Consider the following 114,547-nt stretch of genomic DNA (forward strand, 5'->3'; position numbering starts at 1 on the left):
TGTGGCCCACCCGCCGAAATGCTATAAGGCCCCATGGCCAAATTCCCTCCCAAACCCGGCCCCATCAGCGCCAAGCCGCTCGGGATCCTGCTCGACGACGTCTTTGCCGAGGCCTATGCCAAGCAGGGGTTTGCGGCGCGCGAGCTGGTGACGCGGTGGCCGCAGATCGCGGGGGCTGAGATCGCCGCTCATGCCGAGCCTCTGAAGATGCAGTGGCCACGGCCGGTCGAGGGCCAGCCGCAGGAGCCGGCAACGCTGGTGCTGCGGGTCGAGGGGCCGATGGCGCTGGAGATCCAGCACTCGGCCGACGTGATCCTGGAGCGGGTCAACCGCTTCTTCGGCTGGGGCGCGGTCGGCAAGCTCGCCTTCCGCCAGGCTCCCCTCTCGCGCCCCCGGGCCCGAAAGCGGCCCGGGCCGCCGGACCCCAAGGCCGTTGCCAAGGTCGCAGAAGGCCTGGGCGCGATCGAAGATGAAGAGCTCAAGTCGGCACTGGCGCGGCTCGGGGCCGCCATCAAGCGAAATTGAGCCTTATTCCGCTGCCAATCTGAACCTGTCCTTGCCGCTCGCCATTGCCTCAAACCACGTTTCAAGCTAGCGACAGGCCGTCCGGGGGGAACTCGGGCAAAGACCAGCCAATCCGGGAGCCGACCTTGATCATCACCCGCCGCGCCTTCACCACGATGCTGTCGCTGACCGGGCTTGCCGCGCTCGCCGGGTTCTCGCCGCTGCGGTTCATCTCAGAGGCCATGGCGCAGTCCGCCGCTGATGTGGCGAAGCCCGTGTCGCTCCCCGACATGGCGCTGGGTCCGAAGGACGCCGCCGTCACCATCACCGAATACGCCTCCATGACCTGCCCGCATTGCGCGGCCTTCAACGAGCAGGTCTTCCCCAAGATCAAGTCGGAATACATCGACACCGGCAAGGTGCGGTACATCTTCCGCGAGTTCCCACTCGACATCAAAGCCGCCGCCGGCTCGATGCTGTCGCGCTGCATCGCCAAGGATGACGCGGCGAAGTACTTCGCCGTCACCGACATGCTGTTCCGGCAGCAGAACGACTGGGTGGTGAAGAACACCACGGAGACGCTGACGCGGATCGGCAAGCAGGCCGGCCTCACCCAGCAGCAGGTCGAGACCTGTCTGAAGGACCAGGCCCTGCTCGACAAGATCGCCGCCGACCAGAAATATGCCAGCGACGTGCTGAAGGTCGATTCCACGCCGACCTTCTTCATCAACGGCGAGAAGATCAAGGGCGAGGCCTCGTTCGAGGAGTTCGCCAAGAAGATCAATCCGCTGCTGAAGAGCTGATTCGCTCGTCAAGATCCTGATTCGCATCTCAAAAGCCGTAGCTTTCCCGGCATAAATCCCTTGGGAAAAGCGGCTTTCGCAGGTTGCCCTCACGGCGCACCGCGGCCATTGTCCGCCGCATGAGGCGCCCCGCGCGACTCGCCCAGACAGCGACATTGCCTTTCCATGGTATTGTCCCGGCAGGGGGATTCGCGCCTGCCAACAGAGATGCGTGCTTATGAAAATCACCCGCCTGCGCCTTCACGGCTTCAAGTCCTTCGTTGAGCCCACGGACTTCGTCATCGAGCCCGGCCTCACCGGCGTGGTCGGGCCCAACGGTTGCGGCAAGTCGAACCTCGTCGAAGCGCTGCGCTGGGCGATGGGCGAGACCTCGTACAAGAGCTTGCGCGCCGCCGACATGGACGCGGTGATCTTCGCCGGCTCCGGCAACCGTCCTGCGCGCAACCACGCCGAAGTGACGATGACGATCGACAATGCCGATCGCACCGCGCCTGCGGCGATGAACGACAGCCAGATTCTGGAAATCTCCCGCCGCATCGAGCGCGAAGCCGGTTCGGTCTACCGCATCAACGGCCGCGACGTGCGCGCCCGCGACGTGCAGATCCTGTTCGCGGACGCAGCCACCGGCGCGCGCTCGCCGGCTCTCGTCCACCAGGGCAAGATCGGCGAGATCATCCAGGCCAAGCCCGAGCAACGCCGCCGCGTGCTGGAAGACGCCGCCGGCGTCGCCGGTCTGCACGCCCGCCGCCACGAGGCCGAGCTGCGGCTGAAGGCGGCCGAGACCAACCTCACCCGCGTCGAGGATGTGATCGGCCAGCTCGCAGGGCAAATGGAAGGCCTGAAGAAGCAGGCCCGCCAGGCCGTGCGCTACCGCGAGGTCGCCGCCAAGGTCCGCAAGGCCGAAGCCACGCTGTTCCACCTGCGCTGGATCGGCGCCCATGCCGATGTCAACGAATCCGGCCAGACTCACGATCTTGCCGTCCGCGAGATGGCCGAGCGGACCCAGCACCAAGCCGAAGCCGCCCGCATCCAGGCGATTCGCGCCGCCGAGATGCCGGCGCTGCGCGATGCCGAGGCGCGCGCCGCGGCCGGGCTGCAGCGCCTGACCAATGCCCGCGAGCAGCTCGACCGCGAGGAGGAGCGCGCCAAGGAGCGCGTCGCCGAGCTTGAGCGCCGCCTCGCCCAGTTCGAGGGCGACATTTCCCGTGCCCAGCAGCAAACCATGGACGCCGACGTCGCGCTGCAGCGGCTCGACACCGAAGACGCCGAGCTGAAGGAAGAGATCAAGTCGCGCGTCGAGAAGCGTTCCGGCGTCGACGAGCGCGTCGCCGAAGCCGAGGCGGTGCTGACCGAGACCGAGCAGCAATTCGCCGAGCTCACCACCGCGCTCGCCGACCTCACGGCCAAGCGCAACCAGCTCGAAGCCAACGTCCGCACTCATCGCGACAAGCTCGCCCGGCTCGACCAGGAGATCGCGAACGTCGCGGCGGAAGAGCAGAAGCTCGCAGCCGAGACCGGCGGCTTCGGCGATCTCGACGAGCTGACCGCGGCGGTCGAGACGGCCGAGCAGACGCTGGCCGCTTCCGAAGCCGCGGCGCAGGCGAGCGAAGCTGCGCATGTTGCCGCCCGCCAGACGCTGGAGGCCTCGCGCTCGCCGCTGGTCGAAGCCGACAAGCGCGCACAGCGGCTCGAAACCGAAGCGCGCACGATCTCCAAGATCCTCAATGGCGAGACCAAGAATCTGTGGCCGCCGATCATCGACGGCATCACCGTCGACAAGGGTTTTGAGAAGGCGATCGGCGCCGCTCTCGGCGACGATCTCGATGCACCGATCGACCCGTCCGCGCCGATGCGCTGGACCAATGTCGGACACGCCGAAGGCGATCCGGAGCTGCCGGAAGGCGTCACCCCGCTCGCCAATCACGTTCAGGCGCCTGCCGAGCTGACGCGCCGCCTGGCGCAGATCGGCGTGGTGCCACGCGAGCGCGGCGCCGAGCTGGTCTCGCAGCTCAAGACCGGCCAGCGGCTGGTCTCGCCCGAAGGCGACGTCTGGCGCTGGGACGGCTTCGTCGCCGCCGCGCACGCCCCGACGGGCGCGGCCCGGCGCCTCGCCGAACGCGCCCGGCTCGTCGACATCGAGAACGAGCTGGAGCAGGCCCGCATCGACGCGCAGATCAAGCGCCAGGCGCTGGAGAATGCCGAGTCCGAATTGCAGATGGCGGCCAACACCGAAGGCGCCAGCCGCGAAGCCTGGCGCGCCGCGCAGCGCGAGCTGAACGTCGCGCGCGAGCGCCATGCCACAGCGGAGCGTGAGATCAGCCGCCACGCCGCGCGCAAGGCGACGCTGTCGGAAGCGCACAGCCGTCTCGCCGCCGACCGCGCCGAGGCCGAAGCCGCCTACGAATATGCCGAGGCGGGCATCAGCGAGCTGCCGTCGAGCGAGGACACCGAGACCCGCCTCGCCGCCGTCCGCAGCGACATCGAAAACCATCGCCGCATCGCCGCCCAGGTCCGCGCCGAAGCGCAGGCACTGGCGCGCGAGGCCGAGCTTGCCGACCGGCGCGTGCAGGCGATCCTCGCCGAGCGCACCGAGTGGCAGAACCGCAAGGAGAGCGCGGCCTCCCACATCGACACCATCCAGGCCCGTATCGCCGAGCTCACGATCGAGCGCAGCGAGCTCGAAAACGCGCCGGCCGTGTTCGCCGAGAAGCGCAGCGCGCTGATCACCGAGATCGAGTACGCGGAGAACGACCGCCGCATGGCCGCCGACGCGCTCGCCACCGCGGAAAGCGCGATGGCCGAGACCGACCGCGTCGCCAAGCTGACGCTGGAAGCGCTGTCCAGTGCCCGCGAGGCCACCGCCCGCGCCGAGGAGCGCATGGAAGGCGCGCGGCGCCGGCTCGAGGACATCGAGCGCGAGATCCGCGACATGCTCGAGGTCGAGCCGCAGGCCGTCGCCGGCCTTGCCGAGATCGAGCCCGGCACCGCGCTGCCGCCGCTGCACGACATCGAGGAAGACCTCGAAAAGATGCGCCGAGACCGCGAGCGCCTCGGCGCCGTCAATTTGCGCGCCGAGGAAGAGCTGCGCGAGGTCGAGACACAGCACACCGGCCTGGTCACCGAGCGCGATGACCTGGTCGAGGCCATCAAGCGGCTGCGCCAGGGCATCCAGAGTCTCAACAAGGAAGCGCGCGAGCGGCTCCTGACCTCGTTCGAGATCGTCAACAACCACTTCAAGCGCCTGTTCGTCGAGCTGTTCGGCGGTGGCGAGGCGGCGCTGCACCTGATCGAGAGCGACGACCCGTTGGAAGCCGGTCTCGAAATCATTGCCAAGCCCCCGGGCAAGAAGCCGCAGACGCTGTCGCTGCTCTCGGGCGGCGAGCAGGCGCTGACCGCGATGGCGCTGATCTTCGCGGTGTTCCTGACCAATCCCTCGCCGATCTGCGTGCTGGACGAAGTCGACGCGCCGCTCGACGACCACAACGTCGAACGGTACTGCAACCTCCTGCACGAAATGACCGGCTCGACCGACACGCGCTTCATCATCATCACGCACAATCCGATCACGATGGCGCGGATGAACCGGCTGTTCGGCGTCACCATGGCCGAGCGCGGCGTCTCGCAACTCGTGTCGGTGAGCCTGGCCGAGGCGGTGGACATCCTCGACCAGAACGTGGCGTGATATAGCGACCGTTCCGCACCCATTGACGTCATCATCCGCGAAGGCGGATGATCCAGTACGCCGCGGCTTCTCGGTTGACGGCACTGTCTCGGAGTACTGGATGCCCCGCCGTCGCGGGGCATGACTGCGGATGATGATAGCGCCCACACTCCCGCCTGAACTGAAAGCGGCCCTCGACGCCAGGCTCCAGGGCTTTTCGCGCACCGACGCGGCGCAGCGTTCGCAGAAGATCTCGACCACCTACCGCGCGGGCGGCGGCTCCGGCACGATCAAGTCGGAAGCCGATGCACTCGCCTATGCGCTGGCGCGCATGCCGGCCACCTATGCCGCCGTGGCCGCAAGCCTGAGCGCCTTCATCGAAATTGCACCGGACTTCGCCCCGGAAACGTTGCTCGACGTCGGCGCAGGCCCGGGCACCGCAAGCTGGGCGGCCGCAGAGGCATTCTCCTCGCTGCAAGATTTCACCCTGCTCGATGCCAATGCGACGCTGAGCCGGCTCGCGCTCGAACTGGCGCGCGACAGCTCGCGCCTCTCCGACTGCCGCTACTTACCGGGCGACGCCGCCACCAACCTTGCCGAAGTCGCGCAAGCCGATCTCGTCATAGCCAGCTACGTCATCGGCGAGCTCAGTGAGGGCGACCAGCGCAGGCTGGCGGAGACGATGTGGGCGAAGGCGCGCCAGGCGCTGGTCGTGATCGAGCCCGGCACGCCCTCCGGCTATCTCCGCATCCTCGCGCTGCGCCGGCAATTGATCGCGGCCGGCGCCTATGTCGCCGCCCCCTGCCCGCACGAAAAGCCCTGCCCGCTGGTTGCGCCCGACTGGTGCCATTTCAACCAGCGCCTGCCGCGCTCGCAAGCGCACCGCCAGATCAAGGGCGCCGAGGTGCCGTTCGAGGACGAGCGCTTCATCTACCTCGCCCTGACCCGCATGCCGCCCGCAACCCGCGCCGCGCGCGTGCTGGCGCCGCCTGACGTCGGCAAGGCCGAAATCACGGCCAAGCTCTGCACCGAGGACGGCCTCGAACTCGCGAAGGTGCCGCGGCGTGACAAAGCCGCCTATGCAGGCGCCCGGCGCTGGCGCTGGGGCGATGCCGTTCTGTCCGAAAGTTAACCCCATCAGGCACTTTTCCCATTGAACTCGGATGGCGCCCGATCCGACCAAGTCTTACCTTCTCTCCGCGGGGCTCTTCCCGGCCTCGTTTTGGTTTACGCTGTCCGCCTCAATTCCCTTCAGGAGTTTTCCATGTCGACCGGCTGGATCGTTCTCGGCATCATCGTCGTCCTCGTGCTGTTCGCCTTCAGCGCCTATAACCGGCTGGTGGCGTTGAGCCAGCGCGTCGGCCAGGCCTTTGCCGATGTCGACGTCCAGCTCAAGCAGCGTCATGACCTGATTCCGAACCTGGTCGAAACGGTGAAAGGCTATGCCTCGCACGAGCGCGGCACGCTGGACGACGTCATCAAGGCGCGCAATTCGGCGATGTCGGCGCAGGGGCCGGCGCAGGTGTCCGCAGCCGAGACCCAGCTGTCGGGCGCGCTCGGCCGCTTGATCGCGCTGTCGGAAGCCTATCCCGACCTCAAGGCCAACGCCAATTTCCAGCAGCTCGCATCCGAGCTGTCCGATCTCGAGAACAAGATCGCGGCGAGCCGGCGCTTCTTCAACAACGCGGTCCAGGAATACAACACCGGCATCCAGCAGATGCCCGCCGCACTGTTCGCCGGCATGTTCGGCTTTACCAGGAAGGACTTTTTCGATCTCGGCACCAGCCGCACCGAGGTCGAAGCTGCGCCCCAGGTGAAATTCTGATCTGAGCGAAAAGGCCGGCAGGGCAGCGCGTCATGGCCGCGTATGGTCTCTACACGCACATCGCCTCGAACAAGTTTCGTTCGATGCTGCTGCTCGCCGGTCTGTTCGCGCTGGTCTATGTGCTGGTCTTTGCCGGCGCGCTGGTCGCCGAGGTCGTCATCAACGGCAACGGCACCGTCACCTATTATCTGAACCAGGCTTTCGCCGACCTGCTCAAGGCCGCCCCCTTCGCGACGATCGCGGCGGCGGCCTGGATCGTCATCGCCTATTTCTTCCACCAGTCGATGATCGACGCGGTCACCGGCGGCCACGACGTCACCAGGCAGGAGGAGCCACGGCTCTACAACCTGCTCGAAAATCTCTGCATCTCGCGCGGCATCATCATGCCGAAGCTGAAGATCATGGAGAGCCCGGCGCTGAACGCGTTCGCGACCGGGCTCAATCCCAGGCAGTATTCGATCACCGTCACCACCGGCCTCCTCGACGCCCTGGACGACCAGGAGATCGAGGCGGTGCTGGGCCACGAGCTGACCCACATCAAGAACGGCGACGTGCAGCTGATGGTGGTCGCCGTCATCATCGCCGGCGTCGTGGGCTTCTTCGGCGAATTGTTCTTCCGCCTGTTCACCAATCTGAGCTGGAATTCCGGCGGCTCGTGGTCGTCGGGCTCCTCCTCGTCACGGTCGTCCTCGTCATCGAGCGACAGCAAGAATTCCGGTGGCGGCGCGGTGATCGTGATCATCATCGCGGTCGTGCTGATCGTGGTGGCATGGCTGATGTCGCAGGTCGTCAAGCTGGCGCTGTCCCGCTCGCGCGAATATCTCGCCGATGCCGGCTCGGTCGAGCTGACGAAAAACCCGGATGCAATGATCTCGGCGTTGCGCAAGATCGAGGGCCGCGGCGAATTGCCGGACGCGACCTCCGCGGTGATGGAGCTCTGCGTCGACAATCCTCGCGAGGGGTTTGCCGATCTGTTTGCAACCCATCCCTCGGTACAGTCCCGCGTCGACGCGCTGGTCAAATTCGCCGGCGGCCACGATCCCGGCCCGCTGCCGCTGCCGCTGCCAGCCGACGAGACGGAACAGTCCGCCCCGGACGAGCCGGAGGCGCAGGGCCAGCAGCAGGACGCCCCTCCGCCGCTTCCACAGGGACCGTGGAATGATGCGGGCAGCCGAGCCACGCCATCGTCCATCCCCGCCCCCGGCGCATCCGGAACCGCAGGAGGCAATCCCTTGGGCCCGATAGGCAATCCCATGGGCCCGTGGGGCCGCCACTGAGCGCGCGATCTGCCTTTGTCTTGAGCCGATTTCGCAGCGATCCGGAAAAACTTCGGGAATTGCAGCTACGGGCTGCCGAGGAATTGAATTCTCCCTTGTTTCTGCCATGTTCGCGCCCAACAGCAGACTCGGGACACCGATTTGGGGCCTGGCCGATTGCGACCTCGCGATCGGGGGCGCGCGTTAGGGGACAGCGATGGCAAAGCCGGCAGTGGTTGTGGTGGGCGCAGACAAGGGCGGGGTCGGCAAGACCACGGTATCGCGTACCCTGCTCGATTATTTTTCCGCCAACAACGTGCCGACGCGCGCGTTCGACACGGAGTCGCCGCGGGGAACGCTGAAGCGCTTCCACCCCGAGATCACCGAAATCGTCGATATGACGACGACAGCCGATCAGATGAAGATCTTCGATACGCTCAACGCCGTGAGCCCGTCGGTGACCGTGATCGACGTTCGCGCCGGCCTGCTCTCGCCCGCACTGGCCTCGCTGCGCGACATCGGCTTCCTCGATGCGGCCAAAGCCGGGCAGATCACCTTCGCCGTGTTCCACATTCTCGGCCCCTCGATCGCCTCGCTCGAGGAGATCGCGGAGACGGCCGGCTTCATGGGCGGCGCAAAATATTTCCTGGTGAAGAACTTCATCAACGATACCCAGTTCTTCCAGTGGGACCAGGCCACCTACAATTCCTACTTCCACCGCATCAAGGACGCGACCGAGCTGACCATCCCGAAGCTCAACGAAATGGCCTATGAGCAGGTCGAGGTCTCCTCCGTCCCGTTCCTGAAATTCGTCGCCAACAAGGGCATCAACGACGAAGCCGCGAACTATTCCTTCGTGTTGCGCGGCTATGTCCGGCACTGGCTGGCCAATGTCTGGAGCGAGTACGACCGCATCCGCCTGACCGACATCGTCGGTTCGAAGCCGGTGACCCGCAACAGCGAAAAATAGTTGCGAAGGCCGGGCTGATACGGCTGGATTGGGCGCAAAGTTGGCCTGATATAGCTGTCGATGTCCGCGACACCTCTCTACATCATCTGCTCGCCCCGCCCGCAGGTCGGCAAGACCCTGCTGGCGCGGCTGCTTGCCGAATTCCTGCTGCTCAAGAACGGCAACGTCGCGGCCTTCGACGTCAATCTGAAGGAGCCGTCGCTGCTCGATTACCTGCCGCGGGTCACCGAAACGGCTGATGTGATCGACACCTACGGCAAGATGCAGCTGATGGACCGGGTCATCATCGATGACGGGCTCGCCAAGGTCATCGACCTCGGCTTCCACGCCTTCGACGAGTTCTTCAAGATGACCGACGAGATCGGCCTGCTCAAGGAGGCCGCGCGGCGGCATGTCGCGCCACAGATCCTGTTCATGGCCGACACCGACCGGGTCTCGGCTCGCGCTCATGAGATGCTGCGCCAGCAGATCCCGCGGATGAACCTCATCACCATCGACAACGAGTTCGTCATCCGCGGCGAGTTGCCGCCCGCGATGGAAGGCGGTCGCCTGTTCCGCCTGCCGGCGCTCCCCGGCTTCCTCAAGACCTATATCGATCGCCTGAACTTCTCCTTCACCGGCTATCTGCGCCACGAGAAGGATTCCTCGACCGAGCTGCACCAGTGGATCCGGCGGAATTACCTCGCCTTCCGCGAGCTCGAGCTTAGCCTGATCCTGCAGCGGTCCTGAATATTTCATCCGGGTAATATTGACGCCGAGCGTCTGTGCCGCTACTGAGGCTGCGCAACAGCGTCCTCAGCAAGGCCCCCTCCCGTGAACACCGACCGCAAAGCAGCCATCGCCGCGTACAAGGAGCGGAAGACCATCGCTGGCATCTATGTCGTGCGCTGCGCCGCCTCGGGCGAGGCCTGGGTCGGCCAGGCTCCGAACCTCGAGACCATCCAGAACCGCATCTGGTTCACCCTGCGCCAGGGCGGCCATCCCTGCCGCAGCCTGCAGGCCGCCTGGAACACGCATGGCGAAGCCGGCCTGACGTTCGACGAATGCGAGCGTCTGGAGGATGAGGAAAGTACCTATGTCAGGAACGCGCTGCTGAAGGAGCGCGTGCAGCATTGGCGGGCCGAATTGAAAGCCGAGGCGATCTAGAGATGGCCGCGACCTCAATGCCCCTCGAACGTCATCAGCGTGCGCACCGGCACGTCCATGGCGCGCAGCTTGGCCGCACCGCCGAGCTCGGGCAGGTCGATGATGAAGCAGGCAGCGACCACATTGGCGCCGATCTGGCGCAGCAGCTTCACCGCGCCCTCGGCGGTGCCTCCGGTGGCGATGAGATCGTCGACCAGGATGACGCGCTCGCCGGGTTGAATGGCGTCGATATGCATCTCCATCTCGTCAATGCCGTATTCGAGCGAGTAGGCGATCCGCACGGTGGTATGCGGCAGCTTACCCTTCTTGCGGATCGGCACGAAGCCGGCCGAGAGCTGATGCGCCACGGCGCCGCCGACGATGAAGCCGCGCGCTTCCATGCCGGCGACCTTGTCGATCTTATTGCCGGCCCAGGGATTGACGAGCTCGTCGACCGCGCGGCGGAAGGCGCGCGCATCGGCGAGCAAGGTCGTGATGTCGCGGAACATGATCCCCGGCTTCGGGTAGTCGGAGATGGTGCGGACGCTCGCCTTGATATCGTGATCAAAGGTCATTGGTGCCTCTCAATTGACCGGTGCGTCCAGCCGGAACGCATTTTCAACAATACGCAATCCCACTTCGTTGCCGAGCGACATCAGTGATTCCGGGTGAAATTGCACGCCGGCGACCGGCAGGGTCTTGTGCTCCAGCGCCATGGCAACACCGTCCTCGGTGCTGGCGGTGACGCTGAGCACCTCGGGCATACTCTCCCGCTCGACGAAGAGCGAGTGATAGCGGCCGATGACGATCTCGTTCGGCAGGTTGCGCATCAGGCGCCCGCCGCGCACCTGCACCCGCGACGGCCGGCCGTGGGCGGGATGGGTGAGCTGACCGAGCTCGCCGCCGAAATATTCGCCGATCGCCTGCACTCCGAGACAGACGCCGAACACCGGCAGCTTGTTCTCCAGCGCCGCATCAATCGTCTTCTTGATCCCGAAATCTTCCGGTCGGCCCGGGCCGGGCGACAGCACCAGCAAATCCCACCTCTTCTGCTTGAGCATGTCGAGCGCATGCACATAGCGGACCACGGTGACGCTGGCGCCGACCTGACGGAAGTAATCGGCGAGCATGTGCACGAAGCTGTCGTCGTGGTCGATCAGCAACACCCGCTTGCCTGAGCCGGTCGCGTCAGGCGCAAAGCTCGACAGCGGCTTCGGCGGATCGCCGCGCAGCGCCTGGAACAGCGCCGCGGCCTTGACCTGGCACTCGCGGTCTTCCGCCGCGGGATCAGAGTCGAACAGGCAGGTGGCGCCGACGCGGACCTCGGCGAGACCATCCTTCATGCGGATGGTGCGGATGGTGAGGCCGGTGTTGATGCTGCCGTCGAAATTCACCGCACCGATCGCACCCGCGTACCAACGCCGCGGCGAGCGCTCGTGATCCTCGACGAACTGCATCGCCCAGAGTTTTGGCGCACCTGTGACGGTGACGGCCCAGGCATGGGTCAGGAAGGCATCGAGCGCGTCGAAGCCGGGGCGCAGCATGCCTTCAACATGGTCGACGGTGTGGAACAGCTTTGAATAGGTCTCGATCTGCCGCCGCGCCAGCACCTTGATCGTGCCGGGCACGCAGACGCGCGCCTTGTCGTTGCGATCGACGTCGGTGCACATGTTGAGCTCGAACTCGTCCTTCTCCGAGTTCAGGAGCTGGCGGATCTGCTCGGCATCGCCGATCGCGTCGCTGCCGCGCGCGATCGTGCCCGAGATCGGGCAAGTCTCGACCCGGCGTCCGTCGGACCGCACGAACATTTCGGGCGAGGCGGAGACGAGGAATTCGCCCTCGCCGAGATTCATCAGCGCGCCATAAGGCGACGGGTTGATGACGCAGAGCCGCTGGAAGACCTCAGCCGGCGAGCGCTCGCAGGGTTCGGCGAAGAGCTGGCCTGGTACCGCTTCGAACAGATCGCCGCGGGCGAAGGCCGCGCGCGCGGTCTCGACTGTCGCCTGATATTCGCCGGGCGCGTGATCGGCAAAGCCCTGGCGTCCCGTTTTCACATAGGGGCTCTCGGCCGTCTCGCGCAGCAGGCCTTCAGTCGATCGGCCCTTCCACGCGAAATCGTAAGAGAGCACCACGCCACGCCCCGTGGCGCGGTCATAGGCCAGCAGACGATCGGGGACGTAAAGCACGATGTCGCGCTGGTCTTGCTCGCGCGGGCGCTTCTGGACGAGATCCTCGATCTGGAACACGAGATCATAGGCGAAAGCACCAAACAGACCGAGCAGCCCGTCGTCATTGGCAGAGAAGGCGGCAACGATGTCGCGCACCAACGACATCACGCTGGCACGCCGCGTGCGCTGGTCTTCCTCCACGGGCGCATCGCCGCGGATGATGTGACCGGCAAGCCGCGTGGGGGTTTTCTGCGCGATCACGACGCAGGGCTCGCGCAGGACGTCCGCAAGGAAGGCGATCAGCACCTGCCCGCGATCGTTGAGCGCTTCCAGCTTGAAATTGACGCCTGATGTCTCGAGCTTGAGCGGCGGATCGGAGAAGCCGAGATCGAAGCTTTCGTAGCGGCCCGGAACGGTCGTCCCCGAGGAGAGCACCACGCCGCGGCGGCGGTCGAGCAGATTGATGAGATCGTCGAGCCGGTCGGCGTGACCGGTGAACTGCTCGGCCACGCGGGCGATCGCAAGACCCCCGCGGGTGACGTAGTCGCTTTTGGGCGGAAGAGCAAAGACTGTCCTGTTCATGGGGTCCTCTTACGAAACTTGCCGAGGGAACGCCACACAGGACAAACGATCAGGCCGCCGCGCTGTGCTGGCGACCTCAGACGATTTTGGGAAACGAAATCGCACCGGCCACCTCTTAGGAGGTGCGCCACCAACGACGGGATGGGCGGGCTGCGGTGCTCATAGGCGGATACTCACCATGGCGCGGGGGCGACGTCAAGGGCAACCGAATCGTCCGAGATCGCCGAAAGGGGCACGTCACGCTTGGGCCCGCATACTCGCGCCACCAGCGGCCGCCTCGGCGGCATGGCGCTCGATTTCGGCCCGCGTCACCGAGAGAATGGCTTTGCCGTCAGATCCGACGAGATCAGCCCGGTCCCTCAAGGTCGCGACCGTGATGCAGGTCTCTCCGGAGACGGCATACCATACTGCCCCTTCGTCGCTCACCCTCAACGCCGTAATCATCGCCACCGGATCGAGATCCGACTTTCTCAGCAACAGGTCGATGGCCTCGGCCGCCAAATTTTGCTCGGCAATCGTCGAGAAGTTCCGGATCGCGTCGGCTCCGACGACGGACAGCCGCCGCAGATTGGTCGAGGTCTCCGACTTCGCCGGCTCAACCGGCGAAGTGGGGCTGCGCGCGACGAATTCATAGAGCCGGCCACCCGCTTCTTCAAAGACGCACAGCCGCGATCCCTTATCTGTGCCGACGCCAAAGGCCATACACTGCTGGCCCTCCACGACCATCTTACCTCCCGCGCGAACCTCGAGTTTGCACTCAGCCTCCGGCAACACGGCGCCGCATGCCGCAGCGATCGTGATTTGCAGATCGTCAGTCATCTGGAAGCGGATGTCCTCAACGCTTCTCCAAACCCGGCGCGACTGGTGCGGATGAAGTTGCGCTAGCCGTTTGATCTCGGAGGCGTACTCCTCCTGCGGCACGACGCGCAGTTCGGGCCAGCCCGCGATCCATCTGGCCGCGAGCGGGATCATGGACTCCTCCTCTTCTGCCTCGTAAAAACGGTCGTCGAGCGCATCAAGCGCCGGGGCTCGATTATCGAAGCCGCTCTGAACCACAGCTTCGCCGGGATGAGCCTGCACCCAATCGATCATCTCCTGTAATATCTGGTGTTGCGCGCTCGCTCCCATGGCCTTGAGTCCAGCGAGCGCATCGCCGGCTGTCGTCGCAAGCATCTCGATTCCCACGTTGTGAATAAACTGGCTGTGGCCGCCATTGAGAACCTGACCTAAATAGAGATCGGCGTGGTAGGCCTGAATGGCCGCCTCGGGCAGCTCGTTCCTCGTGTAGCTACCGAAATATTGAAGTTCGACGACGCAATTTGCCACAGCGGCAGTGAGGGAGCCGGCCTTTTTCGGGTCCTTGGCCGCTTCGAAGTCGTCGTGACGCACGATAACGGTCCTCAAACGGCCATCTACAATCATCGTGCACCTCCGCAGTCTTTTAGCCACGAGCTACACAACCACATCCTAGGATTGTGTGAAAGGGGGGCGCTCCCGCGCGCGTCGCCATGAAGCCCTACCCCAAATGCTTCCGGAAAAACTCCGTCGCCCGGCCCCAGGCGAGCTCGGCGGCTTCGCGGTCGTGCACGGCCTGGCGCTGCTCATTGACGAAGGCGTGCTCGGCGTCATAGCGGAACAGCTCAAGCGACTTGCCGGCAGCCTTCATGGCCTTCTCGAAGCCGTTGACCAGCTCCGGCGTGCACCAATCGTCCTTGTTGGCGAAATGGGCCTGGAGCGGGATCTTGACGTCGGCGGGCTTGGCGGCCTGCTCCGGCGGGATGCCGTAGAACACGACGCCCGCGGCCAGCTCCGGCACATGCACCGCGCCGATGATAGTGACGGCGCCGCCGAGACAGAAGCCGGTCAGTCCGACCTTGGCGCCGTTGCGCGACAGATATTGCACGGCGCCGCGCACGGTCTGCGTGGTGGCGTCCATGAAATCGAGCGAGTTCATTTCCTTGTTGGCGGAATCCGTGTCGTGATAGGGCACCACCTTGCCCTTGTAGAGATCGGGCGCCAGCGCATCGAAGCCGGCGAGCGCAAAGCGGTCGCAAAGACCCTTGATCTGGTCCGACAGGCCCCACCACTCCTGGATCACGACCACGCCCGGCGCGTTGCCGCGCGCGGCATTGGCGAGATAACCGGAGGCATCCTTGCCGTCCGGGCGCTTGAAAGTGATGGCGGTTCCCATGGTGTCCTCCGGGTGAGTTTCTGAGGGCGGTTGGCGGTATTCTGGCGGCTGCGCGCGCGATAGGCAATCGCGCCGGACAACACACGCGCGTGTCCAATAAAAAAGCCCCCTTACGGAGGCTTTTTCATTCTCGTTTCGCGCGCCGCTCAGTGCGAGTCGGCCCAGACCTTCTTCTTGGTGAAGTACATCAGGAACGCGAAGATGATCAGGAATACGAACACTTGGAGGCCGAGGCGCTTGCGCGCCTCCATGTGCGGCTCGGCGGTCCACATCAGGAACGTGGTGACGTCCTTGGCGTACTGCGCGACCGTCGTCGGCGAACCGTCGTCATAGGTCACCTGGCCGTCGCTGAGGGGCTTCGGCATCTTGATCGCGTGGCCCGGGAAGTACTTGTTGTAGTACGAGCCCTCCGGAATGGTCACGCCTTCCGGCACCTTGTCCTCGAAGCCCTGGAGCACGGCGGCGACATAGTCCGGGCCCTGCTCCTGGTACTGGGTGAAGAAGTCGAAGACGAACCAGGGGAAGCCGCGGCCGTAGGAGCGCGCCTTGGTGATCAGCGACAGATCGGGCGGCGCCGCGCCGCCGTTCGCCGCGCGAGCCGCCTGCTCGTTCGGGAATGGCGAGGGGAAATAGTCGGCCGGCCGACCCGGGCGCTCGAACATATCGCCGGCGTCGTTCGGTCCGTCCTTGATCTTGTAGTCGGAGGCAAAGGCCGCGGCCTGCGCCACCGAGTAACCGGGTCCACCGGCTTCCGCGAGGTTGCGGAACGCGATGTAGGACAGGCCGTGGCAGTTGGAGCAGACCTCCTTGTAGACCTTCAGGCCGCGCTGGAGCGCACCACGGTCATACTTGCCGAAAGGACCCGCGAAGGACCAGCTGTTGGCCGGCGGCTTGGTGCCACCTTCCTCGGCGCGGGCGTTGTCTGCCGAGGCGGCAAATAGCGCGCCTGCCAGGGCCAGCGCGATCGCAGTCGAGACCATCGGCGTCGACCTGCTGCCGGTCTTGGCAAGCACTGCGTCCGAGATCGAGTTCGGCACCGGCCGCGGCTTCTCGATACGCGAGAGCAGCGGCAGCACGATCAGGAAATAGGCGAAGTAGCACACCGTCAGGACCCGGCCGGCGATCACATAGATGCCTTCCGGCGGCTGCGCACCGAGATAGCCGAGCAGGATGCAGACCACCACGAAGATCCAGAAGAACTGCTTGGCCAGCGGGCGGTACTTCGACGAACGCGTCCGTGCGCTGTCGAGCCAGGGCAGGAAGCACAGGATGATGATCGCCGAGAACATCGCGATGACACCGGCGAGCTTGTTCGGGATCGAACGCAGGATCGCGTAGAACGGCAGGTAATACCATTCCGGCACGATGTGCGGCGGCGTCACGCCCGGGTTCGCCGGAATGTAGTTGTCGGCGTCGCCGAGATAGTTCGGCATGTAGAAGATGAACCAGGCGTAGAGCAGCAGGAAGCAGGCGACGCCGAACATGTCCTTGATGGTCGCGTGCGGCGTGAACGGCACGGTGTCCTTTTCCGTCTTCGGCTCGACGCCGTCAGGATTGTTCTGGCCGGCGACGTGCAGCGCCCAGACGTGCAGCACGACCACGCCCGCGATCAGGAACGGCAGCAGATAGTGCAGCGAGAAGAAGCGGTTCAGCGTCGGATTGCCGACCGAATAGCCGCCCCACAACAGCGTCACGATGCTCTCGCCGACATAGGGAATGGCGGAGAACAGGTTGGTGATGACCGTGGCGCCCCAGAAGCTCATCTGGCCCCAGGGGAGCACGTATCCCATGAAGCCCGTTGCCATCATCAGCAGATAGATGATGACACCAAGGATCCAGAGCACCTCGCGCGGCTCCTTGTACGAGCCGTAATAGAGGCCGCGCAGCATGTGGACGTAGACCGCGAAGAAGAACATCGACGCGCCGACCGCATGCATGTTGCGCAGCAGCCAGCCGTAGTTCACGTCACGAACGATCAGCTCGACCGACTTGAAGGCGAGATCGGCATGCGGCGTGTAGTGCATCGCCAGGATCACGCCGGTCAGGATCTGAATCCCCAGCATGAAGGAGAGGATGGCGCCGAAGGTCCACCAATAGTTCAGGTTGCGCGGGGTGGGATAGGCGACGAAGGAAGAGTGCATGAGACCAAAGATCGGCAGGCGCCGCTCGATCCATTGCAGGGCCGGATTGCTCGGCTGGTAGTCGGATGGTCCGCTCATGATGCGATCCTGAGGAAATAAAACGACGAGACGGCGCGAAGCTTCGGACGCGGGTCGAAGCTCAGCCGATCTGGATTTTGGTGTCGGAAACGAAAGTGTACGGCGGCACCGGCAGGTTCGCGGGCGCGGGCCCCTGGCGGATGCGGCCGGACGAATCGTACTGCGAACCATGGCAGGGGCAGAAGAACCCGTCGTAATTGCCTTCATGGGCGATCGGGATGCAGCCGAGATGGGTGCAGATGCCGATCACGACCAGCCACTGATCATGGCCGGACTTCACCCGGGCCTCGTCGGACTGCGGATCGGGCAGGCTCGCCACGGGAACGGCGCGCGCCTCGTCGATCTGCTTCTTGGTGCGGTGGCTGATGTAGATCGGCTTGCCGCGCCAGAACACCTTGATGTCCTGTCCCTCGGCCACCGGGCTGAGATCGACCTCGATCGGCGCACCGGCGGCGATGGTCGAGGCGTCCGGATTCATTTGGGAGATAAAGGGCCAGAGCGCGGCTGCGCCCCCTACTGCTGCGGCCGCCCCCGTTGCAACGAATAAGAAATCACGGCGTGTCGGATGGTCCGCCGAAGACGCTGTCGTCACGATTCCAACCCTTTCTTCTTATGCGACCGGTGGAACCGCTCCAGGAGCCCCCAAGGTCCCCGGAACAGTGCTGCCGGCGCCCGCGGCCCCCCGCGGCGGCAGAACTTCGCTTCCCCGCCAAAACAAGGCGAAAACAGCAGTCCAGAATCGTTCTATTGGCACCCTTGCAGGGCGAGCGCAAGCCCGCTAACGGCGCGGGGGCGTGCAATGCACGAATTCCGCGGCCGGCGATGTTTTATTGAGACATTTCCGGCCTACAACCGCCCCCGTAACGCTCATGCAGATCGCGCTTTTCCAACCCGACATCCCCCAGAACACCGGCACGATTCTCCGGCTCTGCGCCTGCCTTGGCATCGCCGCCCACATCATCGAACCGGCCGGCTTCCCGGTCTCCGACCGGCATTTCCGCCGGGCGGGAATGGATTACCTCGACCATGTCAGCATCGTCAGGCACGATTCCTGGTCGAAATTCGAGGAGTGGCGCAAAGGCCAAGGCTACCGCCTGCTGCTGTTCACCACCAAAGCTGCCACCGACTACCGCGATTTCCATTACCAGACGTCGGACATCCTGCTATTCGGGCGCGAGAGCGCCGGCGTCACCGACGCGGTGGTCGAGGCCGCGGATGCGCGCCTGGTGATCCCGATCGCCGAAGGGTTGCGGTCGCTCAATGTCGCCATGAGCGCGGCGATGGCCGCCGGCGAAGCGCTGCGGCAGGTCCGGAACCTGCACCATTGATATGACGAGGAGAGACCAGTGAGCTACGCGGTCAAGGAAATCTTCCTGACCCTGCAAGGCGAAGGCGCCCATGTCGGACGCGCGTCGGTGTTCTGCCGTTTTGCCGGCTGCAACCTCTGGAGCGGTCGCGAGGTGGACCGCGCCGGCGCGACATGTCAGTTCTGCGACACCGATTTCGTCGGCACCGACGGCACGCTCGGCGGCCGCTATGCCTCGGCCGTGGAACTCGCCGATACCATCGCGGCGCAGTGGACGGCCAAGGCCAACAACCGCTACGTGGTGCTGACCGGTGGCGAGCCGCTGCTCCAGGTCGATGCCGCACTGGTCGAGGCGCTGCGCGCACGCGGCTTCGAGATCGGCGTCGAGACCAACGGCACGATGGCCGCGCCTGATGGCCTCGACTGGATCTGCGTCAGCCCCAAGGGCGGCAGCGAACTCGTGCTGCGGCAGGGGCATGAGCTGAAGCTGGTCTATCCGCAGGCGCTCGCCGCACCGGAAGCTTTCGAGGGCCTCGCCTTCGAGCGCTTCTCGCTGCAGCCGATGGACGGCCCCGACGTCATCGAGAACACCGCGCGCGCGATCGACTATTGCCTGCGCCATCCGCAATGGCGGCTGAGCGTGCAGACGCATAAATCGCTCGGCATCAGATAGGACTGAACGGACAGATGTGGGAATTGACGAAATCGTTCCGCTTCGAGGCGGCGCATACGCTGAAGGGCACGACCTTTGGCGCGGCGAGCGAGGAGATCCACGGCCACTCCTTCCGCGCCGAGGTGACGGTGCGCGGCACGCCGGATCCCGCGACCGGCATGGTGGTCGATCTCGGCCTGCTGCAGCGCGCGATCGAGGAGGTGCGGTTGGGGCTCGACCACAAGTTCCTCAACAAGATCGAGGCGCTCGGCACGCCGACGCTGGAGAACCTGTCGCGCTTCGTCTGGGAGCGGCTGGCGCATATCGGCAAGCTCACTCGCGTCAGCATCCACCGCGACAGTTGCAACGAGAGCTGCACCTATTACGGTCCGCAGGGCTAACGACATGACATCGACATTGGACCCCAACCTGATCGAAGACCGCAAGGCCCGCGCCCGCAACTGGTTCGAGCATCTGCGCGACGATATCTGCGCGAGCTTCGAGCGGCTCGAGGATGAGGCGCCGCAAAGCCTCTATCCCGGCGCGGCGGGCCGCTTCGTCCGCGCGCCCTGGCAGCGCACCGACCATAGCGGCGCAGCGGGCGGCGGCGGCGTGATGTCGATGATGCACGGCCGCCTGTTCGAGAAGGTCGGTGTGCACTGCTCGACCGTGCACGGCGAATTCGCGCCCGAGTTTCGCGCCCAGATTCCGGGCGCCTCGGAAGACCCGCACTTCTGGGCCTCCGGCATCTCGCTGATCGCGCACATGCGCAGTCCGCACGTGCCGGCCGTGCACATGAACACGCGCTTCGTCGTCACCACCAAAGCCTGGTTCGGCGGCGGCGCCGATTTGACGCCGGTGCTCGACCGCAGGCGCACGCAGGAGGATGCGGACACCCTCGCCTTCCACGCGGCGATGAAGCAGGCCTGCGAGCAGAAGAGCGGCGTTGCCGACTACGACAAGTACAAGAAGTGGTGCGACGAGTATTTCTATCTGCCGCACCGGAAAGAGGCGCGCGGCATCGGCGGCATCTTCTACGACTGGCACGACAGCGGCGATTGGGAGGCCGACCTCGCCTTCACGCAGGATGTCGGCCGCGCCTTCCTGAAAATCTATCCTGACATCGTCAGGCGCAATTTCGCGACGAGCTGGACGGCGGAGGACCGCGAGGAGCAACTGATCCGGCGCGGCCGCTATGTCGAGTTCAACCTGCTCTACGACCGCGGCACCATCTTCGGACTCAAGACCGGCGGCAATGTGGATTCGATCCTGTCGTCGATGCCGCCGGAGGTGAAATGGCCATGAGCGTGATCAAGCCGCTGCCCCGCGCCATGCTGATCGACATGGACGACACCATCCTGTCGGCCTACGGCCGGCCCGAGATTGCGTGGAACACGATCGCGGAGGAATTCGCCGAGGAATTCGCGCCGCTGCCACCGGCTCAAGTCGCAACCGCCGTGCTGGCTTATGCGCGAAACTTCTGGGCCAATGCAGAAGCCGCCTGGCGGATGAAGCTGGGCGAGGCGCGGCGGCTGACGGTGCGCGGCGGTTTTGCCACGCTTGCAGCGCAGGGCCATCGCGCCCTGCCCGACGATCTCGCCGATCGCCTCGCCGACCGCTTCACCACCTACCGCGAGGAAGCGATCTTCGTCTTTCCCGGCGCCCATGATGCGATCGACGCCTTCAAGGCGCACGGCGTCAAGCTCGCGCTGGTCACCAATGGCGCCGCCGACATGCAGCGCGCCAAGGTCGAGCGCTTCGAGCTGACCCATCGCTTCGATCACATCCAGATCGAGGGCGAGCACGGTTTCGGCAAGCCCGAGGAGCGCGCCTATCTGCACGCGATGGAGGCGCTCGGCGTCACGCCTGCGGACACCTGGATGATCGGCGACAATCTCGAATGGGAGGTCGTGACGCCGCAGCGCCTCGGCATCTATGCGATCTGGCTCGACGCGCATGGCGAGGGCCTGCCCGAGGGCTCGACCGTCAAGCCGGACCGCATCATCCGCTCGCTCACCGAGCTGGTGCCGGGCTAAATTCCGAAAACAACCCCATGCACAGTAGCCGGCCGCTGCAGAATCAACGGCTTGCCGCAAAACGGACCGCGCCTGCGGATTTTACGAAAAATTCTTGACCCGTCGGGCAAAACAGGCGCATGATGCCATCATCGGGATGCTATCGCTTTAGCCGCCGGCCACGCGCGCGCAGGCGATTGCCTCGGCGAGCACTGTCCGGTCCCCGATGTGATTGGCGAGCAGCAGGATCAGCCGGGCGTTCATGCGTAGCGCCTGCTCCTCATCGAGATCGCGCTGGCTGTTGATCAGCTCGGCGTAGAAATCGTCGGGATCAGCGATGTTCGGTGAAAGGTTGAGCATCATGCCGCAAGCTCCTTCTGGCCGGCGCCGGGTTGAGCGCTGTCCTGCCCGGTGGCGCGCAACATCGCGTCGATGATCTTTGCCTCGTCGAATCCGCTCCAGCGGGCGGCGACATATTGGTCGGGCCGGAACAAATAGGTAGTCCCGGAGGATGCGCCATAGCGCGCGGCAAGCAGGCCGGTCGGATCCTCGATGTCGCGCCCGACACGGATGATCCTCGCTGCAAGAGGACCAATCGCGATCTCGGTCTTGTCGGTGGCGTTGCCGAAGGTCACCACCGTGAAGCCATCGCCGAGGCAACGGAGGAACCACGACGGCTTGTCGGCAATGGCAATCGGCGCATCGGCCGCATTGGTGCCGGGCCGCATCTCGCCGATGACGAGGTCCTCGTCGGGCGTGTTGAGCGCCGAGGTCGCATACGGCGTCGGCACCGACAGGCGGCCGCTGTTGACCAGCGGTCGTGCGAAGCCGTGATGCTGGGCCAGCTCCAGCACGGCGTCGCGGAAATAGCGGCTCACCTTGGTCTTCGGCGTGATGAAGTCGGTGGCGCGGGTCGAGTTCAGGATGTTGTCGTCGGCCGCATAAGCCCGCTCTTCGTGATAGCTGTCGAGCAGCGCTTCCGGCGCTTCGCCGCGTAGCACCATCGCGAGCTTCCAGGCGAGATTGTCGATGTCCTGCACGCCGGTGTTGGCGCCGCGCGCGCCGAACGGCGAGACCTGATGGGCGGCATCTCCGGCAAACAGCACGCGCCCCTGGCGGAAATTGTCGATGCGCCGGCAGGCAAACTGATAGATCGAGACCCATTCGAGTGCGAACTGCGCGTCGTCGCCGAGCATCGCCCGAATGCGCGGGATCACCCGCTCCGGCTGCTTTTCCGCATCGGCATCGGCGCCCCAGCCGAGCTGGAAGTCAATGCGCCAAATGTTGTCCGCCTGCCGGTGCAGCAGCACGGACTGGCCGGGATGGAACGGCGGATCGAACCAGAACCAGCGTTCGGTCGGGAAATCCGCTTTCATGGCGACGTCGGCAATCAGGAAGCGGTCCTGGAAGAACTGCCCCGTGAACTCGGCGCCGACCATCTTGCGCGTATCGGAGTTGGCGCCGTCGCAGGCGATCACCCACTCCGCCTCCATGGTGAAGATGCCATCGGGCGTCTCCACCGCGAGGATCGCATGGTCACCGGGCTGCTTCAGGCTGATCAGGCGGTGCTTCCAGCGCAGGTCGATCAGCGGATTGGCCCTGCACTTGGCGACCAGGATCTCCTCAAGATGATATTGCTGCAGATTGATCATGGCCGGCCATTGGTGATTGGCCTCGGGCAACAGGTCGAACTGGTAGGACAGCTGGTCGCGGAAGAAGACCTTGCCGACCTTCCAGCTCACGCCGCGATCGACCATGGGCGCCGCACAGTCGAGCCGGTCCCATATCTCGAGCGGACGCTTGGCATAGCAGACCGCGCGCGAGCCGATCGAGACGGTGTCGTTGTCGTCGAGCACGACGACGGGCTGGCCGCGCGCCGCGCAATCGAGCGCCGCGGTGAGACCGATGGGACCTGCGCCGATCACGACGATCGGATGCCGCTTCACGATGCCGTCCGCCTGCTCCTTCGAGCGCAGATAGCCGAACTTCGGATAGATGTAGTTCGTCATGTTCGCTGTCCTGCTGACTAGAAGCTAATGGGCGTCCGCGAACTCCTTCTCGTGCATCCAGGCGGTGTGGCGCGGCGGCCGCTTGGTCCGCGACCATTCCTCGACCATCTCATGCGCGACCGATTTCATCCGGTCGATCTGCTCCGGCGTGGCCGTCCAGGCCGCGATCTCCAGGCGATGGCCGCTGGGATCGCGGAAATAGATCGACTTGAAGATGGTGTGATCGGTGACGCCGACGACGTCGAGGCCGGCGGCCTCGGCCCGCGCCTTGGCTTCCTCGAGCTCGGCGAGGTCCTTGACCTGGAAGGCGATGTGCTGGGTCCAGTCCGGCGTGTTGGGATCGCGGCCCATCGGCGGCGAGTTCGGCAGTTCGAAGAAGGCGAGGATGTTGCCGTTTCCAGCATCGAGGAAGATGTGCATGTAGGGATCCGGCGCCTTGGTGGAAGGCACCTTGTCCTCGGCGATGGCGCCGAGCAGATCCATGTTCATGACCTTCTTGTAGAACTCGACCGTGGCCTTGGCATCGACGCAGCGATAGGCGACGTGATGGATCTTCTCGATTTTCATGGCGTTTCGCTCCCTGGATCCGCGATTGTCAATTTCGTAACAGATGTTACTATCTGCTGGATTTGATCTGGATCAAGCGGAGGCGGGAAATTTACAGCCTTCGACACGCGGGTGGACATGGTGATGGCACGTTCGGGCGAGGCGCGGCGCAGGGAAACGGCAGGCCGCGCCACGGCGCAGGCGGCATCCGAGCTCGACCTGCAGCAATATTTTCCGTATCGGCTGGCGCGCCTCGCCGAGCAGGTGTCGCTCGCGGTGGCCGAGGTCTATTCCGAGCGCTTTTCGTTGACGCGGCAGGAATGGCGCGTGCTCGCAATTCTCGGCGCGCATCAGCAGATTGCGACCAAGGAGATCGGTCCGCTCACGACGCTCGACAAGATGCAGGTGAGCCGCGCGGTGCAGGGGTTGGAGACGCGCGGCATCGCGAGCCGCAAACAGCATCCGGACGACCGCCGGGAGTTGATCGTCTCGCTGACATCAGCCGGCCGCGCGCTCTATCGCAAGATCGTCCCCTACGCACGCGAGCGGGAAACGGCGCTGCTGGCGGTGCTCACGGCCGAGGAGGTCGAAGTGCTCGACCGCGCGATGCGCAAGCTGTCGGCGGCTTTGACGTAGGGCATGTCCTCATGAAGCGCCGGCCGAATGATGTCCGGTTCTCCCCGATAGCCGCGCAAACACACAGATTGCCTGACTTCCGGGGTGGGTCAACAGGGGCGGCTCGACTGGCGCCGCGTCACTTCCGGTCTGTATGAGGTTTCCGCACCACCCAAGGGCCGCTCCGAATCCTGCGAAAATCACGAGAAACTCCAACCTGAGCTTGTGCACAATCCACATGAATAAGCTGGCAGGAATGGCAGTAAGGATCGCAATGACGGTGAACTGGACCACCGAAAGAAATTGTCAGCCGCTGGCTAACTGCAGGGCCGGCAGAGTAGCGCCGGCACCTGCAGTTGGAGAGAATCAAAAAGCTCAGAACTTCGCAACGACGGGGCCACCAAACTTGTAGTTTACGCCGACGCGAACGGCATCAAACTCATGATGGAAACGGTAGGTCGCAGTCACACCCGGGGCTGCGGGATCATTCATAGCCACGTCGTTTCGGCCAAGATCGACGTGCAGATATTCACCGCGAACTGTCCAATTCGGTGCAAACGCCCATTCAACACCGGCGCCGGCCGACCAGCCAAAGCGCGTGTCGCTGGAAGAACCGCTGAAGGTGCTTCCTGGAAAGGGAGGAGCGGAAATGCTGGATACGCTGCTCTGAACTCCACCGAAGGCGGCGCCGCCTGTAACATAAAACAGAGCCGTGTTGGCGGCGAAACCGAGGCGAGCGCGAGCTGTACCGAACCAGTCGATATGATCGCGGGCAGTGTTGTTGATCGGCACAATTCCACCGCCGCCCGGGAAAAAGGTCGCGTTTGTCCTACCGATGTCGGCTCCCTGGATGTCGGCCTCCAACCCAAAGACGAACTGATTCATTTGCCAGTTGTACCCGATCTGGCCTCCTCCGAATCCGCCCTGATGCTTGGCGTCGCGATTTGTTGGTACTCCACCAGCGGCAATCGCGGGAGCGAGGAGCGGATCCGACGCGACAAGATCTCCGGTCCCGCTGCTACTGAAGGCCCATCCGCCGTTTACGCCGATGTACAAGCCTGTCCAATTGTAGGCGGCGGCAGCCAATGGCGGCGGCGCTTTGTTATAACGAGCTGCAAGGTCGGCGGCGGAAGCGGCAGAAACCATGGCGGTCGTTGCCAAGAACGTCATTGCAATCTTTTTCACAGCGCGTTTCCCCAAGAGACAATCGCATTATTCATAGCCGCCGTTTCTACTATTGGCTGTAGCGGGGAAGACACACTCCGGATGCGAGCCGCATCCCAGCGCCGAATAGTCAGTTTCACAACACCCGACGCTTAATTTGAAGTGCCAAGCTGCCGAGTGGCCTCTTGGGCTATCTCGCGCGGGTCGTGAGTGCCGGCGGCGTCAATCTCAATCACCTTACGCGCGACAATCTCACAAATCGGATCATTGCGATCCACCAGGTGCAGGGATTTCAGTGTGGCAACGAAAGCCATATTTAGCCGTTCGGCGTCGGCCGGGCAGGCATTCACAATAAGCCGATTGATCGGCATTTTGCCCCCCTAATCTCGTCGTCCGTCCCAAGAGCTCTAGGGACGGTCTCCGCGGGCTACCCAGCTCGCTCCTTCTCACCCAGCGCACAAAATGCTAATCCGAAAAGGGGTCGGGTCAACGTGGGAGGTGAAACGTACAACTACGGATGGGCTAATTGGGCGGGAACAAAGGCCTTCGTGTCGGCTTCTGAGTCTCGCTGGCTTTCCGCCGAGCTGGCGGAGCGGCCCTGGCCATACTCCCCAAGCCCCCCTGCGAGCCAGGGCCGTCTCTCCGCCATAGGAGGAGGCGCCTTACGGTTTCGGCGGGATGCCAGACGACGGGGATGGGCCGCGCGAGCAGCTCATAGGATTTGGTGAGTGCATCTTGCGAGCGACGAAGCATCACCTGGGTCAGCTCGTCTACCGGGCAAAGCAGACCCGATCAGTCCTTCAAACCAAGACTAGAGCAATACGACCAAATATCATTGCTTCTCCAACCCATCTTGATCGCGTCCGAGTGACAATCGGAGTACGTTTTGTATCCGAACACGTTCTTACAGTGCGCGAAAGCTGGCCAGACACCGCCACTGCATCCGGAACCGCTGGCGATAGCTATGTTGTGCCCGCTGGGTGCGGTTCGTCGATCATAAGGATTGGCGGACGCGATCGTTGAGGCAGCGATAGCTAGGCTTAGAGCGAAGACGAACGAAACCCTCATGGCTAATCCCTCAGGTTTGTCGCAACTACCAAGAGCATCTTATCAAACATTCTCGCCAGAGAAACCACAAATCGAGCCGTCGATGCTCGCCCCAGAGTCAAAAGCAAAGAACTAGGGCACATGGGTCAAAAGCGCCGTTTGACGTGCGGTCAGGCACTTCGGTTTACCCCGGACTGCTGAAATCTCGCTGCGACGTGCGAACGGAAACGATCGGCTACAAGCCGTCATGCTCTGGTCAAGCATAGGATGTCTGCTCGACGCCGAAAGCCGACATTGGCGCATGTATTGAGTCCACGCCCTAGCGAGCGATGCCGTCGCCGGCGCGCCGATTTGACCTGAATCAATTGTCGCCGCGATCGCGATCACTACGATCGCCACAACGATAAATCAGGGAAGGGAGAGCTCCGTGGGAGAGATCGTGCTGGCCGCCAAGATCGCGCACGTCCCCTCGATCATGATTTCCGAACGGGAAGGTCCTCTGAAGGGGAAGCGCGCTGCCGCGATTGCGGCGCTGCGCGAGCTCGGCAGGCGGGCGCGCGAGCGGGGCGCCGACACATTCCTGGTGTTCGACACGCACTGGATCTCGAACTTCGGCTGTCACATGAACGCCAATGCGCGTCATCGCGGGGTCTACACCAGCCACGAAGCGCCGCACATGATCCAGAACATGGGTTACGACTATCCGGGCGATCCCGAGCTTGGCGATGCCATCGCGGCGGAGGCCGCCAGGGACGGCCTTCAGGTGCTGGCCCACAAGGTCGAGACCTTGCCGCTCGAATACGGCACCATCGTGCCGATGCACTACATGAACGAACGCGGCTGGGCCCGCGTCCTCTCGGTCGCCGCGCCGATCTTCGCCAGCGTCGAGGAGAACCGCAAATTCGGGGCCGCTTGTGCCAGGGCGATCGCGGCGTCCGGTCGCAAGGTCGCCGTGCTGGCGTCCGGCTCGATGTCGCACAAGCTCGTATCCAACGAGCAGGTCGGCGACGGACAATGGGAACAGGTCGGCAGCGAATTCAACCGGCAGATGGACCTGCGCGTTCTCGACCTCTGGAAGGAGCGGCGCTATGCCGAATTCGTCCGCATGCTTCCGGAATATTCGACCAAGTGCAACGGCGAAGCACTGATGGCGGACACGCACATGATGTTCGGGCTGCTGGGATGGGACGGCTACAAGGGGGAAACCGAACTGCTGTGCCCCTACTTCCCGTCGTCAGGCAGCGGCCAGATCATCGCCGAACACCATCTCTGAAGCAGCTGCGCGGAAGCTCCAGGACTAGCGGCGGCGCGCGATCCAGCGTCCGAGGAGAAACGCGACAAGGAGCGACCTCAAGGGCGCCTTGACCGTCAGCTCGCGCAATTGGTCGGCCAAGCGCAGCGCGGCGTCTCCGGAGACCGGCTTCCGAGCGCGAGCCTGCTCCACCTTGCCGTCGTCATCCGTCAAGCCGGAAGCTTCCGTCATGGCCGAGGCCTCTTTGATATCCATGCGCGTCCTCCAGTCCTGGTGCGGCCAACGGAACAACCGGCTCGCGTGGGCGATGATGTCGTACGGAACCAATGGCCTTCGAGGCGGCTATGGCGGCGGCATTCACGCCACCTATATGTTCGTCGAACCTCCCGCCGTACCGCTCCCTTGAAGAAGCCCTTGCTCGTCTTTCTGTTCCTCCTCTTCGCCCCGCTCGCCGCCTCTGCCGCGAGATATTGGTGGCTGGCCGATGACCGCGGCAATTGGCAGACGGCCGACCGCTCCAGCGCCGGCCTGCTGCAGCCAGCGCGGCTCATCCCGACGCCGTCATCCGGGTGTTTGCGGCACGCACGGTGAGATGGCGCGGCATCTTTGCCGTTCACAGCTGGATCGTGGTCAAGGAGAAGAATGCGTCGGCCTACACGCGCTACGACTATACGGCGTGGGGCGACCCGATCCGCACCAACGGCTTCGCGCCGGACGGGCGGTGGTTTGGCGCCGGGCCCGAGACGATCGTGGCGCTCGAGGGCGAGCGCGCCGAGGCGCTCATCCCCAAGATCCGGCACGTGATCGAAACCTACAGGTTCCGTGCCTATGGAGATTACAGCGCCTGGCCGGGTCCCAACTCGAACACCTTCGTGCAGGCTGCACTGGATTCCGTTCCCGAGCTGCGCGCCGTCCTTCCCCCGACGGCAATCGGCAAGGACTTCCCGTATACGGGCAAATGGTTCGGCCTGTTGCCGTCAGGCACGGGCGTCTACGCCTCTCTTGCCGGATTTGTCGGCCTCAAGGCCGGCTGGATCGAGGGACTGGAGATCAACTTCTTCGGCGCGGTCCTCGGGGTCGACATCAGGCGTCCCGCGCTCAAGCTGCCCGGGCTCGGACGCTTCGGAATGGCGGCCGGCGTGTAACTTGCGACGGATGAGCTGGCGCACGCGTCCGCTCGCCTCGCCCGAGCGGCCGTGTTCGACCTGTCATGACAAATTGCTAGCTTCGCATGCGGGCCGATCAAACGCGAAAGGACAATCCATGGAATTGAAAGCCGGCGATATCGTCATGCTGAAATCGGGCGGCCAGCCGCTGACGGTCGCGGAGGTCAAGGACGACGACGTGCTCTGCATCTGGATGGGCATGGAAGGCGACCTCTTCCGCGAGACGCTGCCACTCGCCACCCTCATTCAGGTGGAAGAGGACGATGAGGAGGAAGAAGATGATGATGATGAGGAAGAGGAAGAAGACGACGAGTAGGCTCGGCTAACGTCGCATCCGGGCCAGACCAGCGCGTCCAGCTCCGGCATATCCGATGTCCGCTTCTCCGTCGACGACGGCAAACCAGCGGACATCGTCAACCCGAAGGCAACCATAGGCATTGGACGCGAGCAGCGCACTTCCGGCAAGCATAGATTGCCGCTGTGTTTCCGGATAGGCTCGAGCCTCTGAATGGCAGGGCTAATCGGCAGCAAAATCGTGCTGTTCGATCTTTTCACTGGTCGAGGGCCGTAGCGAGGCGTATTGTGCTTTGTGCCCGCGCTCCCTTGATGCTTTGATCGGGTCGCGCCGCTGATGCCGCCGGTCGCTTTGATTGCGCTCCGGCCCGCGCCTCTCCCCACAATTCAATTTCACCTGACCGGCTCGACGGAGAATCCACCATGGCCGACGCCCAATGCCTTTGCGGTGCTCTCGAGCTCACAGCGCGAGATCAGTCGAAGCTGGTTGCCGCATGCCATTGTTTCGCCTGCCAGAGACGGACCGGCGCGCCATTCGGCGTCGGGGCATTCTACGCGATCGACACTGTCGAGATTTCCGGCGCGGCCACGGAATTCGTCCGCATCGGCGATAGCGGTCGCAAGGTGCGCAGTTATTTTTGCCCCACGTGCGGTTCGACGGTCTACTGGAAGGCGGATGCGCTGCCATCGATGATCGGCGTTGCCGTCGGCGCCTTGGCCGCACCTGACTTCCCGGCGCCCACGTTATCGGTGTTCGAGCAGTCGAAACATCATTGGGTGCATCTGGACGGAGAGGTCGAACATTTTCACGAAGGCGCGATGCGGAAATATTCTGCGGAAGAGCGCATGTGACTTCGACCGTCAGTCCAGCGGAACGTTCAGGCTGGTTCCTTTGACGATGATGCCGCCGCGGTTGCCGACCTCGATCGAGCCATAGCGCTGCCTGAAGCAATCGGGCAGCGGCCGGTCACCTGCCATGCTGAGCCACAAGCGCAGCAAATGACGCTTCCGGCCTGCATCGGGCCAATCGCGGAATCCGGTCCGGTCATGCAGCAGGGCATGATTGTAGACGAACTGCATGTCACCGGGCCGCAGCCGCATGCTGACATGCAGATTGGGATCGTTTGCGAGCGCGTCGAACAGATCGAGCGCCTCGACGCGATCAGGCGTCAGCCTCGGCGCATCGGGGAAGCGCTGCGCGCTGTCGATATATTGGCGCTGATAGAAGCCGGTCAGGAAGCCCGCATGCCAATTCAGCACCGGGATTTCGAGATAGGGCTTCTCGTTCTCCGGCACCTCGCCGCGCCGGTCGGTCGCGATCGGCTCGAACAGGAGAGCGGCAAGGTCGGGACGTCTTGCCTGCATCTCGTTGTAGATGGTCGAGGTGCTGACGAGGAGCGAATCCCCTCCCTCCATCGCCTCGCGAATGCATAACAGGCCGACCACGTCGGACGAATCCGTGTGGAACGTCTGCCGTTCAGACGTCTGATAGATACGTGTGTTCGGGTCCCTCGCATCGGCACCGGTGTCGCGAACGTGGCCGAGAATGTGGCCCGCGGCGTTTTGCGATCGCGCCGATCCCAGATGCGCGCCCACCCCGCAAAAGATCGTCGCCGCGAACTCCTGGCTGTAGTTCTCTACCGGAAGGCCGCGGATGAGTTCGAAACCGAGGCCAGTCAGGAGCCTGGTCTTGAGCTCTTCCAGATGCGCACCGAGCTGCGGAAGCGGGAAGCTCTCTTTTGTGATCTCGGCGATATTCTTGTTCCGACCAAGACAGGACTCAGCCGCATTTTCGAGCTCCGCGATCTCGCTCGCCGTAAGCGACACCAGCCATCGCTCGGGATGGGCCTTCATCTCCGCGCCCAGCCAGGCAGAGGGGATGTCGATCTTCCCTGGAGGGCGATTGCTCCCGCCCGGCGCCGAGATCGGATTCATGGGGTTGCTTCCTGAGGAGATGGGTCGTGGGATGGGAGGAGTGCCAACGATATTGAAGTTTGCGCGCAGCGCAAGCTAACGCCGCGTGGCCTTCGCCCGTCCGGTCATGGCAAGGCGCCTGCAGCCTCGACGAGGTCGCCGATGCAGAAATGAGCCATGTGCGCGACGGCCTCGGCACTGTGGTAGTCGCCGAATTCGGCGGTGGCTTCCTTGCCGGCATACATCCGGGCGATGCCGGCGCCGCCGGGATGATGCGGCGCCCACTCGGTGATGTCGTAGACTCTTCCCCGGATGATGACCCAGCAATCGTCTCTGGTGTTGTGCCGGGCGACCTCGGCGCGCGTGACGGGGCGCGAATTCCTGGCGGGAGCCGCCGGCGTCCACAGCGTGCGGGTGATCGCAGCGTAACTGGCCTTGGCCGCGCGGCGGAAGTCCCAGGGCCCCAATCTCTTGGGCGGCAGCTCGATGCCGATCGTGCGGGCATCGTAGGCATAGATCCAGGAATCGTCCTCGCCGCCACGCTTGTCGTGGGCGAAGGCCGGACTCACCCGCTCGTCGAGCGTCTCCAGCAGCGCCTTCTGCTCGGCGGTGTCCCTCGCCCGCAAGTGATCGAAGGCGAATTTGGAGCCGAGCTGGAAGCGGGTGGCGCGGTAATGCCGCACGCGTTCGTAGTGCAGCAGCGCTGTCGCCACGTCGCTCTTGTGCAGGGCGAAGGCGGAGCCGAGCGCCGCGGCGTCCTCGAAGGACTGCGCGGCGCCCTGGCCGAAGGTGGGAAGCATCGGATGCGCCGCGTCCCCGAGCAGACAGATGCGGCCCTGCACCCAGGTTTCGAGCGCATCGCGATCGTAGAGGCCCCACTTCGTCGGACGAACGATCGCGCCGGCCAGAGCCAGCAGGTCACTTCTGCTGGGGTGCCCGGCGAATGCCTCGCCCACCTCGCGAACGATCTCCTCCCGACCGACTGGAAACCAGTCGCCCTCCTCCTGCTCGAAAGCGGCAGAGTCGGGCTCGTAGCGGGCGATCCACACGTTCAACAACTCGCCGCCGCGCACCCAATACGTCGTCGCCCCGCTCTTGTCGTTGCGATGGCGGTCCATGCTGAAGGAATCGATGGGATTGTTGTCCAGCGCCCTGCCGTCCGCCTTGCGAAGCGCAGCGACCACCGCCCGCGGAATGAGTCCGCGGAAGCATGTCACCTCGGTCCAGCGCCTGGGGCGGGGGTTGGGCCACGCCAGCTGCAACGTGGCGGAGTTGATGCCGTCAGCCCCCACGAGCACCTCTGCCGTGGCGGTCTGGCCATTCGAAAAGGTTGCCGTCACCTCGCCGCCAGTCTGACGCAACTGCGTCAGCCGGCTGTCCATATGCACGGTGATGGGGCATCGCGCGCCGCTGTCAGGACCGAATTCGAACACCCGCTTGTAGAGGCACATCAACAGATCGAGCCGGTGCATGTGATGAAACCCGGCGCCGTCGCCCGCGGCGGTGACATGATCGAACGGCCGCCTGGTCACGCTGCCATCCGCGTTGAACTGCCGCGTCGATTCCAGAATGGCCGCACGGCCGCCGTCGATCGCGCCATCGGGCCCCTTGGGATCGCCGCCATCGAGATCGACGCCGAGCCAGCGACAGATCCGCGCCCCGTTGGGCGGGATGTTCAACCCGGCGCCTGCGGTGCTGGGCACCTTCGTCTGCTCGTAGACATCGACCGATGCGAACACGCCGGACTGCCGCAGCGCCAATGCCGTCATCAGCCCGCCCATTCCTGCGCCGATGATCACTGCCCGCATCCTGTCATCCTCCCGGACTAAGCGAACGCATCGAGTCCAGACTAGCCACGGGCGGACCGGCAATAAAGCGGCTTCTCGCGGAACAGGACGTGTAAGAGGCCCCGATCATCGGCGACAGCAACACGAGTTGCACGGCTTCAGTTTGGGCGAGTTGGCGGCCGATGCTGACAGGATCTGGCAGCATGGCGTGATACGAGCCGGCATGTCGCGCGCTCAACGCCTTCTTGATGTGATCCAGCTCTTGCGCAGCCATCGTCGGCCGGTCGCGGCAGGCCGGCTGGCCGAGGAACTCGGCGTCTCGCTCCGGACGATCTATCGGGACATCGAGACGCTGAAGGGCCAAGGGGCCCATATCGATGGCGAGGCCGGAATCGGCTACGTGCTGCGGCCGGGATTCATGTTGCCGCCTTTGATGTTCTCGGAAGAGGAGATCGAAGCGCTCGTGCTGGGCGGTCGATGGGTTGCGGCACAGCCGGATGAGCCGCTCGGCAAGGCGGCGAGGAACGCACTCGCAAAGATCGCCGCCGTGCTGCCCGATGACCTGCAGCGGAGCCTGGAAACCTCCAGCCTGATGGTCGCTCGCCGTGATCCGGCGGCAGGCGATACCGAATTGCCTGTCATCAGGGCCGCGATCCGCACGGAGCGCAAATTGCGCATCACCTATTGCGACGAACGGGACAATCGCACCCATCGCACGATCTGGCCGATCGCGCTCGGGTTCTTCGATTCCGTACGCATGGTGGCCGCCTGGTGCGAGAACCGTGACGACTTCCGCCATTTCCGCACCGACCGGATCCTGTCGATCACGCTCACGGAGCGGCGCTACCCACGACGCCGCACCGACTTGCTGCAGGAGTGGAAGCAGCAGGAAGGCATGAGTGAGTCCTGATCATGCTGACAGAAACTGTCAGCACCGTCAGTTAAGCGTCGGCCATCGTCAAGCCGAACAGGAGATGCAAATGGCCGATTTCAACCTCGTGGTGCTCTATGTCGCCGACGCGCAAGCGAGCTCCGCCTTCTATCAGACGCTGCTGGGGTGCCCCGTCGCGCAATCATCTCCCAAGTTCGTGGTTCTTCCGCTCGGGAACGGCACCATGCTGGGCCTGTGGCAGCGGGACGCCGTCGTGCCTCCTTCTGCTTCGGAGGCCGGCAGCAGCGAGATCTCGTGGACGGCGCCAGATGCGGAGGCCGTGCGCGCGACCTGTGAGGCGTGGACCACCCGCGGCGTCAGGATCGCGCAGCCGCCGACCGCGATGCCGTTCGGGCACACCTTTGTTGCGCTCGATCCGGACGGGCATCGCCTGCGCGTCCTGGCACCCGCTGCCGTCTAAGCAATCAGCTGCCTCGCCGCCGCCGAGATCATCACCAGCCCGCCGGTGATCACGGCGACGTCGAGGATCGCGGCGTGGATGTGCACCGGCATCCGCTCGACGAAGGCCTTGGCCAGGAACGCGCCGGGGATGGCGATGCCGCCGATCAGGAGTGCGAAGGCGAGCACCTGCGCGGTGACGGCGCCGGCGAGGCCGAACACCGAGATCTTGATCAGGCCGGTGCCGAGCGAAATCATCGCGTCGGTCGCGATCACGGCGGCGCCTTCGAGGCCCGCGGCCATCAGGAGCGAGAGCAGGATCACGCCCGAGCCCGAGGTGCCGCCGACCAGCACGCCGTAGCCGACCGAGCCCGCGGCAAGGCCGGCGTCGCCGATCCTGACCGCGCGCCGCCGCAGCATGCGGCGCAGCGGCACGCTCAGGATCAGCATGGTGCCGATCACGATCGCGGCGCCGGCATTGGTGAGACGGGTGTAACCATAGGCGCCGAGCGCGGTCGTCAGCGCGGCGCAGGCGAGCACGATCAGCGCACGGCGCCGATCGGCGTAGCGGAGATAGGCCACGGCGCGGCTGGAATTGGTGAACAGTGCTGATATCGCGATGATCGGCACCACCGGCTCGGCACCGACCAGCGGCACCAGCACCAGGGGCATCAGGGCGCCGGTGCCGTAACCGGCAAGACCACCGATGATCGAAGCAAACAACGCCATCATCGCGACCAGCAGCAGCTGGAAAATCGAGATGTCGGCGAAGCCTGAGACGATCGTCAATGTTTCTCGCGAGTGGCGCGTGCGGTTGCTTGATCGGCGATGGCGGCGAGTGCGGCTTCCTCTAGTGGAAAATCCGCCGCAAGCCAAGCGTCCTCGGCAAGCGTCAACACGTGTCCGAGCACGGGTCCTTCCGCCAGGCCGCGCGCGATGAAGTCGGCGGCCTTCAGCGGAAATTTCGGCGCAATCCAGCGCTGCGGCAGCTCCGCGAGCGCGCGCCAGCGCGACGAATTCGCGTCGTTGACGCTCCGCGCCCAGGCCAGCAACACGCGATCGTGATAGCGCTCGGGGCCGAGCCGGTAGAGCAGTCGCCGTGCACGCGCCTCGTCCATGGCGGCGAAGCGCCACCAGCGATGGCCCATCGAATCCAGCGCCTTGGTTTCCGCATTGGAGAGCCTGAGGCGCGTGGCAACACGCTTGGCGTCTTCGGTGACGGCCACGGTCAACGCGGCGAGGCGCCGCGTGGGGCTAGCCGGCAGATCGAGCGCGCGCTCGATCGCGATCATCGCGCTCAGCGGCGCGGTATAGGCGACGCCGCCGATCAGGGCTTGCAGCAGGCCGGCATCAGTCATCGCAAGCGCGGCGGCAGATGCGCCTGATGCCACCAGCAGCTTCAGCATCTCCATGCGCACGCGCTCCGCCGAAAGGGCCGCAAGGCCAGCGCGGCCGCGGATGCAGGCGAGGTAGCCGTCGCGATCCGGCTCGCCGGCGCCGAAGGCGGCATGGATGCGGAAGAAGCGCAGGATGCGCAAATAATCCTCGGCGATGCGCTGATCGGGATCGCCGATGAAGCGAACGCGCCGCGCCCTGGCATCGGCGATGCCGCCGACGTAGTCGTAGACCACGCCGCTCGCATCGACCGACAGGCCGTTCATGGTGAAGTCACGCCGCTCGGCGTCCTTCACCCAGTCGCGGCCGAACGCGACCTTGGCCTTGCGGCCGAAGGTTTCGGTGTCCTCGCGCAGCGTCGTGACTTCGTAAGGCGCGCCGTCGATCACCAGCGTGACGGTGCCGTGGTCGATGCCGGTCGGCACGCTCTTGATCCCCGCAGCCTTGGCCCGGCGCACCACCTCGTCCGGCAGCGCCGTGGTCGCGATGTCCAAATCGCCCGGCGGCAGGCCGAGCAGCGCGTTGCGCACGGTACCACCGACGACGCGCGCCTCCTCGCCGTCAGCGTTGAGCAGTTGCAGGACGCGCGCCGTCCCGCCTGCGGTCAGCCAGGGCGCACCAGCAAGTATCGGCTCCGCGCTCATCGTCCGGCCCTTGTCCTTTTCAGCTTTCCCTGCCCGGCACGAGCTTGCCGTTCTCGATATGGGCGGGAATGTAGGTCGAGTTCGGCGCGGCGCCGGAGAAATGCGCAAGGCCAATCAGGCCGGCGATGACGAGCACGAGCGCCACCAGGATCAGGCGCGCGACGACGGTGATCGGCCAGGACGATTGCACGAACAGGCCGGATCGCGTGGCGGCCAGGAACAGCGCATAGACGGCAAAGGGAATGAGGAAGATTCCGATCTCGGTCAGAACCGGCCGGATCATGACGAATAGATCCGCTCATACAGCACACGCAGCATCCCGGCCGTCGCCCCCCAGATGTAACGCTCGGCAAACGGCATGGCATAATAAAACCGCTCCATGCCGCGGAATTCCTTGCTGTGCACCTGGTGATTCACCGGATTCATCAGGAAGGATAGCGGCACTTCGAATGCGTCATCAACCTCGGAATGGTTGATCGTCAGCTGAAAACCCGGCCGCACCCTCGCCACCGTCGGCAGGATGCGGAAGCCGAACGCGGTGCCGTAGAGATCGAGATAGCCGATCGGCTCGACGAACTCTCTGGACAGCCCGACCTCTTCCTCGGCCTCGCGCAGCGCGGCGTCGAGCGGCGAGGAATCGGTCGCGTCGATCTTGCCGCCGGGAAAGGCGATCTGACCGGCGTGATCGTTGAGATGGGCCGAGCGCTGCGTCAGCAGGATGGTCGGCTCGGGATGATCGACCACCGCGATCAGGACCGCGGCGGGACGCACCGGCTGCTCGCGCGCGACGATCTCGAGCATCTTGTCGGTGCCGGGATCGCCGGACGCCGGGATGATGTTGGGATCGTAGAGGCCGGGCGGAACGTCGAAGCCGAGCTTCGCCTTCGAGCGGGCGAAGAAATCCGCGGCCGCCATCGCGACCGGCTCGCTCGTCAGGATAGGCTTGTTCAAATTCAAAGCGCGGCCCTCACCTGCTCCGCATCGGCCATGGGAAAGAATTCGCCCGATGATTCGACGCCGAACATCGGCTGGCCATCGACCATCCGCTCCTCGCCCATGTCAACAAGATCGTAATAGAGCGCGCGGGTGACCTTGGCCCAGAGGTCGGCGCGCACATGCAAGTACGGCGTCAGCCCGCCGTCCGCCGCCTGCTCGAAGCGCAGCCGGTGCGCGGCATCGCAGGTGACCCAATCGTCGACATTGGTGCGGAAGCTGAGCACGCGCTGGTTGCCCTCGCCGTGCTTCAGCATCTCGACCGCCATGAACGGCGCGTCGTCGACGCGGATGCCGACCTTCTCCACCGGCGTGACGAGGAAATGCTTGTCGCCCTCGCGCTTGAGGATGGTCGAGAACAGGCGGACCAGCGCGTGGCGGCCGATTGGCGTGCCCATGTAGAACCAAGTACCATCGGACGCGATTCGGATGTCGAGATCGCCGCAGAACGGCGGATTCCACAGGTGGACCGGAGGCAGGCCTTTTTTGGCGCCTTCGGCCTTGGCAGCACTTTGGGCGGCGGCAGTCAGCCCTTCAAGACCGCGATCGGCGCTCTGCCCTTGGTTCGCCATGGTTTGCCCTGACTTTGTCATTTGGCACGATTGGTGCAGGTCTACGTTGTACGTAACTATACGGTTCCACCCCGGGTAAGTCCGGTGTGGAGGTCTCCACTTCGTGATGCCGTACATAACCCGAAGCCGATAAGGTGGGGATAGGTTAATTCAACGAATACATGGCGTTCCTGCAAGTTTAGCATAGGGCCATGATGCAAAGTTGATGCGGTCGTTTGACGACGCAGGAAAACCGCGTTGCAGGCTGAAGGAGCGAGCGTATGGCGGAAAGTGTCGAGAAACTCGAAGACGGCGTCGTTCGTTCGGCCGAGCAGGTATCGGGTCAGATTCGTGCGGCGAAGGACGCGATCGCATCGGTGATCTTCGGCCAGGATCGCGTGATCGAGAACACGCTGGTCACCATCCTCTCCGGCGGCCACGCGCTGCTGATCGGTGTGCCCGGTCTCGCCAAGACCAAACTGGTCGAAACGCTCGGCGTCACGCTCGGGCTCGACGCCAAGCGCATCCAGTTCACGCCCGACCTGATGCCGTCGGACATTCTCGGCGCCGAAGTGCTGGACGAGAGCACGGCCGGCAAGCGCTCGTTCCGCTTCATCGCGGGTCCCGTGTTCGCGCAGCTGTTGATGGCCGACGAGATCAATCGCGCCAGCCCGCGCACGCAGTCGGCGCTGCTGCAGGCGATGCAGGAGCAGCACATCACCGTCGCCGGCGCACGGCACGATCTGCCGAAGCCGTTCCACGTGCTGGCGACGCAGAACCCGCTGGAGCAGGAAGGCACCTATCCGCTGCCCGAAGCACAGCTCGATCGCTTCCTGATGGAGATCGACGTCGACTATCCCGATCGCGACGCCGAGCGCCGCATCCTGTTCGAGACGACAGGCGCCGAGGAGACGCTGGCGAAGGGATCGATGACTGCGGATGCACTCATCACGGCGCAGCGGCTGGTGCGCCGCCTGCCGGTCGGCGATTCCGTCGTCGAAGCCATTTTGTCGCTGGTGCGCTCGGCGCGTCCGGGACCTGACGCCGGCGAGGCCGGCAAGTTCATCGCCTGGGGCCCCGGCCCGCGCGCCAGCCAGTCCTTGATGCTTGCGGTGCGCGCACGCGCGCTGATCGACGGACGTCTGGCGCCCTCGATCGACGACGTGCTCGATCTCGCCGAGCCGGTGCTGAAGCACCGCATGGCGCTGACGTTCCAGGCGCGCGCCGAAGGCCGGACGATTCCCGACGTGATCAAGCAGTTGAAGACGCGGATCGGTTGATGGCAGCAGAGAACGGGCACACGGCGAAGGAGATCATCGCGATCCGACGTGCCGATGGCGAAAGCCGTACGCTCGCCGCTTCCTTGCCGCGCCTTGTGCTCGAGGCCCGTCGCATTGCCGCCAACGTCATTCACGGCCTGCACGGACGACGCCGCGCCGGCTCCGGCGAGAATTTCTGGCAGTACCGCCGCTTCGTCTCGGGCGAACCGTCGCAGAACGTCGACTGGCGGAGGTCGGCGCGCGACGACCATCTCTATGTCCGCGAGCTTGAATGGGAGGCGTCGCACACGGTCTGGATTTGGCCCGACCGTTCGCCCTCGATGGCCTTCGCCTCGAAGACCGCGCGCGAGTCCAAGCTCGAGCGCACGCTGATCGTCGCCTTCGCGCTGGCTGAGCTGCTGGTCGCGGGCGGCGAGCGCGTCGGCATTCCCGGCTTGATGGCACCGACCGCGAGCCGCAGCGTCATCGACAAGATGGCGCAGGCGATGCTGCATGACGATGCCGACAGGTTGAGCCTGCCGCCCTCCTTCGTGCCCGCGGCGCTGGCCGAAACCATCGTGCTGTCGGATTTCTGGTCGCCTATATCTGAGATCAGGGCGACGCTCGCCGGGCTCTCCGGCTCCGGCGCGCATGGCACGCTGGTGCAGATCGTCGATCCCGCCGAAGAGAGCTTCCCCTATTCCGGTCGCGTCGAGTTCGTCGAGCCAGAAGGCTTTGGCGTGATCACCGCCGGCCGCGCCGAAAGCTGGGCGCAGGATTACACCGCGCGGCTCGCGCTGCACCGCGACCAGATCCGCGCCGAGACCAACAAGCTCGACTGGCTGTTCACGACGCACGCGACCGACCGCTCGGCCGCCGAGCTCCTGCTGTTCCTCCATGCCGGCATGCAGGTGAGCAAATCGGGCGCCCGCACCACGTCGATCAAAGCGGGGCCGGCCGCATGATGGGATTGCCGCTCGCTTTCACCGAACCGCTGCTGCTGATCGGCCTTGTCAGCCTTCCGGTGCTGTGGTGGCTGCTCCGTGTGATGCCGCCGCGTCCGCGCCGCGTCGAGTTTCCGCCGACGCGCCTGTTGTTCGAGATCGCGCCGAGGGAAGAGACTCCGTCGCGCACGCCATGGTGGCTGACCGCATTGCGCCTGCTTGCCGCCGCGCTGGTGATCTTCGCCGCCGCCGGCCCGATCTGGAATCCGCAGACGGGCCTGGCCGCCAGCAAGGCGCCGCTGATGATCATGCTCGACGACGGCTGGAGCGCTGCCTCGAACTGGGACACCAGGATCAGGGCGGCGGACGAGCTGATCGCGAACGCCGACAACGACCGGCGCGCCATCGCTTTGGTGCCGCTGTCGGAGCCGAACCGCGACATCACGCTGATGCCCGCTGGGGCGGCGCGCGTTGCCCTGCGACAGATCGTGCCCAAGCCCTATTCGATCGAGCGTGTTGAAACCCTCACCGCGATCGATCGTTTCCTCAAAGCAACCGGCGATTGCGAGATCGCCTGGCTGTCTGATGGCGTCGACACCGGCCGCGGCGAAGAGTTCGTGGCCGGACTCGGCAAGACCTTGGGGGATCGCAGCTTGACGGTGTTCGAAGGCGGCACCTCCTCCCCGCTGGCGCTGGTCGCGGCGGAGAACGCGGCTGCGAAGATGACGGTGAAGGTGCTGCGCACCGACAGCGGCATTGCCACCGGCACCGTGCGCGCCCTCGACCAGAAGGCCTCGCCGATCGGCGAGGCGCGCTTCACCTTTGGACCGCAGGACAAGGAGACCGAGGCGGCGTTCGACCTGCCGGTCGAGCTGCGCAACGACATCTCCCGGCTCGAGATTTCTGGCGAGCATTCGGCCGGCGCGGTGCAGCTGCTCGACAAGCGCTGGCGCCGCCGCGCCATCGGCATCGTCTCCGGCTCGACCAGCGAAACCGCGCAGCCACTGCTGGCGCCGACCTTCTACCTCACGCGCGCACTGGCGCCGTTTGCCGACGTGCGGCTCGCCGACAAGGGCTCGCCGCAGCAGGGCATCACCCAATTCCTGGACCAGAAGCTGCCGATGATCATCCTCGCCGATGTCGGCACCGTCGCGCCCGAATTGCGCGAGCGCCTCAACGCCTGGATCGACCAGGGCGGCGTGCTGGTGCGGTTCGCCGGTCCCCGGCTGGCGCAGGCCGAAGACGATCTCGTGCCGGTCAAGCTGCGCAAGGGCGGCCGCACGCTCGGCGGCAGCCTCACCTGGGAGAAGCCGCAGCATCTCGCCAGCTTCGCCGCCGACGGTCCGTTTGCCGGCGTCGCCGTCCCCAAGGACGTCACCGTGAGCCGCCAGGTCCTGGCCGAGCCGGATGCGGTGCTCGCCACCAAGAGCTGGGCTTCGCTCGAGGACGGCACGCCGCTCGTGACCGGCGAGCATCGCGGCAAGGGCATCGTCAGCCTGTTCCATGTCAGCGCCGACATGCGCTGGTCTGACTTACCGATGTCCGGCACCTTCGTCGAAATGCTGAGGCGTGTCGTCGAGATGTCCGGCTACACCGCCAAGCCCGGCGCCGGCGTTGCCGGCGAGGCCAGCACCGAGACGCTGGCGCCACTGCACATGCTGGACGGTTTCGGCGCGTTCGGGCCGCCGCCCGCCACCGCCAAGCCGCTGACAGCTGACTATCGCGACCGCGCCACGCCGGACCATCCGCCCGGCTTCTACGGTCCGGCAGAAGGACCGCTCGCCGTGAACACGCTCGCCAATGCCGACCGCATCGCAGCCCTCAACACCGCGAGCCTGCGCGCCAAGCACGCGACTTATACAAATGCCGAGCCGCGCGACCTGCGCGGCTGGCTGCTGTCGACCTCGCTCGCGCTGTTCTTGATCGACGCCATCATCGTCGCACTGCTCGGCGGCGGTCTCGCCGCGCTGCTGCGCCGCCGCACCGCGCCCGCGATGATCCTGCTCGGGCTCGTGCTCGCAGGCGTCGCGGTTCTCTCGCCGACGCCGTCGCGCGCCGACAGCGCTGCCGACGAGTTCGCGATGAAGTCGACCTCGCAGACCCGCCTCGCCTATGTCATCACCGGCAATGCCGACGTCGATTCCATCGTCAAGGCCGGCATGTCCGGCCTGACGCTGTTCCTGGCGCAGCGCACTGCGCTCGAGGCCGGCGATCCCGTCGGTGTCGATCCAGCGCACGACGAGCTCGCCTTCTTCCCGCTGATCTACTGGCCGATCGTGCCGGGCCAGCCGAAACCGCCGCAGGACGCGATCAACAAGATCGACGCCTATATGAAGCAGGGCGGCACCGTGATCTTCGACACCCGCGATGCAATCGAGGCGCCGCCCGGCGACAACGGGGCCTCGCAGACCCCGGGCATGCAGACCCTGCGCGAGATCCTGTCCTCGCTCGACGTGCCCGAGCTCGAGCCGGTACCGCGCGAGCACGTGCTGACCAAGACCTTTTACCTGCTGCGCGACTTCCCCGGCCGGTTCAACTCGGGACAGACCTGGGTCGAGGCGCTGCCGCGCGAGGACGACGACGAAAGCGCACAACGCCCCGCGCGCGGCGGCGACGGCGTCTCGCCGATCATCATCACCTCCAACGACCTCGCGGGCGCGTGGGCGCTGCGTCCCGACGGCCAGCCGATGCTGCCGCTCACGCCCGGCGAGCCGCGGCAGCGCGAATTCGCCTACCGCGCCGGCGTCAACATCGTGATGTACACGCTGACCGGCAACTACAAGGCCGACCAGGTGCACGCACCGGCCCTGATCGAACGGCTGGGGCAATAGGATCGAGATGAACTACGGCATCGCCTTTACGCCGCTTGTCCCTGCGATCGTCCTGTGGATCGCGCTCGCTGCGATCGTGGTCATCGCCATCGTGCTGCTGCTTGCGCGGGCGCGCGGCGCGGCCGTGCGCGTCGCTGCGCTGGCGCTGTTCCTGCTGGCGCTCGCCAATCCCTCCTTCACGCGCGAGGACCGCGATCCCCTCACTTCGGTGGCCGCCGTCGTCGTCGACAAGAGCCCGAGCCAGAATTTCGGCAAGCGCAACCAGGAAGCCGCGAAGGCGCAGGAGGCGCTGGTCGACGCCTTGAAGAAGATCAAGGGGCTGGAGGTGCGCGTCGTCGAAGCCGGACAGGCCGATGGCGAGACCGACGGCACCAAGCTGTTCGGCGCCCTCGCCTCCGCACTGTCGGACGTGCCGGTCGACCGCGTCGCCGGTGCGTTCCTGATCACCGACGGCCGCGTGCACGATATTCCGGCCAACGCCGCCGCGCTCGGCTTCCAGGCGCCGGTGCAGGCCCTGATCACCGGTCAGAAGGACGAGCGCGATCGCCGCATCGCCATCACCGCGGCGCCGCGCTTCGGCATCGTCGGCCAGACCCAGACCATCAGCTACAAGCTCGACGACCAGGGCGTCACCGGCGAGCGCGCCAAGGTCACGGTCCGCCGCGACGGCGAGGTCATCAACGAGCGAACGCTTTCGAGCGGCCAGAGCGCGAGCGTCGACGTCGAGATCAAACATGCCGGCCCGAACATCGTCGAGATCGAGGCCTCGCCGCTCGAAAGAGAATTGACCCCGGTGAACAACCGCGCCGTGGTCGCCATCGACGGGGTGCGCGACAAGCTGCGCGTGCTGCTGGTCTCCGGCGAGCCGCATTCCGGCGAGCGTACCTGGCGCAACCTGCTCAAGTCGGACGCCAGCGTGGACCTCGTGCATTTCACCATTCTGCGTCCGCCGGAGAAGCAGGACGGCACGCCGATCAACGAGCTGTCGCTGATCGCGTTTCCAACCCGCGAGCTGTTCCAGCAGCACATCAACGAATTCCAGCTGATCATCTTCGATCGCTACGCGCGCCAGGGCGTGCTGCCGATCGCCTATTTCGACAACATCGCGCGCTACGTGCGCTCGGGCGGCGCCGTGCTGGTCTCGGCCGGTCCCGACTATGCTTCCAACACCAGCATCTGGCGCACGCCGCTCGACACGGTGCTGCCCGCCGAGCCGGTCGGCGTCACCGAGAAGCCGTTCTATGCGCACCTCTCCGACATCGGCAAACGCCATCCCGTCACGCGCGGGCTGGAGGGCGCGGCGTTCGAGCCGCCGCATTGGAGCCGCTTCTTCCGCACCGTCGACACCCGCAATTCGGTCAACCCGCCCGTGATGACGGGCGCGGACGGCAAGCCGCTGTTGTTCCTGTCGCGCTTCGGCGAAGGCCGCGTCGCCTTGCTGCTGACCGACCACATCTGGCTGTGGGCGCGCGGCTATGAGGGCGGCGGCCCGCATCTCGATCTGCTCAGGCGGATGTCGCACTGGCTGATGAAGCAGCCGGACCTCGACGAGGAAGCGCTGCGCCTGCAGGTGCAGGGCAAGGACCTCGTGGTGGTGCGCCAGACCATGGGAGACAGCGTGCAGCCGGTGAGCGTGACCTCACCCTCCGGCGTCGCGCACGACCTGACGCTCAGCCCCGGCGATCCCGGCGAGTGGCGCGCCAGCCTGCCGGCGAGCGAGCTCGGCCTGTGGCAGGCGACCGACGGCACGCTGAAGGCGCTGATCAATGTCGGCCCGACCAATCCGAAGGAGTTTTCGGAAGTCACCTCCACCACCGAGACGTTGAAGCCGCTGACGCAGGCGACCGGCGGCAATTCAGTGCGGATCGCGGATGGCTCCAGCGTCGAGCTGCCGCGCATCGTGCCGGTGCGCTCGACCAGCGTCTTCGCCGGCGACGGCTGGATGGGCGTGCGCATGCGCGACGCCAGCGTCGTGAAGGGCGTCGGCGTGCTGCCGATCTTCGCCGGCCTGATCGGGCTTCTGCTGCTGCTCGGCGCGTTTGCCGCGACCTGGGTGCGCGAGGGGCGATAGACTCCTGAGAGATGAACCTCGCCTGGCGCCGCAACGGCGGTGCGTTCCCTCCCCCACAAGGGGGGAGGGAACGGAGAGAGCGTCTCTGTTGGTCGAACTCAATTCGATCTCTATCTCTGCAGTTGCCTGAACGACACATTGTGCGGCCGGCCGCACGCAGGGGTCCTCTCCCGGTTGACATCCGCTCCCAGCTCTTGCGATGTTATATTATAACATCGCGGTGCCTCGCGGTGTGAGGTGCGTTTCAAGATGAAGTGGTTTCGCTCGAATATCAGGCACGGCGCCCGGCTCGCGATGTTCGCGATGCTGGTGCAGTTCGCGCTGACGTTCGGCCACAGCCACTGGTTCGCGCAGGCCGCGCCGCTGGCGCAGTCGCAGCTCGCCGACAGCGCCAAGGGAACTGCCAAGGGGACTGCCGAGAGCATTGCGTCGCCCGACAGCGCGGCGGTCCAGAAGCAATCACCGACAAAGCCCGACCGCGAGCAGCCGGGCGACGATAATTGCGCGATCTGCGCATTGGTCGCGATGGCGGGCACGGTCGTGTTCGCGACGCCGCCTCTGCTGCATTTGCCGGAGGCGGTCGAGCTGCTCTACCGCACCACCGACGCCGAATTCCTCCATCTGGAATCGGCAAGCCACGCGTTCCAGCCGCGCGCGCCTCCCGCCTCCTGATCTCCATCGATTGAGCTGCCTTCGGTCTCGGCCGCGCGTCGCGCCGATTCCGCTGGGCTATCGAACATGATCCGTCGCGTGTCGACGGCGCACGCCGCCTGCAAGGGCTCTGAACGAGCGCAGCGGCGTGCGATCGGAAATCAGGACAATGGTGTCTTCAAAGGCAATCCTGGCGGGCTCGAGCCTCGCCGCACTCACGCTATTCCATCCCGGCGGCAGCGCCATGGCGCAGACGATGGCTCCCGTCACGACGCTGCCCACCGTCGAAATCGATGCACCCAAGCAGACGCAGGCGCCGCGCCGCCCCAAGGTCCGTGTCGCCGTCGACCGGCGGCGTTCGACCTCGCAGGCGCGGCCGCAAACCGAGGCGCCTGCCGCCGTGGAGGGCCAGAGCGAAAAGCTCGACACGGCGCGCCAAAGCATTCTGCCGCCCGGCGGAGCCACCGCCCACACGCTCACGCGCCAGGCCATCGAGGCGCTGCCGCAGGGGAGCAATGCCTCGCTCGACAAGGTGATGCTGCAATTCCCCGGCGTCACCCAGGATTCGGCCGCGAGCGGCGACCTGCATGTCCGCAACGAGCACGCGAACCTGCAATACCGCATCAACGGCGTCATGCTTCCAGACGGCGTCGGCGCGTTCGGGCAGATCCTCGACACCGGCATCGTCGGCAGCCTCAGCCTGCTCACCGGCGCATTGCCGGCGCAATACGGCCTGCGCACGGCCGGCGTGCTCGACATCTCCACCAAGAGCGACGCCTTCAACAATTCCGGCGTGGTCGGTGTTTACGGCGGCAGCAACGGCACCATCTCGACCAATGTGGAATATGGCGGCACAGTCGGGCAGACGCAGTATTTCCTGTCGGGACGGTTCCTGCAGAACAATCTCGGCATCGAAAACCCGACGCCGTCGGTCAATGCGATTCACGACCGCACCAACCAGGAGAAGGGCTTTCTCTATCTGTCGACGATGATCGATCCGGCCAGCCGTCTCACCTTCATGAGCGGGGTGTCGAATGCGACGTTCCAGATCCCGAACAATCCCGGCCAGACCCCTGCTAACACGGCGTTCGGCGTCTCGAATTTCGACTCCTCCCGGCTCAACGAGCACCAGAACGAGTTCAACCAGTTCAACGTCGTCTCCTACCAGACCTCGAACGGCGAGTTCGACACGCAGACTTCGTATTTCAATCGGACCAGCCTGCTGCATTTCTATCCTGATCCGATCGGCGATCTCGTCTTCAACGGCGTGTCCTCGGACGTCTATCGCCAGAGCGACGTCAACGGCATCCAGCAGGACACCGCCTGGCGGATCGGCTATGCGCACACGCTGCGCTTCGGCCTGTCAGTGAGCGCCGAGCGAACGCTGGTCAACAGCGGGACCACGGTGCTGCCGCTGGATCCGGCAGGGGGGACGATCGACGCGCCGTTCTCGGTTTTCGATTCCAACGCCAAGACCGGCTGGCTGGTCGGGACCTACGTCCAGGACGAATGGAAGATCACTGACAATCTCACCCTGAACGCCGGCCTGCGCTTCGACCAGATGTATCAATTTGTCGATGCGAACCAGCTCAGCCCGCGCGTCAGCCTGACCTGGAAACCGTTCGCGGGCACCGTTTTCCACGCCGGCTATGCGCGCAACTTCACCCCGCCCTCGCAGGTGATCGCTTCTCCCGTCAATCTGGCGCTGGTGACGCCGCCCGGCGCGCCTGTTAACACCCAGACCCCGGCGGTCGGGCAGAGCAGCCCGGTGCTTCCCGAACGCTCGCACGTGTTCGATGTCGGCGTGACGCAGCAGATCTATGCGATCCCCGGCCTCGAGGTCGGCGCCGACGCCTACTACAAGAAGGCGCGCGACCTGCTCGACGACGGCCAGTTCGGCGCGGCCTATGTGCTGAGCGGCTTCAACTACGATCGCGGCGAGAATGTCGGCGTCGAGCTGAAATCGACCTACAGGAACGGCAATTTCAGCGCCTATGCCAATCTCGCCTGGGCCAAGCAGATCGCGACCGACGTCGTCTCGAACCAATATCTGTTCGGCGCGGACGAACTCGCTTATATCGCGGGGCATTACATCTATACCGATCACGCGCAGATGCTGTCGGGATCGGCCGGCGCGTCCTATCTCTGGGAGGGCACGCGCTACAGCGTGTCGATGATCTATGGCAGCGGCCTGCGTTCGGGCTTTGCCAACACCGATCATCTGCCCGGCTATACGCAGGTGAATCTCGGCCTGTCGCACGATTTCAACATCGTCGCGCCGAACAAGCCGACGACGCTGCGATTCGACGTGGTCAATGTGTTCGACACGATCTACCAGATCCGCGACGGCTCCGGCATCGGCGTGTTCGCCCCGCAATACGGCCCGCGGCGCGGCTTCTATTTCGGCGTTTCGCAGCGATTTTAGCTGCCCGGCTTGCGCGCGTCGGGGCCTGCGAGCCCCGACGCGGGAAGCTCACTTGCGATAGGCGACGCAGTCGATTTCCACCTTGCAATCCACCACCATGCTCGACACCACGCAGGCCCGCGCCGGGGGATTGGCGCCGAAATATTCGGCGAAGACCTTGTTGAAGCTTGGAAAGTCCCGGGGGTCGTCGAGCCAGACGCCGCAACGCACGACATCCTTGGGCTCATAACCGGCCTCGGTGAGGATGGCGAGCATGTTGCGGATTGCCTTGTGCGATTGCGGGATGATGCCGCCCTCGATCACCTCGCCGTTCTCCATCGGCGTCTGGCCGGAGACGTAGAGCCAGCCATCGGCTTGCACGGCGCGGGCAAACGGAAGGTGCTGGCCGCCGGTGCCGGTGCCACCGGCCGCGCCGTATCGTTTCAACGTCATTGCATATTGTCCTGCGTCTGGTGGTTTAAGTCAGAGCACGGCCCGGCCGCGCGAAGGTGCTGCGTCCGTCCATGACCACGGCCTCGCCGGCGACGAACACCGCACGGATGCCGGCTGGCATCTCCGTCGGCCTCTCGAACGTCGCCTTGTCCATGATGGTGTCGTCGAACAGCGTGAGATCGGCGATCATGCCCGGCCGCAGGATGCCGCGGTCGGACAGGCCGAAGCGCTGGGCGGGCAACGCGGTCATCCGCCGCACCGCATCTTCCAGCGTCAGCCAGCCCTGCTCGCGCGTCAGCCGGCCGGCGACGCGCGGGAAACTGCCATAGGCGCGCGGATGCGGCTTGGTGCCCGGACGCGGAATGCCGTCGGAGCCGACCATGTGCAGGCGATGGGTGAAGGCGGCGCGCAAGTCCGCCTCGTCGAGCTGGAACATGATGATGCCGGTCTGGCCCTGATCCTCCTCGATGCAGCGAACCATGAGGTCGAAAGGCGAGATGCCGAGCTCACGCGCGGCATCGACCATCGACTTGCCCTCGAGCGGCTTCAGCGCTGCATTGCCGGTGCCGGAGATCCGCACATTGTGCCAGCCGATCAGCACGATCTTGGACTGCGCGGCATGCGGATCCGGATCGCCCTCCTCTACGAGCGCGCGCAGCGCCTCGCGCCGCGCCGGATCGCGCAGCCGTTCGCGCAAAGCATCGATGCCGCCTTCGAGCGCGGCCGGCGGCAGCAATTGCAGCATGTAGGAGCTGCCGGCGGGATAGGGATACATGTCGAAGGAGATGTCGATCCCCTCCGCGCGCGCCACCTCGAGCCGGTCGAGCGCCTTGGGGATGGCGCCCCAGTTCGGCTTGCCCGCCGATTGCAGATGCGACAGCAGCCCCGCCGCGCCTGAGGCGCGCAGGATCGCGATGAACTCGTCGATCGATTGCAGGAGGCCCGCTTCATAGCTGCGGATATGGGCGGTGAGCAGCTTGCCGTGCGCCCGCACGGTCTCGGCCAGGGCGTTCAGCTCAGTGGCGTCGGCAAAAGCGCTCGGCGGATAGACGAGGCCGAGCGACAGGCCCGCGGCACCTTGGGCGAGCTGCTGCGCGAGCAGCGCCTGCATCGCCGCGATCTCCTTGCCGGTCGCCGCGCGGCGCTCGTAGCCGAGCACGGCGAGCCTGATCGCGGCATGGCCGACCAGGGAGACGAGGTTGAGCGCGACCCCCGGCCCTTCCAGCGCGCGCCGGTAGCCGTCGAAGCTGCCGAAGACTTCGTTCGCTTGGGTCTCGCCGGCGAGACCGGAGAAGTGCAGGCGCAGCATCTCGGCGGAATTTTCGGTTGCCGGATAGAGCGAGAAGCAGCAATTGCCGACCACGAGCGTGGTCACGCCTTGCAAGACCTTCTCGGGCCTGTCGGGCTCGCGCAGGCAGATCAGATCGTCATGGCAATGGGCGTCGATGAAGCCGGGCGCGAGATAGCATCCGCGGCCGTCGACGATGTCGGCGTCCTCGGCAGGCAAGGCGGCGCCGATCGCCGCGATGCGGCTGCCGCTGATGCGCAAATCCGCCTCGAACCACGGCGCGCCGGTGCCGTCGATCACGCGGGCCGCGCGGATGAGCGTATCCTTGCCGTTGGACTTTTGGGACATGCCCTCTCCTCAAGTCGCAGGCACGGCGCCGGCGGGCGATGCCTCCTCGAAATCCGGGATCGACTCGATCCGGCCGAGCACCACGACATAGAAGAAGATGCCGATCAGCAGCACGACGCCAGCAATCATGAAAGCGCCGGCAAAGGATTGCGTCCAGTCGACGACGATGCCGGTCACGATCGGCGCAAGCACGCCCATCATGTTGTTGGTGAAATTCAGAATGCCGCCGACGGTTCCCGCCCCGCCCTTCGGCGCGATCAGCGACACGATCGAGGAGCCGACGGGTGCGGCGGCCGACAGCCCCGAGATCGCGATCGACAGCCACAGCAGCGCCCAGCCCGGCTTGACGGTGAAGGCCGCGCCGATCACGGCGAGCCCCATCAGCATGCCGACGATGATCACCGACTGGCGCACCCGCGTCGCATCGTAGCCGCGCGCGATCAGATGATCGACCAGGAAGCCGCCGATCAGGAGGTCGGACAAGGTCGCGAAGATCCAGGGAATGGTCGAATAGCCCGCCGCCGACATCAGGTTCATATGCATGGTCTGGGCGAGATAGCCCGGCAGCCAGGTCAGGAAGAGATAGAAGGTGTAGCCATAGGCGGAGAAGCCGATGGTGAGGCCCCAGACCTTGCGGTTGCGCAGGAGGTAGCCGAGCATGCGGCTCTGTCCCGCCGTGGCCCGTCCTTCCGGCGTGCCGCCGCCAGCGATGATGTAGTCATGCTCCGCCCTGGAGAGCTTCGGATCCTCGCTCGGGTTCCGGTAGATGACATAGTAGGCGACGAAATACAGAAAGCTCAGCAGCGCGGTGACGCCAAAGCCCCACCGCCAGCCGTAGAGAAAGATCACATAGGCGACCAGCGGCACGCCGATCACATTGGAGAATTTGGCGGCGGAATCGAAGATCGCGGTCGAGCGCGCGCGCTCATCCAGCGGAAACCAGTGGCCGGTCGCCTTCTGGCTGGCCGGAAAGGCCGGCGCTTCGGCGACGCCGAGCAGCAGGCGCGCGGCAGCGATGCCCCAGAGCCCGCTGGCGAGCGCGGTGATGGTGGCGGCGACCGCCCAGAGGAAGCTCGAGGCACGGCCGACCGCGGTGACGCCGAAACGGTCGAGCACCATGCCGCCTGGGACCTGCAGCAGCGAATAGGTCCAGAAGAATGCGCTGCCGAGCAGCCCGATGTCGGTCGCGGTGAGGCCAAGCTCCTTCGTGAGCTCCGGCGTCGCGGCGGAGAGCCCGACGCGATCGATGTAGTTGATGAGAATTCCGACGCCGAGGAGACAACCGATCATCCAGCGTCGCCCGGGTACCTGTTGGCCTGCATTTGCCATGTCGTATCCTCGCTTGGACGCAGGTGCGCCTCTCCCGCTCCGGCCTGGGACCGGGAGACCTTCGCGACGCCTGCAACTACATTGTCTCTTATAGTGGACAATATTATCTTATAGCGTCACGTTAGATATCACGACGGCATCGTGTCAAGCCCTGAGCGCGCGTCGAGCACGCAGCAGACAATGCGCCTGCATCGTCCGTAGCGCTGCCGATCGGCTCAGCTTAGTGACTGTCCGAGAGTTCAGTCGCGGTCGCGACCAGATCGTCGAGCAGCGCGGTCCTGCGCGCCTTCAGCGAGTCCGCGGGGATGACGAAGCAAAGTGTCGCGACCGCGACGCCCTTCTTGTCGCGAATGGGGGCGGCAAGACACGACGTGAACCGATCGGACAATGCCGTGGTCACGCATTTGCCGTCGCGTCTGGCGCGCGCGACGTCCTTGATGAAATCATCGACGTCGAGCACGCGGCCATCCGGAAGACGAAAATCCTCCTTCGGAACGAATGCACGAATTTCCGTCGGGCTCATATGATCGAGCAGCAATCTGCCGGATGCCGTCCATGGCAGCGGCACCTCGACGCCGACATCCGTCGTGATCCGGAACAGGCCCGACCCGTCGCGGGTATCGACCACGACGTATTTGCGGCCGCGCAGCGCGCAGAGTTGCGCGGTGGCGCTGTGCCGGGTCGCCAGCCGGTCGAGCGCCTCGCCGCATCGGCGATGCAGGGGATTGGCCTCCGCATAGGCCTGGCCATAGAGATGCACCGCCTTGCCGAAATAGACCTGACCGCCCTCGCCGACACTCTCGAGCAAATCCGCCTCGATCAGGCGATTGGCGATGGCGTAGACAGTCGACCGCGGCGCTCCCATCTGCTTGGCGAGGTCACTGAGCTTGGAGGGCGCGCGCAAATGCAGCAGCGCTTCCAGGAGATCGATGGTCCGATCAATCCCGTTCTGGCGTTCCGCGGGCGGGGCGCCCTTCTTGGGTGCGGCCAAACTTCAACAATCCTTCGTCAGGTTCGCGGTTAGCGGTTTTGGCACAATCCGTGCCGACGGTATAGCGGGCGGGGCGCGGCCGAGACGATCGGCTTGTGCAGCTCGGCCACATCGCTGTTTCGCTCCGGCTCGAAAGCGAGAGAGGCCTGCAAGGTCTCGGCGATCCCGCGAGACATGTGAGCCTCGACCGGTCGCTACGCTAGCCCCGCGCCTTGCTCCAGTCGGGGGCTACGGTGCCCGAGACGCCCTCAAAGGCACCGTCGACGAGCTCGAACACCAGCACGCGCGCGGCATCGACCGGGCCCGGCATGGTGATGCGTCCCTTGGGCACGAGTTTGAAGCCGACGCGGCTGTAATAGGGTTCGTCGCCGACCAGCAGCACGAGGCGATGGCCCTTGTCCCTGGCGTCCTTCAGGGCGCGCTCCATCAACATGCGGCCGATGCCGCGGCTGCGGAACGGCGGCTCGACGGTGAGCGGCCCGAGCAGCAGCGCCGGCGTCTCGCCGATCATGACAGGCAATTGCCTGACCGAACCGACCAGCAGCGTGCCGATGCGGGCGGTGAAGGAGACGTCGAGCAGGTGATCGACATGCTCGCGGATGCGATAGGCGCTGAGCACGAAACGGCCGGGGCCGAAGGTGCGCTCGTGCAGGCGCTCGATCGCCTGAGCGTCGCCTGGGGATTCAGGACGGATGGTGATTGAGAGATCGTTCATGTTATTTCGCGGAGTAGCATCTGCGCATCGGCAGGTCCATGGGCCTTGCGCCCCGCCCTCAGCTCCTTTTCGGCGCCGGCTGGGACAGATAGGCCAGCATCTTCATCTCCCGTCGCCCCCGCGTGACGGTGTCGAGCACGAGGCCCGATGAGACCGACAGCAACGCCATGATCGTCAAGCCCATCGACAGCACGGCGGTCGGCAGGCGCGGCACGAGGCCGGTTTCGAAAAATGTAACGACGATCGGGATCGCGAGCGTGATCGCGGCCAGCGCCAGCAGGATTCCGATCACGGTGAAGAAGCGCAGCGGCCGCTCCGAGCGGTACAGCTTCAGCATGGTCCCGAGAATGCGAAAGCCGTCGCGCCAGGTGTTGAGCTTCGAGAACGAGCCTTCAGGTCGCGCGTAGTAGGGTGTCTCGACCTCGGTGACCGGCAGCGACAGCTCGAGCGCGTAGACTGCGAGCTCGGTCTCGATCTCGAAACCATCGGACAGCACGGGGAACGATTTGACGAAACGCCGCGAGAACACGCGGTAGCCGGACAGGATGTCCTTGAAGACCTGGCCGAATGTCGAGGACAGGAAGCCGGTCAGCATGCGATTGCCCATGCGGTGGCCGAGCCGGTAGGCGGCCTGCGACTGATCGATGCGGAGCCCGACCACCATGTCGAGATGTTCGTCGAGCAACTTGTCGATCATGCGTGGAGCGCTCGGCGCATCGTAGGTGGCGTCGCCGTCGACCAGCACGTAGATATCGGCCTCGATGTCGGCGAACATGCGGCGCACGACGTGACCCTTGCCCTGCCGCCGCTCGCTGCGCACGATCGCACCGGCCTCGCGCGCGACGGACGCGGTGCGGTCGCGCGAATTGTTGTCGTAGACGTAGATCTCGGCCGCCGGCAGCGCCTTGCGGAAGTCGGCGACGACGGTCGCGACCGCCGCCTCCTCGTTGTAGCAGGGCACCAGCACGGCGATGCGTGGTTGCGCAGATGTCATCGCGGCAGCACTCCCAAATTGGTCGACTTGCGCCGGACGGGCGCCGCCTCGCGCGCCTCGAGCGGTTGCAGCAGCCGCGCGAACGACAGGGTCCACAGCGACAGCATCGTGATCGGTACGACATAATAATGCGTGAAGATCGGGTGAGTCATGAAGAAGCCGAGGTTGAAGGCGAGGTTGCCGACAGTGAGGAGGGCGGCCTGCCGCGCATGCTCCTCGCCGGCGGCCAACAGCCAGGCCGTCGCCCCGACCGCCAGCACGATCAGCACGAACTGCATGTCGCGCAGATACTGGCCGAAGACGGCGAGATCGAAGACCGGCGCGACCACGTCGGCGCTGCCATAAGTCGTTGCCAGTGCGCTGCCGGCGTTGATGGCCTGGGCGGCCAACGTCGGCGCCATGCCGACGAGCACGCCGGCACCGAAGGCGAGGCCCCGCACGAAGGTCGCGAGCGAGCGCGTCCACAGGAAGGGAAGGCCGAGGATCAGGAAATAGCCGGCAGCCAGCAGCGCGTTCGGCAATCTGAAGTTGACGGACACACCGAGCAGGAGGCCGATCAGCGCAACCAGCAGGACGCTGCGTTTGTTCCTCATCAGCCACAACGACGTGAGCAAGCCGGCAACCGCGCACAGCGCCATGGTCGGCGGCACCGAATAGCTCGCCTTGGCCGGATTGATCATGAGATAGACGGCAAGCGCGCCGAGGACGCCTGCACTGATGACCGACGGCAGCGTCCGCGCCATGACAAGGCCTGACAGCGCGAGGACGCAGAGGATCAGGCTCGCGGCGATATAGAGCGGCGCCACCTGGTGGCCTTCCGGAAACAAGGCGAGCAGAAAGCCGGTGCCCGGCGGATATTGCAGCACGACCTTGCCGCTGGGCATCGGATTGTGGCAGGGCCAGCGGATCGGATCCTTCCAATCGGCGAAGCCGATCTCCTTCATCTTGCCTTCGAAATAATGGTCGTCGTCCCTGACCGCGTTGGTGTCGAGGCCCCCGATGCCGAAGCGCTGGAACAGATGCGCCTGCCTGAGATAGCAGATGTCGTCATAGACCCCGCGCGCCTCGCCCCATCGTGACATCGCGACGATGTCGCTGGCAACGATCGCAAGGCAGATCAGGCCGAAGGCGAGTTTTACGGCTTTCATCGGGCTCCCGTGGCGCCCGTTCGGGCCGGCAGCAGCATAGCCGCCCTCAGCGCCACGTCGCAATCGGAGGCTTGCCATCGAGCACCTCCGCGATCCTCAAGCGGGTGCCGGGCGTCGCCCCCGCCGGCAGCGCGGCGGTATCGAAGAACCCGCATTCGATGATCTCGCGGTTCGGCTCCGGCAGGCGGTCCTGGCGGAAATGCCTGACGACATAGACTGCGACATGGTCGCGGCGGGAGACGTGGTTGTTGAAGAATATCCCATGCAGCACGGCGTCCCCGGTCAGCTCGATATCGCCCTCCTCCTTGAGCTCGCGGCGCATCGCCTGCTCCATGGTCTCGCCATGGTCGACGCCGCCGCCCGGCAGATACCAGCCCGAGACGTAGCTGTGCTTGACCAGGAACACCTTGTTGTCCGCATCGAGCACCACGGCGCGGACGCCCAGCGTCATGCCGCGGACCATCAGGAAATAGGCGTGGAAAATCCGCCGCAGCAGCGGCTCGAATCTTCGTCGGATCTCGTTCAGGCGCGTTCCCATGAGCCTCTCGTGACGGGCGCCGCACAGGCCCATGCAGGCTTGTCTTGCGCGTTGCCGGCGACCTTGCCATTACAGCGGGGGAATAGCGAGGCAATCGCGCGCGATGACATCTCTGTTGGCACCTTTCACGCTCGCCCATCTGTCCGACCCGCATTTGCCGCCGCTGCCGAAGCCGCGGCTGGCCGAGCTCGTGGGAAAGCGCGCGCTCGGCTACGTCAACTGGACGCGCAATCGCCACAAATACCAGCGCCGCGAGGTGCTCGACGCGCTGGTCGCCGACATGCAGGCGCAGGCGCCCGACCACGTCGCAGTCACGGGCGATCTCGTCAATCTGGCGATGGAGGCGGAGTTCGCGCCGGCCCGCGCCTGGCTCGACGAGCTCGGACCGCCCGACCGCGTCACCACGATTCCCGGCAATCACGACGCCTATGTCCGTGCCACCTTCCATCGCTTCGGCGAGACGTTTGCGCCCTATCTTGCGGGTGATGACGGCAGGGTCGGCTTTCCGAGCGTGCGCCGCCGCGGGCCGGTCGCGCTGATCAGCCTCTCCAGCGCGGTGCCGACGCCGCCCCTGATGGCGACGGGCATGCTCGGACGCCACCAGCTCGCCGCGCTCGAACAGATGCTCGACCGGCTCGCGGCCGAGGATGTCTTCCGCGTGCTGCTGGTGCATCATCCCCTGAAGTCCGACGCGCGCCAGAAGCGGCTGACGGATTCCGCAAGCCTGCTGGCGCTGCTCAAGCGGCACGGCGTCGAGTTGATCCTGCACGGGCACGACCACATCCATTCGACGATGTGGTTCGAAGGCCCTCGCGGCAACATTCCCGCGGTGGGCGTGCCGTCGGCTTCCGCGCTCGCGCACGGGCGCTATCCGGCGGCGGCCTACAATCTGTTCAGGATCGAGAAGGATGATCTCGGCTGGCGCTGCGAACAGATCGTGCGCAGCATCGATCATGGTTTGCAGGTCCGGGAGATCAAGCGCATGCAGTTGATCTAGTCTCACCGTCATTGCGAGCGCAGCGAAGCAATCCAGGTTCCCTCCGCGGATGCAAGCTGGATTGCTCCCTCGCAAGCGCAAAATTGCTTCGCAATTTTGTCGCGAGCTCCTCGCAATGACGACGCCTTACCAGCTCCGCAACGCCGCAAGCACGGCGACGCCGAACAGCGCGGCAGCACCGAGGATGAAGCCGAACACGAACGGCCACAGGCGCGAGCGGCGCGGCGGCTCTGCGACCTCCACCTTTGGCTCTGATGGCACCACCATCGCGTGCTCGCGCTCGATCATGCGGCGGGCGACGTAGTCGGTCACGGCGTCTACGATGACAGCCGTGTCGTGCGATTCGGCGAGCACGATGCGGCCGAAGCGGGTGTCCTGGACGAAGCGGTACTGCCGCTTGTCGCGTCCCATCATGATGTGGGCGACGACGTCGATCCAGAGTCTCGGCGTATCGCCCTGGCTGATGCCGCGATCGAACAGGTCGATCTGATCGGGCACCTGCGCAAACAACGGATCGAGCGCGTCGTTGAGGATCTCGAGCCGCGCGACCTCGGCGTCGCGCAAATCGACGACGACGCCGGTCCGGTCGGCGGCCTCGATCCGCGCGCGGAGCAGCGCGTCGCGCAGCCGCACCGGGCGCGGCTGGCTCGGATGGGTACCGCTGGTCTCGGGCTCTGACATTGGTCGTCCCTGTCCTCACTTGCCGCCATTAACCTATCAGCAACCATCACGCCCGCAAAGGCTTATAGTTCCAGACACTTACCGTGCCCACAGCCCATTGATGTGTGCCAAAAACAGACGATCCCACCCGGCTTGCGCCGGATGGGACCCTCCGTCCTTGGACGTCTTCTTGAATTTGTCAGGCAGCCGTCAGGCCGAGACCCGCGACGGCTCTTCCACGATCGAGAAGCGAACGCCAGCCTTGTGGCGGCTCTCTTCCGACACCTCGCGCCAGCAGTCCTCGGCTTCCTTGCGGGTCTTGAACGGACCTTTGACCTGGGCCGAGCCTTCGACGAGCTTGTGGAAGTTCATCGAGCCGAACTCGCCGCCGATCACCCAGAAATTGCTGCCTTTGGTCATTGTCAGTCTCCTGTTGCCTGGCGCTAGCCGAACTGGTTCATCGTGTTGTGGACGCCGCCCGCCTTGAGGGCAGCCTCGCCCGCGAAATACTCCTTGTGGTCGTCGCCGATATCGGAGCCGGCCATGTTCTGGTGCTTGGCGCAGGCGATGCCCTGACGGATCTCCTGGCGCTGCACGTTCTTCACGTAGCCGAGCATGCCCTGCTCGCCGAAATACTCCTTGGCGAGGTTATCGGTGGACAGCGCGGCCGTGTGGTAGGTCGGCAGCGTGATCAGGTGGTGGAAGATGCCGGCGCGCTTGGCCGAATCCGCCTGGAAGGTGCGGATGCGCTCGTCGGCCTCCTTCGCCAGCGGGGTCTCGTCGTATTCCGGCTTCATCAGCTCGGCACGGCTGTACTTCGAGAGATCCTTGCCGGCCTCCTTCCACGCATCATAGACCTGCTGACGGAAGTTGATGGTCCAATTGAACGACGGCGAGTTGTTGTAGGCGAGCTTGGCGTTCGGGATGACCTTGCGGATGCGGTCGACCATGCCCGCGATCTGCTCGATGTGCGGCTTCTCGGTCTCGATCCAGAGCAGGTCCGCGCCGTTCTGGAGCGAGGTGATGCTGTCCAGCACGCAGCGGTCCTCGCCCGTACCGGGACGGAACTGGTAGAGGTTCGAGGGCAGCCGCTTCGGACGCATCATCTTGCCGTTACGGTTGATGATGACGTCGCCGTTCCTGGCGTTCTCCGCGGTGATTTCCTCGCAATCGAGGAAGCTGTTGTACTGGTCGCCGATGTCGCCCGGCTTGTGGCTGACGGCGATCTGCTGCGTCAGGCCGGCGCCGAGGGAGTCGGTACGGGTGACGATGATTCCGTCTTCGACGCCAAGCTCGAGGAAGGCGTGGCGGCAGGCGCGGATCTTGGCGATGAACACCTCGTGCGGCACAGTGACTTTGCCGTCCTGGTGACCGCACTGCTTCTCGTCCGAGACCTGGTTCTCGATCTGAAGCGCACAGGCGCCCGCTTCGATCATCTTCTTGGCGAGCAGATAGGTCGCCTCGGCGTTGCCGAAGCCGGCGTCGATGTCGGCGATCACAGGCACGACGTGGGTCTGGAAGTTGTCGATCTTCGCGATCAGCTCCTTCTCGCGAGCCTTGTCCCCTTCCTTGCGCGCCTTGTCGAGGAGACGGAAGATGTCGTTGAGCTCGCGGGAATCCGCCTGACGCAGGAAGGTGTAGAGCTCTTCGATCAGTGCCGGCACCGCGGTCTTCTCGTGCATCGACTGGTCGGGCAGCGGACCGAACTCGGAGCGCAGCGCCGCGATCATCCAACCGGACAGATACAGATAGGTGCGATCGGTCTTGCCGCCGAAATGCTTCTTGACCGAGATCAGCTTCTGCTGGGCGATGAAGCCGTGCCAGCAGCCCAGCGACTGGGTGTACTTGGTGGGATCCTTGTCATAGGCGACCATGTCGGCGCGCATCAGCGCCGCCGTGTAGCGGGCGATGTCGAGGCCGGTCTTGAAGCGGTTCTGCAGGCGCATGCGCGCGACGGCTTCGGCCGTCACCCCGTTCCAGGTCGGCCGGGTCTCGAGGAGGGCTTGGGCCGCCTTGACCTCGTCCTGATACGAAGACGGGCCCTGGAGGGAGCTGATGCCGCGTGGCTGGTAGTTCATGAGCCTGATCCTTTTCGCTGACGATGGCGATGGCTAGCCATCGACATTCTTGACACTGCATTGCGAAATGCGTGCTCAGAGCTAAACGCGAAAAGAGAAACTTCGTATAGACACCTAGTTTTTTATTGGTGATGTCATGTAACATCAGAACATGTAATAGATGTTATTTTGTAAAATCTGTAAAAAATATAGGTCAGTAAACCTGTCCTTGATGTGCACGGAGAACTGAAGCATGGCCACCGAATCCGGGAAAAAGCTGTTCGTCGGGCCGCGCTTCCGCAGGATCCGGCAGCAATTGGGATTGTCGCAGACCCAGATCGCCGAGGGGCTCGGGATCTCACCGAGCTATGTCAATCTGATCGAGCGGAACCAGCGCCCGGTGACGGCGCAGATTCTGCTGCGGCTGGCCGAAACCTACGACCTCGATCTGCGCGATCTCGCGACCGCCGACGAAGACCGGTTCTTCGCCGAGCTGAACGAGATCTTCTCCGATCCCCTGTTCCGCCAGATCGACGTTCCCAAGCAGGAGCTGCGCGACCTCGCAGAACTCTGCCCCGGCGTCACCCACGCGCTGCAGCGGCTCTATGCAGCCTATACCGAAGCGCGCCAAGGCGAGACACTGGCGGCCGCCCAGATGGCGGACCGTGACGTCGGCACACGTTATGAAGCCAACCCGGTCGAGCGCGTGCGCGAGCTGATCGAAGCCAACCGCAACTATTTTCCGGAGCTGGAGCAGGCCGCGGAAGCCTTGCGCGACGAGCTGAACGTGCCGGCCGAAGGGCTCTATGCGGCCCTCGCCGCTCGTTTGCGCGAGAAGCATTCGGTCCAGACCCGCATCATGCCTGTCGACGTGATGCGCGAGACGCTCAGGCGCTTCGACCGTCACCGCCGCCAGCTCCTGATCTCCGAACTGGTCGACCCGCCCGGCCGCACCTTCCAGCTCGCCTTCCAGCTGGGCTTGGGAGAATGCGCGCAAGCGCTGGAGACCATCATCGGCCGCGCCGGCCCGCTCGACGATGCGCCGCGGCGGCTGTTCCGGATCACGCTCGGCAATTATTTTGCGGCGGCCGTGATGATGCCCTATCCCGCTTTCCTCGCCGCCGCCGAGGCGCTCAATTACGACATCCACGTGCTGGCGCAGCGCTTCAATTCCGGCTTCGAGCAGGTCTGCCATCGCCTCACCACGTTGCAGCGGCCGAACGCGCGCGGCATTCCGTTCTTCCTCCTGCGCGTCGACAATGCCGGCAACGTCTCGAAGCGGTTTTCGTCCGGCACCTTCCCGTTCTCGAAGTTCGGCGGCACTTGCCCGCTCTGGAACGTGCACTCGACCTTCGACACGCCGGACCGCCTGCTCAAACAGGTGATCGAGCTGTCCGACGGCACGCGCTATTTTTCGATCGCGCAGATGGTGCGCCGTCCCGTCGCGCCGCACCCGCTGCCCCAGCCGCGCTTTGCCATCGGCCTCGGCTGCGAGATCCGCCACGCCGCGCGCCTGACCTACGCCGCCGGCATGGACCTCGAGAAGACGGAGGGCACGCCGATCGGCGTCAACTGCCGGCTGTGCGAGCGCGAAAACTGCGCCCAGCGCGCCGAGCCGCCGATCACCCGCACGCTGATTCTGGACGAGACGACGCGGCGGGTGTCGAGCTTCGCATTCTCGAATGCAAGGGAGTTGTGAGCGGGCGCGTCTGCCTCTCTCGTCATTGCGAACGAAGCGAAGCAATCCAGACTGTCTCCGCAGCAACAGCCTGGACTGCTTTGGCGTCATTCCTGAGGTGCGAGCGGCGCGATGCAAGGCATCGCTCCGGGAGCTCGAAGGATGAACGGCCACAGATGCAGCCGGGCCGTCGCCCTTCGAGGGCCGCTGAAGAAGCGGCCAACTCAGGGTGACGGTGACAAGGCCAGTGCGCGCGGCAGCGTTGGTTAACCCCGCCCTAACCGGCAGCCGCGTTCTGCAACCAGGGATTAAGCACGCCTCAACATCGCAGCCTTAATCTCGCCCCACTCACTCTTCGCAAACAAGGGCAGCCTATCCTGCCGCGAGATGTGACATCAGGGGGTCTTACATGCGCATTGCGTTGCTGCTGACCGCGACCATTGTCGGCGCGCTGTTCGCCAATACGTCCAACGCCGGCTCGCTCGACATCGCGTCCGCCGATGCGAAGCTGCCGCCCGGCTTTCAAAACTACCGCGGCTACATGTTCGACGTGTCGGAGGCGTCCGATCGCAAGGACCTCGACAAGCTCACGGAGAATCTGAAGCAGCAGATCGACGTCGTCGAGGCTGCCGGCCTCTCCCCGCGCGTGATGCGCTTCTTCCATACCGTTCCGATCATCGCAAGCGAGCTCGCCTGCCTCGACGAAGGCGCTGCGACCGCATGCTATGGCCGGGTCACGCCCGACATTCCGCGCACCACACCGCGCACGCTGACCGTGTGGGACCACGACAGGCAGCGCTGGACCAATCCGAACGCGGTCGACCTCGCGGTCGATTCCGGGCTCGGCGTGATCATGGTTCGGCCGGACATGATGCGTTACGAGAAAGAGGCCGTGTTGCTCCACGAGATGCTGCACGCCTACCACGCGCGGCTGTTGCCGGACGGCTACGCCAACAAGGGCGTGATCAGCTACTACGTCTATGCCAAATCCAAGAACCTGCTGCCCAAGGAGGCCTACGCGCTGAAGAATCCCATGGAATTCTTTGCCGTGACCGCCAGCATCTTCCTGGCCGGCAAGAGCGACTACCAGGATCCCAAGACCCGCGAAGCGCTCAAGGAGAAGATGCCGGACTATTACAAATACCTGGTCGGCGTGTTCGGCTTCGACCCCGATCCGGCGGCCTCGAGCGGCCCGGTTGCCTCGCTGAAGTAAAGCCGGACGCAAGGCCTGAAAAAGCCGCGGAAAAGGCGCGCCGCGCAAAAGGCGCGGCTTTTCTGTTTTGTGGAGCGGAAGCTGCGGATGACGCCCTGGCAGGAATTGCCAAGCCGGGGGCTGATCTGCATAGTCCCGCCGCATCGATTGGGACTGCTTCGAAGAGGATGGAAGACATGGCGGACGCCGACCTGGATGTCGTGATCCGGCAACTGGCCAGACAGCTGCATACGGGCCTGATGTCCCGCGCCAAGGAGCGGCGGGATCGTTTCAACGGCCTTGCGGCCAAGGCCAAGGGCAAGGAGACCGGCACCCGCTTCAAGATGATGGCCAAGGCCACCATGGAGCAGGCCACCGCCGCCGCAAGGCGCCTGCAGATGTCCGCCGACAACGTCGCCGACAGCTACGCCCGCGCCATGCGGCTCGCCGCCAGCACGCCCGTCGAGGTGAAGGCGGAGAAGCCGGCGAAGGAAAAGCCTGCCAAGGATAAGCCGGCGAAGAAGGCTGCGAAGGCGAAGAAGGCGAAAGCCAAGAAGGCGGCCTAACTCACCGCTGCGGTGTGGAGACCTGGGTCGGCTCGGCGCGCGTGAGCTCGGCGAGCTTTGCGCGCGCGGTGTCGCGGGCGCGGCCGTCCTTGCCGGGAGGCAGCGCGAGAGCAGCCTCGAAATCGGCGCGCGCGTCCTCGGCCTGACCGCGGGCGAGAAAGGCAAGGCCGCGGTCGAGACGGGCCTGCGCGTCCGCGGGGTCGAGGCGGACCGCCGTGCTGTAGCTCAAGATCGCGCGGTCGAGATCGCCCTTGGCGGCGAGCGCGAAGCCCCGCTCGCGATACGGCACGGCCGGCCTGGGATCGAGCGCGATCGCCTCGTCGTAATCGGCAATCGCAAGATCCAGCTCCCCGTTCTGACGGTGCGCCTGCGCGCGGTCGCGATAGAGCGAAGCGCGGTTGGGATTGAGATGGATGGCCTCGTTGAAGTCCGCGATCGCCCGGCCGTTGTCGCCGTGGCGCAGCGCGATGCGCCCGCGCCCCTCATAGGCGAAGGCGATCAGGGAGCCGCGAAGCGGCGAGAAGCCGATCACGGCCGAGCAGATATCGGGCTCGTCCTCGTCGCCGCAATTCACGACCGTATGCGTGGACAGGCCAATGGCCACGCCCAGGACGATCAACAATGGCACCGCAGCTTTGGTCATGTTCGACCGTGGCCGGCGACAGGCCTGCCACGCATCCCCTTTCGAACCAATACTCTCTATCGGGTCATTAACACCGACAGACCTGCGCCTCTGTGCGCCAGGTCACAAAGCCGGGCAAATTGGCCCGGTTCCGTCAGCCCCAGGGACCACGGGCAGGGCCACGGGAAGGACCCGACGAGGACGAGCGGCCCCACGGGCCCTGCGGGGGATAGTTCTCGTTGGCGCCGACCGAAGGCGCAGCGCGCGTGCCGAGCTCGGCCGCGAGTTGCTGGAGCGCCGCGATGCGATTCTGCGTCGAGGGATGGGTGGCGAAGAGATTGTCGACGCCGTGGCCGGACAGCGGATTGATGATGAACATATGTGCAGTGGCGGGGTTTCGCTCCGCGTCGAAGTTCGGCACCTGATGCGCGGCATTTTCGATCTTCACCAGCGCCGACGCAAGCCACATCGGCTGCCCCGCGATGCGCGCGCCGAGATTGTCGGCGGCGTATTCGCGCGTGCGGCTGATCGCCATCTGCACCAGCATCGCGCCGAGGGGAGCAAGGATCATCATCAGGATCGAGCCGACGATGCCGGGGCCGTTGTTGTCGCGGTTGCCGCCGAAGAACATGCCGAACTGGGCCAGCATGGAGATCGCGCCGGCGATGGTCGCGGTCACGGTCATCAGCAGCGTGTCGTGATTCTTGATGTGCGCGAGCTCGTGCGCGATCACGCCGGCAAGCTCCTCGCGGCTGAGCTGGTTCATCAGGCCGACGGTGACGGCGACGGCGGCGTTCTCGGGATTGCGGCCTGTCGCGAACGCGTTGGGTTGCGCCTCGTCCATCAGGAACACGCGCGGCATCGGCAGGCCGGCGCGGCCCGCAAGCTCGGCAACGAGCCCGACGAGCTCCGGCGCGCTGCGACGGTCGACCTCATGGGCGCCGTACATCGAAAGCACCGCGCGGTCGGAGTTCCAGTAGGTGAAGAGGTTGGTCGCGGCAGCGATGACGAGCGCGATCATGGCGCCGCTGGCGCCGCCGATCAGATAACCCACCGCCATGAACAGGGCGGTGAGACCTGCGAGAAGCATTGCAGTACGCAGATAGTTCATGGCCGTCTCCAGAGCGGGCCATGGCCGCCGATGGCGTCGCAGGCCGGCAAACGTCAGGTAGGGATGACCCCGCCCCCGGCGCAAGGCTTCAGGGTGCGTCGCGGAGCCGCGGCACTGGTTTGAGCGCGATCAATCCATTAAACTTCGCCCAGAATCCAAGCGTCTCTCCCTTGCGGAAACCTCATGCTCCAGACCCGATTTGCGATCGCGGCCGCCGCGCTTGTCGCGCTCGCCGTTCCCGCCTCCGCCCAGTTCGCGCCGCCGCCACGGCCTGCTGCGCCCAAGATCACCGCGCCTTCGCCGCGCGCGGCCTCGTGCCACAATGGGGCGAGCTTCGATCGTTTCCTCGCTGACGTGAAGAGCCAGGCGGTCGCCGCAGGCGTGTCGCAGCGAACGATAGCGGAGACTTCGCCCTACCTCGTCTACGACCAGGGCATCGTCAACCGCGACCGCGGCCAGCGCGTGTTCGGCCAGCTCTTCACCGAATTCGCCGGCCGCATGGCCGCGCCCTATCGGATGCAGAACGGCCAGCAGCACATCAAGCGGCACGCAGCGGCGTTCGCCCGTGCCGAAAAGGAATATGGCGTGCCGCCGGCGGTGATCGCCGCGTTCTGGGGCCTGGAGAGCGACTTCGGCGCCAACATGGGCAATCTGCCGACGCTGAAATCGCTGGTGTCGCTCGCTTACGATTGCCGCCGTTCCGAGATGTTCGTGAACGAGACCATCGCCGCGCTGAAGATCATCGACCGCGGCGATCTCACGCCCGAGGAGATGATCGGCTCCTGGGCCGGCGAGCTCGGCCAGACCCAGTTCCTGCCGACTCACTACGTCAACTACGCCGTCGATTACGACGGCGACGGGCGGCGCGATCTCCTGCGCAGCGAGGACGACGTGATCGGCTCGACCGCGAACTACATCGCCAACGGCTTGAAGTGGCGGCGCGGCGAGCCGTGGCTGGAAGAGATCAAGGTGCCCTCGAGCCTGCCGTGGGAGCAGACCGATCTCAGCATTCAGCTGCCGCGTTCGAAATGGGCGCAGCTCGGCGTCACCTATCCCGACGGCCGGCCGCTGCCGAACGACAATCTCGCAGCTTCCGTGCTGTTGCCGATGGGACGCAATGGGCCGGCCTTCATGGCCTATGCGAACTTCGCCGCTTATACGGAGTGGAATAACTCGCTGATCTATTCGACCACCGCGGGTTATCTCGCCTCGCGCATTGCGGGTGCACCGCCGATGCGCAAGCCTTCCGGACCGGTCGCGCAATTGCCGTTCAACGAGCTCAAGGAATTGCAGCAATTGCTGGTGCGCGCCGGCTTCAATGTCGGCAAGGTCGACGGCGTGCTGGGCCAGCAGAGCCGCGCCGCCGTGAAGGCGATGCAGATCAAATACGGCCTCCCCGCCGATTCGTGGCCGACCGCAGAGCTCCTGGCCCGGATGCGCGGCGGCACCGCACAGGCGCAGCCAACGGCGACGGTCCGCTAAATAATCTATCCGTAGTCATGCTCCGCGAAAGCGGAGCATCCAGTACGCCGCGACTCATCGGGTCAATCACAGCTCCCTCGACGTACTGGGTCGCCCGGTCAAGCCGGGCGAGGTAGAATTATCGCACCGCACAAGCCGCTTTTCGCGATTGTATTATTCCATGAGCCTCCCATGTGAGCGGCTCAGGTTTTCTCCTGAGATTTCCCACCCTTTGAAGCGAGCATCACATGTCCTTCTATGACGCCGTCGTCCCCGCCTATTTGCAAATGCTGAACAGCCTGACCGGCCTTCTGACCAAGGCCGAGGCGCATTGCGCGGCTAAAAAGATCGACCCCAGCGTCCTGCTCGGCTCCCGCCTCTTCCCGGACATGCTGCCGCTGTCGAAGCAAATCCAGCTCGTCAGCGACTTTTCAGCCAAGGGGTGCGCACGTCTGACGCATACCGAGGTGCCGTCGATGCCGGACACCGAAAAGACCTTCGAGGAGCTGAAGCAGCGCCTCGCCAAGACCATCGACTATGTGAAGTCGTTCAAGCCCGAGCAGTTCGAGGGGGCCGACGTCAAGGACGTCACCTTCCCGACCGGGCCAGACAAGACCACGACTCTCAAAGGCCAGCAGTTCCTGAGCGCGTTCTCGCTACCGAATTTCTATTTCCACTGCGCCACCGCTCACGGCATCCTGCGCCACAACGGCGTCGAGATCGGCAAGCGCGATTTCATGGGCCTGACCTGATTTGCGGATTCGCACGGCCCCGGCGGCCAAATTCTGCTGTCGCAGCCGGAATTGCACATGAATTATGCTGCGCGGAGCCTGCCGCGCAGCTCGCCTGCACTTTCCGTATGGCTCATCCCTTGCGCCTGATGTCGCAATGCACAAGTGTTCCGGACCTCTTAACCCCTGGAAGCACCCTCAATGAGCCGCCCCACCAAATTGTTTGAGACCTACAAGCTCGGCCCGATCGCGCTGGCCAACCGCGTGGTGATGGCGCCGCTGACGCGCAACCGCGCCGCGCCCGGCACCTTTGTCCCCTCCCCGCTCGCGGCGGAGTATTACGGCCAGCGCGCCTCTGCAGGCCTCCTGATCACCGAAGCGAGCCAGGTCTCGCAACAGGGCCAGGGCTATCAGGACACGCCCGGCATCTACAGCAAGGAGCAGGTCGCCGGCTGGCGCAAGGTCACCGACAAGGTGCATGAGCGCGGCGGCAAGATCTTCATCCAGCTCTGGCATGTCGGCCGCATCTCGCATGTCGATCTCCAGGCGGGTGGCGCAGCCCCGGTGGCGCCGAGCGCGATCCGCGCCAAGGGCAAGACCTTCGTCAACGGCACCTTCGCCGACGTCTCCGAGCCTCGCGCCCTCGAGCTCTCCGAAATTCCAGGGATCATCGACGACTTCAAGCGCGCCACGAAGAATGCGCTGGAAGCCGGGTTCGACGGCGTCGAAATCCACGGCGCCAACGGCTATCTGCTCGACCAGTTCGCCAAGGACGGCGCCAACAAGCGGACCGATGCCTATGGCGGCTCGATCGAGAACCGCGCGAAGCTGATGCTGGAAGTCTCCAGGGCCGTCGCGGCCGAAGCCGGCGCCGACCGCACCGGCATCCGCATTTCGCCGGTGACGCCGGCCAACGACATCTCGGATTCCAACCCGCAAGCGCTGTTCGACTACATCACCGACGGCCTCAACGCCTTGAAGCTCGTCTATCTCCACGTCGTCGAGGGCGCCACCGGCGGCCCGCGCGACTTCGCGCCGTTCGACTATACGTCCTTGCGCAAGCGCTTCTCGGGCGCCTACGTCGCCAACAACGGCTACGATTTCGATCTCGCCACCAAGGTGCTCGAGGCGAACGCCGCCGATTTGATCGCGTTCGGCAAGCCGTTCATCTCCAATCCCGACCTGGTGGAGCGGCTGAAGAAGGGCGCGGCGCTGAACGATTGGGACAAGAACACGTTCTACGGCGGCGGCGCCAAGGGCTACACGGACTACCCGACGCTGGCGGCCGAGCCGGCGGAATAGCTTTTCTTCCCCCTCTCCCCGCTTGCGGGGGAGAGGTAAGAAACAAAAAGGCCGGGATCGCTCCCGGCCTTCGTTATTGACTACTCCCGCAATATTGCTGTGCCTCGGCATCCTTGCTCTAATGCGGCGATGGATGACACCCAGACACTCGTTCGCCGCGCGACTGCAGCGGTCAATTCGGGCAAGCCCGACGAGGCGCAGCGTCTGTGCGAACAGGGCCTTGCCCGCGATCCCGGCGATCCGGTGCTGCATCATCTGCTGGCGGCCGTATTGTTCTCCAGAGGCGTCATCGGCCCGGCTCACGCGCATATCGACGTCAGTCTTGCCAAGCGGCCGAACAACGCGCCGGCGCGTCTGCTGGCCGCCCGCATCGCGCGCAGCGAAGGCCAGTTCGACGCGGCGCTCAGCCATCTCGATGCCGCGATCGCCGCCAGCCCGCAGCGCGAGATGTTCATCGAGAAGGCCCGGACGCTCGATATGGCGGGGCTGCGAGATCAGGCACGCGGCGCCTGGCAGGCAATCCTCAAGGTCATTCCTGGTCATCAGGAAGCAACGGCGCAGCTAGGACGGCTGGCCTGGGAGGATGGCGACCCCGCCACCGCTGCAAACCTGCTCGCGCAAGCGACCGAGACGGACGCGCCGGCGTCCGTCTGGTTCAATCTTGGTCTCGCGCGCCAGGATTTGCGTGACCACGAGGGTGCAGCAAGAGCCTATCGCAAGGCGTTCGACCTCAAGCCCGACCATGCCGAGGCCGCGCTCAATCTCGGCATCGCCCTCCAGGAGACTGGAGACCTGGATGCCGCCATGGATGCGTTCGGCAAGGCCTATCGCCTGCGTCCGCAGCTGTTCGGCTCCATCGCAATGGCGCTGACCTCCGCCCCTCACGGCCGGCTGTGGCTCGACGAGGATGCGCTGCGGCGCATGCTGGCATGATCCGGAAAAGTGCGAAGCGGTTTTCCGAAAAGATCATGCTCAAACAAAAACCTAAAGCGCGATGATTCTCTCGTCGCACTTTAGCGCGTTAGGCGTCCACGTTTGGCGCGGAACTGCTTGCGGTAGACATTGGGCGCGGCCAGCACGTCGCCGACGACCTTCTCATAGGACTTCCGGTGCGCCGCATCGAAGCTTTCGAACACGAGTTCGGGCGCCTGGCGTGGAACGGCAAAGCACTGCGCGACCGGCGTCCCTTTTTTCAGCACGCCCGAAAAATCAGGCTTGACCCAGACGGCCGGAAAATTGATGCCGCCGTCGTGAAAACGGTCGGCATCGACGAGGCCCGAAACGAGGCGGAACGGCAGGTCGTCTCGGTTGACGGGATGTGTCGCGAACAGCGACCAGCCGGGCTCGAGCTCGATGGTCCAGAAACTGTTGAACTTGAGCGCGGATCGTCCATTCGAGAACGGTGCCGCGGCAAATTGCGCGACAGGGTGGAAACTGAGCGGTGCGCGCGGATGCCCCGCCGTCTCCGGCTCGGGGATGTCCCAATCCCACGAAAATTCGCCGCCGTCGATCCTGATGTCGCACGGCAGCGGAATCATGACCCCGTAAGCCATCGCATCGACGAAGGGCGGGCACTGCTTGACGGTGCGGATGTCGCGGCCGTGGATCTCCGAATGCGCCGTGGCGGGCATCGCCCGCAGCCAGTCCGGCAAGGCGCTGCGCGCCGGAAACGGGCGCAGCAGATGATCGGCCAGCCTTGGATCGCAACGGAAAATCATGCGCATGGCGAAGTCTCGCGTCTGGGTCGGGGCCAGTTCAGATCACGGCCGCCGATAAGGCAAGAGGTCACACGACAAAAGGCCGGGATCGCTCCCGGCCTCCTGTCTTCATGGTTGGCCGGGATCACCCCGGCCATGATGATATCGGCGAATTACTTCGCTTCGGCGCGCTTGGGCGGCGAGGCCGGCCACGACTTGATCAGCGTGTCGTAGTCGACGGTCTCACCCTTCGGCTTCTCGTTCGCAAGCTTGCGCTGCGGAGCGATGTTGCCGTCCTTGGCCGACTTGTCGTACCAGAACTCAGCCGTCTTCTTCGGGTTGAGCTTCGGTCCGCAAGCGCCCTGCACGCCCGACTTCTCGAGACGCTCCATCACCGAGTCCTGAGCGGCTGCGAGCGAGTCCATCGCGGCTTGCGGCGTCTTCGCACCGGACGACGCATCGCCGATGTTCTGCCACCACAGCTGAGCAAGCTTCGGATAGTCAGGCACGTTGTTGCCGGTCGGGGTCCACTGCACGCGCGCGGGCGAGCGGTAGAACTCGATCAGACCGCCGAGCTTCGGCGCACGTTCGGTGAACGACTTGTCCCAGATGTCGGATTCGCGGATGAAGGTCAGACCCACATGGCTCTTCTTCAGCGACACCGTCTTGGAGACGATGAACTGGAGATACAGCCAGGCAGCCTTGCGGCGATCGACCGGGGTCGACTTCAGCAAGGTCGCCGATCCCACGTCCTGGTAGCCGAGCTTCATGCCGTCCTTCCAGTAGGCGCCGTGCGGCGACGGAGCCATACGCCACTTCGGCGTACCGTCCGCGTTCATCACGGGCAGGCCGGGCTTCACCATGTCGGCGGTGAAGGCGGTGTACCAGAAGATCTGCTGGGCGATGTTGCCCTGCGACGGCACCGGGCCCGATTCGGAGAAGGTCATGCCCTGAGCCTGCGGCGGAGCATACTTCTTCATCCAGTCGAGGTACTTGACGATCGAGTAGACCGCCGCGGGGCCGTTGACGTCGCCGCCACGCTCGACCGACGAGCCGACCGGACGGCAGCCTTCCATGCGGATGCCCCATTCGTCGACCGGCAGGCCGTTCGGGATGCCCTTGTCACCGTTGCCGGCCATCGAGAGCCAGGCGTCGGTGAAACGCCAACCGAGCGAGGGATCCTTCTTGCCGTAGTCCATGTGACCATAGACGCGGACGCCGTTGATCTCCTTGACATCGTTGGTGAAGAACTCGGCGATGTCCTCGTAAGCCGACCAGTTCACGGGAACGCCGAGATCGTAGCCGTACTTGGCCTTGAACTTGGCCTTGTAGTCCGGATTGGTGAACCAGTCGTACCGGAACCAATACAGGTTGGCGAACTGCTGGTCCGGCAACTGGTAGAGGTGACCGTTCGGCGCGGTCGTGAACGACTTGCCGATGAAGTCGTTGACGTCGAGCATCGGGTCGGTGACGTCCTTGCCGTCCTTCGCCATCCAGTCGGTGAGGTCCACCGCCTGGCCGTAGCGGAAGTGCGTTCCGATGAAGTCGGAGTCGTTGATCCAGCCGTCATAGACGTTCTTGCCGGACTGCATCTGGGTCTGGATCTTCTCGACGACGTCACCTTCCTGGATGATGTCGTGCTTGACCTTGATGCCGGTGATCTCCTCGAACGCCTTCGCGAGCGTGCGGGATTCATATTCGTGCGTGGTCAGCGTCTCGGAAACGACGTTGATCTCCATGCCCTTGAAGGGTTCAGCGGCCTTGATGAACCACTGCATCTCCTTCAGCGCATCGTCCTTCGACAGGGTCGACGGCTGGAATTCGCTGTCGATCCACTTCTTGGCGGCGGCTTCGTCCGCGCGCGCCGGCGCGGCGATCGTGACTGAAGCCGCGATCAGCGCGATCGCGCTGGTCATGGTCAGAAGACTGTCCTTGGTCGTTCGCAAGTGTCGCATTAAGTTTCCTCCGGTTGAAGCGACAAACTAAATCCAGGCCCGGGTAGACCCCGGATCTGCTCTTTCTCGCAGGCCTCAGACGGTGCGAAAGATCACCACGCCCGAGGCAAGCGAAATCACTGTTGCGAGCCACAGGCTCGTTATTTCAAATCCTTCCTCTCCGATCGGAATCGTCGCGATCGGATCGGTACCGACGAGGCCGATCCACACCAGGTGGATGACGGCGGCCACGATCAGCGAGACGAACAGGCGGTCGCCGCGCGTGGTCGGGATGCGCAGGATCCCGACGCGCTCGGCCTCGGGATAGACCGCCGCGAGCCAGGTCATGACGGCCAATGTGCACGCCAGCGCCACGAAGAAAATCGCGGTCGGCAGCGTCCAGGCCATCCATGCGATGGAGTCCATGAAAACCTCCTACACCCGGCCGAGCGCGAAGCCGCGCGCGATGTAGTTGCGGACGAACCAGATCACGAGTGCGCCCGGGATGATCGTGAGCACGCCGGCAGCCGCCAACAAGCCCCAGTCCATGCCGGCGGCGGAGACCGTGCGGGTCATGACCGCAGCGATCGGCTTGGCGTTGACCGAGGTCAGCGTCCGCGCCAGCAGCAGCTCGACCCAGGAAAACATGAAGCAGAAGAACGCGGCGACGCCGATACCGCTTGCGATCAGCGGCACCAGGATCTTGATGAAGAAGCGCGGGAAGGAATAGCCGTCGAGGAAGGCGGTCTCGTCGATCTCGCGCGGCACGCCGGAGACGAATCCTTCGAGGATCCACACCGCCAGCGGCACGTTGAAGATGCAGTGCGCAAGCGCGACCGCCCACGGCGTATCGAACAGCCCGATCGCCGAATAGAGGTTGAAGAACGGCAGGGCATAGACTGCGGCCGGCGCCATGCGGTTCGACAGCAGCCAGAAGAACAGATGCTTGTCGCCGAGGAAGCGGTAGCGCGAGAACGCGTAGGCGGCCGGCAAAGCCACCGAGATCGAGATGATGGTATTGATGACGACGTATTCGAGCGAGTTGATATAGCCGGAATACCAGCTCTCGTCGGTGAAGATGCGCCTGTAATGCTGCAGCGTCGGCGCATGCGGCCACAGCGTCATCGTCGAAATGATCTCGCCGTTGGTCTTGAAGCTCATGTTCACGAGCCAGTAGATCGGCAGCATCAGGAAGATCAGGAACAGCCCCATGATGAGGCGGCGGCCGGGAATCGAGTGCATCACGCGGCTCCTTCCTGGGGTTTCCGTTCGCTGCCGGCATTGGTCATGACGGTGTAGAAGATCCAGCAGACGATCAGGATGATGAGGTTGTAGACCAGCGAGAGCGCGGCCGCCTTGCCGAGGTCGAACTGGCCGAGCGCAATCTTGACGAGCTCGATCGACACGAACGTGGTCGAGTTGCCGGGGCCGCCGCCGGTGACGACGAATGGCTCGGTGTAGATCATGAAGCTGTCCATGAAGCGCAGCAGCACCGCGATCAGCAGCACGCGGTTCATCTTCGGCAGCTGGATCGCCTTGAACACCGCCCAGCGCGACGCACCATCGATCTGGGCGGCCTGGTAATAAGCCTCCGGGATCGATTTCAGGCCGGCATAGCAGAGCAGCGCGACGAGGCTCGTCCAGTGCCAGACGTCCATCACGATGACGGTAACCCAGGCATCGATGTCGTTGGACACGTAATTATAGTCGAGCCCGATGTGGTTGAGGACATAGCCGAGCAGGCCGATGTCGGGGCGGCCGAAGATCTGCCAGATCGTGCCGACCACGTTCCACGGAATGAGCAGCGGCAGCGCCAGCGTCACCAGGCAGGCGGCGACGGTCCAGCCCTGACGCGGCATCGACAGCGCAATGACGATGCCGAGCGGCACCTCGATGGCGAGGATCACCAGCGAGAAGAACAGATTCCGGCCGAGCGAGGCCAGGAAGCGGCCGCCGAGATCGGTCGAGGGATCGAGCAGCTCCTTGAACCAGCCGACGCCGTTCCAGAAGAACTGGTTGTTGCCGAAGGTGTCCTGCATCGAATAGTTCACCACCGTCATCAGCGGCAGCACCGCCGAGAAAGCGACGACCAGGAACACCGGCAGCACCAGGAACCAGGCTTTTTGGTTGACGGTCTTGTCCATCAGGCGGCTCCCTCCACCAGAAGGCTGTCGGCATAGACGTGGATGTGCGCGGGATTGAATTTCAGCCCGGCATTGCCGTCGGAGCCGGTGAAGCCGGCCGGCGCACGTGCCGCGATCTTGGCCTCGCCCACGCGCACGCGCGCGAAGCGGATGCGGCCGAGGTCGTCGATACGATCGATTTTTGCGGTGAGCAGGCCGGCTGCGGGCGCAACCGCCTCGACGAATTCCGGACGTACGCCGATTTCGATCTTGGCGCCTGCCGGAAGGTTGTCGTAGCTGCGGTTCAGCGCGATGACATGGTCGCCGACCCTGGCTTCGCGCCCCTTCACCTCGGCCGGCAGGATGTTCATGCCGGGCGAGCCGATGAAATAGCCGACGAAGGTGTGGGCGGGCTTGTCGAACAGCTCGGCCGGCGTGCCGCTCTGCACCACGCGGCCGTCATGCATGACGACGACGGTGTCGGCGAAGGTCAGCGCCTCGGTCTGGTCGTGGGTGACATAGATCATCGTGAGGTCCAGCTCGCGATGCAGCGCCTTCAGCTTGGAACGAAGCTGCCATTTGAGCTCGGGATCGATCACCGTCAGTGGCTCGTCGAACAGCACGGCGGCGACGTCGGAGCGGACCAGGCCACGGCCGAGCGAGATCTTCTGCTTGGCGTCGGCGGTCAGCCGCGTCGCCTTGCGATTCAGATAGGGCTCGAGGTCGAGCAGGCGGCCGATCTCGGCGACGCGCTTGTCGATCTCGGCCTTCGGCACGCCGCGGTTCTTCAGCGGAAACGCCAGGTTCTGCCCCACCGTCATCGTGTCGTAGATCACCGGAAACTGGAACACCTGGGCGATGTTGCGCTTCTGGGTTGACAGCGGTGTGATGTCCACCCCGTCGAACAGGATTTTCCCCCGCGACGGCGTGATGATGCCGGAGATGACGTTGAGCAGCGTGGTCTTGCCGCAGCCTGACGGGCCGAGCAGCGCATAGGCGCCCCCCTGCCGCCAGGTCATGGTGACCGGCTTCAGCGCAAAGGTTTCCTGCGGCGCATCGTTGCCGCCGTAGGAATGAGCGAGATCGACGAGGTCAATGCGAGCCATCGCGCATCTCCCTCAAGAACCGGGCGCCGCGACGAGGCGATCAGCCGCGTCGAAGACGAAGACGTCATTGGGATCGAGCACGGCGTCCAGCGTCTGGCCGGGCTCGAACTCGTGCACGCCGTGCAGCACCGCAACCCAGTTCGATCCGTCGCGGGTCAAATGCACGAAACTCTCCGAACCGGTGATCTCGGTCACCGTCACCGTGGCTTGGAAGGCGTGACGATCGGCCTCGCCATTGGCGAGTCCAAGCTGATGTGCGCGGAAGCCGACGCGATAGGCACCGTCGGCGAGCGACGAATAGAGGCCCGAGGCCGGCGAGGAGGTGCCGCCGGCATATTGCACGGAGCCGTTCTTCTTCTCGATACCGACGAGATTGAGCGGCGGGTCGGAGAAGACCTGGGCGACGCGCAGGGTCTGGGGCCGGCGGTAGACGTTGGTGGTCTCGCCGATCTGGAGCGCCTGCCCTTCCCACATGCAAACCGTATTGCCGCCGAGCAGCAGCGCCTCGGTCGGCTCGGTGGTGGCATAGACGAAGATCGCGCCCGAGGCCTCGAAGATGCGCGGCAATTCGGCGCGCAGCTCCTCACGCAGTTTGTAATCGAGATTGGCGAGCGGCTCGTCCAGCAGCACGAGATCGGCATCCTTGACCAGCGCGCGCGCGATCGCGGCGCGCTGCTGCTGGCCGCCCGAGAGCTGCAGCGGCGTGCGTTTCAGGAACGGCTCGAGCCGCAGCAATTTCGCGGCTTCCGCCACCCGCGTCTCGATCTCCTCGCGCGGCTTGCCCTGCACGCGCAGGGGCGAAGCGATGTTCTCGTAGACCGTGAGCGAGGGGTAATTGATGAACTGCTGATAGACCATCGCGACCGAACGCTGGCGCACGTCGGCGCCGGTGACGTCCTTGCCGTTGACGAGCACCTTGCCCGACGTCGGCTTGTCGAGGCCGGCGAGCAGCCGCATGATCGAGGTCTTGCCCGACAGCGTCGGCCCGAGCAGCACGTTGAGCGTGCCGCTCTCGAGCGTCAGCGAGACGTCGCGGATGTGCTGGACCCCATCGACGGTCCGGGTCACGTGATCGAGTGTCACGCTCATGAGCGTCCTCCTGCTTCCAGCAGTGGACTTTGCGACACGGCGTGGGCCCTGATCCAGTCGTCCAGGGACGCAATTTCGTCGGCAGATAGTCGCAGACCGAGCTTGGAGCGGCGCCAGACGATATCCTCGGCGGTCACCGCCCATTCATTGGTCATCAGGTAGCGAACCTCGCGTTCGGTCAGAGTTGCGCCAAAGACCTGGCCGAGATCGGCGGCCGACTTGGCGTCGCCGAGCAGTTTGATGGCGCGGGTGCCATAGGCGCGTGCGAGCCGCCGCGCATGCTCATGGCTGAGGAAAGGGTAGCCGCGCTGAAGCTCGGCGATCAAGCCATCGACAGCCGATACGTCCATGTCGCCGCCGGGCAGCGGCCATTTGCCGGTCCAACCCTCGCGCGCTTTCGCACTGCGAAGATAGGGCGCAAGCCGTTCCAGTGCCTCTTCGGCAAGGCGACGATAGGTGGTGATCTTGCCGCCATAGATCGACAGCAGCGGCACGCCACCCGGCGTGTCGAGCTCGAACACGTAATCGCGGGTCGCAGCCTTGGCCTCGCTGGCACCGTCGTCATAAAGCGGTCGCACGCCGGAATAGGTCCAGACCACGTCCTCCGACGTCACGGGCTTGGCGAGATACTCGCTCGCGGCCTTGCAGAGATACTCGATCTCCTCCGGCGTCGCCTTCACCTTGGCCGGGTCGCCGGCATAGTCGCGATCGGTGGTGCCGATCAGCGTGAAGTCGTCCTGATAGGGGATGACGAAGATGATGCGGCCGTCGGCGTTCTGGAACATGTAGGCGCGGTCATGGTCGTACAGCTTCTTGACCACGATGTGCGAGCCTTGCACCAGGCGCACCTTTGCTTTCGCGTTGACGCCAGCGCCGCGACCGAGCACGTCCTCGACCCAGGGCCCGCCGGCATTGACCAGCGCGCGGGCCTGAATCTGCGAGCGCGCGCCGGTCAGCGTGTCGACCATACTGACGGTCCATATCCCGTCGGATTGACGAATCTCGGTGGCGCGGGTGCGGGTGCGGATCTCGGCGCCCTTGTCGGCGGCGTCACGTGCGTTGAGCACGACGAGGCGAGCGTCATCGACGAAGCAGTCGGAATATTCGAACGCGCGGGCATAGCGATTCGGGATCAGCGGCTTGCCCACTTCGTCGCGCCTGAGATCGAGCGAGCGGGTCGCCGGCAGGAGATGACGGCCGCCGATGTGATCATAGAGAAACAGGCCAAGCCGCAGCAGCCAGGCCGGACGCAGACCGGCGTGATGCGGCAAAACGAAACGCAAGGGGCGGATGATGTGAGGAGCGATGCCCCAGAGAATCTCGCGCTCGATCAGCGCCTCGCGGACCAGGCGGAACTCGTAATATTCGAGATAACGCAGGCCGCCATGCACCAGCTTGGTCGACCAGGACGACGTCCCGCTCGCCAGGTCGTTCATTTCGCACAGGAAAACAGTGTTGCCGCGGCCCACCGCGTCACGCGCGATCCCGCAACCGTTAACACCGCCTCCAATGATGGCGAGGTCGAAAATACACTCCAACAGACGCATCCCCCGGAAACCGCCCGTTCAGTCGCGCGGCTACTTTCGTTTTTGATTAGATCACACCGGAAAACGAAAGCAAGACGAAAGAGAGACGAAAGGAAATGAAAGTGGAACTTTTTCCCCGGCAAAGTGACGCGGAAATCGGCGGGTAGAGGGCCAATTTCCGAGGCATCGCGTGCAACCGCAAGGCATGCTCGCTCACGATCCTGAATGTAGCAACGTAGCTACATATATTTTGCGTGACTGTAGACGCGGCAACCTGGAGTGCTGACGATCGTGATCACCCTCACCAGCCGAGAATTCAATCAAGACACCAGCGGCGCAAAAAAAGCTGCTGCGCAAGGACCTGTCTTCATTACGGATCGCGGCCGCCCGGCTCATGTGCTGCTAACGATCGAGGATTATTTGCGTCTGAGCGGCGGACACATGAGTCTTGCCGAGGCCTTGCCGCAAACAAGTGCGGACTTTGATTTCGATCCGCCTCGCGTAGCCGGTGGGATCTTGAAGCCCGCCGACCTCGATTGATGTTTCTGCTCGACACCAAGGTCATTTCCGAGCTCCGGCGACCGGATAAAGCCGATGGCAATGTCGTTGCCTGGGCCAATGCAATTCCTGCTACGAATTTCTTCATATCCGTTATCTCGGTTCTCGAGATCGAACTTGGCGCGCGCCTGATCCAGCGCAAGGACGCGGCACAAGGTGCCATCCTGCGCAAGTGGATCGACGCTCAAGTGCTGGTTCGCTTCGAGGGCCGGATACTGGCCATCGACATGGCCGTGGCACAGCGCTGCGCGCAACTTCACGTTCCCAATCCGCTGGCTGAACGCGACGCTCTCATCGCGGCAACAGCGCTTGTTCACGGCCTCACGGTTGTCACGCGCAATGTGGAGGATTTCGAACCGACGGGCGTGCCGCTGCTCAACCCGTGGGACGGCGTCTAGCCTTTTAGCGCAGCCGCACCACCGGTGCTGCATCTGGCGCGGCATCCTGCGCCTCGGCCTGGGTCTCGTCGACGTCAGCGCCCTTCGGCATCGCCTCCACCACTTCAATGCCCTTGCTGTGGCAGATGGTGGCGAGGCGCTCTGGCAGCTCCTGATCGGTCACGAAGGTCTGGATCTGCGTCATATGCGCGATGCGGACCGGCGCGCTACGGCGAAGCTTCGTGGAATCGGCGACCAGCATGACGCTGCGGGCATTGGCGATGATGGCCTGCGCCACCTGCACCTCGCGATAGTCGAAGTCGAGCAGCGCGCCCTCCTCGTCGATCGCGGACGCGCCGATGATGGCGTAGTCGACCTTGAATTGGCCGATCAGCTGCGTCGCGGTCGAGCCGACCACGGCGCCGTCGGCCCGCCGCACCGTGCCGCCGGCCACCACCACCTCGATGCGGGGATGGCGGTAAAGCAGCATGGCGACGTTGAGATTGTTGGTGATGACCAGCAAATCCTCATGCGAGGTCAGCGCGCTCGCCACCTCCTCCGTCGTGGTGCCGATGTTGATGAAGAGCGAGCAGCCGTTCGGGATCAGCGAGGCGGCGGCGGCCCCAATCGCCTTCTTCTCGTCGGCGGCGACGAAGCGGCGCGCCTCGTAGGCGAGGTTTTCCACGCCGGAGGCGATGATCGCGCCGCCATGGATGCGGGTGAGCGAACGGCGCTCGCAGAGATCGTTGAGGTCCTTGCGGATGGTCTGCGCCGAAACCTCGAAGCGGCGCGCCAGCTCCTCCACCATGACGCGGCCGGAGGCGCGGGCGATGTTGAGGATCTCGGCTTGGCGATGGGTCAATCCGGTCACGGCAATGGCCTCAAATCAGAACGATGCATGGTGCGGCTTCTCGCCCGCGCGGTCAATGCGGATGCCGATCACGGTTAGTGGATGAAAATCTCACCACGCCATCGCGCGCGCGAGCCGCGCGAGCAGCAAGGGATCGTCGAAGGCGCTTGCGGACGCGACCGCGCCTGCGCCAACGAGGTCGGCATCGCTGAGGCTGGTCCGGATGCCGATCGTCGGAATCCCGGCGGCGGTGGCGGACTGAACGCCGGAGCGGGAATCCTCGAACGCGATCGAGGCGGCCGCGCTGGCCCCGACGAAGCGCAACCCCTCCTGATAGGGCAGCGGATGCGGCTTGCCGTGCGGCAGTTCCTCGCCGATCACGAGCGCCTTGAAACGACGCGTGATGCCGAGGCCGGAGAGCAGCAGCTCGGCATTGAGACGCGGCGCGTTGGTGACGGCGACCATGGGAATACCGGCCTCGTCGGCACGGTCGAGCAGCGCCATCAGGCCCGGCAACGGCTCGATCTGCCCCGCAACCAAATTGCGAAACACTTCTTCCTTCTCGTCGAGGATCGCGGCACGCCGCTCCAGGCTCTCGTCTGGCAGAAAGCGCTCGCCAATCGAGACGTTGGCGAAGCCCTGTAACTCCTTCGAGAAGCGCGCGTGGTCGAAGACATGGCCGCGCGGACCGAGGACCTGGTTGAACGCTTTCAAGTGCAGAGGGTCCGTATTGGCAAGCGTGCCGTCGATGTCGAACAGCAACGCCCTGCCCAGCGTCTCGATCATGTCAGTACTTTCCCGAATGCACCGCGCATCAATGCCGAAGACGTATCAATAGAGCCTCGCGCGCGCAATGACGCATACGCATGACCACCACGCGCCACTCGACAAAGCCGCGCCCGGCTGCAAGACTTCGTGCAAGATCAAAAAGGAGGAAACGATGACGATCAACCGACGCGATCTGGCTCTCTCGACTCTGGCCGTCTCCGCGCTTGCCCTCTCGACGCCGGCGCTGGCGGCTTCCGCGGACGAAGACGCCGTGGCGAAGAAGGTCGAGGCCTTCCGCCTCGCCCAGATCGCGGCCGATCCCAAGGCGCTCGGCGCGCTGTGCTGGGACGCTCTCAGCTATAGCCATTCCAGCGGCAAGGTGGAGGACAAGGCGACCTTCATCGCCAACGCGACCGACGGCAAATCGAAATTCCTCTCGATCGAGTACAAGGACCCGACCATCAAGGTCGTCGGCCCCGCGGCGATCGTGCGCTTCCACTGGATCGCGGAACAGGAGATGGCGGCCGATGGGAAAAAATTGCCGACCAATCTTCACATCCTGATGAACTGGCTGAAGCAAGGCGACGACTGGAAGCTGTTGTCGCGCGCCGCGACGAAATTGTGAACAAGACCGTCATTTCGGGGCGCGCGTAGCGCGGGCTCGGCAATTTCGCAGCAAGATGGATTCCGGGTTCGCGCTACGCGCGCCCCGGAATGACCGAGCGGGCGCTTACGCCGCCTCCTTCACATCGCCGTTCACCAGCTTGCGGGCGGCGCGCTCGGCTTCGCGGGCGTTGCGAAAGAGCTGGCCTTCAAGACGATTGAATTGCTGGGACGAGGCGAAGAAGCGGTAGCCTCCCTGACCGCGGACCACGATGCCCGCGGTCTCTGAATTCACTTCGATGATGTAGCTGTCCGGCATGTCCCGTGGATTCCTCAGTGCGGGCAAATAACGGTCAGTCTGCCCAAAGGTTCCTGAGGGCAAATCAACCGGTTTCCACCCCGAATCGACGCGCTATCGAGTACGCCGGGACCTCATCCGTTTTATGACCCGTTGTTGGCAAAGAAGCGACGCGTGGACTCGACGGCGCCGCACATGTTGCCGAGATGGGACAGAGTGCCGCGCGCGATTACGTCGCGATCGGCGCGGCGATCGAACGCACCTCTTGCGGCCGACCATGCTCGTCGATCGAGACGTAGGTAAAATTTCCGTCGGTGACGAGGAACGGATGCTCTTCTCCGCGCCGGAGCGCCCACGCTTCGAGATGTACGGTCATCGAGGTACGGCCAACCCGCACGAGGTTCGCGTAAACCGAGACGAGATCGCCGACATAGACGGCTTTGCGAAAATTCATTGCCTCGATCGCGACCGTGACGGTGCGCGACTTCGCGACTTTGGATGCAAACACGCCGCCGCCGACGTCCATCTGGCTGAGCAGCCAGCCGCCAAAGATGTCGCCATTGGCGTTGGTGTCGGCGGGCATCGCCAGCGTGCGGATGCAGAGATCGCCGCTCGGCTCGATGTCGGACTTTTCGCTCATGCAGGTCTCACTTGAAATTGTCCCAGCCCGGATCGGGCGCGAAACGCTCGCCGAATCGTTCGGCCAACGTGCGCAAGGTCGATACGACATTCTCCACGCCGCGTGCACGCGCATAGTTCAGTGGACCGCCGCGGAACGGCGCGTAGCCGGTGCCGAAGATCATGGCGCCATCGACCGCATCGGGATCGTCGACGATGCCTTCGCGCAGAGCCGCGACGCAGACGTTGGACATCGGCAGCACCAGGCGGTCGATCATCTGGTCGGTGACACCAGGACCGGTCTCGGGCAGCGGCGCCTTCTCGGCCTTGCCGTCCTTCCAGGTGTAAAAGCCCTTGCCGGTCTTGCGGCCGAGCTCGCCCCTGGCGACTTTTTCGCGCAGCCAGGCGGGCGTCGGCGGCAGCAGGTCACCGAACTTGGTGCGCAGCATGTCGCCGACGTCGAGGCAGATGTCGAGCCCGACCTGATCGGCCAGTTCGATCGGGCCCATCGGCATGCCGAACTGCTCGGCCGCGGCATCGATCAGGCGCTGGTCGGTCTTCTCGTCCAGCATCACAATCGCTTCCAGCATATAGGGCGTCAGCGCACGGTTGACGAGGAAGCCGGGCGAGCTCTTCACGGAGAGCGGCAGGCGGTCGATCGCACCGACGAAGGCAAGCGCTTGCTTCAGCACCTGCGGGTGGTTGCCGTCATGGCTAACGACCTCAACCAGTTGCAGCCGCGACACCGGATTGAAGAAGTGCAGGCCCATCAGCCGCTCCGGGCGCGCCAGCGTGGTGCGCAGATCCTGCAGTGGAATGCTCGACGTGTTGGTCGCAAGGATCGCGCCCGGCTTCATCTTCGGCTCGAGGCTGGCATAGACCTTCTGCTTCAGGTCGAGCTTTTCCGGCACCGCCTCGATGACGAGATCGGCGTTGCGGACGCCCTCGCCGTCCATATCAGGGATGAGGCGATCGAGCGCATCGCGCACCTCGGTCGGCTTGCGGATGATCTTGCCGTAGAGGTCGGCGGCGCGCTTGATCGCGCCCGCGATGGGCTCGGGCTTCATATCGGCGAGCGAGACGCGAAAGCCCTGCCCGGCGACCCAAGCCGCGATGTCGCCGCCCATGGCGCCCGCGCCGATGACGTGGACATGCTTGATTGCATTCCCGCTGCCTGCCGCCTTCTTCATCTGCTCGCGCAGGAAGAAGACGCGGATCAGATTCTGCGCCGTCGGCGTCACCATCAGCTTGGCGAAGGACGCCTGCTCCGCCTTAAGCATCGCGGCCTTGCTGCCACCATGCGTCTCCCACAGGTCGATCAGCGCATAGGGCGCCGGATAATGCTCACTCGGCGCCGCCTTTGCCGCCTCGCTTCGCATGCGCTTGGCGAGCAGCCCGCGCACGGGGCCGAGATTGGCCGCGCGCGTGAGCAGTCCGGGCTTGGCCCGCTTCAGGCGTCCGAACACGACGTCCCTCACGGCGTCCCGGACATGGCGCTCCTCCGTGACGGCATCGACGAGGCCGAGCGCTTTGGCGCGGCGCGCATCGATGGTGCGGCCCGTCAGCATCAGGGACATCGACTGGGTCGGATTGACCAACGCGCTGAAGCGCGCGGTGCCGCCGAGCCCGGGATGCAGACCCAGCATCACCTCCGGGAAGCCGAAGCGTGCGCCGGCGATGGCAATGCGCGACTGGCAGGCGAGCGCGACTTCGAGCCCGCCGCCGAGGCAGAAGCCGTGGATGACCGCGAGCGTCGGCAGCTTCAAAGCTTCCAGATGGTCGACCACCGCGTGCGCAGCGCGGATGCGTGTCTCCACCATCTCGGCGTCGCTCGCGCCGCGGAATTCGTTGACATCGGCGCCGGCGATGAAGCCGGACGGTTTTGCCGAGCGGATCACGAGGCCCGCAGGCCGCTCGGTCTCGATCGCCGCGAGCACGGCGTCGAACTCCTCCATCACGTCGGAGGACAGCGTGTTGGCGCTGGCATCGGCGCGATCGAACAGCAGCCACGCGAGGCCGTCGGCATCGCGCGTCAGCTTGAAGTGCCTGTAGGGACCGTCGGCTGCGGGTCGGGGCCCGAGCGAGAGCACGCGGTCGCCGAGCGCGGTCATGATCTTTGAATCCATGGTTACACCGCCTCGATCAGCATGGCGCCGCCGAGCCCGCCGCCGATGCACTCGGTGGCAATCCCACGCCGCGTGCCAAGCCGCTTCATCGCGTTGACGAGATGCAGCACGATGCGATTGCCGGAAGTGCCGACGGGATGGCCGAGCGAGATCGCGCCGCCATCGACGTTGAGCTTTTCACGGTCGATCTCGCCGGCTGGGCCGTCGAGCCCCAATATCTCGCGGCAGAACTTTTCGTCATTCCAGGCGGCGAGACAGCCGAGCACCTGGGTGGCAAAGGCCTCGTTCAGCTCCCAGGTCTCGACGTCCTTGATGGTGAGGTCGTTGCGCTGAAGCAGCGGCGTGACTGACATCACAGGACCGAGTCCCATGATGCTGGGATCGAGTGCGGCCCAGTTGCTGTCCACGATCGCGGCCTTCGGCGTCAGCTTGTGCTTGGCAACAGCCGCGTCGGAGGCGAGGATCACCCAGGAGGCACCGTCGGTGATCTGCGAAGAATTCCCGGCCGTGACCTGGCCCCAGGGACGCTCGAACACCGGCCGGAGCTTTGCCAGCGTCTCGGCTGTCGAGTCCGGGCGGACGCCATCGTCATGGTCAAAGAATTTTCCGTCACGGGAGAACGCCGTCTCGACCTCGCCTTTCAGATAGCCTTCGGCCTGCGCATGCGCGAGGCGGCGATGGCTCTCGGCGGCGTAGGCGTCGGATTGCGCGCGGGTGATACCGAAGAGGTGGCCGACGACCTCCGCGGTCTGGCCCATGTTCAATTCGGTGACGGGATCGGTCAGCCCCCGCTCGAGGCCAATGATCGGCTTGAGATCGCGTGGCCGCAGCTTGAAGGCTGCGGCCAGCTTCGCGGCCACGCCTTTGGCGCTGGCAAGGCCGCCGAACCAGCGCACGCCGGAATTCGGCCAGACCAGCGGTGCGTGGCTCAGCGCCTCGGTGCCGCCGGCCAGGATCAGGTCGGCATGGCCCTCGCGGATGTAGCGGTAGGCGGTGTCGATCGACTGCATGCCGGAGCCGCAATTGATCTGCACGGTGAAGGCGACCATGTCCTCGCCCATGCCAAGCCGGAGCGCGGCAACACGGGCCGGGTTCATCTCGTCGGCGATGACGTTGACGCAGCCGAGGATCACCTGGTCGAAATCTTCGGGCGAAAACGGCTGACGCGCCAGCAGCGGCCGCCCGCACTGCACGGCGAGATCAACAGGCGTGAACGGCCCCGGGCCGGAGCGTGCCTTCAGAAACGGCGTCCGGCTGCCGTCGACGATGAAAACCGGTCGTGCCATCAGCTCGCCACCCTCTGTTCACCGAGTTCCTGGAAGAACTGATGCACGTCGCCGGATTTCTTGTAAATCGGTGACAGCGCTTCCGGCGCAAAATCGTCGACTTCGATGACTTTCGCGACCGCTTCATGAGCGGCTGCCAGCTGCTCGCCTTCGGCCTGCGTGATCACGCCTCTGGTGACGGCGTCTTTCCAGTCGCGGATATGCGCGGCCCGCATACGCCTGGCGATGGCGTCGCTCGCTGCGACAAGCCTGAACGCGCGCTCCAGCCGGGCGAAGCCGCTGTCGTCGTCGACATAGGCGAGGTCCGGCGTCAGACGCTCGCGCGCCGCAGACGGCTCCAGCACGAGGCTTGCGCAGTGGTGCACGACGCGATCGGACGGCCCGAGCACGCGCGTCCCGAAGGGCTGAACCACGAGCTTGAGGATCACCGCGACAAAGCGATTGGGCAGATTGGCGAGGATTTCGGCCAGCCTGATCTCGATGGTCTTGAAGCCGCTCGCCATGCACGATTCCAGCGCGACAAAATCCTCCTTCTGCCGGCCCTCGTCCTCCCAGCGCTTGAGCGCAGCGGAGAGCAAGTACAGCTCGGAGAGGATGTCGCCGAAGCGCGCCGACAGCATCTCCTTGCGCTTGAGCGCGCCACCGAGCGTCAGCAGCGCCATGTCGGCGCAGAGCGCAAACGCCGCGGAATAACGCGAGAGCTGGCGATAGAATGGCGTGGCATCGCCCGCTTCGGGCGCCAGCGCGAAGGCGCCAAAGGTCCAACTCCGGCCGAAGGCCCGGAACAGGGTCTTAAAGCTATGGCCGACATGTTTCCAGAATACCTTATCGAAAGCGGAGAGCCCGCGCTCGCGGTCGGTATCGGCAAGCGCGTTCATTTCCTCCAGCAGATAGGGATGCGCGCGGATCGCGCCTTGCCCGAACACGATGAGATTGCGGGTGAGGATGTTGGCGCCCTCGACCGTGATGCCGACAGGCACGGCGCGGTGCAGATTGCCGAGATAGTTTTGCGGCCCGTCGATCACGGCCTTGCCGCCATGGATGTCCATGGCGTCGTCGACCGCGGTGCGCATCCGTTCGGTCGCATGCAGCTTCATGATGCCTGATATCACGGCGGGGTGGACGCCGGCGTTGAGCGCCGCGCAGGTCAGCCGGCGCGCGGCGTCGAGTTGGTAGGCGGTGGCGACGATGCGGGCGAGCGGCTCCTCGACGCCCTCGAATTTCGAGATGGAGATGCCGAACTGCTCGCGGATGCGGGCATAGGCGCCGGTGGTGCGCGCGGCATAGGCGGCGCCCGCGGCGGAGAGCGACGGCAGCGAGATGCCGCGGCCGGCGGCAAGCGCCGTCATCAGCATCTTCCAGCCCTGCCCGAGCCGCTCCTTGCCGCCGATCACATAATCGAGCGGGATGAAGACGTCGCGACCCCGGTTCGGGCCATTCTGGAATACCTGCATCGAGGGCAGATGGCGATGGCCGATCTCGACGCCGGGCAGGTTGGTCGGGATCAGCGCGACGGTGATACCGAGGTCTTCCCGGTCGCCGACGAGATGATCGGGATCATGGGCCTTGAAGGCGAGACCGAGCAGCGTCGCGACGGGACCGAGCGTGATGTAGCGCTTGTGCCAGTTGAGCCGTAGGCCTGTGACCTCGCGCCCGTCGAAATCGCCTTTGCAGATGATGCCGGTGTCGACCATCGAAGCGGCATCGGAGCCCGCTTCCGGGCTGGTGAGCCCGAAACAGGGAATGTCACGACCGTCGGCGAGACGCGGCAGCCAGCGCTCCTGCTGCTCTTTCGTACCAAACCGCATCAAGAGCTCGCCGGGCCCGAGCGAGTTCGGCACCATCACCGTGACGGCCGCGGCGATCGAGCGGGTCGAGATTTTTCGGACGACTTCCGAATGCGCATAGGGCGAAAAGCCGAGGCCGCCAAACCCCTTCGGGATTATCATGCCGAAGAATTTTTCACGCTTGATGAAATGCCAAACGTCCGGCGGCAGGTCGCGCCATTCCCAGAAGATCTTCCACTCGTCGAGCATGGCGCAGAGTTCGTCGACGGGACCGTTGAGGAAGGCCTCCTCCTCATCGGTCAATTTCGCCTGCGGGATTTTCAGCAGCTTCGACCAATCGGGATTGCCCGTGAAGAGATCGGCATCCCACCAGACATCACCGGCCTCCAGGGCTTCGCGCTCGGTGTCGGACATCGCCGGCAGCACGCCGCGTGCGAGAGCGAAGATCGGCTTTGTGATGGTGTCGCGGCGGAAGCTCATGGCGGACCTCATGCATCGGCGCGGATAGCGGGCATTTTAGCGGAAACTGGCCGGGGGCGGTGAACATCTCACGCGCAAAGTGATGCGAATTGACGCGGCCGGGCGACCGCCCTGGCGACCATAACGGCCGGGGCGTGCTGGCAGTTCCGGGAAGCATGGGGCGCAATCTCTCCCCACGTCATTCCGGGGCGCGCCTCTTGCGCGAGCTAAGATGCGAAATTGCGCATCTGAGAATCCATACTCCCGAGGGTGGTTATGGATTCCGGGCTCGACGCTCACGCGTCGCCCCGGAATGACGGTGGGGAGCGAGGTCGGCTAATCCGGCCGGACCATCTCGAACATGTTTTCCGGCTTGATCTCGAAATAGTCGCCGCGGCGGCCGGCGCGCGTGATCGGGCGGGCAGCGGCGGTCTGGTAGACGCCGTCCTTGATCATCGCCTTGTCGATATGAACGGCGACGACCTCGCCGAGCGTCAGCCAGGCATCGGCCTCCTTGCCGTTGGCGCCCTTGAGACGGATGATATCGGAGACCTTGCATTCGAACGCGACCGGGCTCTCGCCCACCCGCGGCACGTTGACGAGCTTGCCGGGCACGGCGGTCAGCCCCGCGATCTCGAATTCGTCGACCTCGGGCGCAACATGGGCAGCGGTCGCGTTCATGTGCCTGGCGAGATCCATGGTGGCGAGATTCCAGACGAATTCGCCGGTCTGCTGGATGTTCGAGACCGTGTCCTTCCAATTGGTGGAGGAGAAGCCAATGATCGGCGGCACATAAGCAAACGCATTGAAGAAGCTGTAGGGCGCGAGGTTGACGTGGCCCTTGACGTCGCGCGAGGAGATCCAGCCGATCGGCCGCGGCGCGATGATGGCATTGAAGGGATCGTGCTTGAGGCCATGGCCCTTGGCGGGCTCATAGAAGTGCAGGTCTTTCTCGGTCACGCGCTGCTTCCTTGTTCGTCATTGCGAGCGCGGCGAAGCAATCCAGAATCCCACCGCAGAGACTGCCTGGATTGCTTCGCTCCGCTCGCAATGACGGAGTTTGTTGATCCGTCGTCGCATACCGTTAGTCCGGCGCGCTCGACCTGCTTATAAGGGGAAACGCCCGACGCCGTCAGTGGCGCGGCGACAGACCCGCGATGACGAAATCGATCATCTGGTCGATGGTCGGACCCGGCTTGGTGGCGCACTGGGCGATCATCTGGGGGTGGAAGAAACGCATCATGGCCGTGCAGGCACACAGTGCAGCCAGCTGAAGGTCGGGGGCCTCGAACTCGCCGGAGGCCACACCCTGGGCGATCATCTGGCCGACCACGCCGGCGATGCACTCCATATGGTTGACGCAGACCGCCCAATCCTCCTGCATCGCGATCTCGACCATCTCGTGCAGCTTGTTGTCGCCGACATAGCGCTCGGTGTTCATGCGATGGACGGTGGTGAGCAGCTCGCGGAAGCGTTCCTTGACCGGACCGGGCTTCGCCACGATCCGCTGCGCCTCGAGCTCGACCTCGCCCATCAGCCCTCGCGCCACCGCCTGGTGGATCGCCTTCTTCGATTCGAAGAAGCGATAGACGTTGGCGGGGCTCATCCGCAGCTCTTTGGCGATGTCTCCGACCGTGGTCTTCTGATAGCCGATCAGGCGGAACAGCCGCTCGGCCACCTCGAGGATACGCTCCCGGGTGTCGCCTTCGATATGTTCCGAAATCAGGGCCATCAATCAGGACTCGCTCACCAGCACTTCATCTCACTTATTCAGCCGCCTCAGCAAGCGGAATTGCGTGCTCGTCATCGCTCCCATGCTGCGACGCGGCAGGCTGTTCGGGGGTACCGGCCTCATCCAGGCTCTTGCGGAACCAGAGGGCGTAGAGACCCGGCAGGTACAGCAACGTCAGGAAGGTCGCAACGAACAAGCCGCCCATGATGGTGATCGCCATCGGGCCCCAGAAGGCCGAGCGCGACAGCGGGATCATGGCGAGGATTGCCGCCAGCGCCGTCAGCACCACCGGTCGGGCGCGACGGACGGTCGCCTCCACGATCGCCTCCCGGCGCGTCAGACCATGGGACACGTCGGTCTCGATCTGGTCGACCAGGATAACCGTGTTGCGCATGATCATACCCGCGAGCGCGATCAGGCCGAGCAGCGCCACGAAGCCGAACGGGGCATTGGCCACGTTGAGGCCGAACGAGGCGCCGACGATGCCGAGCGGCGCGGTCAGGAACACCAGGAACAGGCGCGAAAAGCTCTGCAGCTGAATCATCAGCAGCGTGAGCATCACCATGACCATCACCGGGAAGAGGACGAAGATCGAGGCATTGCCCTTGGCCGACTCCTCGAACGCACCACCCGGCTCGATGCGGTAGGCCGGCTCGAGGTAGTCCTTGATCTGCTGGAGCTTCGGCGTGATCTGGTTGGTGACATCGGGCGCCTGCACGCCGTCGATGACGTCGGAGCGCACGGTGATCGCCATGTCGCGATTGCGCCGCCACATGATCGGCTCCTCGTGGGAATACTCGATCCTGGCGATCTGCTGCAGCGGCACGGCAACGCCGTTCTTCGAGGTGATGGTGAGATCGCCGACACCGCCGAGGTCGAGGCGTTCGGACGGGATCGCCCGGGCGACCACGGCGACCTTCTCGATGCCGTCACGCACGGTCGTCACCTGCGCGCCGGAGATCAGCATCGACAGCGCCTGCGAGACGTCCTGGGGCGTGAGCCCCATGGCGCGGGCACGATCCTGGTCGACGACAAGCTTGAGGTAGGGCGACTGCTCGTTCCAGTCGAGCTGGACGTCCTTGACGTTCTTGTTCTGACGCATGACGTCGCGGACCTGGTAGGCGATCTCGCGCACCTTGTTGGCGTCGGGGCCGATCACGCGGAACTGGACGGGGAAGCCGACCGGCGGACCGAAGTTGAAGCGGTCGACGCGGACGCGCGCTTCCGTCAGCATGCCATCGGCAACCGCGCCCTCGATCTTGGCCTTGACCCGCTCGCGCGCCTCGACGCCCTTGGCGACGATGACGATCTCGGCAAAAGCCTCGTTCGGAAGTTGCGGGTTGAGGCCGAGCCAGAAGCGCGGCGAGCCCTGGCCGACATAGGACGTATAGGTCTCGATGTCCTTGTCGTCCTTCAGCAGCGTCTCGGCCTGCTTCACCGCCTTTTCGGTGACGTTGAAGGCGGTGCCCTCGGGCAGACGCAGCTGGAGGAACAGTTCGGGCCGCTCAGACAGCGGGAAGAACTGCTGCTGGACATGGCCGAAGCCGACGACGGAGGCGATGAAGATGCCGACGGTCGCGGCCACCACCGTGATGCGGTGATTGACGCACCATTGCACGATCGCGCGCAGGCCCTTGTACATGCGCGTCTCGTAGACCGCGTGCGGATCGTGGTTGTGGTGCACCTTCATCTCGGGCAGCAGCTTGACGCCGATATAGGGCGTGAAGATCACCGCCACGAACCACGAGGCGACCAGCGCGATCGCCACGATCCAGAAGATGCTGCCGGCATATTCGCCGACCGCAGAATTGGCAAAGCCGATGGGGAGGAAGCCAGCGGCCGTGACCAGCGTTCCCGTGAGCATCGGAAACGCAGTTGATTCCCAGGCAAAGGACGCCGCGCGCATGCGGTCCCAGCCCTGCTCCATCTTCACCACCATCATCTCGACCGCGATGATGGCGTCGTCGACGAGAAGGCCGAGCGCGATGATCAGCGCGCCGAGCGTGATGCGGTGCAGGTCCAGCGACATCGTGTTCATCACGATGAAGACGATGCCGAGCACCAGGGGCACGGACAGCGCGACCACGATGCCCGTTCGCCAGCCCAGCGCCAGGAAGGAGACGAACAGCACGATCACGAGCGCTTCCATGAAGGAGTGCACGAACTCGCCGACGGCGTGCTCGACCACCTTGGGCTGGTCGGCGATCATCTTGAAGTCGATGCCCTGCGGCACGGCTTTCATGAACTCGTCCGTGGCCTTCTCGACGTCCTTGCCGAGCTCGAGGATGTTGGCGCCCTTGGCGGTGACGACGCCGATGCCGATCGCCGCCTTGCCTTCCTGGCGCACCACGAAGCTCGGCGGATCGACATAGCCGTGGGTGACGGTGGCGATGTCGCCAAGACGGAACACGCGGCCGTTGCTCTCGACCGGGGTCTCGGCGACGGCCTTGGCGCCGTCGAGCGCGCCGGTGACGCGCAGCGGCACGCGCTGCGAGGAGGTTTCGACCGTGCCGGCCGGCGTCACGTTGTTCTGCTTGGCGAGTGAATCGAACAGTGCCTGCGGCGTGATGCCGAGCGTGGCGAGCTTGGCGTGGCTGAACTCGACGAAGATGCGTTCGTCCTGGTTGCCGTACATGTCGACCTTGGTCACACCAGGCACCTTGAGGAGGCGCTGACGGAAACCTTCGGCGACCTTCTTGAGCTGGGCGTAATCGGCGCCGTCGCCGGTCACCATGTAGAGGATGGAATCGACGTCGGAGAACTCGTCATTGACGACCGGCCCGAGAATGCCCGAGGGCAACTGCCCCTGGACGTCGACGAGCTTCTTGCGCAGCAAATAGAAGAGGTAAGGCACGTCCTTCGGCGGCGTGGAGTCGCGGAAGGTGACCTGAAGCGCGGTGAAGCCGGGCTTGGAATAGGTCTGCACCTTCTCGAAATAGGGCAGCTCCTGGATCTTCTTCTCGATGGGATCGGCGACCTGCTCCTGCATCTCCTGCGCGGTCGCGCCCGGCCACATCACGGAGACGTTGACCACCTTCACCGTGAAGAACGGATCCTCGGCGCGGCCGAGTTTCTGATACGAGAAGAAGCCTGCGACGCCGAGCACGAGCATCAGGAAGAGAACCAGCGTCGGATGACTGACGGCCCAAGCCGAAAGGTTGAAGCGCTTCATCGCACTCTCCGAAAGAGAATCCAGTTGTCCAAAACGACAGCCGCTCTGTTCAAGGCGTCGTCGCGAGGCAGCGAAGCAATCCAGGGGGCTGGGCAGGTTCTGGATCGCTTCGCCGCTTCAGCCTTTGCGTAGGGGCAAGGGCCGAAACTCACCTCACACGACGTAACGCGTAAACTCTAGAAAGACAGCGACGACACGACCCGCACCTTCTGGCCGGGATCGAGCTTCTGCACACCGAGGGCGACGATCTTGGCGCCTTCCTCCACACCACTGGTGATGACGACGTCGTTGCTGTCGTAGGCCTTCACCGCGACCGGCTTCAAGGTGACCTTGCCGTTGTCGTCGACGACGTAGAAGGACGGCTTGCCGCCTTCGTTGAACAGCGCCGATAGCGGCAGCCGGGCGACACGCTCGGTGGCGGCGTCCGACAGCGTCAGCGTCGCGGTCATGCCGAGCGCGACCTTGTCGTCGGCCTCGGGCAGCGAGAATTTTGCAAGGTAAGTCCGCGTGGCGGGGTCGGCAGCCGGCGCGATCTCGCGCAGCTTCGCCGTATATTTCTTGTCCGGTTCGGACCAAAGAGTGACGCTGGCGACGCCCGATTTGGCGCGTCCAACCAGCGTCTCAGGGATCGCGACGACCGCCTCCTTTTCAGCAAAGCGGGCCACACGGATCGAAGCCTGGCCTGCGGCGACCACCTGGCCGGGCTCGATCAGCGTTGCGGTGACGACGCCGCGGGCGTCGGCAACGAGCGTCGCGTAGGAAAGAGAATTCCTGGTGAGTTCGACCGAACGGACGGCGCGGTCGAGGCGCGCACGCGCTTCGTCGGCCGCGGCCCGGCTCGAATCCATCGCAGCATCGGTCGTCCAGCCCTTGGCCTTCAGGTCCTTGGCGCGTTGCTCGGCGGCGGCGGCCTGGGCCAGCACGCCGGTGGCGGCGGTCTGTTCGGCGACCGCCTGCTCGGCCTGGAGCTTCAGGTCGACCTCGTCGAGAGTCGCGAGCGCCTGGCCGACTTCGACGGTCTGGCCGACCTCCACCAGGCGCTTGGCAACCTTGCCCGCGACGCGAAAGCCGAGATCGCTCTCGATGCGGGGCTTGATGGTGCCGACGAAGCTGCGCTCCGGAGTCTCGGCATCATAATGCGCAGTCGCGACCAGAACTGGCCGCGGCGGTTCGGCCTTTTGCGCCACGGTATCGTTGCACCCGGCTAGCGCGACGGCCATCACGGCCAGCGACACGCCCGCCAAGAGCCTGGAATAGCTGGACAAAACGGACCGAACGAACATCGGAGGACACTCCTGCGTCTGCAATGAGAGGAATGTCGACTAATCACTGATAAAAGTCAATAATCGTCAGTCATCAGGAAACCGTGATCGTTAAGGGGTGGTAACCTCTCGTCGTCCCCTTGGCGAAAGCCAAGGCCCTGCGGTCGGTTGATGAAAGAGGACGTCTCCTCGCGTGCCCCAAGAGCAACCGCGAGGCATGGGCTTTGGCTTTCGTCAGGGCGACGTTGGATTACCTCCCCCTTTCGGCAAACTCATGCTTGCTGTCATGACCGCCGATGAAGGCCAGGATACCGGCGATCAGGGGCAGCACAGCGAGCACGAGCAGGCCGGTCGAGGTCTGCCCCGTCGCTTCCTTGACCCAGCCGATCAGGTAGGGGCCGCCGAAGCCCGCGAGATTGCCGATCGAGTTGATCAGAGCGATCGCGCCGGCCGCGGCCGTGCCTGACAGCCAGGCGGTCGGCAGCGTCCAGAACACGCCGAAGCAGCAGAATATGCCGATCGCGGCAACCGTCAGGGCCACCATCGTCATGGTGGGATCGGTGAGGTAGCTGGAGATGGCAAGCGCCAGGGCCGTCAGCAGCAGCGGCGCGCCGACATGCATCACGCGCTCGCGCGTCGTGTCGGAGTGCCGCGCCCACAGGATCATCGCGATGGTGCCGAACAGAAACGGGATCGCAGTGACGAAGCCGGTCTGGGCGTTGGTGAGGCCGAACGCCTTGACGATCTGCGGCAGCCAGAACTGCATGCCATAGAGCGCGCCGACGAAGCCGAAATAGATCAGGCTGAGTGCGATTACCTTCGGCGAGGACAGGGCTTCACCGAGCGAGAAATGCTTCACAGCTTGCTTGGCGGCGATCTCCGAATCGAGCTTGGCCTTGAGCCAGGCCTTCTGCTCGGCCGAGAGCCAGTCCGCCTTCTCCGGCTTGTCGGTGAGATAGAACCAGGTGACGATGCCGAGCAGCACCGAGGGGACGCCCTCGAGGATGAACAGCCACTGCCAGCCCTTCAGACCCATGGCGCCGTCGAGCCCGAGCAGGAGGCCCGAGATCGGCGCGCCGATCACGGTCGAGACCGGCACGGCGATGGCGAAGGCCGCGAGGAAGCGGGCGCGATATTCGGCCGGGTACCAATAAGTGAGATAGAGGATGATGCCGGGGAAGAAGCCGGCCTCGGCGACGCCGAGCAGGAAGCGCAGCACGTAAAAGCTCGTGACACCGCTGGTGAGCGCCATCAGCGCCGAGATGATGCCCCAGGTCACCATGATGCGGGCGATCCAGCGGCTGGCGCCGAACTTCTCCAACGCCAGGTTGCTCGGCACCTCGAAGATGAAATAGCCGATGAAGAAGATGCCGGCGCCCCAGGAGAAGATCAGCGGCGTGAACTTCAGCTCGGCGTTCATGGTCAGCGCGGCGAAGCCGAGATTGACGCGGTCCAGATAAGAGAAGAAGTAGGCCAGCACCAGGAACGGGATCAGGCGCCAGGAGATGGCGCGGATGGTCGAGGTCTCGACGGCGCTTTTCGTACCGGCCGAACCGGTATAGGTCGTGGTCTGGCTCATGGCTTCCCCCGGGTTGTTGCTTTTGTGGGCCAACTGGCGGTTTTGAGCATCGCGGGCAAAGAGTCAATGGAAGCCATGCAGATCGCGCAGCCGGTCAACACCATTGCGCCGCGACGGAGGATGCTGATCCGCGCTGGACTGGCGCTGCTCGTGATCGCCTGCGGGCTGGGCTTGCGCTGGTACGGCTTTCCGCTCGGCCTCCCCGCTCTCGTGGTGAAGTATGGCGGCTCGCTGCTCTGGGCCACGATGGTGTTTCTGCTGGTCGGAGTGTTGCTGCCGCGGCTGACGCGGAGGCAGATCGCGGCCATCGCGATCATGATCGCAGTTTTGGTCGAGTTGTCCCGGCTGGTGCATACTCCATGGCTAGACGCGTTCCGGCTCACCACGGCCGGCGCGTTGCTGCTCGGGCGCATCTTCTCGCTGTGGAATCTGGTGGCGTATGCGGTCGGAATTGCGTTCGGCGTTTGGCTCGATCGGATTGCCGCGATGCGCGGTCTCCTAGGGTGGGCAAAGGCGCGCTAGCGCCGTGCCCACGATGTGTCGCCAATCACGACAGGTGGTGGGCACGCTTCGCTTTGTCCACCCTACGAGACAGCCGTTGCGGCGAACACTCACTCCGCCAATTGAAACCGCTCGAACCGATCGAGCTCATCCTCGATCTTCTGCTTGAGCTCCTTCCGCCCTGCCGTCTTCTTCCCCCGCCCGATCCAGGTCCATTTCTGCATCAAGAGCTTCCTGGCCTTCCGGTCTGTCTTGAGGTCCAGCGCGGCGACGATCTCGTCGCCGACGAGCACGGGCAACGCGAAATAGCCGAGCTTGCGCTTGTGCTTCGGCACGTAGGCCTCGAACAGATGGTTGTAGCCGAAGATGAGATTGGTACGCTTGCGCTGGATGATCAGCGGATCGAACGGCGAGAGGATGTGGACGAGTTCGGGCGGGACTTCGGCAGGCTCGAGCGTCTCAGGCGCGGCCCAATGCTCCTGCTTGCCGGCGCCCTCGATCGCGACGGGAACGAGCTCGCCGCGGCGGACGCGCGCGGCGATCAGGGCGCCGACCGCCTTCTTGCTCGGGGCATCGAGATGACAGACCGAATCCAGGCTCACCACGCCCTGCGAGCGTAGAGCGCGGTCGAGCAGATAGGCCGTGGTCTCCGTGGGCGAGGCCGGCTTCGGCAGCTTGTCCCAGCCGAAGTGCCTGATCATCAGATCATAAGTCTTGAGCATGCCCTGGCGCGCGCTGATGGTCGCGACGCCGGTGTAGAAGGCAAGCTGAAGCGCGCGCTTCGAGGGCTTGCGGCTCTGCCACAGATGCTCTTTCTCGGTGAGCACATCGTCTTCGATATCCCGGATCGTCAGCGGGCCGGCCCGCAACAGCCGCATCACTTTGCGCATGTCGGCCGGGGTCACCGAGGCGTACCATTTGTGTCCCTCGCGCTTGTGCTCCCGCATTGCCGGGAGAAAAAAGCGAAAATCGTTCGCCGGCACGTAAGACAGCGCATGCGTCCAGTACTCGAACACGCTTTTGTCGACGCTCTGGGCGTGGCGCAGATCGGCACGGCGATAGGACGGAATACGGCTGAAGAGGATGTGATGATGGCAGCGCTCGATGACGTTGATGGTGTCGATCTGCACATAGCCGAGATGAGCGGTCGCCTCCGCCACAGCCTGTGCGCCCTCCCCGAACGGCGCGCGCGTGTCGAGCCGCTGGGCGCGCAGCCAGATCTGCCGGGCCTGTTTCGTGGGGAGTGGAAGGGGTTTGGGCGCGCGGGACATTGCGGAAGGCAATGTAGCGGGATTCGCGCCAGGAGAAAGAAAAAGCCGCGCTGCCAACTGCTGACAGCGCGGCTGGACGGTGCGGCCGAGGCCTACTTCATCGACATGGCCTTCTGCGCTTTCATATAGTGCATGCAGCCGCTCTTCATTTTGCCCATGCTCATGTCCGTGTTGGCCATGGCCATTTCCTTGTTCGCCGCCATCTTGGCGGGCGTGTCGGCGGGGCCCGTCATGGCGGCCGTCGACTTCATCAGATTATCGCTGGTGCACGCCATCATCGCGGCGGAGGCGGGCGAAAAGGCGAACGCGACAAAGGCTGCGGCGGTGAGCAAAGTCTTCATCGAGAAGTCTCCTTAAGTAAAAACGAAACCGGCGTCATGCCGGCATTCGCAATTACGTATTGTCCGCCAACAACGTTTCGCGGAGAAGACATTTTTTTTGCGGCCGGCGCCATAATGGGACCGGCCGGCCACTTGACCGGCCGACAAAACAGTTTCCGCCTGAACCTCCGCCCGGGTATTTGGATGGACACGACGATGCCAGCGACGCAGAGTCCGGCAAACCATGCAGGCTCGATTCGAAGGCACATCATTTGAGTAGCAAGAAGGCCGGAACGGCGTGGCGGCATGCCAATATCGGCCGCCTGCTCAACAACGCGGTGCGGCGCTTCGAGGCGCGCGTGCTCGAGCTGATGAGCGACAGGGGACATGACGAAACCCGCATCGCGCATGTCAGCCTGACCCGCAATCTCGATGTAGAGGGGACACGGCTGACGGAGCTCGCCCGCCGGGCCTCGATGAGCAAGCAGGCGATGGGCGAGCTGGTCGACCAATGCGCGGACCTCGGCCTCGTGGACCGCATTGCCGATCCCACCGACAAACGCGCGCGCATCGTCATGTTCACCCCCGCCGGACTTGAATGGCTGGATGCGTTCCGGGAAGCGGTCGACATCGCCGAACAGGAGATGCGCAGTGAACTCGGCAAGACAGCCATGGATGCGATCCTGAAGGGCCTCTCAGTCTACGGCGCGAAGTTCGACACCCTCGACGATATGGATTAGTCAGGTAACTTGACGAAGTCGTCAGGCTCCCTTACCATGCAAAATAATGCTGGTAGGGAGAAGCGTCTTGGGAAACGCCTTGGAGACACGTCTGACGGCCTCAGTGCTCATCGTGGGCGGGGGTCCCTGCGGGTTGATGCTGGCCAATGAGCTCGGCCGGCGCGGCGTATCCGCGATCCTGGTCGACGAAAAGCCCGGCACCGCCTTCAATCCGCAAGCCAATGCGACCCAGGCGCGCTCGATGGAGCACTATCGTCGGCTGGGCTTTGCCGACGAGATCAGGCGCGAAGGCCTGCCCGCGGATTATCCGACCGACGTCGCGTATTTCACTCGCTACACCGGCCACGAGCTCGCGCGCTTTTCTTTGCCGTCATCATCACGCGCGGGCGAGCTGATCAAGGGCCTGTCGGGCTCCTGGAGTGCGGCGGAATTGCCGCATCGGGTCTCGCAAAAATATGTCGAGGCCGTGCTGCGCCGCCATGCCGAGGCCCTCCCCGGCATTCAGCTCAACTATGGCCACCGGCTGATGGGCTACGTCGAGAGCGACGAGGGCATCGTCGGCGAGATCGAGCGCCTTGATGATGGCAGCCGCTTTAAGGTGCAGGCCGACTTCCTTGTCGGGGCCGACGGGCCGCGCTCGACAGTTCGGCAATCGCTCGGCATCGTCTATGGAGGCGAGACCGGGACGCAGCGCGATTTCATGGGCGGCCGCATGCTGGCCGTCTATCTCCGTTCGCCGGACTTCTATGCCAGCGTCCCGCACGCCAAAGCCTGGATGTACAATTGCTTCAACGGCGACCGCCGCGCCTTCATGGCCTCGGTGAACGGACGCGACGAGTTCGCGTTTCACACCCAGCTACGGCCGGGCGAAGACGAGAATGCGATTACGACCAACGAGGCCAAGGCCGCATTCCAGCGCGCTTGCGGCGCGCCGATCGAATGCGAAGTGCTGTCCTTCCTGACCTGGACCGCGGGTCACGCCCTGGTTGCAAACGCGATGCAGCGCGGCAGGGTCTTCCTCGGCGGCGACGCCGCACACCTGTTCACGCCGACCGGTGGACTCGGCTACAACACGGCGATCGAGGATGCGGTCAATCTCGGCTGGAAGCTCGCCAGCGTCGTCAAGGGCCTGAGCCCGCCAACGCTGCTGGACAGCTACGAAATCGAACGGCGTCCGGTGGCGCTCCGCAACACCGACTATGCGCGGCGCTTTGCCGATTCCCTCGGCCTGTTCGCACCAGCGCATGACATCGAGCTCGACACGGACGAAGGCCGCGAGGCCCGTCGGATTGCGGGCGCCTATCTCGAGCAGCACGCCCGCGCCGAATTCAACATTCCCGGGGTTACCTTCGGTGGTCGCTACGACGGCTCGCCGATCATCATCTCCGACGGCAGCGCACCGCCGCCGGACGCCGCAAACGTCTACGTTCCGAGCGCCTGCCCGGGCGGCCGTGCGCCACACGCCTGGCTCGAGGATGGCGTGTCCTTGTACGACTTGTTCGGATTCGAGTGGACGCTGCTCCAGTTCGGCGAGGCAGTGTCGACCAGACTGGCGGTTTCGGACGCCGTCCGCACGCTCGGGATCGATGTGAAGCTCGTGACGCTGCCTGAAGCCTTGCACGATCTCTACGAGGCTGACCTCGCCTTGATCCGTCCCGACCAGATCGTGGCCTGGCGCGGTGCCGCGGCCCAGGCCGGAACGATCGAGCGCATCCTTGCGTGCGCACTCGGCCACGACGCGGCCAATTCCGCGCGGCTGGCGAGCTGATCAAAGGCGGCCGCATTCAATCTGCGGTCGCACACAATAACAAAACGACAATGACACCGGAGGAGGACAACATGACGATAGGAGCGTTCGAAGATGGCGGCGACCATGCCGCCGTCTGCGCCGGACAGACAGCGAGCAGCCGCCGGCGCGTCCTGATCGCCGGCACCATCGGCACCGCGATCGAATGGTACGACTTCTTCATCTACGGCCTGATCGCGCCGCTGCTGTTCGACCAGTTGTTCTTTCCAAAGTTCGACCAGCTCGCGGCGAGCATTGCCGTGTTCGCAACTTTTGCCGTTGGATTTCTGGCACGCCCGCTCGGCGGACTCGTGTTCGGCCATTTCGGCGACCGTCTCGGCCGAAAATCCGTCCTGCTGTGCACATTGCTGATGATGGGACTTGCGACCATGTCGATCGGGCTATTGCCGACCTACGCCAATGCGGGCGTTGCAGCGACCATTGCGCTCGTCGCGTTGCGCTTTCTCCAAGGCTTTGCGCTCGGCGGCGAGTCCACCGCGGCGATCTTGATGGCAATCGAGACGGCGCCGGGCCATCGGCGCGGCTTCTCAGCCGCAGTGATCCAGGCCGCAGGCCCCGTTGGCGTCGTGCTCGCCTCGTTCGCCGCACTTGCGATCTCGCGGTTGCCGGAGGCGGATCTGCTGTCATGGGGCTGGCGCGTTCCATTCCTGATCAGCGCGGTGCTCGTCGCGCTCGGCGTCTACATGCGCCTGCGGATCGAGGAGAGCGCGACGTTCCGCGAGGCGGTAGAGTCCGAGGCCGTGCCGGCCGTCGAGGCGATCAGGGGTCACTGGCGACCCATCCTCATCGTGTTCTTCGCCGAGATGGCGCAGACGTCGTATTTCTACCTGACGGCCATCTTCACCATCTCGTTCGCGACACGTCAGCTCGGCGTCCAGAAGGACGTGATCACGCAGGCCGTGCTGTTCGCGAATCTCGTCGGCCTCGTGACCATGCCGCTGATCGGAGCGTGGTCCGACCGGATCGGACGCAAGCGCCTGTTCCTGACGGGCGTCGTGCTGGCGGCCGTCTCGATGTTCGCATTCTACGGTCTGGTCGCAAGCCGCGACACGGTGCTGATCACGAGCGCAGTAGTCCTGGCCGCGGGCATCATTCATCCGCTGATGTTCAGCACCGAAGGGAGCTATTTCCCGGAGCTGTTTCCGACCCGCATCCGCTTCACCGGCGTCTCGATCGGAAAGCAGCTTGGGACTGTGCTCGGCGGGGGCATAGCGCCACTGGTCGCCACCAGCCTGTTCGCGCAGACGGGCACCACTTACGCCATCACGGGCTACTACGTCGCGCTCGCACTCGCCGCAATGATTGCACTCGGCTTTGCCCACGAAACCAGCAAATCGCGGCTGCTCGGTTGAGCCAGTCCAATACATCAGGGAGATTCTCATGGACGTCAGTCTTCTCGTCAACGGGCAGGATCAGGCCGCTTCGAGCGGCGAGATGTTCGAGCGACGCAATCCGCTGTCGCAGGAGGTCGCAAGCCGCGCGGCCGCCGCGACGCTGTCGGACGCAGACGCCGCGGTGGCTGCCGCTTCGGCCGCGTTTCCCGCATGGTCGGCGCTCGGTCCGAACGCAAGGCGGGCTCTGCTACTGAAGGCAGCCGATGCGCTCGATGCCAAGCGCGACTCCTTCATCAAGATCATGATGGCCGAGATCGGCACGACCGAGGTCTGGTCAGCCTTCAACGTCAAGCTCGCATCCGGCATGCTGCGCGAGGCAGCGTCGCTGACGACGCAGATCGCGGGCGAAGTGATCCCATCCGACAAGCCGGGATGCCTCGCAATGTCCGTCCGCCAGCCTGCTGGCGTGTGCCTCGGCATCGCGCCGTGGAATGCGCCGATCATCCTCGGCGTCCGCGCCTTGGCGACGCCGCTCGCCTGCGGCAACACGGTGGTGCTGAAGGCTTCTGAGATTTGCCCGGGAACGCACCGACTGGTCGGCCAAGTGTTCAAGGACGCCGGGTTTCCGCCCGGCGTTGTGAACGTGCTGACCAATGCGCCGGCCGACGCGCCGGCGGTGGTTGAACGTCTCATTGCTAATACCGCCGTGCGGCGGATCAACTTCACCGGCTCGACACGCGTCGGGCGCGTTATCGCTGGACTCGCCGGACGCCACCTCAAGCCGGTGCTGCTCGAGCTCGGCGGCAAGGCGCCGCTGGTCGTGCTCGACGATGCCGATCTCGATGCGGCCGTCGCAGCCGTGGCGTTCGGCGCCTTCATCAACCAGGGCCAGGTCTGTATGTCGACCGAGCGCGTAATCGTCGACGAGGCGGTCGCCTCATCCTTCGTCGAGAAGCTTGCGAAGAAGGCGAGTGCACTCCCCGCCGGTGACCCGCGCTCCGGCCCGGTTGTCGTCGGCTCGATGATCGACGAAGCTCCGGCCAAGCATGTCGGTGCGCTGATCGACGACGCCGTCGGCAAGGGCGCCGTCAAGCTCGCGGGCGGAGAGCGCGCCGGCACAGTCGTTCCAGCAACCGTGCTCGACCGCGTCGTTCCAGGCATGCGCATCTACACCGAGGAGAGCTTTGGTCCCGTCGTGTCGGTGATCCGCGCGAGCGGCATAGACGACGCCGTGCGGCTCGCCAATGACACCGAATATGGCCTGTCGGCCGCCGTGTTCGGCCGCGATGTGGCGCGTGCCTTAACGGTGGCGCAGCGGATCGAAAGCGGCATCTGCCACGTGAACGGCCCGACCGTGCATGACGAGGCGCAGATGCCCTTCGGTGGCGTGAAGGGGTCGGGCTACGGCCGCTTCGGCGGCCAGGCCGGGATCGCCGAGTTCAGCGATCTGCGCTGGATCACCATCGAGACGCAGCCTCAGCACTATCCGTTCTGACGGCGCGAGCAGCGAAGCACCCAAGGAAATTTGCCCATGAACTCCAAAGTCCTGACGGTCCGGGAAGCAACCCTCGCTGTGCTTCGCTCCTTCGGCGTCGACCGCGTCTTCGGCAATCCAGGCTCGACCGAGCTCGCTTTTCTCGGCGACTGGCCCGATGACATCGACTACGTGCTTGGTCTGCAGGAAGGCTGCGTCGTCGGCATGGCCGACGGCTATGCGCAGGCGACGGGACGGCCGGCTTTCGTCAACCTGCACTCGGCCGCCGGGCTCGGGCATGCGCTTGGCAACCTCTTCACCGCCTTCCGCAACAAGACGCCGATGGTGGTGACGGCGGGACAGCAGGCGCGCAGCCTGCTGAGGATGCGGCCTTACCTCTTTGCCGAGGATGCCGGGCAGTTTCCAAAGCCGTACGTGAAATGGAGCGCCGAGCCCGCACGCGCCGAGGACGTGCCTGCCGCGATTGCCCAGGCCTTTCTCACCGCCATGCAGCATCCGCGCGGCCCGACATTCGTGTCGGTGCCGTCGGATGATTGGGCTCGGCCTGCTTCGCTCCCGCCCCTCAGGCGCATAGCAACGGAGTTTGCTCCGGATATGGCAGCAATCGGCCGGCTTGGCGCTGCAATCGCTGCCGCGAAAAGCCCAGCTTTCGTGGTTGGTACTGAGGTCGATCGCAACGGAGCCGTCGACGCGATGGTCGCGGTGGCCGAGCGGGCGAAGGCAGCCGTATGGGCAAGCCCGATGTCGAGCCGGTCGAGCTTTCCGGAACTGCACCCGCAGTTTTCTGGCTTCCTGACCGCCTCGCCTGGCGGCCTCGCCCACGCCTTGCGTGGGGCCGATTTGATCGTCGTGTTCGGCGCCCCCGTCTTCACTTTCCATGTCGAGGGCCAATGCGCGTTGCTCGAGGATGGAACGCCGATCTGGCAGGTGACCGATGATCCGACCGAGGCCGCATCCGCGGCTGCGGGCGACACCATCATCAGCACGCTTCCCAAGGCGCTTTATGCGCTGCTGTCGGCCCTGCCTCACACGAGCGGGCGTGAGGCACCTGCCGGGCGCCCGCATCCGATCATTCCCGCCGCGGCGAATCCAGTTCCTGCGGCCTATGCGTTGAGCCGACTCGCGACGCTGATGCCGGGAGACGCGATCGTGGTGGAGGAGGCGCCGTCGCACCGTCCCGCCATTCAAAACTTCCTGCCGCGGCCGGGCGCGGACAGCTTTTACACGATGGCAAGCGGCGGGCTTGGCTACAGCGTGCCGGCAGCAATCGGCGTGGCGCTGGCACGCCCCGGCCGCCGCACCGTGTGCCTGGTCGGCGATGGATCAGCGATGTACTGCGTCCAGGCGATCTGGACCGCTGCACAGCGCAAGCTGCCCATCACTTTCGTCATCATGAACAATTCCGGCTACGGTGCGATGCGCGCCTTCAGCCGGCTCATGCAGGCGCAGCGCCCGCCCGGGATCGATCTGCCCGGGATCGATTTCGTGGCGCTGGCCAAGGGACTTGGCTGTCGCGGCAAGCGGGTGACGGAAGTAACGGATCTTGACGGTATCCTCAATGAAGCGCTGGCGTCGGAGGGACCTGCACTGGTCGACGTCACGGTTGATCCGACGATTTCAGATCTATTTGCGTCTGCCGCGCCCCACTAAGTTGGATCTGAGGCAGCCCTATCGCCAAATCAAGCTACATAGCACGAGCGCTTAGCGGCTGTTCTTCGGCGCCTTGGGCTGCTCACCGACGCTGCCGGTGGCGATGTCGGCCTCGCAATTGGCCTTGCCGCGCCCCTCCGACTGACAGCGATAGACGGTGCCAGTGAGGCGGTCGACCAGCCACATGTTCTCGTCGGTCGGAGCTTCGAAGCCGACATAGCGGCTGGTCAGCCCCGTGATCAGAGTCGAGAGCAGGATCGCCACCGCAATCATCGCCGCACCGATGTAGATGGGCATGGCGTTCAGAGACACAGTCCGATCAGGCGGGCCGCTGCGATAGATTTGATAGTCACTTGGCCTCGGCACTGGACGGAACTCGGCTCCCCTCATCTGCAATTGTCGGTCGAAGTTGCTTGCTAGGCGCGCATCTGGCCGAAAGCTTGTCCGCGAGCGGACCATGCCGCGACCGCTTTGCGACGAACGGCGTACAGGGGTTTCAGCAATGCTCTCCCGCGTCTGCATGGCGCCGGGAGCAAAAGCACGGGTTCCCCGGGGGGAGGCAGCGTAAGCCGGAAGCCCCGACGACGAACGTGAGGAAGATCACATCCGAGCCTTTGAACCTTCCCTATGCTCGTCGCATCAAACCGCCATCAGGCGTTACAGCGAGGATACGACAATGACCCATTTCAGTAGGTTTTTTGGACCGAAGGCGATCACGCTGACCGCCGTGCTGTCGCTGACGGCCGGCCTGGCTTTCGCCGGCGACAGCAATGTCTCCACCAGCCAGATCCTGGATGCGTTGAAGCCCAAGCCGGTCACCCGCGGTCTGTCCGCCGGTCCGCAGGCCGATCCCACGGCGCAAGCCAAGGAAGCGACCTTCCTGAACACCGTGCGCAACCGGCCGACCCGTTCTCTCTCGATGGGTGAGCGTGACCAGATCGCGGAGCTCGCGGCGACCAAACCGAAAATCGATCTGGAGATCCAGTTCGACTACAACTCGGCCGATATCGCCAAGACCTCCGTGCCCTCGGTGCAGGCGCTCGGCAAGGCGCTGTCCGATCCGTCGCTGAAGGGCTCGACCTTCGTGGTCGCCGGCCATACCGATGCGATCGGCACGGAAGAGTACAATCAGGGCCTGTCGGAGCGCCGCGCAGACACCATCAAGAAGTACCTGGTGCAGAACTACGGCCTCAATGGCAATGATCTCGTCACCGTCGGCTATGGCAAGACCAAGCTGAAGGACGCCGCCAACGGCGCCGACCCGATCAACCGCCGCGTCCAGGTCGTGAACATGGACACCAAGACGGCGTCCAAGTGATTGCAGCAAATCGACAACCGCCTGCCGCGCCAGCGGCGGGCGGTTGTCTGTTGTCAGATCCAGCTCTGAAACAGCATGAGCCTGTTGAACATCTGCATCGACGTGCCGACGAAGGCGGCTGAAATCGGCAGCATCACGACAAAGCCGATCGCGGCAACGCTGACATAGGCCCACAGCACCCAGCGCGGGAGGCCATCTTTGCGCAGCACATAGACCAGCGCGAGCGAGGCCGCGGTGGCGGCCGGCAGATAATAGTAGATGAAGCCCAGCGTGCGCGGCAGCAGCGCCCAGGCAAGCCAGGGCCCGAAATAGAACGCCGCGATCAAGAACGCATCCCAGCGACGCGCGACGATGAAATCGCGCAGCACCACGCCAAGCGCGAGCAGCGCCGGCCACAGCACCAGGGGATTGCCGAGGAAGACGATCGCCGCCACGTCGTCGTCTGTCGTCTTGTCGAACAGGAACCACACCGGCCGCGCCAGCAAGGGCCAGGACGGCCACGAGCTCATATAGGTGTGGCCGGCGATCGCAGTGGTGGTGTTGTCGGCGAAGATCCGGCGCTGTGCCTCGATCAGATCCGGCAGCGACAGGCCATAGAGCGGAACGAAGGCCGCGAGATAGGTCACGGCCGGCAACATCGCGAAGCAGAGCGCGGCATGCCGGGCCTTGAAGGTCGGCCATAGATCGGGGCGGTACCAGTCGCCGGGCTTGGCGTCGGCAAACAGCGTGTGCCAGCCCTGCATCAGGCGGATCACCGCAACGATCACCATGCAGACGGCGAGTGGAAACAATCCGCTCCATTTGCAGGCGGCAGCGAGACCGAACAGACTGCCGGCGAGCGCGAACAGCGCCTGCGGCCGCTCGCGCCGGAAGCCGTGCATGAAGGCGGCGATGGCGAGCAGGCCGAAGCCGAGCGCAAAGATGTCGAGCATTGCGATGCGCGCCTGCACGTAGAGCATCTGGTTGAAGGCCGCGATCAGCGGCGCCGCGATCGCTGGCCCCTGCGCGGAGAACAGCGCAAGACCGCAGAGATAGATCGCAACGATCGCGAGCGCACCGAACAGCGTTGCCGGATAACGCCAGCCGAAGGCATTGTCGCCGAATGCTGCGATCGAAGCCGCGATCAGCTCTTTCGCCAGCGGCGGATGCATTGGATTGAGCATCGGCTGCGACGCCGTGAAGCCCAGCATCTGCCGCGCCGCCGGCACGTAATGCACCTCGTCGAAGACGAATTTGTCCGGTGTCACCAGTCCGATCAGCAGCGCGAAATGAGCGGCTAGGAAGATCGCGACAGCAATCACTGCGCTTCGCGACACCTTCGGAACCGTATGTGCTTCGCGCGACTGCTGTGGGGCTATTTTGCGTGGCAAATCTGCGTCACCGCGAATAAAAAATCACTCGACCGATCCATTGAACGCATTCTGCCGCAACTGTCACTAAGCTAACGCTCGTCCCGCGTCGTTTGTGATAATTCTGCCACAACACGAGCGTGCGCAATCCGGTACGATCAGGGACCTCGATCGGTTACGAAATGAATTTACGTTTTCTGCTTTTCCCCACACTGCTGTCGGCCGTATTGTGCGCTGCGCCTGGAGCGCAGGCGCAGATGCGCGTCGGCGAAGCCGTCCTGGTCCAGAACGAGGTGGTCCGCGTCGCCGCGACCCCGACACCCATCAGTGTCGGCGACAGCATGCTGCGTGACGAGACCGTCCGCACCGGCGCCGACAGCGCCGCGCGTTTCGTGATGGCCGACAGCACCAATCTGTCGCTCGGGCCGAGCGCGACGCTGAAGCTGGACCGCACCGTCTTCAACGACGAGCACAGCTATCGCGACGTCGCGATCCGCATGGCCACCGGCGCCTTCCGCTTCGTCACCGGCCATTCGCAGAAGACCGCCTACAAGATCACGACGCCGCTTGCGACCATCGGCGTGCGCGGCACCACGCTCGACATCCTGTCGCAGCGCGGCCGCTCGGTCGTGGTACTTCAGGACGGCGCGGCCAGCGTCTGCACGCTGAACTTCCAGTGCATTCAGCTCACCCAGCCGGGTGATACCGCGGTCATCACCTCGACCGGCGGCAAGGTCTCCATCACCAAGACCAACACGCCGCCCTGGACCTTTGCGGCCAACTGCGCCGCCAATGCCGGGCTTTGCGCCGTCAACCAGTACGCTGACGCTTCACCGACCATCGCCCCCGCCGTCCATGACGACGGCATGCTGTGCGGGCGCTGACGATGACGCAGCCCGGCTTCAAGAGGCTTGTCCTGGCCTGCGCCTTGGCCGCAACCGCTACGCTTGCGCTGTTCGCATTTAGCGCGCGTTCGGCGGCCGCCGCCAGCTGCGAGTCCGAATGTGGCGAGCCAACCCCGCATCCGTCGCCGAGCCCATACCCTTCGCCGAGTCCCTCTCCGTCGCCGAATCCAATCTCCTCGCCGACAGGTGCCGATTCCAGCGGCAACTCGGTCAACGGGCTCGCGGGCCAGCGCTTCAATCAGATGATCACCAACCGGGTGCTCGGAACAGTGCTGCTCGGTGTCAACGAACAGGTCAATTGCAGCGACTGCGTCAGCGCGTTCGGCTCGGCCGGATCGTTCTCGGCCGGCATCCACGGCCGCAAGGAACTGACGCCCAATCTGTCGCTGCTGGCCGGCCTCGCCTACACGCAATACAGCGAGGGCGGCTATCACATCACCAGCGCACCGATCGGCGCCTTCGCGCTGCGCTATGATTTCACCGATTGGGGCTCGTCGCGTCCGTTCTTCGACGTCGGCACGATCCTGACGCCGTGGGAGAAGGCGCGCTACACCCGCAGTTACAACACCAGCCTCGGCCCGGTGACCGTGACGAGCTCGACCAATGCCGCGAACTACGCGGTCTATGGTCGCGCCGGCTGGATGAGCCGTCTGTCGCCGCGCGACGAGGTCGCGGCCTCGATCGAGATCTGGCAGCTCTGGCAGCGCGTGTCGGGCTATCAGGACAACACGGTCGCATTCAATCCATTCGACGCCTCGATTGCCGATGGCACCGACCGCACGAGCCTAGTCAAGATCGGCGGCCAATGGACCCATCTCTTCGCCGGCAACATCGAAACCAACATCAATGGCGGCTGGGTCCAGTCGTTCGCCAGCCATAGCGGCATCGTCGCCACCGTGACCGGCGACGGCACGGTGGTGCCGACGATGGGCAACCAGGGCTGGTTCGAATATGGCGGACGCCTCGGCTTCCGCGTTCAGAAGGGCTGGGTCGTGGATCTCTTCGCCAACGGCACGCTCGGCCCGCAGCCGGTGGGCAACACCATCCACGGCGGCGTGGGGCTGCGGATCAATTATTAGAGAACGAGCACGGTCGGGTGGGCAAAGCGAAGCGTGCCCACCACCTCTCTCAATCGTGGACGAACCATGGGCACGGCGCTCACGCGCCTTTGCCCACGCTACTGCACCAGCTCACGCCGCCGACTTGCCCTCGAACGCGCGGCGCAGGACATCCACGTCCAGCTTCACCATTTTCATCATGGCCTGCATCGCGCGGGCCGCGGCGGCCCTGTCCGGGCTCGACAGGAACTCGAACATCACCTTCGGCACCACCTGCCAGGCCACGCCCCAACGGTCCCTGAGCCAGCCGCACTGCTCTTCCTTGCCGCCATGAGCCAGGAACGCGTTCCAGACGCTATCGACCTGAACCTGATCGTCACAATGGATCATCAGCGAGATCGCGTGGGTGTATTCCATCTTCATGCCGCCGTTGAGCGCAACCAAGGGCTGACCGGCCACCGTGAACTCGACGACAAGCACCGAGCCCTCCTTGCCGGACGGATTGTCGGCAACATTGCGCTGGACGTGCGTGATCGCCGAATTCGGCACGAGCGAAACGTAGAACTTTGCGGCTTCCTCGGCATCGCCGTTGAACCACATGCAGGGGACCAGCTTGGACATCGTCAATGCTCCTCTCCAGATTTCGATCAGGCGTTCGCCAAAGCGGGCTTCTCGGGGACGGCTGCCATGTCCAGCCAGTTCACACCCCACATATGGCCGTCCGGATCCTCGAAGCTGCGGCCGTACATGAAGCTGTATTCGTCCTTCGGACTGGGATCGGCCACTCCGCCCGCAGCCTCGGCCCGACCGACGATCTCGTCGACCTCGTTCCGGCTATCGGCGGACAGGCAGAACAGCGCCTGGTTCTCGGTCTTTGCGTCCGCGATCGGCTTCGGCGTGAACTGACGGAATTTGTCGTGGGTCGTCAGCATCGCGTAGATGGTCTCGGAAAAGACGATGCAGCTCGCCCTATCGTCACTGAATTGCGGGTTCCTGGTCGCTCCGATCGCCTCGTAGAAGGCAGTCGCACGCTTCAGGTCCGTCACCGGCAGATTGAGGAAAATCATCCTGGGCATCAAAAGCTCCTTGGGCGGGTTCTGCCCAAGGACGGACGGCCGGGCTGCCACCCGACAGGCTTCCGAATATTTTTTGCGCGCCATCTGCGGGGTTCTGTCACACCGAACCCCGCATCTTTGGCCAGCTTACGTCTTCTCGTTGGGATCGCGATGAACAGGGTCGATCCACAGCACCGTCTCGGGCTTCTCGACCGGCTCGATGTCGAGGTTGATCGCGACCGCCTCGCCGTCGCTGCGCACCAGCACGCATTCCAGCACCTCGTCGGGGCTGGCGTTGATCTCCTGGTGCGGCACGTAGGGAGGCACGAAGATGAAATCCCCGGGGCCGGCCTCGGCGGTGAACTGCAGGCTCTCGCCCCAGCGCATCCGCGCCTTGCCCTTCACCACATAGATGACGCTTTCGAGATGGCCGTGATGATGCGCGCCGGTCTTGGCGTCCGGCTTGATGCTGACCGTGCCTGCCCACAGTTTCTGGGCGCCGACGCGGGCGAAATTGATCGCGGCGGCACGGTCCATGCCCGCGGTCGAGGGCACGTTGGTGTCGAGCTGATTGCCGGGGATGACGCGCACGCCGTCATGTTTCCAGCGATCGTCGTGATCGTGGTCATGGTGAGAATGCGAGTAGTCATGGCCGGTCATATCTCGTGCTTTCTGTTGGTTCCGTGCGCGGCAAGCTAGCCTAAAGCTGCATGCGCAAGCCATACCAAAATCGGAACCCTCATAGCCGCCAGACGTTGTCCTTGCGAGCAAACTGCAAGGAGAGTTTCATGGGTAGCACGACCGACAAGATCAAGGGCAACGCCAACGAAGCCATCGGCAAGGCCAAGCAGGGAATCGGGGAAGCGACCGGCTCGGAACGCCTGAAGGGTGAGGGTACGGTCCAGGAGGTGAAGGGCAAAGGCCAGCAGGCCATGGGCGATGCCAAGGACGCCGCCAAGGATGCGATTGATCGCGCTGCTGCGTCGGCACGCCGCGCGACCGAGTAACGCGTGTCAGACTGGACATGAAAAGACCGGTCAAATGGCCGGTCTTTTTTGTGCGCTCACTTCACCGCGAGCAGCTCGACGTCGAACATCAGCGTGGCGTTCGGGGGGATCACGCCGCCGGCGCCGCGCGCGCCGTAGCCGAGCCGCGGCGGGATGATCAGGGTGCGTTTGCCGCCGACCTTCATCGTGGCAACACCCTCGTCCCAGCCGGCGATGACGCGACCCTTGCCGATCGGGAATTCGAACGGCTCGTTGCGATCGACGGACGAGTCGAATTTCTTGCCCTTCTGGCCATTCTCGTAGAGCCAGCCGGTGTAGTGCATCACGCAAATCTGGCCGGGCTTCGGCGAGGCGCCGGTGCCGACGACGCTATCGGTGATCTGCAGTCCTGAGGCTGTGGTCATGGTCTTTCCTGCGGTCTGGGCCGAGGCCGTGGTGGAAACGAATGCCGACACCCCGATCAGCGTGATCGCGAGCGCCGACATGATGGCGAGGAGCATGCGCTGGAAACGCTGCATAAGACACCCTTCCTTTGAGGCGGGAGGTGTCTAGCGCAACGAGCCCACGGTTTCCACCCTTTAGACCTCGATATTTTCGAGCCGCACCGGCAGCTTGCGAATGCGCTGGCCGGTGGCGTGATAGATCGCATTGCAGATCGCCGCATTGGTGCCGACATTGGCGAGCTCGCCGAGCCCCTTCGCGCCAGCCGGATTGATATGATCGTCCTGCTCGGAGAGCAAGATCACCTCGACACCAGGCACATCGGCATTCACCGGCACGAGATAGTCGGCCAAGTTGTCGTTGACGTAGCGCGCGGTGCGTTCGTCGATCTCGGTGGCCTCCAGCAGCGCCGAGGACATGCCCCAGATCAGCCCGCCCATGAGCTGGCTCCGCGCCGTGCGCGGATTCATGATGCGGCCGGCCGCGAAGGCGCCGACCAGCCGGGGGCAGCGGATCTCGTGGGTGAAGCGGTTGACGCGAACCTCGACGAACTCGGCGCCGAACGCATAGGCAATCTTATCCTTCATGGCGGCGCCGCCGACCAGCCGCGCGTGCCCGCTATGCATGGCCTTAAAGGAATCCAGCGGCGCGCCTTCCGGCTTCCACTCGCCATATTCCTCGACCACACCGGCGCCCAGCGCATCAAATGCCTTCTCCAGATCGAGCGGCCGATCGCTCTTCGCCGCCTGCGTCGTCGGCGTCTGGCCGATGCCGACCGTTTCCTTGGCCTTATCCGTGAGACTTTCGTTCGGCATCAACGCCTTGAACAATCTTTGCCGGACCTGGTCGCACACCATCATCACCGCCGAGCACGTGCTCGCCGTGGAATTTGAGCCGCCCGCAACCGGCGCCGGCGGCAGGTCGCTATCGCCGATAAAGACGGAGACCTTCTCCAGGGGAACACCGAGCCGCTCAGAAGCGGTCTGGGCGATGATGGTGTAGGCGCCGGTGCCGATCTCATGGCCGGCGATCTCGACGCGCGTGCGGCCGTCGCGCTGCAGACGCACGCGCGCTGCCGATGGCGCCATCTGCGTCGGATAGCAGGTGGCCGCGCAGCCATAGCCGATCAACCAGTCGCCATCGGACATGGATTTCGGCGCGGCCGAGCGCTGGGCCCAGCCGAAGACTTTGGCCGCTTCGTCGAAACACGCCATCAGCGCACGCGACGTATAGGGCTTGCCGCCGATCGGCTCGTTGGTGGCGTCGTTGACGCGGCGGAGCTCGACCGGATCCATGTTGAGCTTGACTGCGAGCTCATCCATCGCGCTCTCCAGCGCGAACAGATACGGCACCTCCGGTGGCGAGCGCATGAAGCCCGGCGTGTTGCGGTCGGCACGCACGATCGACACGAGACTATCAACATTCGGGCAGGCATAGAGCCGCGTCGTGGTCTTGGTACCGCCGACGCAATAGGGATCTGCGCGCGAGGATATTTCGGCGCCCTCGTGCTTGAGGGCGACCAGCTTGCCGTCACGACTGGCGCCAAGCTTGATCTCGTGTCGGGTCTCGGCGCGATAGGTCGCGATGGTAAAGCCCTGGTCGCGGGTCGGGACCAGCTTGACCGGCCGGTTCAGGCGCCGGGCGATGCCGGCGATGATGGCGGTCCGCGGGGTCATCGAGCCGCGCGAGCCGAAGCCGCCGCCAACATAGGGATTGACCACTCTCACCTTGTCGGCATCGACGCCGAGCTGTTCGGCGACGCCGTTCTTCAGGCCGTAGACGTATTGGCTGGGCTCGTAGATGACGAGATTATCGCCCATCCAGGCGCAGCTCGTTGAAAACAGCTCCATCGGATTGTGATGCTGTGTCGGAGTCTCGTACGAAGCGGTAAGCTTCACGTCCGCCTCGTCGAATGCTCTGGCGAAATCGCCGACTTGCGGATCTTCCTTGAATTGTGCGTTCTGGCCTTTTGCGGCGGCTTTGGTGGTTCCCGGCGAGTCGAAGCTCGCAGCCGGCGTGATCGCCGTGTAGCTGACCTTGACGCGATTGGCCGCTTCGCGCGCGGCCTCGTAGCTCTCCGCGACGACCACCGCGATGATCTCGCCGTCATGGGCGATATCGGCCGATTTCAGCGGCTGGATCGTGGTGCCGGCATAACCGCCATTGCTGAAGAGTTTCGATTCCTTCAGCTTGGGCGCGTTCTCGTACGTGACAATGTCGATCACGCCACGGACATTTTTGGCGTCGTCGAGATCGAAGCTGTCGATGCGGCCTTTGGAAATCGCGCTGGTGACCAGGAACGCATAGGCCGGATTGTCCAGCGGCATGTCGGAGCCGTAGGTCGCCCGCCCTGTGACCTTTGCGACCGCATCATAGCGCGGCACGGGCTGCCCCATATTAGCCTTCGGCTCGGGTGCTGCAGCAGTCATGGTCAGATCTCCATCGTTACGGCCTGCTGAAGCGCGCGAGCCACCACGCGCTTTCCGAGCGCGATCTTGAAACTGTTGTGCTGACGCCCCCTGGCGTCTGCAAAAGCGACATCGGCGGCGCGCTGCGCTAGAGCATCGTCAAACCTTTGTCCCTTCAGCAGCGCTTCCGCCTCTCGCGCACGCCAAGGCACGGTGGCCACGCCGCCCAGCGCGACGCGAGCATCCCTGATGGTGCCGTCCTGTACATCGAGCGCGACCGCGGCCGACGAGAGCGCAAATTCATAGGACTGGCGGTCGCGGACCTTCAGATAAACCGAGCGTGGCCAGCGGCCGGAAATGACGAAGGCGGAAATCAACTCGCCCGGCTGAAGCGTGGTCTCGATCTCGGGCGTATTGCCGGGCGCCTTGTGCAGCTCCGCAAACGGCTTGCTGCGGGTGCCGGACCTGCCGGTCACCTCGACCGAGGCATCCAGCGCGATCAATGCCTGGGCGAAATCACCGGGGTAGGTCGCGATGCACTGCTCCGATGTGCCGAGGACCGCATGCAGGCGATTGACCCCGTCCATCGCAGCGCAGCCGGAACCTGGATTAC

Annotated in this window: 109 protein-coding genes and 1 pseudogene (1 of these 110 cut by a window edge); 48 read left to right on the forward strand and 62 right to left on the reverse strand. The window is 64.6% G+C overall.

The genetic code is table 11. The annotated features are described in order from the left end of the window. Positions 1–33: 33 nt before the first annotated feature. The 9 genes from X265_RS28470 to X265_RS28510 all read left to right on the forward strand — a co-directional run bounded on the left by X265_RS28470 (position 34) and on the right by X265_RS28510 (position 10,165). Positions 34–525, forward strand: a complete 492-nt coding sequence (locus tag X265_RS28470; RefSeq protein ID WP_128967841.1) for a DUF721 domain-containing protein — start codon at positions 34–36, stop codon at positions 523–525. A 125-nt stretch (positions 526–650) separates the two neighbouring features. Further along, positions 651–1,307, forward strand: a complete 657-nt coding sequence (locus X265_RS28475; protein WP_128967842.1) for a DsbA family protein — start codon at positions 651–653, stop codon at positions 1,305–1,307. A gap of 217 nt (positions 1,308–1,524) precedes the next feature. Next, entirely contained in the window at positions 1,525–4,989 is a 3,465-nt protein-coding gene (gene smc / locus X265_RS28480; protein ID WP_128967843.1) for a chromosome segregation protein SMC, read from the forward strand. A 130-nt stretch (positions 4,990–5,119) separates the two neighbouring features. Beyond that, positions 5,120–6,100: a small ribosomal subunit Rsm22 family protein gene (locus X265_RS28485; protein WP_128967844.1), complete on the forward strand. Its 981-nt coding sequence runs from the start codon at positions 5,120–5,122 to the stop codon at positions 6,098–6,100. A gap of 132 nt (positions 6,101–6,232) precedes the next feature. Next, a complete protein-coding gene (locus X265_RS28490; RefSeq protein WP_128967845.1) occupies positions 6,233–6,793 on the forward strand; it encodes a LemA family protein in 561 nt (186 codons plus the stop codon). A 32-nt stretch (positions 6,794–6,825) separates the two neighbouring features. Continuing rightward, positions 6,826–8,070, forward strand: a complete 1,245-nt coding sequence (locus X265_RS28495; RefSeq protein WP_128967846.1) for a M48 family metallopeptidase — start codon at positions 6,826–6,828, stop codon at positions 8,068–8,070. 196 nt (positions 8,071–8,266) lie between these two features. Then, complete coding sequence (locus tag X265_RS28500) at positions 8,267–9,019, forward strand: P-loop NTPase family protein (protein WP_128967847.1); 753 nt, start codon at positions 8,267–8,269, stop codon at positions 9,017–9,019. A 60-nt stretch (positions 9,020–9,079) separates the two neighbouring features. Continuing rightward, positions 9,080–9,748 (forward strand): P-loop NTPase family protein, encoded by a 669-nt coding sequence (locus X265_RS28505; protein ID WP_128967848.1) that lies wholly within the window; start codon positions 9,080–9,082, stop codon positions 9,746–9,748. Positions 9,749–9,832: 84 nt separating this feature from the next. After that, complete coding sequence (locus X265_RS28510) at positions 9,833–10,165, forward strand: GIY-YIG nuclease family protein (protein WP_128967849.1); 333 nt, start codon at positions 9,833–9,835, stop codon at positions 10,163–10,165. A 14-nt stretch (positions 10,166–10,179) separates the two neighbouring features. Here X265_RS28510 and X265_RS28515 read toward each other — a convergent pair whose 3' ends face one another. From X265_RS28515 to petA, 6 genes are all read right to left on the reverse strand, one after another. Next, a complete protein-coding gene (locus X265_RS28515) occupies positions 10,180–10,719 on the reverse strand; it encodes an adenine phosphoribosyltransferase (protein ID WP_128967850.1) in 540 nt (179 codons plus the stop codon). Between the two features lie 9 nt (positions 10,720–10,728). After that, positions 10,729–12,894, reverse strand: coding sequence for an anthranilate synthase component I (locus X265_RS28520; RefSeq protein WP_128967851.1), 2,166 nt, complete (start codon positions 12,892–12,894; stop codon positions 10,729–10,731). Positions 12,895–13,131: 237 nt separating this feature from the next. Further along, the gene (locus tag X265_RS28525; RefSeq protein ID WP_128967852.1) at positions 13,132–14,316 is read right to left on the reverse strand and encodes a DMP19 family protein; all 1,185 of its coding nucleotides are present in this window, start codon (positions 14,314–14,316) and stop codon (positions 13,132–13,134) included. 94 nt (positions 14,317–14,410) lie between these two features. Next, entirely contained in the window at positions 14,411–15,085 is a 675-nt protein-coding gene (locus X265_RS28530) for a dienelactone hydrolase family protein (RefSeq protein WP_128967853.1), read from the reverse strand. 146 nt (positions 15,086–15,231) lie between these two features. Then, complete coding sequence (gene fbcH, locus X265_RS28535; RefSeq protein ID WP_128967854.1) at positions 15,232–17,304, reverse strand: cytochrome b/c1; 2,073 nt, start codon at positions 17,302–17,304, stop codon at positions 15,232–15,234. 61 nt (positions 17,305–17,365) lie between these two features. After that, complete coding sequence (gene petA, locus X265_RS28540; protein WP_092298606.1) at positions 17,366–17,896, reverse strand: ubiquinol-cytochrome c reductase iron-sulfur subunit; 531 nt, start codon at positions 17,894–17,896, stop codon at positions 17,366–17,368. Positions 17,897–18,173: 277 nt separating this feature from the next. On the opposite strand from petA, the gene X265_RS28545 reads away from it, so the two are divergent. From X265_RS28545 to X265_RS28565, 5 genes are read left to right on the forward strand one after another with little or no spacing between them, the layout of a single operon-like run. Then, positions 18,174–18,632, forward strand: coding sequence for a tRNA (cytidine(34)-2'-O)-methyltransferase (locus X265_RS28545; RefSeq protein ID WP_128967855.1), 459 nt, complete (start codon positions 18,174–18,176; stop codon positions 18,630–18,632). Between the two features lie 18 nt (positions 18,633–18,650). Further along, positions 18,651–19,283, forward strand: coding sequence for a 7-carboxy-7-deazaguanine synthase (gene queE, locus X265_RS28550; RefSeq protein WP_128967856.1), 633 nt, complete (start codon positions 18,651–18,653; stop codon positions 19,281–19,283). A gap of 14 nt (positions 19,284–19,297) precedes the next feature. After that, entirely contained in the window at positions 19,298–19,663 is a 366-nt protein-coding gene (locus X265_RS28555) for a 6-pyruvoyl trahydropterin synthase family protein (protein WP_092298615.1), read from the forward strand. A gap of 4 nt (positions 19,664–19,667) precedes the next feature. Further along, positions 19,668–20,567, forward strand: a complete 900-nt coding sequence (gene hemF / locus X265_RS28560; protein WP_188637398.1) for an oxygen-dependent coproporphyrinogen oxidase — start codon at positions 19,668–19,670, stop codon at positions 20,565–20,567. Beyond that, entirely contained in the window at positions 20,558–21,298 is a 741-nt protein-coding gene (locus tag X265_RS28565; protein WP_128967857.1) for an HAD family hydrolase, read from the forward strand. Before hemF ends, X265_RS28565 begins: the two co-directional genes overlap by 10 nt. A 147-nt stretch (positions 21,299–21,445) precedes the next feature. On the opposite strand, the gene X265_RS28570 is transcribed toward X265_RS28565, so the two are convergent. From X265_RS28570 to X265_RS28580, 3 genes are read right to left on the reverse strand one after another with little or no spacing between them, the layout of a single operon-like run. Then, positions 21,446–21,640 (reverse strand): DUF2783 domain-containing protein, encoded by a 195-nt coding sequence (locus tag X265_RS28570; RefSeq protein WP_128967858.1) that lies wholly within the window; start codon positions 21,638–21,640, stop codon positions 21,446–21,448. Next, the gene (locus X265_RS28575) at positions 21,637–23,286 is read right to left on the reverse strand and encodes an FAD-dependent oxidoreductase (RefSeq protein WP_128967859.1); all 1,650 of its coding nucleotides are present in this window, start codon (positions 23,284–23,286) and stop codon (positions 21,637–21,639) included. The genes X265_RS28570 and X265_RS28575 overlap by 4 nt, the downstream gene beginning before the upstream one ends. A 24-nt stretch (positions 23,287–23,310) precedes the next feature. Then, positions 23,311–23,853: a VOC family protein gene (locus tag X265_RS28580; RefSeq protein ID WP_128967860.1), complete on the reverse strand. Its 543-nt coding sequence runs from the start codon at positions 23,851–23,853 to the stop codon at positions 23,311–23,313. A gap of 123 nt (positions 23,854–23,976) precedes the next feature. On the opposite strand from X265_RS28580, the gene X265_RS28590 reads away from it, so the two are divergent. After that, complete coding sequence (locus X265_RS28590) at positions 23,977–24,468, forward strand: MarR family winged helix-turn-helix transcriptional regulator (RefSeq protein ID WP_128967862.1); 492 nt, start codon at positions 23,977–23,979, stop codon at positions 24,466–24,468. Positions 24,469–24,822: 354 nt separating this feature from the next. Here X265_RS28590 and X265_RS28595 read toward each other — a convergent pair whose 3' ends face one another. Further along, a complete protein-coding gene (locus X265_RS28595; protein WP_128967863.1) occupies positions 24,823–25,632 on the reverse strand; it encodes an outer membrane protein in 810 nt (269 codons plus the stop codon). A 131-nt stretch (positions 25,633–25,763) separates the two neighbouring features. Beyond that, positions 25,764–25,982 carry a hypothetical protein gene (locus X265_RS28600; RefSeq protein ID WP_128967864.1) on the reverse strand — a complete coding sequence of 73 codons (219 nt, stop codon included), beginning with the start codon at positions 25,980–25,982 and terminating at the stop codon, positions 25,764–25,766. 1,103 nt (positions 25,983–27,085) lie between these two features. On the opposite strand from X265_RS28600, the gene hpaD reads away from it, so the two are divergent. Then, positions 27,086–27,931, forward strand: coding sequence for a 3,4-dihydroxyphenylacetate 2,3-dioxygenase (hpaD, locus tag X265_RS28605; protein WP_128967865.1), 846 nt, complete (start codon positions 27,086–27,088; stop codon positions 27,929–27,931). A 24-nt stretch (positions 27,932–27,955) separates the two neighbouring features. On the opposite strand, the gene X265_RS28610 is transcribed toward hpaD, so the two are convergent. Continuing rightward, positions 27,956–28,165 carry a hypothetical protein gene (locus X265_RS28610; protein ID WP_128967866.1) on the reverse strand — a complete coding sequence of 70 codons (210 nt, stop codon included), beginning with the start codon at positions 28,163–28,165 and terminating at the stop codon, positions 27,956–27,958. Positions 28,166–28,324: 159 nt separating this feature from the next. Here X265_RS28610 and X265_RS28615 point away from each other — a divergent pair. From X265_RS28615 to X265_RS28625, 3 genes and pseudogenes are all read left to right on the forward strand, one after another. After that, a pseudogene (locus tag X265_RS28615) lies at positions 28,325–29,055 on the forward strand (DUF3750 domain-containing protein). A gap of 118 nt (positions 29,056–29,173) precedes the next feature. Beyond that, positions 29,174–29,392, forward strand: coding sequence for a YodC family protein (locus X265_RS28620; protein ID WP_128967867.1), 219 nt, complete (start codon positions 29,174–29,176; stop codon positions 29,390–29,392). Between the two features lie 401 nt (positions 29,393–29,793). Next, entirely contained in the window at positions 29,794–30,222 is a 429-nt protein-coding gene (locus tag X265_RS28625; protein WP_128967868.1) for a GFA family protein, read from the forward strand. 9 nt (positions 30,223–30,231) lie between these two features. On the opposite strand, the gene X265_RS28630 is transcribed toward X265_RS28625, so the two are convergent. Next, complete coding sequence (locus tag X265_RS28630; RefSeq protein WP_128967869.1) at positions 30,232–31,305, reverse strand: TauD/TfdA family dioxygenase; 1,074 nt, start codon at positions 31,303–31,305, stop codon at positions 30,232–30,234. A 104-nt stretch (positions 31,306–31,409) separates the two neighbouring features. Beyond that, complete coding sequence (locus X265_RS28635) at positions 31,410–33,092, reverse strand: cytochrome b5 domain-containing protein (RefSeq protein WP_128967870.1); 1,683 nt, start codon at positions 33,090–33,092, stop codon at positions 31,410–31,412. Here X265_RS28635 and X265_RS28640 point away from each other — a divergent pair. After that, complete coding sequence (locus tag X265_RS28640) at positions 33,076–33,981, forward strand: helix-turn-helix transcriptional regulator (RefSeq protein ID WP_308421689.1); 906 nt, start codon at positions 33,076–33,078, stop codon at positions 33,979–33,981. The two genes, X265_RS28635 and X265_RS28640, sit on opposite strands and share 17 nt — an antisense overlap. A gap of 70 nt (positions 33,982–34,051) precedes the next feature. Then, the gene (locus X265_RS28645) at positions 34,052–34,423 is read left to right on the forward strand and encodes a VOC family protein (protein ID WP_128967871.1); all 372 of its coding nucleotides are present in this window, start codon (positions 34,052–34,054) and stop codon (positions 34,421–34,423) included. Here X265_RS28645 and X265_RS28650 read toward each other — a convergent pair. From X265_RS28650 to X265_RS28670, 5 genes are read right to left on the reverse strand one after another with little or no spacing between them, the layout of a single operon-like run. After that, positions 34,420–35,190, reverse strand: a complete 771-nt coding sequence (locus X265_RS28650; RefSeq protein WP_128967872.1) for a sulfite exporter TauE/SafE family protein — start codon at positions 35,188–35,190, stop codon at positions 34,420–34,422. The two genes, X265_RS28645 and X265_RS28650, sit on opposite strands and share 4 nt — an antisense overlap. Next, positions 35,187–36,440, reverse strand: coding sequence for a CCA tRNA nucleotidyltransferase (locus X265_RS28655; protein WP_128967873.1), 1,254 nt, complete (start codon positions 36,438–36,440; stop codon positions 35,187–35,189). The genes X265_RS28650 and X265_RS28655 overlap by 4 nt, the downstream gene beginning before the upstream one ends. A gap of 19 nt (positions 36,441–36,459) precedes the next feature. Continuing rightward, positions 36,460–36,723: a DUF6111 family protein gene (locus tag X265_RS28660; RefSeq protein WP_092298672.1), complete on the reverse strand. Its 264-nt coding sequence runs from the start codon at positions 36,721–36,723 to the stop codon at positions 36,460–36,462. Beyond that, positions 36,720–37,391, reverse strand: a complete 672-nt coding sequence (locus X265_RS28665) for a CoA pyrophosphatase (RefSeq protein ID WP_128967874.1) — start codon at positions 37,389–37,391, stop codon at positions 36,720–36,722. Before X265_RS28665 ends, X265_RS28660 begins: the two co-directional genes overlap by 4 nt. Before the next feature lie 2 nt (positions 37,392–37,393). Beyond that, complete coding sequence (locus X265_RS28670; protein WP_128967875.1) at positions 37,394–38,005, reverse strand: DUF1285 domain-containing protein; 612 nt, start codon at positions 38,003–38,005, stop codon at positions 37,394–37,396. Positions 38,006–38,265: 260 nt separating this feature from the next. Here X265_RS28670 and X265_RS28675 point away from each other — a divergent pair, with 260 nt between their 5' ends. The 6 genes from X265_RS28675 to X265_RS28700 all read left to right on the forward strand — a co-directional run bounded on the left by X265_RS28675 (position 38,266) and on the right by X265_RS28700 (position 48,165). Then, a complete protein-coding gene (locus tag X265_RS28675; protein WP_128967876.1) occupies positions 38,266–39,264 on the forward strand; it encodes an AAA family ATPase in 999 nt (332 codons plus the stop codon). Beyond that, positions 39,264–40,208, forward strand: coding sequence for a DUF58 domain-containing protein (locus X265_RS28680; protein ID WP_128967877.1), 945 nt, complete (start codon positions 39,264–39,266; stop codon positions 40,206–40,208). The genes X265_RS28675 and X265_RS28680 overlap by 1 nt, the downstream gene beginning before the upstream one ends. Beyond that, the gene (locus X265_RS28685; RefSeq protein ID WP_128967878.1) at positions 40,205–43,018 is read left to right on the forward strand and encodes a DUF4159 domain-containing protein; all 2,814 of its coding nucleotides are present in this window, start codon (positions 40,205–40,207) and stop codon (positions 43,016–43,018) included. The genes X265_RS28680 and X265_RS28685 overlap by 4 nt, the downstream gene beginning before the upstream one ends. Positions 43,019–43,025: 7 nt before the next feature. Beyond that, on the forward strand, positions 43,026–45,089 hold the full coding sequence (locus X265_RS28690) for a hypothetical protein (RefSeq protein ID WP_128967879.1): 2,064 nt from the start codon (positions 43,026–43,028) through the stop codon (positions 45,087–45,089). Positions 45,090–45,338: 249 nt separating this feature from the next. Then, on the forward strand, positions 45,339–45,761 hold the full coding sequence (locus X265_RS28695) for a DUF2946 domain-containing protein (RefSeq protein ID WP_128967880.1): 423 nt from the start codon (positions 45,339–45,341) through the stop codon (positions 45,759–45,761). A gap of 148 nt (positions 45,762–45,909) precedes the next feature. Further along, on the forward strand, positions 45,910–48,165 hold the full coding sequence (locus X265_RS28700) for a TonB-dependent receptor (protein WP_128967881.1): 2,256 nt from the start codon (positions 45,910–45,912) through the stop codon (positions 48,163–48,165). Between the two features lie 48 nt (positions 48,166–48,213). Here the strand turns inward: X265_RS28700 and X265_RS28705 are convergent, their stop codons facing one another. The 8 genes from X265_RS28705 to X265_RS28740 form a co-directional block, all read right to left on the reverse strand. Next, positions 48,214–48,597 (reverse strand): RidA family protein, encoded by a 384-nt coding sequence (locus X265_RS28705; RefSeq protein WP_128967882.1) that lies wholly within the window; start codon positions 48,595–48,597, stop codon positions 48,214–48,216. A gap of 25 nt (positions 48,598–48,622) precedes the next feature. Further along, positions 48,623–50,233, reverse strand: a complete 1,611-nt coding sequence (locus tag X265_RS28710) for an N-acyl-D-amino-acid deacylase family protein (protein ID WP_128967883.1) — start codon at positions 50,231–50,233, stop codon at positions 48,623–48,625. Positions 50,234–50,242: 9 nt separating this feature from the next. Continuing rightward, entirely contained in the window at positions 50,243–51,523 is a 1,281-nt protein-coding gene (locus X265_RS28715; protein ID WP_208764260.1) for an MFS transporter, read from the reverse strand. Between the two features lie 259 nt (positions 51,524–51,782). Then, positions 51,783–52,553: an IclR family transcriptional regulator gene (locus X265_RS28720; RefSeq protein ID WP_128967885.1), complete on the reverse strand. Its 771-nt coding sequence runs from the start codon at positions 52,551–52,553 to the stop codon at positions 51,783–51,785. A gap of 199 nt (positions 52,554–52,752) precedes the next feature. Beyond that, positions 52,753–53,268 (reverse strand): GNAT family N-acetyltransferase, encoded by a 516-nt coding sequence (locus X265_RS28725; protein WP_128967886.1) that lies wholly within the window; start codon positions 53,266–53,268, stop codon positions 52,753–52,755. A 58-nt stretch (positions 53,269–53,326) separates the two neighbouring features. Next, positions 53,327–54,262 (reverse strand): glycosyltransferase family 2 protein, encoded by a 936-nt coding sequence (locus X265_RS28730; RefSeq protein ID WP_128967887.1) that lies wholly within the window; start codon positions 54,260–54,262, stop codon positions 53,327–53,329. Continuing rightward, entirely contained in the window at positions 54,259–55,410 is a 1,152-nt protein-coding gene (locus tag X265_RS28735; RefSeq protein ID WP_128967888.1) for a hypothetical protein, read from the reverse strand. Before X265_RS28735 ends, X265_RS28730 begins: the two co-directional genes overlap by 4 nt. A 46-nt stretch (positions 55,411–55,456) precedes the next feature. After that, entirely contained in the window at positions 55,457–55,948 is a 492-nt protein-coding gene (locus tag X265_RS28740) for an NUDIX domain-containing protein (protein ID WP_128967889.1), read from the reverse strand. A gap of 115 nt (positions 55,949–56,063) precedes the next feature. Here X265_RS28740 and X265_RS28745 point away from each other — a divergent pair, with 115 nt between their 5' ends. Continuing rightward, a complete protein-coding gene (locus X265_RS28745; protein ID WP_128969446.1) occupies positions 56,064–56,945 on the forward strand; it encodes a metallophosphoesterase family protein in 882 nt (293 codons plus the stop codon). A 126-nt stretch (positions 56,946–57,071) separates the two neighbouring features. On the opposite strand, the gene X265_RS28750 is transcribed toward X265_RS28745, so the two are convergent. The 3 genes from X265_RS28750 to X265_RS28760 form a co-directional block, all read right to left on the reverse strand. Further along, positions 57,072–57,626 (reverse strand): hypothetical protein, encoded by a 555-nt coding sequence (locus X265_RS28750; protein WP_128967890.1) that lies wholly within the window; start codon positions 57,624–57,626, stop codon positions 57,072–57,074. A 189-nt stretch (positions 57,627–57,815) separates the two neighbouring features. Next, positions 57,816–58,025: a DUF4170 domain-containing protein gene (locus X265_RS28755; RefSeq protein ID WP_008560963.1), complete on the reverse strand. Its 210-nt coding sequence runs from the start codon at positions 58,023–58,025 to the stop codon at positions 57,816–57,818. Positions 58,026–58,048: 23 nt separating this feature from the next. Beyond that, the gene (locus X265_RS28760; RefSeq protein WP_128967891.1) at positions 58,049–59,683 is read right to left on the reverse strand and encodes an isocitrate lyase; all 1,635 of its coding nucleotides are present in this window, start codon (positions 59,681–59,683) and stop codon (positions 58,049–58,051) included. A 232-nt stretch (positions 59,684–59,915) separates the two neighbouring features. Between X265_RS28760 and X265_RS28765 the strand changes: the two genes are divergently transcribed. The 3 genes from X265_RS28765 to X265_RS28775 all read left to right on the forward strand — a co-directional run bounded on the left by X265_RS28765 (position 59,916) and on the right by X265_RS28775 (position 63,098). After that, positions 59,916–61,361, forward strand: coding sequence for a helix-turn-helix domain-containing protein (locus tag X265_RS28765; protein WP_128967892.1), 1,446 nt, complete (start codon positions 59,916–59,918; stop codon positions 61,359–61,361). Between the two features lie 388 nt (positions 61,362–61,749). Then, positions 61,750–62,553, forward strand: coding sequence for an anthrax toxin lethal factor-related metalloendopeptidase (locus X265_RS28770; RefSeq protein ID WP_128967893.1), 804 nt, complete (start codon positions 61,750–61,752; stop codon positions 62,551–62,553). 176 nt (positions 62,554–62,729) lie between these two features. Next, positions 62,730–63,098, forward strand: a complete 369-nt coding sequence (locus tag X265_RS28775; protein WP_128967894.1) for a hypothetical protein — start codon at positions 62,730–62,732, stop codon at positions 63,096–63,098. A 1-nt stretch (position 63,099) separates the two neighbouring features. Here the strand turns inward: X265_RS28775 and X265_RS28780 are convergent, their stop codons facing one another. Both X265_RS28780 and htpX read right to left on the reverse strand, forming a co-directional pair. After that, the gene (locus tag X265_RS28780) at positions 63,100–63,741 is read right to left on the reverse strand and encodes a tetratricopeptide repeat protein (protein WP_128967895.1); all 642 of its coding nucleotides are present in this window, start codon (positions 63,739–63,741) and stop codon (positions 63,100–63,102) included. Positions 63,742–63,874: 133 nt separating this feature from the next. After that, positions 63,875–64,831: a zinc metalloprotease HtpX gene (gene htpX, locus X265_RS28785; protein ID WP_128967896.1), complete on the reverse strand. Its 957-nt coding sequence runs from the start codon at positions 64,829–64,831 to the stop codon at positions 63,875–63,877. A 183-nt stretch (positions 64,832–65,014) separates the two neighbouring features. On the opposite strand from htpX, the gene X265_RS28790 reads away from it, so the two are divergent. From X265_RS28790 to X265_RS28805, 4 genes are all read left to right on the forward strand, one after another. Continuing rightward, on the forward strand, positions 65,015–66,313 hold the full coding sequence (locus tag X265_RS28790) for a lytic murein transglycosylase (RefSeq protein ID WP_128967897.1): 1,299 nt from the start codon (positions 65,015–65,017) through the stop codon (positions 66,311–66,313). A gap of 227 nt (positions 66,314–66,540) precedes the next feature. Further along, the gene (locus X265_RS28795; protein WP_128967898.1) at positions 66,541–67,044 is read left to right on the forward strand and encodes a DUF1993 domain-containing protein; all 504 of its coding nucleotides are present in this window, start codon (positions 66,541–66,543) and stop codon (positions 67,042–67,044) included. A gap of 180 nt (positions 67,045–67,224) precedes the next feature. Further along, positions 67,225–68,325 (forward strand): alkene reductase, encoded by a 1,101-nt coding sequence (locus tag X265_RS28800; protein WP_128967899.1) that lies wholly within the window; start codon positions 67,225–67,227, stop codon positions 68,323–68,325. Positions 68,326–68,454: 129 nt separating this feature from the next. Then, positions 68,455–69,258 (forward strand): tetratricopeptide repeat protein, encoded by an 804-nt coding sequence (locus tag X265_RS28805; RefSeq protein WP_128967900.1) that lies wholly within the window; start codon positions 68,455–68,457, stop codon positions 69,256–69,258. A gap of 80 nt (positions 69,259–69,338) precedes the next feature. On the opposite strand, the gene X265_RS28810 is transcribed toward X265_RS28805, so the two are convergent. The 8 genes from X265_RS28810 to glpD form a co-directional block, all read right to left on the reverse strand. Continuing rightward, positions 69,339–70,049 carry a hypothetical protein gene (locus X265_RS28810; protein ID WP_128967901.1) on the reverse strand — a complete coding sequence of 237 codons (711 nt, stop codon included), beginning with the start codon at positions 70,047–70,049 and terminating at the stop codon, positions 69,339–69,341. Between the two features lie 146 nt (positions 70,050–70,195). Next, positions 70,196–71,977, reverse strand: a complete 1,782-nt coding sequence (locus tag X265_RS28815; RefSeq protein WP_092298750.1) for an ABC transporter substrate-binding protein — start codon at positions 71,975–71,977, stop codon at positions 70,196–70,198. A gap of 75 nt (positions 71,978–72,052) precedes the next feature. Beyond that, on the reverse strand, positions 72,053–72,382 hold the full coding sequence (locus X265_RS28820) for a DUF2160 domain-containing protein (RefSeq protein WP_128967902.1): 330 nt from the start codon (positions 72,380–72,382) through the stop codon (positions 72,053–72,055). Between the two features lie 9 nt (positions 72,383–72,391). Further along, positions 72,392–73,198: a carbohydrate ABC transporter permease gene (locus X265_RS28825; protein ID WP_092298756.1), complete on the reverse strand. Its 807-nt coding sequence runs from the start codon at positions 73,196–73,198 to the stop codon at positions 72,392–72,394. After that, on the reverse strand, positions 73,198–74,100 hold the full coding sequence (locus tag X265_RS28830) for a carbohydrate ABC transporter permease (protein WP_128967903.1): 903 nt from the start codon (positions 74,098–74,100) through the stop codon (positions 73,198–73,200). Before X265_RS28830 ends, X265_RS28825 begins: the two co-directional genes overlap by 1 nt. After that, positions 74,100–75,185 (reverse strand): ABC transporter ATP-binding protein, encoded by a 1,086-nt coding sequence (locus X265_RS28835; RefSeq protein WP_128967904.1) that lies wholly within the window; start codon positions 75,183–75,185, stop codon positions 74,100–74,102. Before X265_RS28835 ends, X265_RS28830 begins: the two co-directional genes overlap by 1 nt. A gap of 12 nt (positions 75,186–75,197) precedes the next feature. Continuing rightward, positions 75,198–76,274 (reverse strand): ABC transporter ATP-binding protein, encoded by a 1,077-nt coding sequence (locus X265_RS28840; protein ID WP_128967905.1) that lies wholly within the window; start codon positions 76,272–76,274, stop codon positions 75,198–75,200. Then, the gene (glpD, locus tag X265_RS28845) at positions 76,271–77,821 is read right to left on the reverse strand and encodes a glycerol-3-phosphate dehydrogenase (RefSeq protein ID WP_128967906.1); all 1,551 of its coding nucleotides are present in this window, start codon (positions 77,819–77,821) and stop codon (positions 76,271–76,273) included. The genes X265_RS28840 and glpD overlap by 4 nt, the downstream gene beginning before the upstream one ends. 267 nt (positions 77,822–78,088) lie before the next feature. Between glpD and X265_RS28850 the strand changes: the two genes are divergently transcribed. Both X265_RS28850 and X265_RS28855 read left to right on the forward strand, forming a co-directional pair. Next, positions 78,089–78,340, forward strand: a complete 252-nt coding sequence (locus tag X265_RS28850) for a type II toxin-antitoxin system prevent-host-death family antitoxin (protein WP_128969447.1) — start codon at positions 78,089–78,091, stop codon at positions 78,338–78,340. Then, positions 78,340–78,756, forward strand: a complete 417-nt coding sequence (locus tag X265_RS28855; protein ID WP_128967907.1) for a type II toxin-antitoxin system VapC family toxin — start codon at positions 78,340–78,342, stop codon at positions 78,754–78,756. Before X265_RS28850 ends, X265_RS28855 begins: the two co-directional genes overlap by 1 nt. Positions 78,757–78,760: 4 nt before the next feature. On the opposite strand, the gene X265_RS28860 is transcribed toward X265_RS28855, so the two are convergent. Next, entirely contained in the window at positions 78,761–79,606 is an 846-nt protein-coding gene (locus X265_RS28860) for a DeoR/GlpR family DNA-binding transcription regulator (RefSeq protein WP_128967908.1), read from the reverse strand. A 90-nt stretch (positions 79,607–79,696) separates the two neighbouring features. After that, positions 79,697–80,371 carry an HAD family hydrolase gene (locus X265_RS28865; RefSeq protein WP_128967909.1) on the reverse strand — a complete coding sequence of 225 codons (675 nt, stop codon included), beginning with the start codon at positions 80,369–80,371 and terminating at the stop codon, positions 79,697–79,699. A 154-nt stretch (positions 80,372–80,525) separates the two neighbouring features. Here X265_RS28865 and X265_RS28870 point away from each other — a divergent pair, with 154 nt between their 5' ends. Beyond that, positions 80,526–80,978, forward strand: coding sequence for a nuclear transport factor 2 family protein (locus tag X265_RS28870; protein ID WP_128967910.1), 453 nt, complete (start codon positions 80,526–80,528; stop codon positions 80,976–80,978). 105 nt (positions 80,979–81,083) lie between these two features. On the opposite strand, the gene X265_RS28875 is transcribed toward X265_RS28870, so the two are convergent. From X265_RS28875 to X265_RS28920, 10 genes are all read right to left on the reverse strand, one after another. Then, positions 81,084–81,275, reverse strand: a complete 192-nt coding sequence (locus tag X265_RS28875; protein WP_092298786.1) for a hypothetical protein — start codon at positions 81,273–81,275, stop codon at positions 81,084–81,086. Positions 81,276–81,483: 208 nt separating this feature from the next. Then, entirely contained in the window at positions 81,484–81,894 is a 411-nt protein-coding gene (locus tag X265_RS28880) for an acyl-CoA thioesterase (RefSeq protein ID WP_128967911.1), read from the reverse strand. Positions 81,895–81,901: 7 nt separating this feature from the next. Beyond that, the gene (locus X265_RS28885; RefSeq protein ID WP_164938837.1) at positions 81,902–83,998 is read right to left on the reverse strand and encodes a 3-hydroxyacyl-CoA dehydrogenase NAD-binding domain-containing protein; all 2,097 of its coding nucleotides are present in this window, start codon (positions 83,996–83,998) and stop codon (positions 81,902–81,904) included. A 2-nt stretch (positions 83,999–84,000) separates the two neighbouring features. Beyond that, positions 84,001–85,284, reverse strand: a complete 1,284-nt coding sequence (locus X265_RS28890) for an acetyl-CoA C-acetyltransferase (RefSeq protein ID WP_128967913.1) — start codon at positions 85,282–85,284, stop codon at positions 84,001–84,003. Beyond that, positions 85,284–87,551, reverse strand: coding sequence for an acyl-CoA dehydrogenase (locus X265_RS28895; RefSeq protein WP_164938838.1), 2,268 nt, complete (start codon positions 87,549–87,551; stop codon positions 85,284–85,286). The genes X265_RS28890 and X265_RS28895 overlap by 1 nt, the downstream gene beginning before the upstream one ends. A gap of 315 nt (positions 87,552–87,866) precedes the next feature. Beyond that, complete coding sequence (locus tag X265_RS28900) at positions 87,867–88,490, reverse strand: flavin reductase family protein (protein ID WP_128967915.1); 624 nt, start codon at positions 88,488–88,490, stop codon at positions 87,867–87,869. A 172-nt stretch (positions 88,491–88,662) separates the two neighbouring features. Beyond that, a complete protein-coding gene (locus X265_RS28905; RefSeq protein WP_128967916.1) occupies positions 88,663–89,262 on the reverse strand; it encodes a TetR/AcrR family transcriptional regulator in 600 nt (199 codons plus the stop codon). Positions 89,263–89,296: 34 nt separating this feature from the next. Beyond that, a complete protein-coding gene (locus X265_RS28910) occupies positions 89,297–92,434 on the reverse strand; it encodes an efflux RND transporter permease subunit (protein WP_128967917.1) in 3,138 nt (1,045 codons plus the stop codon). A gap of 176 nt (positions 92,435–92,610) precedes the next feature. Beyond that, positions 92,611–93,717, reverse strand: coding sequence for an efflux RND transporter periplasmic adaptor subunit (locus X265_RS28915; protein WP_128967918.1), 1,107 nt, complete (start codon positions 93,715–93,717; stop codon positions 92,611–92,613). A 229-nt stretch (positions 93,718–93,946) separates the two neighbouring features. Continuing rightward, a complete protein-coding gene (locus X265_RS28920; protein WP_128967919.1) occupies positions 93,947–95,275 on the reverse strand; it encodes an MFS transporter in 1,329 nt (442 codons plus the stop codon). Between the two features lie 75 nt (positions 95,276–95,350). Here X265_RS28920 and X265_RS28925 point away from each other — a divergent pair, with 75 nt between their 5' ends. Next, the gene (locus tag X265_RS28925) at positions 95,351–95,797 is read left to right on the forward strand and encodes a ribosomal maturation YjgA family protein (protein ID WP_164939058.1); all 447 of its coding nucleotides are present in this window, start codon (positions 95,351–95,353) and stop codon (positions 95,795–95,797) included. Between the two features lie 89 nt (positions 95,798–95,886). Here the strand turns inward: X265_RS28925 and X265_RS28930 are convergent, their stop codons facing one another. Continuing rightward, a complete protein-coding gene (locus tag X265_RS28930) occupies positions 95,887–97,047 on the reverse strand; it encodes a winged helix-turn-helix domain-containing protein (protein ID WP_128967921.1) in 1,161 nt (386 codons plus the stop codon). 92 nt (positions 97,048–97,139) lie between these two features. Further along, complete coding sequence (locus X265_RS28935) at positions 97,140–97,388, reverse strand: hypothetical protein (RefSeq protein ID WP_128967922.1); 249 nt, start codon at positions 97,386–97,388, stop codon at positions 97,140–97,142. A 251-nt stretch (positions 97,389–97,639) separates the two neighbouring features. Between X265_RS28935 and X265_RS28940 the strand changes: the two genes are divergently transcribed. The 5 genes from X265_RS28940 (at position 97,640) to mdlC (ending at position 104,393) form a co-directional block, all read left to right on the forward strand. After that, positions 97,640–98,107 (forward strand): MarR family winged helix-turn-helix transcriptional regulator, encoded by a 468-nt coding sequence (locus X265_RS28940; protein WP_164938839.1) that lies wholly within the window; start codon positions 97,640–97,642, stop codon positions 98,105–98,107. 46 nt (positions 98,108–98,153) lie between these two features. Beyond that, a complete protein-coding gene (locus X265_RS28945; RefSeq protein WP_128967923.1) occupies positions 98,154–99,875 on the forward strand; it encodes an FAD-dependent oxidoreductase in 1,722 nt (573 codons plus the stop codon). Between the two features lie 71 nt (positions 99,876–99,946). Continuing rightward, complete coding sequence (locus tag X265_RS28950; protein WP_128967924.1) at positions 99,947–101,266, forward strand: MFS transporter; 1,320 nt, start codon at positions 99,947–99,949, stop codon at positions 101,264–101,266. Between the two features lie 28 nt (positions 101,267–101,294). Continuing rightward, the gene (locus X265_RS28955) at positions 101,295–102,743 is read left to right on the forward strand and encodes an aldehyde dehydrogenase (protein WP_128967925.1); all 1,449 of its coding nucleotides are present in this window, start codon (positions 101,295–101,297) and stop codon (positions 102,741–102,743) included. 36 nt (positions 102,744–102,779) lie between these two features. Next, positions 102,780–104,393: a benzoylformate decarboxylase gene (gene mdlC, locus X265_RS28960; RefSeq protein ID WP_128967926.1), complete on the forward strand. Its 1,614-nt coding sequence runs from the start codon at positions 102,780–102,782 to the stop codon at positions 104,391–104,393. 51 nt (positions 104,394–104,444) lie between these two features. On the opposite strand, the gene X265_RS28965 is transcribed toward mdlC, so the two are convergent. Next, on the reverse strand, positions 104,445–104,690 hold the full coding sequence (locus X265_RS28965; RefSeq protein WP_128967927.1) for a hypothetical protein: 246 nt from the start codon (positions 104,688–104,690) through the stop codon (positions 104,445–104,447). Positions 104,691–105,069: 379 nt separating this feature from the next. Here X265_RS28965 and X265_RS28970 point away from each other — a divergent pair, with 379 nt between their 5' ends. Then, positions 105,070–105,711 carry an OmpA family protein gene (locus tag X265_RS28970; RefSeq protein ID WP_128967928.1) on the forward strand — a complete coding sequence of 214 codons (642 nt, stop codon included), beginning with the start codon at positions 105,070–105,072 and terminating at the stop codon, positions 105,709–105,711. Between the two features lie 53 nt (positions 105,712–105,764). Here X265_RS28970 and X265_RS28975 read toward each other — a convergent pair whose 3' ends face one another. Next, entirely contained in the window at positions 105,765–107,027 is a 1,263-nt protein-coding gene (locus tag X265_RS28975) for a phospholipid carrier-dependent glycosyltransferase (protein WP_244659363.1), read from the reverse strand. A 215-nt stretch (positions 107,028–107,242) separates the two neighbouring features. Between X265_RS28975 and X265_RS28980 the strand changes: the two genes are divergently transcribed. Both X265_RS28980 and X265_RS28985 read left to right on the forward strand, forming a co-directional pair. After that, positions 107,243–107,944: a FecR family protein gene (locus X265_RS28980; RefSeq protein WP_128967929.1), complete on the forward strand. Its 702-nt coding sequence runs from the start codon at positions 107,243–107,245 to the stop codon at positions 107,942–107,944. A gap of 2 nt (positions 107,945–107,946) precedes the next feature. Beyond that, entirely contained in the window at positions 107,947–109,044 is a 1,098-nt protein-coding gene (locus X265_RS28985) for a hypothetical protein (protein ID WP_164938840.1), read from the forward strand. Between the two features lie 111 nt (positions 109,045–109,155). Here the strand turns inward: X265_RS28985 and X265_RS28990 are convergent, their stop codons facing one another. The 3 genes from X265_RS28990 to X265_RS29000 all read right to left on the reverse strand — a co-directional run bounded on the left by X265_RS28990 (position 109,156) and on the right by X265_RS29000 (position 110,738). Continuing rightward, entirely contained in the window at positions 109,156–109,644 is a 489-nt protein-coding gene (locus X265_RS28990; protein WP_128967931.1) for a VOC family protein, read from the reverse strand. 26 nt (positions 109,645–109,670) lie between these two features. After that, positions 109,671–110,099 carry a VOC family protein gene (locus tag X265_RS28995; protein WP_128967932.1) on the reverse strand — a complete coding sequence of 143 codons (429 nt, stop codon included), beginning with the start codon at positions 110,097–110,099 and terminating at the stop codon, positions 109,671–109,673. A 126-nt stretch (positions 110,100–110,225) separates the two neighbouring features. Beyond that, positions 110,226–110,738 carry a cupin domain-containing protein gene (locus X265_RS29000; protein WP_128967933.1) on the reverse strand — a complete coding sequence of 171 codons (513 nt, stop codon included), beginning with the start codon at positions 110,736–110,738 and terminating at the stop codon, positions 110,226–110,228. 128 nt (positions 110,739–110,866) lie between these two features. Between X265_RS29000 and X265_RS29005 the strand changes: the two genes are divergently transcribed. Then, positions 110,867–111,085, forward strand: coding sequence for a CsbD family protein (locus tag X265_RS29005; protein WP_128967934.1), 219 nt, complete (start codon positions 110,867–110,869; stop codon positions 111,083–111,085). 56 nt (positions 111,086–111,141) lie between these two features. Here X265_RS29005 and X265_RS29010 read toward each other — a convergent pair whose 3' ends face one another. The 3 genes in view from X265_RS29010 to X265_RS29020 are tightly spaced (at most 60 nt apart) and all read right to left on the reverse strand, a layout consistent with a single transcriptional unit that may run on beyond the window. Beyond that, a complete protein-coding gene (locus X265_RS29010; protein WP_128967935.1) occupies positions 111,142–111,603 on the reverse strand; it encodes an FKBP-type peptidyl-prolyl cis-trans isomerase in 462 nt (153 codons plus the stop codon). 60 nt (positions 111,604–111,663) lie between these two features. Further along, positions 111,664–113,955 carry a xanthine dehydrogenase family protein molybdopterin-binding subunit gene (locus X265_RS29015; protein ID WP_128967936.1) on the reverse strand — a complete coding sequence of 764 codons (2,292 nt, stop codon included), beginning with the start codon at positions 113,953–113,955 and terminating at the stop codon, positions 111,664–111,666. Between the two features lie 2 nt (positions 113,956–113,957). Continuing rightward, positions 113,958–114,547, reverse strand: the 3' portion of a protein-coding gene (locus X265_RS29020) for an FAD binding domain-containing protein (protein WP_128967937.1). 427 nt of this gene lie beyond the right edge of the window; 590 of the gene's 1,017 nt are visible here — the last part of the coding sequence; its start codon lies off the right edge, out of view; its stop codon occupies positions 113,958–113,960.

It is taken from the genome of Bradyrhizobium guangdongense (assembly GCF_004114975.1).
In the GTDB taxonomy this organism is placed as follows: domain Bacteria; phylum Pseudomonadota; class Alphaproteobacteria; order Rhizobiales; family Xanthobacteraceae; genus Bradyrhizobium; species Bradyrhizobium guangdongense.

Coding starts and splice junctions, on each gene's coding strand:
- X265_RS28965 (WP_128967927.1), bottom strand. CDS start 104,690: ATGCCCATCTACATCGGTGCGGCGATGATTGCGGTGGCGATCCTGCTC.
- X265_RS28610 (WP_128967866.1), bottom strand. CDS start 28,165: ATGGATATCAAAGAGGCCTCGGCCATGACGGAAGCTTCCGGCTTGACG.
- X265_RS28590 (WP_128967862.1), top strand. CDS start 23,977: ATGGCACGTTCGGGCGAGGCGCGGCGCAGGGAAACGGCAGGCCGCGCC.
- X265_RS28780 (WP_128967895.1), bottom strand. CDS start 63,741: ATGACCAAAGCTGCGGTGCCATTGTTGATCGTCCTGGGCGTGGCCATT.
- X265_RS28970 (WP_128967928.1), top strand. CDS start 105,070: ATGACCCATTTCAGTAGGTTTTTTGGACCGAAGGCGATCACGCTGACC.
- X265_RS28885 (WP_164938837.1), bottom strand. CDS start 83,998: ATGGATTCAAAGATCATGACCGCGCTCGGCGACCGCGTGCTCTCGCTC.
- X265_RS28705 (WP_128967882.1), bottom strand. CDS start 48,597: ATGACGTTGAAACGATACGGCGCGGCCGGTGGCACCGGCACCGGCGGC.
- X265_RS28630 (WP_128967869.1), bottom strand. CDS start 31,305: ATGAATCCGATCTCGGCGCCGGGCGGGAGCAATCGCCCTCCAGGGAAG.
- X265_RS28930 (WP_128967921.1), bottom strand. CDS start 97,047: ATGTCCCGCGCGCCCAAACCCCTTCCACTCCCCACGAAACAGGCCCGG.
- X265_RS28660 (WP_092298672.1), bottom strand. CDS start 36,723: ATGATCCGGCCGGTTCTGACCGAGATCGGAATCTTCCTCATTCCCTTT.
- X265_RS28905 (WP_128967916.1), bottom strand. CDS start 89,262: ATGGCCCTGATTTCGGAACATATCGAAGGCGACACCCGGGAGCGTATC.
- X265_RS28515 (WP_128967850.1), bottom strand. CDS start 10,719: ATGACCTTTGATCACGATATCAAGGCGAGCGTCCGCACCATCTCCGAC.
- X265_RS28890 (WP_128967913.1), bottom strand. CDS start 85,284: ATGGCACGACCGGTTTTCATCGTCGACGGCAGCCGGACGCCGTTTCTG.
- X265_RS29015 (WP_128967936.1), bottom strand. CDS start 113,955: ATGACTGCTGCAGCACCCGAGCCGAAGGCTAATATGGGGCAGCCCGTG.
- X265_RS28815 (WP_092298750.1), bottom strand. CDS start 71,977: ATGCGACACTTGCGAACGACCAAGGACAGTCTTCTGACCATGACCAGC.
- fbcH (WP_128967854.1), bottom strand. CDS start 17,304: ATGAGCGGACCATCCGACTACCAGCCGAGCAATCCGGCCCTGCAATGG.
- X265_RS28935 (WP_128967922.1), bottom strand. CDS start 97,388: ATGAAGACTTTGCTCACCGCCGCAGCCTTTGTCGCGTTCGCCTTTTCG.
- glpD (WP_128967906.1), bottom strand. CDS start 77,821: ATGCGTCTGTTGGAGTGTATTTTCGACCTCGCCATCATTGGAGGCGGT.
- X265_RS28760 (WP_128967891.1), bottom strand. CDS start 59,683: ATGAACTACCAGCCACGCGGCATCAGCTCCCTCCAGGGCCCGTCTTCG.
- X265_RS28835 (WP_128967904.1), bottom strand. CDS start 75,185: ATGGCTCGCATTGACCTCGTCGATCTCGCTCATTCCTACGGCGGCAAC.
- X265_RS28685 (WP_128967878.1), top strand. CDS start 40,205: ATGATGGGATTGCCGCTCGCTTTCACCGAACCGCTGCTGCTGATCGGC.
- X265_RS28670 (WP_128967875.1), bottom strand. CDS start 38,005: ATGGCGAACCAAGGGCAGAGCGCCGATCGCGGTCTTGAAGGGCTGACT.
- X265_RS28505 (WP_128967848.1), top strand. CDS start 9,080: ATGTCCGCGACACCTCTCTACATCATCTGCTCGCCCCGCCCGCAGGTC.
- X265_RS28995 (WP_128967932.1), bottom strand. CDS start 110,099: ATGCCCAGGATGATTTTCCTCAATCTGCCGGTGACGGACCTGAAGCGT.
- X265_RS28485 (WP_128967844.1), top strand. CDS start 5,120: ATGATGATAGCGCCCACACTCCCGCCTGAACTGAAAGCGGCCCTCGAC.
- X265_RS28655 (WP_128967873.1), bottom strand. CDS start 36,440: ATGAGCGCGGAGCCGATACTTGCTGGTGCGCCCTGGCTGACCGCAGGC.
- X265_RS28565 (WP_128967857.1), top strand. CDS start 20,558: ATGGCCATGAGCGTGATCAAGCCGCTGCCCCGCGCCATGCTGATCGAC.
- X265_RS29000 (WP_128967933.1), bottom strand. CDS start 110,738: ATGACCGGCCATGACTACTCGCATTCTCACCATGACCACGATCACGAC.
- X265_RS28690 (WP_128967879.1), top strand. CDS start 43,026: ATGAACTACGGCATCGCCTTTACGCCGCTTGTCCCTGCGATCGTCCTG.
- X265_RS28875 (WP_092298786.1), bottom strand. CDS start 81,275: ATGCCGGACAGCTACATCATCGAAGTGAATTCAGAGACCGCGGGCATC.
- X265_RS28880 (WP_128967911.1), bottom strand. CDS start 81,894: ATGAGCGAAAAGTCCGACATCGAGCCGAGCGGCGATCTCTGCATCCGC.
- X265_RS28620 (WP_128967867.1), top strand. CDS start 29,174: ATGGAATTGAAAGCCGGCGATATCGTCATGCTGAAATCGGGCGGCCAG.
- X265_RS28680 (WP_128967877.1), top strand. CDS start 39,264: ATGGCAGCAGAGAACGGGCACACGGCGAAGGAGATCATCGCGATCCGA.
- mdlC (WP_128967926.1), top strand. CDS start 102,780: ATGAACTCCAAAGTCCTGACGGTCCGGGAAGCAACCCTCGCTGTGCTT.
- X265_RS28920 (WP_128967919.1), bottom strand. CDS start 95,275: ATGAGCCAGACCACGACCTATACCGGTTCGGCCGGTACGAAAAGCGCC.
- X265_RS28730 (WP_128967887.1), bottom strand. CDS start 54,262: ATGACATCTGCGCAACCACGCATCGCCGTGCTGGTGCCCTGCTACAAC.
- X265_RS28810 (WP_128967901.1), bottom strand. CDS start 70,049: ATGCGCATGATTTTCCGTTGCGATCCAAGGCTGGCCGATCATCTGCTG.
- X265_RS28500 (WP_128967847.1), top strand. CDS start 8,267: ATGGCAAAGCCGGCAGTGGTTGTGGTGGGCGCAGACAAGGGCGGGGTC.
- X265_RS28725 (WP_128967886.1), bottom strand. CDS start 53,268: ATGAACGATCTCTCAATCACCATCCGTCCTGAATCCCCAGGCGACGCT.
- X265_RS29010 (WP_128967935.1), bottom strand. CDS start 111,603: ATGCAGCGTTTCCAGCGCATGCTCCTCGCCATCATGTCGGCGCTCGCG.
- X265_RS28795 (WP_128967898.1), top strand. CDS start 66,541: ATGTCCTTCTATGACGCCGTCGTCCCCGCCTATTTGCAAATGCTGAAC.
- X265_RS28700 (WP_128967881.1), top strand. CDS start 45,910: ATGGTGTCTTCAAAGGCAATCCTGGCGGGCTCGAGCCTCGCCGCACTC.
- X265_RS28950 (WP_128967924.1), top strand. CDS start 99,947: ATGACGATAGGAGCGTTCGAAGATGGCGGCGACCATGCCGCCGTCTGC.
- X265_RS28555 (WP_092298615.1), top strand. CDS start 19,298: ATGTGGGAATTGACGAAATCGTTCCGCTTCGAGGCGGCGCATACGCTG.
- X265_RS28635 (WP_128967870.1), bottom strand. CDS start 33,092: ATGCGGGCAGTGATCATCGGCGCAGGAATGGGCGGGCTGATGACGGCA.
- X265_RS28925 (WP_164939058.1), top strand. CDS start 95,351: ATGCAGATCGCGCAGCCGGTCAACACCATTGCGCCGCGACGGAGGATG.
- X265_RS28755 (WP_008560963.1), bottom strand. CDS start 58,025: ATGACCAAAGGCAGCAATTTCTGGGTGATCGGCGGCGAGTTCGGCTCG.
- X265_RS28750 (WP_128967890.1), bottom strand. CDS start 57,626: ATGTCAGAGCCCGAGACCAGCGGTACCCATCCGAGCCAGCCGCGCCCG.
- X265_RS28715 (WP_208764260.1), bottom strand. CDS start 51,523: ATGATCGGTTGTCTCCTCGGCGTCGGAATTCTCATCAACTACATCGAT.
- X265_RS28910 (WP_128967917.1), bottom strand. CDS start 92,434: ATGAAGCGCTTCAACCTTTCGGCTTGGGCCGTCAGTCATCCGACGCTG.
- X265_RS28840 (WP_128967905.1), bottom strand. CDS start 76,274: ATGAGCGTGACACTCGATCACGTGACCCGGACCGTCGATGGGGTCCAG.
- X265_RS28865 (WP_128967909.1), bottom strand. CDS start 80,371: ATGATCGAGACGCTGGGCAGGGCGTTGCTGTTCGACATCGACGGCACG.
- X265_RS28735 (WP_128967888.1), bottom strand. CDS start 55,410: ATGAAAGCCGTAAAACTCGCCTTCGGCCTGATCTGCCTTGCGATCGTT.
- X265_RS28525 (WP_128967852.1), bottom strand. CDS start 14,316: ATGATTGTAGATGGCCGTTTGAGGACCGTTATCGTGCGTCACGACGAC.
- X265_RS28470 (WP_128967841.1), top strand. CDS start 34: ATGGCCAAATTCCCTCCCAAACCCGGCCCCATCAGCGCCAAGCCGCTC.
- X265_RS28645 (WP_128967871.1), top strand. CDS start 34,052: ATGGCCGATTTCAACCTCGTGGTGCTCTATGTCGCCGACGCGCAAGCG.
- X265_RS28820 (WP_128967902.1), bottom strand. CDS start 72,382: ATGGACTCCATCGCATGGATGGCCTGGACGCTGCCGACCGCGATTTTC.
- X265_RS28490 (WP_128967845.1), top strand. CDS start 6,233: ATGTCGACCGGCTGGATCGTTCTCGGCATCATCGTCGTCCTCGTGCTG.
- hemF (WP_188637398.1), top strand. CDS start 19,668: ATGACATCGACATTGGACCCCAACCTGATCGAAGACCGCAAGGCCCGC.
- X265_RS28765 (WP_128967892.1), top strand. CDS start 59,916: ATGGCCACCGAATCCGGGAAAAAGCTGTTCGTCGGGCCGCGCTTCCGC.
- X265_RS29005 (WP_128967934.1), top strand. CDS start 110,867: ATGGGTAGCACGACCGACAAGATCAAGGGCAACGCCAACGAAGCCATC.
- X265_RS28870 (WP_128967910.1), top strand. CDS start 80,526: ATGACGATCAACCGACGCGATCTGGCTCTCTCGACTCTGGCCGTCTCC.
- X265_RS28770 (WP_128967893.1), top strand. CDS start 61,750: ATGCGCATTGCGTTGCTGCTGACCGCGACCATTGTCGGCGCGCTGTTC.
- X265_RS28855 (WP_128967907.1), top strand. CDS start 78,340: ATGTTTCTGCTCGACACCAAGGTCATTTCCGAGCTCCGGCGACCGGAT.
- X265_RS28640 (WP_308421689.1), top strand. CDS start 33,076: ATGATCACTGCCCGCATCCTGTCATCCTCCCGGACTAAGCGAACGCAT.
- X265_RS28990 (WP_128967931.1), bottom strand. CDS start 109,644: ATGTCCAAGCTGGTCCCCTGCATGTGGTTCAACGGCGATGCCGAGGAA.
- X265_RS28570 (WP_128967858.1), bottom strand. CDS start 21,640: ATGATGCTCAACCTTTCACCGAACATCGCTGATCCCGACGATTTCTAC.
- X265_RS28580 (WP_128967860.1), bottom strand. CDS start 23,853: ATGAAAATCGAGAAGATCCATCACGTCGCCTATCGCTGCGTCGATGCC.
- X265_RS28825 (WP_092298756.1), bottom strand. CDS start 73,198: ATGCACTCGATTCCCGGCCGCCGCCTCATCATGGGGCTGTTCCTGATC.
- htpX (WP_128967896.1), bottom strand. CDS start 64,831: ATGAACTATCTGCGTACTGCAATGCTTCTCGCAGGTCTCACCGCCCTG.
- X265_RS28675 (WP_128967876.1), top strand. CDS start 38,266: ATGGCGGAAAGTGTCGAGAAACTCGAAGACGGCGTCGTTCGTTCGGCC.
- X265_RS28545 (WP_128967855.1), top strand. CDS start 18,174: ATGCAGATCGCGCTTTTCCAACCCGACATCCCCCAGAACACCGGCACG.
- X265_RS28695 (WP_128967880.1), top strand. CDS start 45,339: ATGAAGTGGTTTCGCTCGAATATCAGGCACGGCGCCCGGCTCGCGATG.
- X265_RS28805 (WP_128967900.1), top strand. CDS start 68,455: ATGGATGACACCCAGACACTCGTTCGCCGCGCGACTGCAGCGGTCAAT.
- X265_RS28520 (WP_128967851.1), bottom strand. CDS start 12,894: ATGAACAGGACAGTCTTTGCTCTTCCGCCCAAAAGCGACTACGTCACC.
- X265_RS28625 (WP_128967868.1), top strand. CDS start 29,794: ATGGCCGACGCCCAATGCCTTTGCGGTGCTCTCGAGCTCACAGCGCGA.
- X265_RS28915 (WP_128967918.1), bottom strand. CDS start 93,717: ATGTTCGTTCGGTCCGTTTTGTCCAGCTATTCCAGGCTCTTGGCGGGC.
- X265_RS28775 (WP_128967894.1), top strand. CDS start 62,730: ATGGCGGACGCCGACCTGGATGTCGTGATCCGGCAACTGGCCAGACAG.
- X265_RS28790 (WP_128967897.1), top strand. CDS start 65,015: ATGCTCCAGACCCGATTTGCGATCGCGGCCGCCGCGCTTGTCGCGCTC.
- X265_RS28980 (WP_128967929.1), top strand. CDS start 107,243: ATGAATTTACGTTTTCTGCTTTTCCCCACACTGCTGTCGGCCGTATTG.
- X265_RS28495 (WP_128967846.1), top strand. CDS start 6,826: ATGGCCGCGTATGGTCTCTACACGCACATCGCCTCGAACAAGTTTCGT.
- X265_RS28530 (WP_128967853.1), bottom strand. CDS start 15,085: ATGGGAACCGCCATCACTTTCAAGCGCCCGGACGGCAAGGATGCCTCC.
- X265_RS28945 (WP_128967923.1), top strand. CDS start 98,154: ATGCTGGTAGGGAGAAGCGTCTTGGGAAACGCCTTGGAGACACGTCTG.
- X265_RS28985 (WP_164938840.1), top strand. CDS start 107,947: ATGACGCAGCCCGGCTTCAAGAGGCTTGTCCTGGCCTGCGCCTTGGCC.
- smc (WP_128967843.1), top strand. CDS start 1,525: ATGAAAATCACCCGCCTGCGCCTTCACGGCTTCAAGTCCTTCGTTGAG.
- X265_RS28575 (WP_128967859.1), bottom strand. CDS start 23,286: ATGACGAACTACATCTATCCGAAGTTCGGCTATCTGCGCTCGAAGGAG.
- X265_RS28800 (WP_128967899.1), top strand. CDS start 67,225: ATGAGCCGCCCCACCAAATTGTTTGAGACCTACAAGCTCGGCCCGATC.
- X265_RS28740 (WP_128967889.1), bottom strand. CDS start 55,948: ATGGGAACGCGCCTGAACGAGATCCGACGAAGATTCGAGCCGCTGCTG.
- X265_RS28710 (WP_128967883.1), bottom strand. CDS start 50,233: ATGTCCCAAAAGTCCAACGGCAAGGATACGCTCATCCGCGCGGCCCGC.
- X265_RS28895 (WP_164938838.1), bottom strand. CDS start 87,551: ATGAGCTTCCGCCGCGACACCATCACAAAGCCGATCTTCGCTCTCGCA.
- X265_RS28830 (WP_128967903.1), bottom strand. CDS start 74,100: ATGGACAAGACCGTCAACCAAAAAGCCTGGTTCCTGGTGCTGCCGGTG.
- X265_RS28955 (WP_128967925.1), top strand. CDS start 101,295: ATGGACGTCAGTCTTCTCGTCAACGGGCAGGATCAGGCCGCTTCGAGC.
- X265_RS28600 (WP_128967864.1), bottom strand. CDS start 25,982: ATGCCGATCAATCGGCTTATTGTGAATGCCTGCCCGGCCGACGCCGAA.